Source organism: Companilactobacillus kimchii DSM 13961 = JCM 10707 (assembly GCF_001435445.1).
GTDB lineage: Bacteria > Bacillota > Bacilli > Lactobacillales > Lactobacillaceae > Companilactobacillus > Companilactobacillus kimchii.
The window spans coordinates 57,672-170,745 of record NZ_AZDH01000018.1; the positions used below are offsets into that span (position 1 = coordinate 57,672).

The following is a 113,074-nucleotide window of genomic DNA, read 5'->3' on the forward strand; positions in this document are numbered from 1 at the left end:
TGTGAAAAATCAAGCAGAACTTCCTTCAATGGTTCCATTTTCTAATGCTTATAGTATTTTCTATTCACGTTTATCAATGATGAAGAATCCTGTAGGTATTGAGATTACAACTACTGACGATAAGAAAATTTATTTGAACGCTGCTAGAGATTATGCTTATGATAAAGAAAAAGCAGTTAAAGAAATTAATAGTTTTATGGGTGATTTTTCAAGCTTGAAGAGTGCATAAGATTTTTCAAATCATCATGAATACTTTGAATCTGACCGTCTATTATCGGTAAAACGTGGTATATTGTCATATAGAAAAGCGGTTACACAATTTATTCAAAGGGATGATGAATAATGGATGATGTACCAAAAACGGTTGGACAAATAAGTTGGTTTGAGGGAGAAATTGTTACGATTGATTTTGGTCGATCAGTTAATTTCGATCCAAAACAGTATTCGGAATTAACTAACTTGGGGCGTTGGATAGATGCTGATGATCTATCAAAGTTTTATTTAGTTAAAAAGGCTGAAGCAGTCTTTCCAGATGATATTATCAATCAAGTTTTAGGTAGATTGAATTTGAATGGTTATGAATTGATTCACAGTAACGCTACATACGCATAAGGCTAAAATAAATAGGAGTAGGCAATCATAATTGATTACCTGCTCCTATTTATTATTGGAAAGTTACGTACTTTTGGTCCCAGATATTTTCAAAAAATGAAATTGTATTTTCAGCAATCATATAGTTGTTGTCAAAAGTAGTTGTCATATCGTGTTCCATGATGATTTTGTATCCTAATCCATGAGCCATGATAATTGTGGCATTACAACAATACTCTGTTTGAGCACCACAGATTTCAATAGTTTTGATGCCGTTATCCTTGAGTACCTTTTCCAAATCAGTTTTGTAAAAAGCATTGGGATGTGTTTTCTCAACAATTCTATCGTCATCTTTTCGGTCTAATTTATCGGATAGTTGCCAAAGGTCGCTATCACGTTCTAAGTCTTGGTCGTGATGCTGAATAAAAATAATGGGTAGGTTGGCTTGTCGATATTCATCGATACGATGATTAATATTATTAATCAAATCATTGAAATTATAACTGTATTGGAGAGCTTTCTGCATATCTATAACTAAAAGTGCTTCCGCCATTTTTGGCATAAGACCACTTCCCTTAAAGTTTTTTTATAACTTGAGATTAACATTAACGTAATCGATATGGAAGCGATATCCGTTGCTTTTCGTCGTATTAAAAAATTGGCGACTGTGATTAATTCGTTTTATAATGGGGAATAATAAATTTTAAGGTAAAAAAATGAAAAAATTAAAAATAGTTTCTATTATTATAGGTGTAATTCTTGTCGTCGTTTTGGCGGTAGGGGGAGTTTTCGCTTATCGAACCCAGCAGGCATTGAATTCCTTGGATACGAATAAGACTAGTGTTTCACAAAAGATCAGTCAGGGTAAACCTTTTTCTATCTTACTTTTAGGCGCTGATACGGGTGCTGATGGTCGTGTCGATCGTGGTAATTCGGATACAATGATGTTATTGACCTTGAATCCAAAGAAAAAGAATACTGTTGCCTATTCGATTCCGCGTGATGCTTTGGCTGAAATGGTCGGTGATAAGCAAAAGAACGTTCAAAAAATAAATGCAGCATATAATATTGGTTTATCTGATATGGCCAAAAATACAGTTGGTAGTCTATTAGGTGTGCCAGTTGATTATCACGTTGCTATCAACATGGACGCATTGAAGAAGACTGTTGATTTTGTCGGCGGTGTAACGGTTAAGAGTGATTTGAAAGTTTCTTTTGATGGTGTAACGATTCCTAAGGGTACGCATCATTTAAATGGTAAACAAGCATTAACTTATGCTCGAATGCGTTATCAAGATCCACGTGGCGACTATGGTCGTCAAGTACGACAACAACAAGTTTTAAAGGCCGTTGTTGCTAAATTGGAATCACCAAAATATTTAGTGAAAATTCCAGATTTAATTAAGGATTTAGGCAAAGATATAAGTACAGATTTAACTTCAAAAGAAATTGATGAGATCATTTTGAAATATCATAATAGTGCTGACAATATGGACTTCAATCAGATTCAAGGGAAAACAGCTTGGATCAATCAGAGTTCTTATCAAATTTTGCCAACTTCAACTATGCAAAATGCTTCTAATAATTTAAGAGACAATTTAGGTTTGGATCCTCAAACATTGAGTAATACTGAAACTAAGTTGAATGCTAAAAATAAAAAATTCTTCGCGAGCGAAGATGATATTGACTATGATACGTTTGGGTTGGATACAACGCATTATACCGATAGTACATACTAGGAAATAAGAGAAGTTTAAATATAAAAATAACGACATCTATTCAGAATGTAATCTTCTACGTACATTAATACGGGAAGAATAAATTCTTATAATGGATGTCGTTTTTTAATTTATAAAATATTTATAACGTTATATCGGCAGTAATTGAACTGGTTTTGTAAGGGAAACGTGATTCAGAAATTTCGAATGGTTGACCATCGTCGAGATAACTCAACTGACGGATCACCAAAACAGGTTGTTCGACTTTAGTAGCAATACCAGTTTCAACATCCTCTGGGGTGGCGGCTCCGGCACTGATAATTCTGTGTGTGCCTTCGATACTTAGACCATCCTTTTGAAGGTGTGCATAAATTGAACCTTCTAGAACTGCTTTAGTCAAAGTTGTAATAGAAGTAGGCATAATAGTATGTTCATATGCAAAAACTTCACCATTAACGAACCGTACACGACGGATGACATAAACTGGTTCAGTTGGTGCAATGATCAATTGGTCCGCCTCTTTAGCAGTAGGGATGCGAGCCGATAGTTCTAAGACTTTACTAGTAACCTTTTTACCCTGATTAGTTAAAGTGGCACCAAAGGGTTTATCAATAGGGGAAACCTTACCGAATTTACTAGAATTAATTTCAGGATTGTAATCCTTCCGGACAAAAGTTCCAGAACCTCTTTTTGAATAAACCATACCCTCAACGATTAAAAGTTGTAGAGCCTTGTGGACCGTGATTCTTGTTGTATTGTAATCTGCTGCAATTTGATTTTGGTCGGGCATCAATTCTCCAGGTGCGTATTTTCCGGAATTGATCTCTTTTCTTAAACCGTCAGCAACTTCCTTATATTTGTACGCCATGATATTTTTCTCCTAAAACTCACTCTTCGACCTAAGTTTAGCATTAAAGTAAAAGTTTTTCGCTTTATTTTAAAAGTATATACTTTTCTAAAAGAAAGTGTTTACATGTCTAAAAAATATTGTATACTGTAAACGTATTCAAAAAACGTGGGGTGAAAAAAATGACAAATAAATTACCGGATAATTTCTTCTGGGGTAATTCAACTTCAAGTATGCAAACTGAGGGTGCTTGGAATGTCGGTGGTAAAGGTAAATCTGTTTATGATGTAAGGCCAGCTACAGAGAATTCTTCTGATTGGCACGATGCTATTGATGAGTACCATCGTTACAATGAAGACTTTGATTTGATGGCTAAGCAGGGAATGAACTGCTACCGTTTCCAAATTTCTTGGAGTCGTGTAAATCCTACTGGCGATGGTGATTTCAATGAAGAGGGCATTGAATTTTACAACAAGTTGATTGATGCCTTGTTAGCCAAGAATATTACACCGATGATTTGTTTGTATCATTTTGATATGCCATTGAATTTGGCTGAGAAATATAATGGATTTTTGTCACGTCATGTTGTGGATGCATTTGTTCGTTATAGTACTGAAATGGTTAAACGTTTTGGTGATCGTGTGAAATATTGGATTACATTTAATGAACAAAATCTTTATTCCATGGGTGAGGCATTCAGAATTGCTGGCTATTTAAAGGGTGATGAAACTGATGATGAGTTGTATCAAATCAGTCATCACGTTATGTTGGCTCATGCTGGTGTTGCTAATTACATTCATGAGAATACAGATTGTCAAATTGGTGGGATGCTGGCATATAGTGAGGTTTATCCAGCATCACCAAATCCTAAAGATATTTTATACGCTCGCCAAATCAATGAATTTCTTAACCGTAATTTGTTGGACGTATTCGTTTATGGACGTTATTCAAATGAAGTTTTGACCTTTGTTAAAAATCACCATATTGATATGGATTATCAACCAGATGATGACAAGGTTTTGATCAAGGTAACATCTGATTTTATCGCTTTCAGTTATTACCGTAGCGATACGATCAGTTCTGAAATGGTTCCTGAAGGAACTATTCCCAATTATTACCTTGATAAAGGTGTTAAGAAGAATCCATTCTTGGAGACCTCAGAATTTGGTTGGCAAATTGATCCATTAGGGTTCAGAGATATTTTGACAAAAGTCTACAACGAATATGGTGTACCAATGTTCCCAATTGAAAATGGAATCGGTGTTCGTGAAGAATTCGATGGCAGTGAAATTGAGGATGATTATCGTATCAAATATCACCGTGACCATATTCAAGCTATGGAAGACGCAATCTTTGAAGACGGCGTTGAAGTTTTAGGATATTTGGGTTGGGGGCTAATTGATATCCCTAGTTCAAGTGGAAATATGGACAAGCGTTACGGAACTGTTTACGTCAACCGTACAAATCACGATCTCAAAGATATGAAACGTGTGCCAAAGAAGAGTTATTGGTGGTTGAAACACGTGATTGAGACTAATGGGGGTGATTTATCAGATTTGAAGTAAGTAACTGATTTAAAAAAACTTTTTCGGGGGCGAAAGTATGTCATTACAGAATTCCAAAGCTGCAGATAAGTTTGCGACCTTTGCAGCCAAAATGGGTGCCCAAATTCATTTACGTTCATTACGTGATGCGTTTGCCACTATCATGCCGCTTTATATCCTTGCTGGATTAGCGGTTCTATTAAATAACACAGTCTTTACTTGGATCTTTAAAGGTAAGACATTATTGCATGTTCAATATTGGGGAACCTTATTGAGTAATGCGACATTAAATATTTCAGGTATTTTAATTGCAGCTATGATTGGTTACTGTTTAGCTAAAAACAGACGTTTCGATAATCCAATTTCTGCTGCATTGGTATCAATGTCTGCTTTAGTAACTATGATGCCAAATACAGTTAAATTAATTCCAGATGGTGCTAAAAAAGCAGTCGATGTTTCAGCTGTTTTGCCATTTACTAACCTAGGTACAGGAGCAATGTTTGCCGGTGTTATCGTTGGTTTGATTGCTACTGAAGCCTTTGTCAGAATTTCTAGAATTAAAAAATTACAAGTTCACTTAGGTGAAAATGTACCACCAGCTGTTGGTAAATCATTTGATGTTTTGATTCCTATGATCATCGTCTTATCATGTTCAGCTATTATTTCAGCACTACTTTACAATTTGTCAGGAATGAATTTGATCAACTTGATCACAACATTCATTCAAGAACCACTCCGTCATATCGGAACAGGTATCTGGGGAGTTATTATTCTTTACTCACTAGGTAACTTACTCTGGTTATTCGGTATTCACCAATCAGTTATTTACAGTTCAATTCTAGAACCACTTTTGATCATCAATATTACACAAAACATTGCCGCATATAATGCCGGTAAAGCAATTCCTAATATTATCAACGTTTCCCAAGTTCAAACTTACGGTTTGATGGGTGGTTCTGGTTCAACACTTTGTTTACTAGTTGCTACATTCCTAGTTGGACACAGTGCCGTAACTAAGAACGTTGCTAAATTATCAATTGCACCTGGATTCTTTAACATCAACGAACCTGTTATCTTCGGTTACCCAATCGTTTATAACATTTCACTAGCTATCCCATTTGTACTTGTACCTGTTATGGGTCTTGTAATTAGTTATGTAACAACTGTTTTAGGTTGGATGAGCCCATGTGTTATCCAAGTTCCATGGACTACACCAATTGGATTCAGTGCTTTCCTAGCTACAGCTGGTGACTGGCGTGCTGTTGTTATTCAATTGATTACCTTTGTATTAGGTGTTCTAGTATACATCCCATTCGTTATGATCAACGATAAGGTTCTTTCAAAAGAAAACCAAGGTATGGATGTCAAAGAAGCTTAATTAGATGTTTTAATCACTTAACTTATACTCTATGAATTTTTAATTCATAGAGTATTTTTTTGTTTAAAAAAGTTAATTAGTTTGGTGGACAATGTGTGAAATTAATATGCCATCTGTAGTAGATATCAAATAATAGATACGTAAAAAGTTATTTTCATGATACTAATTATTAAAGAAAGTACGCTTTAAAATTTGAACAAAGTTTTGTATATATAATGAAATCCTCAAACTAATTAATGGTTAATTAAAGCATAGAGGTACTTTACTCATATTCTTTGAGGAAATAAACATGAAAACGATAGGCCTGAAATTTATGAAAAAAGTTTGTGATAAATATGTATATATTAGTAAAAGACTAATATATGTATATTAAAAATTAAAATTCTTAGACTCTAATTAATAAATAATAAGCAACAAACCTTGTTCTAGATAGGAAAGACAGGTGTTTACTAATTGTGAACACTACCAAAAAGGGTTGATTGTGTTTAAAATATCAATGTGAGTTATGTCACAAAATTCTATTGATTTTTGTAAATGTAACCGTTATCATGAAAATGAATCGATGGAAAAAGAAGGAGGTTAATGATTATAGACGTTGTTAATAAATAAGGGCTATGAAGAACCTTCTATAAATATTTGAATTATCGCAAAAGAGTCAAGGTGTTTTTCCCCAGTAGTTTTGGGATAGCATAAGTTGACTTAAGGGGAGGTATCGAGATGAAAAAGAGTTTATCTCAGTCTGCTTACGGTGGCATATCAGGTGAAAAGTATGTACCGTATGTGACTGATAAAAATAATCACGGTGGCAGCTCAGTTGTTATGATCATGGGTGCCATACTAGCAGTTATTTTTGCCGCTTCAACAGCATATTCAGGTATGAAAGCTGGACTAACCGTTGCAGCGGGTATTCCTGGATCAATTATTGGATCAGGACTTATTGCAGCTTTTGCTAAAAAGAAAGGCATGCTGGGTAAGAATTTACTCCAAGGAATGTCTAGTGGTGGCGAATCAATCGCTAGTGGGATGATTTATGTTCTACCTGCCATCATTATTATTGGTGGTCGTGTCAACTTCATCGCAGGAGTTTTGGTTGGAGCTTTAGCTGTATTGTTTGCAATTGGTACAGCTTCATTAGTTGAAAACTATTTGGTAGTTGAAGAACACGGAAAATTAGTTTATCCAGAATCTATGGCTATTTCTGAAGCTTTGGTTGCTTCCGAAGCCGGTGGGGATTCCTTGAAATTTATGGGAATTGGCTTTGGAATTGGTGGTCTATTGACACTTTTGACAACTCAAGTCTTCGGTTGGGTTAACAGTGTGATCACTTATGTTGGTAATTCTTTCTATCGTTGGAAGATGTCAACTGAAGTAAATCCGATGCTAGCCGGTATTGGTTTTGTTGTAGGACTAGATGTTGCTTTAACGATGTTTGCTGGTTCAATTTTATCTAATTTTGCTATAACGCCGTTAATTGCGAACTTTACTCAAATGGCAACTAACAATGCCAAAGATTGGAACGATGTGACACTTGCCGTAAATCAAATGGGTGTCGATCAAGTTGCTGGTTCTTATTCGAAATATATCGGTGCAGGTATGATGCTCTGTGGTGGTATTGTCGGAGCTGTTAAATTAATTCCAGTTATCGTTACATCTATCAAGAAAACCTTAAATGCTAGAAACAGTGGTAATGATGATCGTAACATGTTAGGTATTTGGTCATTAGTAATTGCTGTTGTTGCAATTCTTGTCGTTGGTTTCTTTATTTCAGGTAACATCGCTATGGCTATTGTTGGTGGAATTCTTTCTATTATTTTGGCATTACTATTCGTTATTGTATCTGCCAGATTAGCCGGAACGATTGGTTGTTCAAATGCACCAGTTTCAGGAATGACAATTGCTTCGTTAGTTATCATGACATTAGTCTTCGTTATCTTCGGGTGGAAGAGTAATGCAGATAACCAGATTCTTTTACTATTTGGTGTCTTCATTGTTACGGCCATTTCTGTTGGTGGTGCTTATATGCAGACTCAAAAAGTTAGTTTCGTCATTGGTGGCAATAAGAATGAAATGATGAAATACTTCATGATTGCCGCTATGATTGGTGTCATCGTGGTTGTTGGTACTACTGTAATTCTTGAACCTCAATTAAAGATTACAGGTTCAAATCCACCATTTGGTATGCCACAAGCTAACTTGATTGCCACTTTGACAACAGGAATCATGTCAGGAAATCTTCCTTGGATCATGATCATTATCGGAGTTGTCATGGCTATTGTTTGTTGGATGTTAGGTTTATCAATCATGACAGTTGCTTTAGGATTCTATCTACCAATTTCAACAACTTCAATTATCCTAGTTGGTGCCTTGATTAAACTATTAATCGATAAGGTAACAAAGGACAAAGAGTTGAAGGACAGACGTATCCAAAGTGGTGTCAGTTTATCATCAGGATTAATTGCCGGTGGTTCAATTATTGGATTGATTGGAATTATCCTACACGTTACAGGAGTACTTGGAGACAAGGCTCCAGCTGGATTTGCTGGTAGTAATGAAATGGGATTGATTTTGTTGGCAGTCCTAGTTGTTGCTATTATCATTCCATTGTTAAATATCAAAAAGGAAACAAAATAAGTAAGGGGCGATGAAAATGTCTAAACGTCCAGAGTTAACTGAAGAAGATTTGAAACACATGGTATTTCAGAAAAATCCTGAAGTAACCTATAAGAGAAAAGCAGGGATTATAACAATTGTTCGGGAACAGAATCATCCGATTCAAAAATTTTTCCGCAAATTACACATGCATATTCCTGAAGAGTCTTATCTAGAAATGGATGAGTATGGCAGCTATGTTTTCACTAAGGTTAATGGACGTCGTAACGCCTATGAAATTGGTAAAGAACTCGCTGAAAGGTTTCCAGATACCGATAAGTATCGTTACACAAGATTGGTTTTATTCTTACAGCAAATTGAGAGTGTCGATCACCTAATAGAACGAGTATCATAATAATTAAATAATCATAATTTTTATTAATGGGGGATATTAAAATGACAGATCGTATTGAATTATCAGCATGTACGTCAATCATGGTTGGTAAGAAAGCTTCAATGGATGGAGCAACTTATATTTCAAGAAATGAAGACCGATTGAATGCTATTTATAGAAAACGTATCATTGTTCAACCAGCTGTTTCTGGACGTGACGAAACTTATGTTTCACCATACAACAAGATGACTGCACCATATCCTACAAGTGGCTATCGTTATACATCAACACTTGATGCTGACCAAAGTACAGGCCCTAACGAAGAGGATGGTTTCAACGAAAAGAACGTTGGTATGAGTGCTACTGAGAGTGTTTATGCTAATGAAAAAGTTTTAGCTTTCGATCCATATGTAAAAAATGGACTAGCTGAAGATTCACTAGCAACCTTAGTTTTGCCATACATTAACTCAGCACGTGATGGAGTTAAATATCTTGGTAGATTAGTTGCTAAATATGGTTCTGCTGAAGGTAATGGACTTCAATTCAACGATAAAGATGAAGTTTGGTACATGGAAGTAGTAACAGGACATCAATGGGTTGCCGTACGTATTCCTGATGACTGCTATGCCGTAGCCGCTAACCAAGTAGCCATTCAAGATATCGACTTCAACGATCCTGACAATTACATGTGGGCCGACGGAATCCAAGAATTTGTTTCAGAACATAATTTGAACCCAGACTTCGATCGTTGGGACTTCAGACATATCTTTGGAACAGATACCGAGAAGGATCATCATTACAACACACCAAGAGTATGGTTTGCACAACGTTATTTGAATCCATCAATTGAACAAGATCCAGAGTCAGCTGAGTTACCATTTATCAGAAAAGCCGAAAAGAAGATTGCTGTTGAAGATATTCAATATCTATTGAAGTCACATTACAACGAAACAAAATACGATCCACTAGGCAGTGGTAGTGAACATGACAAGAAGACATATCGTGCTATTTCACTATCAAGAACAGCAAACTCCCACATTCTTCAAATGAGAGATTCAGACAAGAACGGAGCAGCCGGAGTAGAATGGACAGGCTTTGGAATTCCAAGCTTCTGCCCACAGGTACCATTCTTCACAAATGCCAATGACATTGATGAATCATACAGCTACACACCAGAAAAGATGGATCTAAAGAGTGCATACTGGATGTACGAAGCCTTAGCAATGGTAGTAGAAAGTCACTATAAAGAATTTGTGGAACCAAACTTAGATTATCAAAAAGCTTTGTCAGAATGGGCAAGAAGAAAGATTGCTGCAGTAGATGAAAAAGCAGTCAAGATGACAGGACAGGCATTGACAGATTATCTAACAGAGCAAAACCATGAAATTGTAAAACATTACAATGAAGAGACAATGAAACACCTAGCAGATTTGGTAACACAAGGAACAGAGTTAAGTAAGTTAACATTCAAGATGGATCCAAATCTTTAGAGAGCGGAACAAGGGCGTTTAGCCCACGAGGATTTGCCTAAGTCCTGGAATCGCCCGCGAGTTGTGCGGGCAATTTCAGGACTGTAGCAAACCGGAATGGGTTGCCCTTGTGGAGCTCGTTTCCACTATCAAACATAGAACAATGGTTATAAAAGAAAGAACCAAATCTATAAAAACATAGAACAATGGTTATTCCCAACAAAGCCAACAATCCCGGACAGAACCAAAAAATTCATAACATATCAAAATCCTTCAATCCAAAATAAAAAACAAATCGTAAATATAAAAAAGGCTCTGTAAAAGAATAGTCATTCTATACTAAATAACAAAAAAACGGCAAATGTTGAACCAAACATTTGTCGCTTTTTTTCAGAAAATACAAATCGTAAAAAAATAGTGATGTATTTAACAAATAAAAAATGTAAACTTATAAATAATATAGTTAATCGGGAGTAATTTATATGAAAGAATTACGTTTTAAAAGTGTTTTCGACATAATTGGACCAGTTATGGTAGGACCAAGTAGCTCACATACTGCAGGTGCTGCTAGAATTGGGAAAGTTGTCCATGATATTTTTGGTGAAAAGCCTGATAAAGTAACTATCTACTTATATGAATCCTTTGCCAAAACTTATCGAGGTCATGGAACTGATGTTGCTTTAGTTGGTGGACTTCTAGGTATGGAACCAGATGACAAAAGATTAGCTGATTCCTTGAAAATAGCTTATGAACAAGGAATCAAAGTTGCTTTCGTACCAAAGAGTGAAAAAGTCGATCATCCTAACACTGCCAAAATTAAATTGGTTAAAGGTGATCACGATTTGACCGTGACAGGTGTTTCTATTGGTGGAGGGAATATTCAAATTTCAGAAATCAACGGCTTTAAGATGTCACTTAGTTTGGGAACACCGACTTATATTACAGTGCATCAAGATGTTGCAGGGATGATTGCTAAAGTTACGGATATTTTTTCGAACTTTGATATTAATATCGGAACCATGACGGTTACTCGTGCTTCCAAAGGTGAAAAAGCAATCATGATTATTGAAGTTGATGAACGTCGTCAACGTGATGAAATTTTACAGAAATTATGTGCATTGCCAAATGTTGATAATGCTACATATTTTGAATAGGGGTAACACTGATGTTTTATACAATTAAAGAATTAGTCAAACAAAGTGCTGATTACGATTCTGTCGCTGACCTAATGGTACAAACAGAAATGGAAAATACTGATCGTAGTAAAGAGTTCATCCGTTCAACGATGGAACGTAATTTGGAAGTTATGGAAAATTCCATTAAAGAAGGCATTACTGGTGTTAAATCAGTAACTGGACTAACTGGTGGCGATGCTAAAAAGATGAACGCCTATATTGAAAAAGGAGACTTTTTGAGTGGTGAACCGATTCTGGAAGCTGTTCGAAATGCAGTAGCTGTCAATGAGGTTAATGCCAAAATGGGCTTGATCTGTGCGACACCCACTGCTGGTAGTGCTGGCGTTTTAGCCGGTGTTCTAGTAGCGACTAGAGATCGACTTCATTTAACTCGTGACCAACAAGTTGACTTCCTATTTACTGCTGGAGCTTTTGGCTTAGTGATTGCAAATAATTCATCAATTGCTGGTGCCGAAGGTGGTTGTCAAGCTGAAGTAGGGTCCGCTGCCGCAATGGCTTCAGCAGCTCTAGTCTGTGCTAAAGGTGGGACAGCCCAAATGGCAGCCGAAGCTATTTCCATTACTTTACAAAATATGATGGGCTTGGTTTGTGACCCTGTGGCCGGATTAGTAGAAGTACCCTGCGTTAAACGTAATGCCTTAGGAGCATCTCAAGCAATGATTTCAGCTGATATGGCTTTAGCAGGAATCACAAGTGTTATTCCAACTGATGAAGTAGTTGAAGCTATGCATCAAGTTGGACAAAGGATGCCTTCAATTTTTAAAGAAACCGCTGAAGGTGGTCTAGCAACAACACCAACAGCTTTGAAGTTGAAAAAAGAAATTTTTGGTGAATAAAAAAACGTAATTTATTAAGAGTGTACAAAAATCTACTATATTTTAGGAGTTTACTTGTGGATAGAAATACATATAATAAATTATTTAATCTAGATAAAGTGTTAAATAAGCCTAAAGTGAGATTAGCAAGCGTTAATGAGCAAAAACGCTATCTTGCTCATGGCTTATTTGATATAAGAAAAAAATTTACTATTGTTATGAACTGTAAAGGACATAAGAAAAGAAAATTATCCTTAATGATAAATTCTAGCGATGGGAATATGATGAGATTTGATATTATAGGTAAACCTCACCATGGATACCCAACGCCTCACCTACATATATTTAATGCTGAAAATATTTTTGAGTGCGAGTTTGTTAAAGGAACCGAACTTTCATTTCCGCTCAATGAGATTATAAATAATTCCTTGGACTTTCAGAAGGACTTAGAAGTGTTTTTCATTTATAATAAAATCAAATTAGACAATGTTGTTTTTGTAAAGGAGGGGAAATAATAATGGATTCTTCACTAGTAGACGACTATTTGAATTGGTTAAAGGGACAATATTCTATTGAACAGTTAAATGGTAGTCAGGAAATAGTTACGCCGTTTACCAATTCGATAGGAGATAATATAACCATTTATGTTTCTTCAAACTCCGATGGAAAAATAACTTTGACGGATGATTTTGATACGATTGGCGATTTGGAAATGATGGGAATAAATTTTGATACGATTGTTAGAAAGAAGTATTTAAATAGCATATTAAATACTTATAGTGTGCAATGTGTTAATAAAGAACTTTTTGTTATAGGGGATAAAATAGAATTTCCTGAAATGAAACAACGTTTAATTCAAGCAATAATTCGGATTGATGATTTGTTGATGACCCGTAAAGAGAGTTATACAAATTTTTTTAAATCAGATGTCTATCAATTCTTTGAAAAAAATGATTTTGGTGGATTGAAAACCTATAGGCCTTATGGTGAAAGTGGAAATAACTACGTAGTGGATTATACTATTCCACTAAAAGGTAATCGTCCGTTTAGATTTATCAATTTTACTAATACTTCCTCATTTTCTACAATAGCCATGGCCGGTGCCATGTATGGAGATATTGCCACTGGCTCGGAGTATAATTTAAACAATTCAGAATTTGTTATTATATACAATTCTCAAGTATCACGTCCTAGTCATAAAAGCATTAATATAGCTCAACGATATGATTTAAAATTAATTTCGTGGGAAGATAAGTCCCAAATAATGGCGCTTAAATAGATTTTTAAAGTTGAAAGAGCAAATCTTTCAGCTTTTTTAGTTATTCAGAAGTAAACTATTATATAAGAAAATTTTTTAATGGAAGGAAATTTATTAATGAAAAGACATACACATGCGGCTTGTACTTCAATTATGGTCGGCAAAAAAGCCTCGATTGATGGTTCTAATTATATAGCTCGTAATGAAGATAATTTTGTAGCTAATTGGCCTAAGAAATTTTATGTACAAAAGGCGGTTCAGAATCGCCATGAGACTTACGTTTCACCCTACAATAAGTTGACAGTTGAATTGCCAGAAACTGGATATCGTTATACGACTTCTCCAGATGCAAATCAGGATGAGGGCTATTACGAAGAAGATGGTATCAACGAAAAGAATGTGGGAATGAGCGCAACTGAAAGTGTCACTGCCAACGAAAAAGTTTTGGCCTATGATCCTTTGATTGAAAATGGAGTAGCTGAGGATTCCATGACTACTTTAGTTTTGCCTTACATTGATTCTGCACGTGAAGGTGTTCAATATTTGGGCAATTTGATTGCAAAGTATGGCTCTACCGAGAGTAATGGTGTTGAATTCTTTGATAAAGATGATATTTGGTATATGGAAATTGCTACAGGTCATCATTGGGTTGCTATTCGTATTCCTGATGATTCTTATGCCGTAGCCGCTAATCAAATTGGAATTGAAAAAATTGATTTTTCCGATCCAGAGAATTATATGTGGTCTGAAGGTATTCAAGAGTTTGTCGAAAAGAATAATTTGAATCCTGATTTTGACAGTTGGAATTTCAGACATATTTTTGGAACTGATACTAAAAAGGATCGTCATTACAACACACCGCGTGTTTGGTATGGTCAAAAGATGTTGAATCCATCTATCGAACAAAATCCAGAATCATCTGATTTACCATTCTTGAGAAAACCAGAGAAAAAAATTGCTGTTGAAGATATTCAAGCTATCTTGGCATCACATTATAATGAAACAAAATTTGATCCTTTGGGCAGTGGTAGTGAAGAGGACAAGAAACGTTATCGTGCCATTTGTTTATCAAGAACTATGAATTCACATGTTTTACAAATGCGTGATACCGATAATGGTAATCAGGCAATTGAATGGAAGGGTTTAGGGATGCCTTGCTTCAGTGCTTATGTACCATTCTTTACTAATGCCAATGCAATCGATGAATCATACAGTTTTGTACCAGAAAAAATGAACTTGGATAGTGCTTATTGGTTGTACACAGCCTTGGAGTTTGTTGTGGAAAGTCACTATCAAGAATTTGTTGAACCAAATTTGGATTATCAAAAAGAATTAGCTCAATGGGCGCGTCAAAAGATAGCAGAAGTAGATAAGGAATCTCAGAAACTTTCAGGAACAGCTTTAAACGACTATCTGACCGACCAGAATAAAGTCATTGCTAAACACTTTAATGAGGTTACTAGAGCCCATTTGGCCGATTTAGTTACACGAGGGACAGAGTTAAGTAAGTTAACATTTAAGATGGATCCAAATCTTTAGAGAGCGGAACCGGAATGGGTTACCCTTGTGTAGCTCGTTTCTACAATAGAAATTGGCAATAACAACAAAACAGTCCAGTGCGATAAACCATATTAATGGTCAGCGTACTGGGCTGTTTTTGAATGAAAATCTTATTTGACTTGATAACGTAAAATAGTTTTTCGTTTGTCAGGTGCTACACGTCGAGCATCTGACAAATAGATTTCACGGTGAATTTTAGATGCACGTTGCTTATTTTGTTCAGAAACGAACTGATCAATTTTTTCAAAACTAGCAGGTTCATCATCATAGCTACCTACATGTAAAATTTGAGCTATTTCTAATGCAGGATAGGTTTTGATTTCCAATTTATCTATCTCTGAAGGATTCTTCTTTTCTTTAACGTTTTGTAAAGCAACAGAAATCACGTCGTCCGGTACAAAATTGGGAATACGAATCATAATGTCATAACTGAATTCATTTTTGTCTAAGTGGTCTAATTGCTGTCCTTTAGCGGTTAAGGACCAAACACCTTCCAGTGGGAAAACTACGTAATCATCAAACTCTAAATTTTTATCGACAGCATATTTTCTATAGGCGGATTTGATTCCATAAGCTACGGGATATAATGTCTGAATTTTCTTACTGAATTCAGAGCCGTTGGGATCACCTATACCGTGAAGAGAAGTGAACTTCTGACTTTGAATTGATAAAATTTGAGGATTTCTTTTGGTTGAATATAATTCTTTTTCTTGTTTGCGCCACTCGTATTTCATGACAGGATAGCCTCCGGAGTACTGTTTAAACTGTATTTTATACTTTTATCCTTGAGTAGCCAATGGTGCTTTTGAGGTTTCTGTTTGTTGCTGTAGGGCAATCAAAGCAGAACCGCTACTGATAGTTTCGTCTGGTTCGGATTCGATACGGAAGTAGTCTTTACTATTGGTAATAATGACCATGACAGTATCATCAAGACCGTTATCTTGAATAACCTTAGGATCGAAGGTACCTAGTAGATCACCTTTAGCGACTTCTTGATTCATTTTAACGGCAGTAGTGAAACCTTTACCGTTTAAGGAGACTGTATCAATACCAATGTGAACTAATATTTCAATACCATTGTCGGTTGTTAATCCATAAGCGTGACCAGTATCGGCTACAACATTTAATTTACCTGATTGAGGAGCGTAAATATTAACTTTTCCAGTTGTACTTGGTTTGATGGCAATTCCTTCACCCATCATTTTGGATGAGAAAACAGGATCATTAACAGTCTTTAAATCAGCAGTTTGACCATCAATAGGTGCATAAACGGTATTGTCTTGAATAGGATCTTTGTCTTTAGTATCGGCTACTAAGATTTCTTTTGGAATGGCAAACATGTTGGTAGCAACGAAGGCCACTACAACAGTCAATAGAGAAACGATTGTATAAATAATTAAGTCACGAGCATTGTAAATGTACATTAGATAAGAAGGTACAACAGCTAATCCATAAGAGTTGGCAGCTACTTTGAATATACTAAGAATGGCCGCACCAAAACCACTAGTAAGGACCGTGACAATCAATGGTCTGAAGTTGTATCTAATAAGAATACCAAAAAGCGTTGGTTCAGAAACACCGAATAGTTGTGATGAGAAAGCTCCAACAAAGGTTGCCTTAGCTTTTTTAGATTTGGTTCTCATAATCATAGCCAAAGCGACACCCACGTTGGCAAAACCGTACATAGCTTCCAAAACGATTAGTGGATTCAAATGAGTGGCGGCTAGAAGTGATGTTTCGATAGCAATCATCATTTGATGAATACCAACTAAAACCATTAGTGGATAAGCGGCACCAATTAAGAAACCACCAATACCGAATGGTAAATTGATGACACCTTCGACACCGGCAACCATAAGATTTTCAATCCAATGAACAATAGGTCCAACGCCAAGAATCATGATACCGAAAGTTAAAAGCATGGTTAAGAAGGGCGTGATAATCTGATCTAATACATTAGGAACATGTTTGTGGAAATAATTTTCCATTTTAGCACCAATGAAACCAGCAACTAAAGCCGTTAGAACAGATCCTTGACTACCGATAACGGGAATATGACCAAAAAGCATGATAGCTTTAGCAGAACCACCAGCAACATCATAGGCATTAGGTAGACTAGGTGAAACAAGCATTAATCCAATAACGATACCAATGATGGGGGTTCCCTTGAAATATCTAAAAGTGGACCAAACAATTAAAGCTGGTAAAAATGAGAAAACAGTTCCGGTTAAAACTGATATTACAGTGTTGACATTAGTGGGAATATCAGACGGAACAGCACCGAATAATTTTAGAACTTGTGCATTAGTGAAGGCACTTTGAAGACCTAAGAAAAGACCAGTTGCGGCAATAACTGGAATGATAGGGATGAAGATACCAGATAACATTGCCATGAATCTTTGCAATTTAGTTTTATTGGAATTATCGTCATTTTCCGTAGTATTGACGTCATCTTTTCCATAAATAGCATTAACAGTACCTAATTTATCAATTGCAGCATAAACATCGTTAACTAGACCAGTACCGATAATAACTTGATATTGACCTGAGCCAAAGAAGACACCTTTGACGAGATCGAGATTTTCAATTTTTTTATCATCAATTTGTTTACGATTTTTAACCACAAAGCGTAATCTTGTTTGGCAATGTGTCACGGACTCAATGTTGTCAACGCCGACGAGATTAACAATTTGTTGTGCTAGTTTACTATAATCTTTAGCCATGGTTTTTCACCTCAATGAGAATTGCTTGATAAGGAAGCAATTCCTCTGATTTTGAATCTGAATAATTGTTTAAGAGAACTTTACCTTGGGGAAGCTGAATTTGCGTAACTTGAGAACTAAGATTGACGAATACTTGTGCATGTTGACCACGTTGATAGGCAATAACAGTTGAAGTGGAGTTCTTGATTGGAAGGAAGTCACCATTCAATAGGTCATCTTTAAGTGATGAGGTCTGTCTGATTTTGATCATTTCACGATAAAAATTTAAAATTGAATCTTCATCTTTATCTTCAGTTTGCCAATTTATTTGTGGATCATGTTTGCTTAAACCAATCCAAGTTTTGTGACTGGTATTGAAGCCATCATTGATTTCATTACTCCAAGGATATGGCAGACGGGCATTGTCACGAGAACGATCATTGACAAATTTGAGTGCTTCCTTGGTACTGAAGCCTTCCTCAATGGCCCGATAATAGTTATCAGGACTAGAGATGTCGTTGAATTGTTCAATGGAAGTTCTTCGTGCATTTTGAACGCCTAATTCTTGTCCTTGGTAGATGAAAGGACAACCTCTGAGAAAGAAGAAAAGCATTGCTAGAGCTTTGGCACCAATCTTATTACGATAGTTGGGATCCTTAATATATTTACTGATACTACGCGGTTGGTCATGGTTCTCTAAGAAATTAGCACCCCAGCCGTACTTTTGAATGGCTAACTGACTCTTAATAATTGCGTTATTTAATTCCTGAGTAGTCCAGTTAGTTTGGTGATACCACTCTGAGCCGGAACGGACATCAATGTCAGCATAATGAAAATCAAAGATCATTGAAAAATAACCTTTTTTACCAATAAACTTATCTAATTGATTATATTGAACACCACTAGCTTCACCAATTGTTACGGCATTAGCTGGCTTAAAGGTATGTTGATTCAACTCATTTAGAAAAACATCAATACCGGGACGGTTTTCGGCCTTACGCTTAACTTTACCTAGTCCATCATTACCATCGGGTGTAATTGAAGCAAAATCTTGATCCTTTTTGATGAAGGTGATGGCATCAATTCTAAAACCGGCGATGCCTTTTTTTAGCCACCAATTGATCATGTCGTAAAGCGCAAAACGTAATTCTTTATTTTCCCAGTTTAAGTCAGGCTGTTGTTTTGAAAAAACGTGATGGTAGTAAAGATTAGTTTCACCAGGAACCAATGTCCAAGAGGAACCTTTTCCAAAATTGGAACGCCAGTTATTAGGTGGTAAATTATTTTTACTTTCTTTGAAAATATAAAACTTACGGTAGGGACTATCAGGATTCTTAATGGCATTCTGAAACCAATAATGTTGGTCAGAAGTATGGTTGAGCACTAAATCCATAATGATTTTGATGTTCAAATCTTTAGCTTTTTGAATTAGTTCATCTAAATCCTTCATAGTTCCAAACATTGGATTGACGGCTCTGTAATCTGAAATATCATAACCATTATCGACCATCGGTGACTGATAAACAGGCGATAACCAAATGGTTGTTATTCCCAGAGAGTGAATTTTGGGTAATTCTTGAATGATACCACGAATATCCCCGATGCCATCGTTATTTGAATCTTTGAATGAGGCAGGATAAATTTGGTAAAAAATTTCTTTCTTCCACCAATTATCATTTGTTGATAACATAAATAATTTCTCCATTTTTTAGTGGAATCGATTCCACATTAGTTATAAAAAAATGCCTAGGCACTTTTCCGAATTATCAATTTCAATTTTAAATCTTCATTAGTAATATTTTCAGGAACATCTTGACCAGTTAAACTTCTCAAGAGAATATTAACGGCTTTATTAGCCATGGCGCTGATTGGCTGTCTAATAGTTGTTAGGGGAACGGCCGCGAAACGAGCAAACGGTTGATCATCATAACCCATAACTGCAATATCTTTTGGGACCGAGATATTATTTTTTTGTAGTTCATCAATTAAACCGATTGCAACTTCATCTGAATTAGTAAAGATGGCATCTGGTAAAGTATTTTTAGAATTCTTAATGAGATTACGTGCGATTTCTTGTCCATCGGCAGCAGTATGCTTTTGAGAAAAAATCCAATCGGGATTGATAGAGAGTTGATGTTGCTTAGCAAAGTCTTGAAAAGCTTTAGTTCGAGAATATCCATGGCTCTTAACGTCATAGTTACCACCAGTGATGTAAACAAAATGGTGATTTCCTTGATTGAAGAGGTAGTTCAGAGCATCAAATGTTGCCTGATAATGGTTAAGGGTAACAGATTGAATATCCTGGTATTTATTTTCTTCATTTAATAAAATCACTTTCTGTGGATAGGCCTGTGCAAAAGAACGAACCAGCTCATGATTTTCCACAGAGGCAAGGATGACACCATCAACTTGATGGTTTTTTAATTGATCCAAAAAACGTTGTTCGGCAGCTGAATCGTCATGTGTTTGTGAGACCAAAACTTGATAACCGTACAGATTGAGTTTTCTTTCAATCGCATCAAATAGTTCAGCAAAGAAAGGATTAGCCAATCTTGAAACAAGTACACCAATATTTTTGGTTGATTGAGAACGTAATTGAGTAGCGATAGCACTGGGCGTGTAATCTAGTTCGTCAATTGCGGCCTGAATTTTTTTACGTTTATCTTCAGAAACATAAGGGTGATCGTTGAGGTAACGAGAAACTGTTCCTACACCGACACCAGCTTTTTTTGCGATTTCTTTAATAGTTGCCATTTATATCTATCCTTCGTTTAATGGAATCGATTCCATGTATTAATTTAACAGAAAAAATTAAAATGTCAAGCGCTTTCAATTATGAGAATAATCATGAAATTTTTGTATAACTTATTAATATAACACAATTAAAACGCTTTCTCACTATTTTTTTGCTACATCATGAGCTTTTTTTACCCAAAGTGACAATTTCAGGCCTATAATAGAAGTTGGGATGTTTTCGTTTGAGAATCAAGATCAATGAAAGGTAGCGAAGGTATGCAGGTATATAAAAATTCCGCAGAACTAATAGACCAAATTAAAGAGAGTTATCATAAGTTCATTGATGAATATGAGGGTATAACAGATGATGTTGCCGATGAAAGAATTGAGCAAGTGGACAAGACTCCACGTGAAATGCTCTCATATCAAGTCGGATGGATTAATATGATTTTGTCATGGGAAAAAACTGAAGCTGGTGGGGAAAAGATCACTACTCCAACTCCTGGATACAAGTGGGATCAAATGCGTGAGCTTTACCATGATTTTAATATCAAGTATGGTTCAGATGGCATAGCTAATGAGAAAGAAGAATTAAGCAGCACTGTAGATGAACTTATTTCATGGGTCGATAAGATGTCACATGATGAATTGTTCAAACCAGGCGAACGCAAGTGGGCTACGACTAAAGCAATGTGGCCTGTTGCTAAGTGGATCAGAATCAATGCTGTTTCGCCATTCAATAATTACAGTCGCCAAGTTAGAAAATGGAAGAACTTTAATTTAAGAGATAAGAGTACTGTTAATTCATAATTAGAAAAAGTCCATATTGACTAGTTTTTGTATAGTTGATATGGACTTTTTTTGCTAAGTATTTCGTTCTCAATAGCAAGTAAAGATAATAAAAAAGCCATCCACTTGAATGACTTTTACAATCCGAAATCTATTAGGAAATAACCAATTGTTCCAATAATTATTAACATAGCAAAGTTGATAATTGTGAAATACATTAAGTACTTTCCTGGATTTTTCTTAAAGAAAAATCGATATTGTTTGAAAGCCAACAAGTTAGCCAATGAACCGACGACAGTACCAAGGCCACCAATATTCGTACCCAAGAAGATAGCATGGACGAATTTGGAGAACTTGGAAACTAAGATTGTGGTTGGCACGTTACTAATGAATTGACTAGTAATGATTGAAGTTAAATATGTGCTTGTTCTTGTTTGCAAAAATTGATGCAAATTATTAACAATTGCTGGCTCACGGTTGATATTACCAACGGCAATAAAGAAACACATGAAGATCAAGACAATCGAGTAATCAACCGATTCAAGAATATGAGGGTTGATAAAGATGACTAACAATATTGCGGCAATCAAAGAACCCCACATAGGAATTACTGAAAAAATTCCCAAAAAAATAATCACTGTGACAGCGACCGTCAAAGTTAAACTTGGAATGTTTAATTCAACAGCAGGCAACTCGGTTAATTCGATTGGATCTTTGGCAAAGAAACGAGTTGAAAGAAAAATTGCTAGGAAAGTGACAATCGTTATCGGTGTGGACATGATAAAGAATTGTTTAATTCCTAGGTTAAAATGTGTCAGCAGGAATAAATTATGAGTGTTACCAAATGGTGTAAACATACTACCAAGATTAGCGGCCATAGTAATAATTATAACCGGGAAAATTGGATTTACTTTGATATGCTTAGATAGTTGGTAAAATAAAGGAACTAAGGTTAAAATTGTAACATCATTAGTTAAGAACATAGCTCCAAAGAATGCTAAAGAGGCTAACATGAATATCATCTGACGTGTAGTTTTCGCTTTATGCGTCATATACGCGGCATAATATTTTAGAAAGTCCAAATAGTCATAAATTTGGATTATAATCATCATAGATAATAGTGAAGCAAGTGTCTTCCAATTAATATCCATCAATTGTGGTGGACTAATAAAGATCGATGTTAGAATTGCTGCTGCCCCAGCTATCCATAGCACCTTATCTGAAAATACACGTTTTAATACAGCCATTTATGTTTTCCCCTACAAAAAAGAAGTACCCTATCTAGTATAAAGATAAAAGTAGAGTTAAAAAAGATAATTATGTAAAATTCGGCGAAATATTTTTGAAAAGTTAAATAATATAAAAATTATTCACATGAAAAGCATAATATATCATAACCTAAGTATACTAAATATCAATTATAAGGAGTGTTAATATATGCAAATAATTTTATCAATCTTACTATTCATTGTGGGGATTGCTGTTATGGCAGTTTCTTTCAAGGCAAAAAAAGAAGTAGTTTATTATGCACTCCTTGCTGTTGGCCTGATTTTGTTCTTCGCCGGCATTCATGTTATCTTTCCAAAATAAATAATGCCAAGTGGACATGAGACTGATATAATCTAGTCGTATCAAATAGGGGAGGCAATTTCCATGATACTAAAAAAGACAGCACTTCTGGTTTTAGTTTCAATTATGCTTAGTGTGATTGAAATGACCGTTGATCCAGCATTTATTTTGGGTAGAGTATCCTTAGTATTTTCGGGATCGTTGATGTTTTTACTATCATTGCTATTTGTTAGACGTTTGTGGAAGTATACAAACTAAATGAGGTCAAAAAAGGAATCATTTCCAAATGGATGGAAATGATTCCTTTTTTGTTTCATAAATGTTTCACAGGGAACACTAATAATCCCCGTCAGCAATTTTTTCTAAAGTAGTCTTAGATGGGATGAAGAATAAATTACCAGTGATCGGAGTACTGAAATCTAATAAACGGTCACTCTTAGTAAACATATTAGTTAACATACGATTAGTAATTGCAAAATCTTTGGAATAGCCAATGAAGTAGGTACCAGTTACATCTTTAGCTGGATCTGAGAATGGTACATTCATTCTGACAATCTTATGTTCGACGCCACCTTCTTCATCTTTAGAAACGACGTTGTGAGCATTAGGTAACTTTTCTTCATCAGTTAGTTCACGATCAGAGAATTTGTGACGACCAATAGCCTTTTCTTGATCTTCAGTCTTTAACTTTTTCCAAGCATCCATATTGTGGATATATTTTTGAGCAAAAGCGTATGAACCGTTAACAAATTCAGAATCTTGTTCTTCATCAATTAAAGTGTAATCCATTGATTCGATACCAGCAGGGTTTTCGGTTCCATCAATAAAACCAACAATCGAACGACCTTCCATATATCTAAAACCATGAGTTTCATCTTCGACAGTTGTAATAGGACGTAAGATTTCCATGAATTGGTCCATTAATTCATAACATACGGCCATTTTTTTAGAGCGGATATGAATGAATAAATCACCAGGTGTTGAAACAGCTGTATATTTAGGTCCTTTGATTTCTTTAAAGTTTTCTAATTCTTTTGGCTTTGGAGCATTTGGGAAAAGATAATCCCATGCATCTGATCCAAATCCCCAAGCAATATGTGCTTGAGCTTCGGGGTCACGAATTCGCATACTGTTGATAATTGAATTAGACATATCGGAGAATTCAGCAATAGCATCACGGCTAGCCTCTAAATCGTCACGCTTCAACATCAATGTTGTAAAAATAACACTTTCCCCGGCGTCTTTGTACACGTCTTGGGCTTTTTTAATATCTACAGTCATGAATCTACCTCCAGAAAATCTGTTTATACAGTCAGCTTATCATATTATTCAAAAAGTGGTTATTATTAAAATTCATAAAATAAAATTCTTGATAATGTTAAAAATTAAGATAATAATAATTTTAATAAGGTCTTTGAAAGGAAGAACAATATATGTGTACTAGTCTCAGTCTTGAAGCTTTAGATGGCTCAAAATTTTTAGCCAGAACAATGGATTTTGCCTTTGAATTAAATGGTCGTCCAACATTTTTACCGGAAAATTATCAATGGGTTTCTTCATATGATAAGAAGGAATATAACAGTAAATACGCTGTCATGGGAACAGGTGCTAAGTATGGCGCTAATTACATGGTGGCTGATGGTTTCAATGAATACGGTTTGTCAGCCGCTGAATTGTATTTTGCCAATGCTGCTAAATATGACAAAGAACCTGTTGAAGGTGAAATGAATCTGGTTGCTGAAGAATTTATCCTCTGGGCTTTGGGTAATAATAAATCAATTGAAGATTTGAAAGAGAATCTCAAACAAGTTCATTTAATCGAATCAGATCGTGGTGTTATGAAACAGAATCAACCATTGCACTGGATTTTTAGTGACGCCACAGGTGCTACTTACATCCTTGAACCAGAAGGGAATGGTCTAATTCTTCAAGAAGATAAAGTTGGAGTTATGACTAATACACCAGACTACAATTGGCATAAGACTAACTTGGCTAATTATTTAGGCGCTCAAACAACTAACTTTTCTGCTAAGACATTTGGTGACCAAGAAGTTATTCCATTAGGTCAAAATGGTACTTTCAGATTGCCTGGTGGCTATACTGCTGTTGATAGATTTGTTAGAACAGCTTTCATGCGTCAAAATACGGAAACACCTAAGGACAGTCATCAAGCTGTTAATACCATCTTGCATATGCTTGATAGTGTAACAATTCCTCGTGGCGTTAATATCAAGGCCAATGGTGAATCAAGTTATACTCAATATCAAACAGCATTAGACTTAACTAACAAGATCATGTACTTTGTTCCCTATGGTAATCGAAAGGTTTATGCTACTAAGATGACTGATGACTTGATTAAAAATCAAAAAGAACCAAAAGAATTTCCAGTTAACTTAGATCAAGAATTTGAAGTATTGAATTAGTAGATAGATTATAAAGTTGAGAATATACTCCTAACTAAAAGAGTGTTCATATCAATCGATATTATATTGATTGATATGAACACTCTTTTTATTAATATTAACAATCATATTCTAGCAATATCGGAAAGTAAGAAAGAAAATAAGAGACCAATATTTTTCTGGTATGTAAATGAAACTGATTATAAGGTATACTGAACCCGAAAGATAGTTACCATGTATAAAATTGGGCCGCTCCAATTTATGAAACGAGGAAAATTATGGCAGATTTAGTTTATCAAAAAATTATTACATCTTTAAAGAAGTCAATTGATGACGGTGAATACTCCGATATGCGCCTACCAGATGAACGTTCTCTTGCAGAAAGCTATAGCGTCAGTCGAAGTTCTATCAAACGTGCTTTAGGATTAATGGCTGATCAAGGAATTATTTTTAAAAAGCGTGGCTCTGGTACTTTTGTTAATCCCTTATATTTGAAACAAGGTTCGTCGTTCAGCTATAGTGGTAAGAATTTGGGTATCACTGATAGTTTCAATGCAAACGGACAAAAGCCAGGGGTAAAGGTACTAAAATTCGATGTTGTTCATCCTGATAAGGACTTACAAGACAATTTGTTTTTAAAGCCAAGTGAATTTGTTTATTCATTCGAACGTTTACGTTTCCTAGACGATGTTCCATTCATGATCGAAACGGGTTATATCCCTATTAAATTAGCTCCTGAATTATCTGAGCAAATTGCTTCCGAATCTATCTTTAATTATGTAGAGTCTGAGTTGGGAAAAGAAGTTAATAAAACTTACTTAACAATTTCGGCGCAACCATCTGATGAAGAAGGGAAGGAATTGTTGAATTTATCCGCTAATGAACCCGTGGGGCTCATGGAAGGTATTTTCTTCCTAGATGATGGAACTCCATTCGAATTCTCAACAATGAAGCTTCATTATAAATATTTTAAGTATGATTCATTTGTTGATCTAGGTAATAAGTAAGCATTTTCAATAATTGGGTCGAACCAATTATAAAAGTGGTTGACTTTTGTTCAAAAACTAGTTATGATTACATTGTAAAAACTTAAGGAGTGTGCTGGTAATGACTGATTACTCATCAAAAGAATATTTAAGTTTAGTTGATAAATATTGGCGTGCAGCCAACTATGTTTCTGTTGGACAATTATATTTAAAAGATAATCCTTTATTAAGACGTGAATTAAAAGCTAGTGATGTTAAGGTTCATCCAATTGGACATTGGGGAACTATTGCTGGTCAAAACTTTATTTATGCTCATTTGAACCGTGCTATTAACAAGTACGGACTAAAAATGTTTTATATTGAAGGCCCAGGCCATGGTGGGCAAGTTATGGTTTCCAACTCATATTTGGATGGAAGCTATACTGAAACTTATCCTGAAATCACAGAAGATACTAAGGGTATGCAAAAGCTCTTCAAGCAATTCTCATTCCCAGGTGGTGTTGCATCTCATGCTGCTCCTGAGACACCAGGATCAATGCATGAAGGTGGAGAATTAGGTTATTCTCTATCACACGGTGTTGGTGCAATTCTTGATAACCCTGACGAAATCGCTGCAGTAGTTATTGGTGATGGTGAATCTGAAACTGGCCCATTGGCTGCTTCATGGTTCTCAAATGTCTTCATTAACCCTGTTGATGATGGTGCTGTTTTACCAATCTTGAATCTAAATGGTTTCAAGATTTCTAACCCAACAATCTTGTCACGTAAGAGTGATGAAGATCTAACTAAGTACTTTGAAGGTATGGGTTGGGATCCAATGTTCGTTGAAGGAACAGATCCTCAAAAGATGCATCCAGAGATGGCTAAGACTGTTGATGCTGCTATCGAAAAGATCAAGAGCATCCAAGAAGAAGCTAGAAAACATCCAGCTTCAGAAGCTAAGATGCCTAAGTGGCCTGTTATCATCTTCCGTGCACCTAAGGGCTGGACTGGTCCAAAGACATGGGATGGCGAACCTATTGAAGGTTCATTCAGAGCTCACCAAATTCCAATTCCTGTTGACCAAAATGATATGCAACATGCAGACAAATTGGTTGAATGGTTGGAATCATACAAACCAGATGAACTATTTGATGAAAATGGTACTTTGAAGTCAGACATCGCCGCTATTACTCCTAAGGGTCAAAGCAGAATGGCTATGAACCCAATCGTTAATGGTGGGGTTGATCCAAAACCTCTTAAACTACCAGACTACAAGAATTACGCTTTGAACTTTGACAAGCGTGGTGCAACAAATGCTCAAGATATGATTGAATTAGGTAAATACTTGAATGGCGTTATCAAGAATAACCCTGATAACTTCAGACTATTTGGACCTGATGAAACAATGTCTAACCGTTTGTATGGTGCATTCGAAGCAAGTCCTCGTCAATGGATGGAACCTGTTCATGAACCTAACGATCAATACGAAGCACCAGCTGGTCGTATTATTGATTCACAACTTTCAGAACATCAAGCTGAAGGATTTAATGAAGGTTATACTTTGACAGGTCGTCATGGTATGTTCGCAAGTTACGAAGCCTTCTTAAGAGTTGTCGACTCAATGTTGACACAACACTTCAAGTGGTTAAGAAAAGCTAACGAATTGAGTTGGAGAAATAAATATCCTTCACTAAACGTTATTGCTACATCAACTGCTTTCCAACAAGACCATAATGGTTACACTCACCAAGACCCAGGTATCATTACTCACTTGGCTGAAAAGAAACCAGAATACATCCGTGAATACTTCCCAGCTGACACAAACTCATTGCTTGCTGTTATGCCTAAGATTTTGGATGATCAAGAAAAGATCAACTTATTGGTAACTTCAAAACAACCAAGACCTCAATTCTACTCAATTGAGGAAGGTGAAGAGTTGGCTGATAAGGGACTGAAGGTTATTGACTGGGCATCAAATGACAACGGTGATCCTGATATCGTTATCGCTTCTGCTGGTACAGAACCTAACCTTGAATCATTAGCTGCTATCAGTATTCTAAGAAAAGAAAAACCAGAAATTAAGATCAGATATGTCAACGTTGTTGATCTATTGAAGTTGAGATCACCAAGAGTAGACCCTCGTGGTTTAACTGATGAACAATTCAATTCAATCTTCACAGTTGACAAGCCAGTCTTGTTTGCCTTCCATGGTTTCGAAGACATCATTAAAGATATCTTCTTTGACCGTGCAAATCATAATCTATACGTTCATGGCTACCGTGAAAATGGTGATATCACGACACCATTCGACATGCGTGTTGTTAATGAGATGGATAGATTCCACTTAGCTGAAGAAGCTGCTGTTGCTGTACAAGGCGACGGTGCTAGCGACTTTGCTGATGAAATGGAAGCTATTGTTGATAAACACAACAAGTACATCCGTGAATACGGTGATGATTTACCAGAAGTACAAAACTGGACTTGGGAATAAAATATTTAATTCTTGAGTATTAAGAAAAATAGAACTAGGTAATCGTATTTTGATTGCCTAGTTCTATTTTTTTTTGAAGAATTATGAATGAAATTAAAAAAGCTATAAGTTAATCATAATAAGTAAGTGTTCACTAATAATTAACAACTGTTTGTAAAGACCGTCACACCAACACTTATAGGATAAATAAATTTAAAAATAATTGAATAAGTTTAATTTTAATATTCGAAAGAAAATATCTTAGAAAACTTTGATTGTTTTCTGAAATCCTAGCTGGAGTAGAGGTCTAGCCTTAATTTTTTCTAAGATAATAATATGGTTTATTAGAAAGAAAAGCAGAACTTTGAAAACGGCTGTAAGTACTGATTTAATGGGTTGTAAATCACTTTTTACCATGATACTATCATCTATGGAAAAAAGAGAAAGAACACTTAAGGGGTGGATATTATGACAACAAGAAACGTAAAATTCATGAAAGTTGCACTAATGGCGGTAGTGGCCATGTTATTAATGATTTTATTCGTTTTACAAAGCCGATACTCCATTCCAGTTGCTGGTTTAGCACTAATTGCTTTAGCAGTATACTCAGAAGATAGAATTTCAAAACATCACACATTCAAATATACTATTTAATCAAATAGTACTAGTAAGTTAAGGAAGTCCAATGGGCTTCCTTTTTTGTTGTCTTGAAAAAACTCACTATTGTATAAATTATATGGTGCTATAATTACTTTAATTAAAAGAGGGGGCTGGAATGATTTGAATAGGGGACATAAATTAAGTATTTTGATTAGTTCACTGGGGTTGTTTATGGCTCTGGGATTATTTGCCAATGGTACTGAAGTTCAAGCACAGTCTGATCCGACTAATTTGGATGATACGAATGTGACACTCAGCAGTATCAAGTATGCTGGTACCGATGGAACAAGTCAGTGGTATATTTCCAATGATGATGTTTTACATATCAAATCAGGAACCCTCGCTAGTGGTTCTTTGGGGAAAAGTTTGACAGTTGATGAAACTAAATATTCTAAAGTTAAATTTGCTGATGAAAAGCAGGATATAAAGAGAATCGTTTTTGATGGAAATGTTTATTTGCCACAAGATTCGTCTTGGCTTTTTACGGGTTTAGGAAATAATCTAGATGGAACTTCTGGTTTAATTGAAATTAAGAATGCTGATAGATTAAATACTAGCAATGTAAAAGATATGAGTCATATGTTTGATGGTTTGAGCAGTCTGAAATCAGTTGATGTTTCAACTTGGGATGTTTCTGGAGTTATGGATATGAGTTATATGTTCAATAACACAGGTTTATCAATAATTAACGTTACAAATTGGGATACCGGTAATGTCTTGGATATGAAAAATATGTTCAGTTCTAATCCTGAATTAGAATCTTTGAATGTTTCTAACTGGAATGTTATTAATGTAAAAAATATGTCAGCTATGTTTATGCGAACTGATCAATTAAAAATTTTGAATATTTCTAATTGGAATATCGTTAATGTCGAAAAAATGAATCATATGTTCAGTGGTGCCAAGGATTTAAAAGAATTAGATTTTAGTCATTGGGATAATAAGCGAGTTAAGACAACAGGCCTTTTATCAGGAACTAATTTGAAACGAATGGTTCTGTCACCTAATTTTTCACTTAAACATTCATATTTGGGGCAAGATCAAAATGGTAACGATACCTTACAGACATGGTTGATTACCGATAAAAACGGCAATAAGCACGTTGTTAAGAGTAGGCAATTAATTAAAGCGAGGTACGTAGGAATTGCTAGCAGTGCTAAAAATTTAGCTGTATTCGATGTTAATATTCCTAATAATCTCAATCAGCATTTGGTTAATAAGAATGTTAAAGGAACACTCAAAAACGGAACTGCGACCCTAACAATTAAAATTCCGCAAAAAAATGGTTATAAGGTTGATAAAAATTTAATTACATTCACGGTCAATGTGGCTAAATTACAGGCTACTAGGGGACGTTACATCGTTTCTTCACCGGAGAGAGTAACTTATAAGAAAAATGATTCAAAGGGCCAGGTAAGCTCTGTAAGCCATCTAGTGACGACATTGCCTGATAAAAAAATTGGAATTTATAATGATGATGTTGAGAAGACGACTGATAAATTAGCTCCACAAACGAATTGGTTGAGTGATAAAAGCATGAAAGATGGTTCCACATATTATCGCGTGGCAACTAATAAATGGGTTAAAGACGATGAAGTTTATGTTTATCAACCGCAGACATTTATTGTGCAAACAGGTAACCAAAATAATGAACTAGTCGATGCACAAGGACAGACCGTACCTCAAAGAAATCTTTCCGCTCAAACAAATTGGCAAGTGGATCGTTTAGCGTATTTAGATGGAAAAACTTATTATCGAGTAGCAACAAATGAATTTGTCCCTACAACAGATGTTACGATTGTAAAATAAATTAGTGTTAAACTGACGTCGTCCGCAAAATCTTCTGTAGACCACTGGAACGTGTTTTATTCTTTATCTCAATCAGCTCAAAAAACAAAAATAGCATCTATTCTAGAACAGCAATCTTTACTTTTTAGTAGGGATTGAAATTCAGAATAGATGCTATTATTTTGAAATAAAAATTTAGATAGAATTGGTATTTAGGCCGGAGCAACAAGAAAATTGGCTCAGCCATGAAATTTATCTTAGCAATTTATTGCTTAGATAAAGGCCGAACTTGAAGATCCATGAATTTGCACAAAGTGCAAATTTATTAGCTTCCAGTTGGCCCATGGCGTTCCAGCCAAATTTTCTTGTTGTGGAGACCGGCATACTTAATCTGCATAGGGAAGTGGATCCGCGGATACATCCTCTTTGTTTAGTAAGATGATATTTTCACCTTTTTGTTTGCGACGTTCAATATCCTTTTCACCCCAAACACAAAGATCTTCGAGAATTTTGTTAAGAGACTCACCGTAATCAGTTAAAGAATACTCGACTTTCGGTGGAATTTGACTGTAAACTTTACGATTGATAATACCGTCATCTTCTAATTCTCTTAATTGTTGAGTTAACATTTTTTGAGTGATATTGGGGATGGCTCGACGCAATTCTCCAGTTCGCATGATGCCATGCTTAAGATGGCAAAGAATAATTGGTTTCCATTTGCCACCGATAATTCTCATTGTATCTTCAACGCCAATGTTATAAATTGCTTGTTTCATAAAAGCCATCCTCCTTAGTATTTGTATATTAACATCACTATTTGGTCTTAGCAATTTTCTACTTCTGGTTCGACTTCAGGACTATTCTCCATTTTGATAAGAACGGCGATTAAAATAATTCCAATTACTAGCATCACAATGCCTAACCAAGGTGTATTGATAAGTTGATTGTGAGCTACGGCTTGTCCACCAATTGTTGAACCTAAAGTGATTCCTACGTTGAAGGCGGAAATATTTAGTGCAGAAGCCAATGGGACTTCATTAGGCGTATATTTCTCGGCTAGTTGAACAATGTATAACTGCAGGCCAGGAACGTTCATAAAGGCAAATAAGCCCAATAAGAGAATAGCTAGTAAACCTAAGAAGTGAAAGTTAATGACTAGGCGGGTAATCAATAGAGCAATTCCTAAACCAAGAAACATTTTTAAAAGAGCGGTTAGAGGTCGTTTGTTAGCCCATTTTCCACCGAGAGTGTTACCAATAGCAACAGCCACTCCGTAAAAAATTAGAATAATGACAATGGCACTTTCTGACCAGCCCATATTTTTATTCAAAATGGTTGTTAGGTAAGTGTAAACGGGGAATGTTGCTCCGTAGCCTAAAGCTGTAATAAGTAAAATCAAGAGTAATTGCGGTTGTTTAAGAATCTTCCAGATACCTTTAACACTAGTTGGTTTTGGTAGTGGTAGTTCTCTTGGTACTAGGATGATATTTGTAATCAAACCGATCAGTCCCAAAGCAACTAGGAAGAAAAAGGACATTCTCCAGTTAAAAGTTTGACCGATAAAAGTTCCTAATGGAACGCCGGTAATTGTAGCAACAGTTAGACCGGTGAACATGACGGCAATCGCTGAAGCACGTTTATTAGGTGCCACGACGTCGGCTGCAATCAGAGATGCAATCGTCATGAAGATTCCATGAGAAAGTGCTGCAATAACACGACCGGCTAAAAGAATAGCAAAACTAGGTGCGAGAGCGGCCAGAGTATTTCCGATGATGAAACTGATCATGATACCAATCAATAATTTTTTACGGTCCCAGCGATTAGTGATTAAAGCTAAGATGGGAGCGCCAAACATGATTCCGGTAGCATAGATAGAAACGGTTAGGCCTCCTTGTGCAAGTGAGATGCCAAATGTTTTAGTTAATAGTGGCATGATTCCTACACTGATAAATTCAGTAGATCCGATAGCAAAGGCACTGATAGCCAATGATAAAAGGATCCAAGTTGATGAAACTTTTTTATTCATAATTATTTCCCTCCTACAGCGAATAATGAGTATGTGAATCATTATATGTGGTTGGGAGAAATAAACAATTACGTACTTTAAAGTACAGTAGGTACTAAAAAGTACCTGTAAAAGTTAAATTAGATTATTTTAATAAAATTATTGACATATTAATTTTTGAATGTTTAACTAGAGACTGTAAATTGCAAACGAGGAGAACTTTATTATGAAAATTAGTAAACAGTTGTCACATTTGAATAATCAATTTGCCTTTAGCTTTTTCTTTAGATAGCGTTTGTATTCAGTCTCTGGATGCGAACGCGTACGTGTTCGTATCTATTGATTGGCTAAAGCTATTAAACATGTCTTTGAAGCCAGATAGATACGGGTTGAATCTATCTGGAGATAAATTGCGCCCGGGCAAACCAGTTAGATTCAATACGAATCTAGCTGGTTTTTTTATATTCTCAGGAGGGTTTTTCATGAAAAAATATTTAATCGGATTAATGACAATTATGGCGGCAGTTATTCTAGCAGGGTGTGCTAATAATTCAGCTGCAGACAAGAAAACAATCAATGTGGGAATTTTGCAAGTGGTACCTCACGGTTCATTGGATGAGGCACGTAAAGGTTTTAAAGAAGAATTAAATAAAAAAATTAAACAGCACGATAAATCAATAAAAATTAATTACAATTACCAAAATGCACAAGGGGATCAAGCCAATTTAAATTCAATGGCTCAACAATTAACACAAAAGAAGAACGATTTGATCTTAGGAATCGCAACTCCTTCAGCACAAGCACTGGCTAAGAAAACTAAATCAACACCAATCGTTGTTACAGCGGTAACTAATTTGAAGAGTGCTGGACTAGTGAAGGATGATCGTAAACCAGCAACCAATGTTACTGGTACCAAAGATTTGGGTCCCGTGGATAAACAAGTCAAACTGTTAACAACTTTGACTAAGAGTTCTAAACCTATTGGTGTCATGTACAATTCATCCGAAGAGAACTCAGTTTTGCAGGTCAAAATGGTCAGGGAATACGCTAAGAATCATCATCTTAAATTGAACGTGGTTAGTGTTACAAGTACTAATGATGTTGCCAGTGCATTATCGGGAATGGCTGATAAAGTTTCTGGAATTTACTTGCCAACTGACAACTTAATGGCTAGTTCTATGAAAACAATTGGTAAAAAAGCTCGCGAAGCCAAGTTACCAGTTGTTACAGGTTCAATTGAAATGGCTGAAGATGGTGGTGTTGCTACATATGGCATTAACTATCGTGATTTAGGTAAACAGACTGCTAAGATGGCTTATAGAATTTTGATTGAAAAGAAGAAACCTCAAGATATGCCAGTTGAAACTTCACATACTTTGAGACTTTACATTAATAAGGCTAACGCTAAGGCTATCGGCATCGATCCAAGTAAAATTACGAAACCATAGGTGATAAAAATGATTATATCTAGTTTAGGACAAGGTCTACTGTGGGCTCCTTTAGCAATTGGTGTCTTTATTACATTTAGAATTTTAGATATACCAGATCTGACAACTGAAGGTAGTTTTCCTTTTGGAGCAGCTATCACAGTCAGTTTGATGATCAAAGGACAATCAGCTATTACTGCAACAATTGCTGGTTTCTTAGCAGGTTGTGTGGCTGGATTGATTACAGGAATTCTCGATACTAAATTGAAGATTCCCTCACTATTAGCCGGAATTTTAACGATGACAGGCTTGTATTCTATCAACATGCATATCATGGGAAAATCCAATGTGCCACTTTTGACTCAAAAAGTTTTAACAGGCTATTTACCAGCTGATTTAACGGTTGATATGCAAACTATCATGTTAGGAATCATCGTAGTTATTATTGTGATGGCAGTACTTTACTGGCTCTTTAAAACCCGTTTGGGCTTATCGCTGATGGCAACTGGTGATAATAAAAATATGTCCGCTGCCAATGGTATTAATACTGATGGGATGATTATTTTTGGTTACATGATTTCCAATGGATTGATTGCCTTGTCGGGTGCCTTGATTGCACAAAATAATGGTTACGCTGATATTGGCATGGGAATTGGAACTATTGTTATTGGACTAGCATCTGTTTTAGTCGGAGAAATTTTCTTACGTGGTAATAATATTTTAATCAGATTGTCAGCCATGGTTCTAGGTGCTATTGTTTATCGTTTCCTTTTGACAGTTGCCATGAGTTTAGGATTCCCAGCTGACGACTTGAAAATTTTATCAGCGATAATTTTGATTATCGTCATTTGCGTACCAATTATTCAAAATCGAATCAGAACTAAACGCCAATTGAAAAAGTATTTAGCACAAATGGAGGCCGAAGATGATGGAAGTATTACAAGTAAAACATCTGCAAAAAGTATTCTTTCCCGGGACTAGAAACGAGCGTCACGTTTTGAAAAATATTAATTTAAATGTTTACGAAGGTGACTTTATTTCCGTCATTGGAAATAATGGTGCCGGAAAGTCCACTCTGATGAATGCTATTGCTGGAACTTTAAGTGCTGATGCCGGGGAAATTGATTTGGTAAAACATAATGTTTCTAAGAAGTCAGTGGCTTATCGATCACAATGGATGTCACGAGTTTTCCAGGATCCTAAAATGGGAACCGCGGGAGATTTGACCGTGATGCAAAACTTAGTTTTGGCCCAAAGTCACACGAAAACAATCAGTCTAAAGTGGTATCAGAAAAAAGCAGAAGAAGAAAAGTACTTAGCTTTATTGAAAACACTCAATATGGGTCTAGAAAATTTTTTGAATACACAAGTAAAGTACCTATCTGGAGGACAACGCCAAGCATTGTCACTCTTAATGGCAACCTTAAGTAAACCCAAATTGTTATTACTAGATGAACATACAGCGGCATTAGATCCCAAGACAAGCCAAGAAGTAATGTCAATCACAGATAATATCGTCAAAGAGCAGCAGTTAACTACAATGATGATCACACATAAAATGTCAGACGCTTTGAAGTATGGCAATCGTTTGATTATGGTTCAGGATGGCCAAATCAAGCTAGATGTCAGCGGTGCTCAAAAGGATAATTTGGATAAGTCAGAATTATTACAGGCTTTTGAATAAAAAGATGAGAACATAAATATGTCGTCTTCCGCAAAAATTGAAAATGCGGTGGAACGCTGTGGGCACGGCTTGAAGCTAATTATTTCACAGCTGACCGCATTTTCAATTTTTACTCTAGACTGGTAAACGATTCTATTTATTATCTTCTTTCTAAATTTTTGAAATAAATAATGGCAACCAGTTAGGGTTCTTACTCAAGTTTGACTGTGACGTAAAACTTTTTTGTTACTGGGGATTAAATCCTAATTATTGGAAAATTTAAATAGTAAATAAGAACGACCTTCATGAGGTATTCAAACATATATAACTTGAATAATTAATAGAGGCCGTTCTTTTGATTTAAAAGTTTTATTTGGATTTGTGTAGAGTTGAAGTTATCAAAATACTGCAATTTTGCTTGATAATATTAGAACCAAGGATACAGTCGGTAGTAAAAAATCTGTGGGCCCTCAGTGGTGAAGTTATACTTAGCTTGCGTAGCAAGGTTAGTATAAGACCGAGCTTGGAGATCCATGATTTCGCACAAAGTGCGGAATTATTAGCTCCAAGTCGTGTCCACCACGTTCCAGTGGCCCACAGATTTTTTGCGGACGACGACATATTTCAATTATATTAGTTGGTATTTAGTTATAACCAAACAAAAAAACAACCACTGCAGGGGAACAGTAGTTGTTTTTAGTTTTAAGGGAAATTCACAAATCAGGGAGGAAAAGTGAATTATATTTTTTATTATGAGATTTTTATCTATTATAGTTTTCTATATGTTTAAAAAGGGGGGTGTAAGTTAAGATCAATTGCTTTCCTTTAACTTACAAACTATATGATAAACATTAAATGTGAAGAAAATGTGATAACAATATTCTGAAAATTAGAAGATTATATCTTAATTTAAGTAAATTTTCTTCAAATCTCTTATTTCAGAAGGAGTTACCTGTAATTCATCTTTGATATAATTGTTTATATTACCAGACATTTTGGCGATTTCATCTTCGGCGGTAGCTAAATAATCAGAGTGAACCGTCATTAAATCACGTACAGAGCTTAAAACACTTTTGTCAGTGTAACCCTTGTTTTCAAGATCCAAGATTAAGTTGTCAACAAAGCCCTTGTTGGCTTTATTGGTTAATAGGTAATCTTTCTTGATTTCTTCCATAGGAACACCAAGGACGGTTAATAGGTAGACGGCTCCCATACCAGTTCTATCTTTACCGGCACTACAGTGGAAAAGTAAAACATCATCATCTTGGTCATTAGTTAATAATTTATCAAAAAATGTTCGATATGCGCCTTTAGCTTGGTCACCTGTGATAATATCACGATAAACGTCTTTCATATGGTGGAAGCCATTAGTAGGATCACCACCGATTTCGGGAATGAAATTATCATTTTGAACTTTGGAAGCTTCAGTTTCGTCGGCTTCAAAAACTGGATCGAAGACATACTCTGCACCATCGGGAATACGATCAGGTTTATCGTTTACTTCCTCGTGTGAGCGAAAATCGACATCGTACTTTAAGCCATAGTTACTTAAAAAACTAAGATCATTGTCTGATAGGTCACTTAAACCAGCTGATCTGAGGACTTTATGGAACTTAAGTGTCTTGCCCTCAACGGTTTCGTAACCACCTAATTCACGAAAATTGACACCTTTTTCAAGGTTTAGAACACGCTTATTATTTTCAACCATACCTTTAACTACCTCTGCATATTTTTCTAATAATCATTATATCAAAAAGGAAGAGTCATCCTATCATGAAGTTTATTATTGCACCTGGAAAATATAGTAATAACATTAGCTCGACTAAGATTGGTCAAGCTATTTATAGTGGCATCTCGCGTGCTATGCCGGATGCAAAAATAATTACCATGCCCGTCACTGATAGTAAAGATGGGATGCCAGCATTAATAGAACATACTATTGGAGGGCATTGGGATGAGGTTTCTTATTTTGATGCTTTTTGGGAAAATCGAACGGGACGTTATCTTGTTACCCAGATCGGTAGTCAACTTACCGCTATTATGGATTCAGAGCAAGTAGTTGGAGTTGATTTAGCAAAAAATAAAAACCGAAATGACTTGTTTCATGCAACAAGTTATGGTTTGGGTGAATTTATCATAGATGCAGTTACTAATGGAATTAAAAATATTGTGCTCTGCTTAGGTAAGACGGCTGTGGCTGACGGTGGGCTAGGGGCCTTGCAAGCTTTAGGGGCTAAAATCTATGATGAAAATGGTCAGCTGATTCCTGAGGGTGAGAACCCTTTGATTAATGCCTTTCGTGTCGATATGGAAGATGTTTATCAATTATTAGGTGGAAGAACTCGTTTGACCGTTCTATTGAATTATTCGGGTCGAAAATTATCGGATAACGTTGAATATTTGAATGAAGCACAAGAAAGTTTTTTGGAAGATAATTTAGTTTTTATCACTGAAAAAATGAATCAGAAGTATAATTTAGATATACACCCAATGCCTCATTCTGATTCGATTAAGACTTTGGCTGGGGCTTTTGCAATGATTAATGCACGAATTTCTAGATCGTCATTTGAATGGGTGGCAAAAGTTACAGGGATGGAAGAAACGATTCGTTCCACTAATATTTTAATTACCGCTACCGATAAAATTTCCCGTGAAGCAATGCATGATGACATGTTGTATCACTTGAGTCGACTCGCTGGAGCTCAAAAAGTTCCGACCTTTGCTTTGTGTAATAATTTTGTTGATGACTTTCAAAGTTATGAACAACTTTTCACCGGAATATTTTCAACTCAAATGACGGAGTATGATGATGAAATGACGATGTTCGAGAATTACGAATCCGTTTCAAATCAGTTAGTACGGACATTAATGGCTTTCAAATAATTTTGTAAAATATTGAATAAAATATATGAATGCATTAATCTTACATTAGAAGGTATTCAATAAGTGCATTGGAGGATTGAATTATGGAACAAGACTATAAGAAGATTTTGGTTCCTGTAGATGGATCAAAAGAAGCAGAAATGGCTTTTAAAAAAGCTGTAACAGTTGCACAAATGAACGGTGGACACATCGATGTTTTGACAGTCTTAGATACAAAGCAATTCATTGGTTTACATGGCGGTATGTTGAACGGTGATGTTATCTATCAACTTTCCGAAGATGCGCAAAAGTATCTTACAGAATTAAAAGATGGTGCCATTAAAGATGGTTTCAAAGAAGAAGATATTGATATCCACGTTCGTTTCGGTGAACCTAAAACCGTTATTTCTCAAGAATTTGTTGAAGAATATAAGAATGATCTGATTATGATTGGTTCAACGGGTATGAATGCCGTAACACGTTTGTTGGTCGGTTCAGTTTCTGAATATGTCACAAGAAATGCTAGAACTGATGTTATTATCGTCAGAACAGATATTGATAATAAAAGATTTACTGATAAAAAGAAAAAATAATTCATATTAGGCTGGCGTATGCCAGCTTTTTTAGTTTGGAGAAAAAGATGAGATGTGAGTGGGCTAACAGTTCCGAAGCAATGCAGGCGTACCATGATAATGAGTGGGGGAAACCAAGCCACGATGAGCAATATTTTTTTGAAATGTTGACGTTAGAAGGAGCCCAAGCGGGATTATCTTGGGCAACAATTATTAAGCGACGTGCGACATATCGTCAGGCATATGATGATTTTGAAATAGACAAAGTGGCGGCTTACGATCAAGAAAAGCGAGACGCAATGTTGCAGGATAAAGGTATTATCCGTAACCGCTTGAAAGTCGATTCTTCGATCAACAATGCTCGTGTGATTCAAGAAATGCATCAAAAAGGTGAAAAATTTTCCAATTATATTTGGAATTTTGTTGATAATAAACCAATAATTAATCATTATAGTGATATGAGTGAAATGCCTGCTCAAACAAAATTGTCACAACAAATCAGTAAAGATCTGAAAAAACGTGGCTTTCGATTTGTAGGACCAACGATTATCTATTCGTTTTTACAAGCAGTGGGAGTTATTAATGATCACATGGACTCCTGTAATTACAAGTAGAAATTAGTATAATGATGTTAAAGTATTCTTTTTTTATTTGGTTTATGCCGTTCTCCGCAAGAATCTGATTTGGCTGGAACGTAGTGGGCACGACTTGGAGCCAATTGGTTTTTGGTTTCGGACTGGTAAATGTTTCTATTTGTTGTCCTTTTTCTGAATCATTTGAGGTAAGCAATAAAAAACGTTATCTAGTTGGGAGCAAGCGGGAGACGGAATCCTAAACAAACCATACAATAAAGAAAGAACCATTAAAGACGGAGGATGATTATGAATTCTGAGACTATTAGTAAATTAGCCGAAAAGCTTTATGAAGATAGAAAAAATATTGAAGATAAATCACAAAAATTTGACGCACAAGCAGTGTATGACATTTTAGATTCACTTGAGGTTTTGAGAAAACCGATTAAAGAATACTTTGATATGACTGAAGACGATTATTACCAAAATGAATCTGACCACCGTTTAACTTTGCAAAATCCAGATCATAAACTTAGTGAATTACATGATCGAGTACAAGTTAACCATGTTGATGGTTCTTTGGCTGGTCACAAGATCAACTTTACATATAACCATGAAGATCCATATGCAAGTGGTGATTATAAAGTTAAGACCGATATCAACTTGGTCAGTTTTGCATTTACCGTTATCGGAGCAGTTTATGACAATACCATTGTCGCTGATGTTAGAAATTCAGTTTCTAAAGATGCAATCCTTTCAATCGGACTAGCAGCACATGCTATTGAGGAATGGCAATAATGAAATTAATATCAGTCAATGATTTATCATTGCAGCGAGAGGGCTACTTTGCATTTAAGCATGTAGCTTTTTCTTTATCTCAAAATGAGATAGTTGGTATTAGTGGCGAAAATGGTAGCGGCAAAACACAGCTTTTAGAAACGATAGCAAATTATGAACAAGCCGATAGTGGCAAAATTGAATACACTCCTGGCGTCAGAATTGGTTATATGCCTCAAAATGATCCTCAAATTATCGAACAGACTGTTAGAAAATATCTTGAAGATATCAGATGTTTGTCTAAAGATTTAGCTGTCCGGAAGGATCAACTAGATGCGATGGTTACTTATATGAAGTTGGCACCTTATTTAGATAGAACGGTTGATCAACTTTCATTAGGTCTAAAGCGTCGAATTAGTTTCTTGGCGGCCGTAGTTGGACATCCCAATGTCTTGTTGCTAGACGAGCCTTTTGCTTTTCAAAGTGATGAGACAATTCAGAATATGTTAAGCATGTTGCAGGATTTAAAGGATAATGGTTCAGGAATATTATTGGTAGGCACTGAGCAAAATGATGAAATATCTGAAATATTAGACAGTAGTTATCATTTTGAAAATGGTAGATTACAACAGTTACAGAGTTTAAAAACTAAAGATAGTCAGTTGTTTTTCAGTGTTCACCATAATTCCATCGCTTTAACACATGATTTAGTCAACTATATGACAAGAAATGCTAATGGAGTAGTGGAAATGAAGGTTCCTTTAGAACGAAAAGATGCCATTATCGGTAAAATGATTGCCCTCAATTATCAATTTGAGGAGGCACACGATATTGAAAATTAAAGTATTGTTAAAAAATTATTTACAGTTCGTTTTTCAAGATTTTCTTTATCTAACATTATTATTCTCTATCATTGTTTTTGGTTTAACAGCGGATCACCTATTAAGTATTGATTATCATGAGAAATATAGCCTATTATTAATAGGGATGTTTTTTTTATCGTTATTTTCAACGATGAATCTGTATCATAATGATAAAGTTTATAATTATTATTTAAGACAAAAAGTGAATAGCTACTGGTCAGAGGTCATCAGTCAATTTTTGACGGTATTAATTTTAAATATAATTTCAGGAATATTGATTTTTATATTTAGCTTAATTCTCTGTAAAAATATATTTTTAGATGTTGTCGGAATAGTTTCATTAATTTCTGTGGGATTCTTGGGTAGTTCAATTGCGACTCTTTTCAAGACGCAATGGCAGAAACATTCTAGTTTGGGACAAATTGGAACTCTAGTTTTTGTTTATTTGGCCTTATCAGGTAGTGTCGTCAGCATCTTTAAGAATATTGAAATGATTTTTCCGCCTCTTTCAAGAATGATTGTTAGCTTGCATAGCAATTCTTCTATTATTAAATTATTGCCCTTAGCAGGACAAACTTTTTTATATGCCTTAATACTATTTGTTATTAGCTGGTTTATTTATAAAAAAAATAAGAAAAGTTGAATAAAACTATTGCAATGAGGTATTCTTTTTTGTTTTAATATCCTGATGAAGTGAGGAGGCAAAATTTTATGAGCAATATTTATTTACGTCAATCAACACTTGACGATTTGCCAAGAATTATTGATATCATCGGTGGCGCTAAAAGAACCTTACGGGACCGTGGCGTTGATCAATGGCAAGTAGGTTATCCCGATGAGAAAATCCTAGAACAAGATATTCAAGAAGATATAAGTTATGTTTTAATACTAGATGGTGAGGTAGTTGGAGTAGCTGCTTTGCAGCAAGGTTACGATAAGAATTATCAAGATATGACTTCAGGGTCATGGGCGAAAGATTCTGACGTGACTTACTCCATTATTCACCGCATAGCTGTTGAACCAGGTCATCAAGGGCAACACCTTTCAGCCGCTTTGATTCAACAACTATTAACAATCTCGCATTACCTGGGTTACAGTGATGTCAGAATCGACACTCATCCTGACAATTTGGTAATGCAACATGTTATTACAAGTAATGGATTCGTTGAAAAGGGAACTATTACGATGGATGAAGATCATGGTATTAGAAAAGCTTATCAAATTCTTCTAAAGTAAGCGTCAAAGGATTATTTTTCATATCTTTGATATATAATTGAGCCATAATGAGACCATCGTGAGATGGTTTTTTTACTATAATTGTTTCCAGAGTATGGGATATTGGAGATCATAAAATTGAAAATCAAAAATATTGCAAGCAGAATGTTGACGCCAAAGCCATCAGAATTCATATCAGCACACACTGATATGTTTTTGAAGCGGCTAAAGCCACGTCCTTTCGTTGTTGATTATATAAAGGGCGTTTATGACAATAATGTAAAACCAAATGTTACTGGTGATACAGTAACTCTGTCCGTATTAACCGACACACACGCTAAAGCAATTGCCAGTGCGTCTTATTACGGTATCAATGGCGCACGTCATATTATTGAGGCCAATAATGTTAGTGATGCTGTCAACTTAGACTTGAATGTCCATCTGGGAGATTTAATTGATGGAAGTGATAAACCTGAGATCAGTCGAGGGTTATTGCAGTTTGCTGTTGAAAATTATCAAAAGAGCAAGGCACCATTTTATCTTCTTGAGGGTAATCACGATGAGAATGATAAGTACGATGAACATAAGTTTTTTGGTTCAGCATCATTTCAACGGGATGATTATGACTCATTAGTAACAAAGTATAATTTTGCACAACCAGATATTTTTAGATTGAATCCAGTGTCTAAAGTTGGTTGGTACGATAAGGGCGATATACGAATTGTCTTTATCGATACTAGCGATATTCCTTATATACTTAGTAATGGTTCTAAGAAATATGATTTTAAGAAAGTTCGTGGCGTCAGAGAACAACAGCTAGAAGATTTGGTTAAAATCTTAGAAAATACCATTGATAAACATGTTATTGTAATGGGGCATGCTAATATTGTGAGTCCAAGTGGCCGGAGTGCTTTGAATTTTAATGGTGACTTGGTTCAACAACTATTAGTAAGCTTCAACAACAAAACTTCTGGTCAATTAAAAAATGAATTGACAGGAGATTTTGGTGTAAATTTACGCTATGATTTCTCGTCTACAGGCATTTCCAAGGTAACAACTTATATTTGTGGTCATATGCATTATGAAAAAAACTACAAAGTTTCTGAAATTAATCATATAATATTAAATTGTTCGGCCTTAATGGGTAAGAAACATGGTTTAACAACTGACTATAACAAGAAGTGGGACAGGCGTTATAATGAAATCTCAGAATTAGCGGGCTATTTCATTAATATCGACCCGAACAAATTGCGCTTACAAATTTTCGGTTACGGAGCCGCTACAAGATATGTAAGTTTTGAAATATAAGGGAGAATTTTTATGTGTGGAATTGTCGGATTCGTAGATAAAAATATTACAGACAAGAAGCCTGTAATTGAGGCTATGATGGATACGATCAAGCATCGTGGTCCAAATAGTTCTGGTGAATTATTGGATGGCGACGCTGCTTTAGGTTTCCGCCGCTTGAGTATTATTGATATTAGTAGTGGTATGCAACCTATTTACAACGAAGATAGATCAAAAGCTGTTATTTTTAACGGTGAAATTTACAATTACAAAGATGTTAGAAAAGATTTGAAAAAAGCAGGACACGTCTTTACAACTGACACAGATACTGAAGTTCTTCTACATGGTTTTGAAGAATGGGGTATTGAAGGTTTACTTAAGAAGATTCGTGGAATGTTTGCTTTCGTAATTTATGATTTAAAAACTGGTGATATTACTGGTGCTAGAGATTTCTTTGGTATCAAGCCACTTTATTACTACAACCGTGAAGGCACATTTATTTTCGGTTCAGAAATCAAGTCCTTCTTGAAAGAACCAAACTTCAAAAAAGAATTGAATAAAGCTGCTTTGAAGCCATATTTGACTTTCCAATATTCAGCTTTGAACGAAACATTCTTCAAGAATGTCTTCAGAATTCCTGAAGGTCATTACTTTACATACAAGAATGGCAAGTTAAGTATCAAGAAGTATTGGGATATGTCCTTCAAAGAGAACAATTTGTCATTTGAAGAAACTGTTAAGAGAATTGATAAGTCTATTCGTGAATCAGTTAATGAACACTCTATCAGTGATGTGCCAGTAGGTTCATTACTATCTAGTGGTGTTGATTCAAGTTACGTTACAGCTGTTTTGAAACCACAACATACATACTCAATTGATTTTGATACAAGTACATATGAAGAGGGTACTGCAGCTAAGATGTTAGCTGACAAATTAGGCCTTGAAAATACACGTGGTATCGTTACAAAAGAGGAAGCGGTCAAATCAATTCCTCTAATTCAGTACTACATGGATGAACCAGACTCAAATCCTTCATGTATACCACTTTACTTCTTAACTAAATTAGCAAGTAAGGATGTAACGGTTATTCTTTCTGGTGAAGGAGCCGATGAACTATTTGCTGGTTATGCAAATTATGGATTCCATTCACATTCCAAAGTTATCCGTGTCGTAGCGGAAGATTTGAAACACTTACCAAAAGGTGTTAAGTACAAGTTAGCTCATGGTTTGAAGAAATTACCTAATTTCCCAGGTCGTTTGCATTTGTATGAATCAACTGCTAAAGCAGAAGAATTCTTCATTGGACAAGCTAAGATCTTTAATGAAAAAGAAGCTGCCGACTTGGTTAAACCTGAATTTGAGAAGTCACGTTCTGTTAAAGATATCGTTATGAGAAGTTATAGCAAGGTTAGTGGTTATAGCGATGAAGTTAAGAAGATGCAATATCTTGATCTTCACCAATTCATGTCAAATGATATTTTACTAAAGGCCGATCGTATGAGTATGGCCAATTCCATGGAATTACGTGTACCATTCTTAGACAAAGAAGTTGCTAAAGTTGCTGCCGGTATTCCTACTAAGTATCTTCTGAATAGTAAAGATAGTAAGTATGCTTTACGTGTAGCCGCTGAACGTGCTTTACCTAAGGAATGGGCTAAACGTGAGAAACTTGGATTCCCAGTGCCAATCCGTGACTGGATCAAGACTAAGGAAGTTTATGAACAATTCCGTGATTTATTCAGTGCTGACTTTGCCGCAGAGTTCTTCGATCAAGATGCTATTTTGAAGATGCTTGATGGTTGTTACCGTGGTGAAAACGATGATCGTCGTAAAGTTTGGACAATTTATACATTCTTGATTTGGTATAAAGTATTCTTTATTGATGATGGTAAGAAGCCCGATGTTGATCCTAAAGTTTTAGTAAATTAATATTTGAAAATAAAAATAATGTGATCTAATTATCACAGCAACATGAACAAAAAGACCGCAAATTCAGATTGATGAGTTTGCGGTCTTTCATTTCGATAATCAAAAAATTAGTATAATAATTTAAGAAAATAATAAGCCTCTCGGATTTAGTATAAATGACATCCTCGTTGTGCTAAATTGAGTATGGTATAATTCTGTGTGAAGTGTGTGTAATTTTAAAAATAGAATTAATAATAAAGTGTGTAGTTTTAAATTTGAATTAATAATAAAGTGTGTAGTTTTAAAATTGAATTAATAATATAGTAAGAGGTTGATCCCTATCGAAACTGAATCAGGAAAAAAATTCACGCCCATTCTCTTGGGTAGTGATATGAATGTTTACGGAATGGCACGTGCTTTCCATGAACTCTATGGGGGCACTGTTAAAGCCTATGCCGAAATCCAATTGGCACCAACAAGATATACAAAAATCTTAGATTTGACTCTTTACTCAGGCTTTTCTGAAGACCCTGTTTTCATTGAAAAAATGCGTGAAATTGCTAAAGTTTACCAAAACCATGAAGAACCAGTTATTTTAATTGGCTGTGGGGATGGTTATGCCGAACTTATCAGTAAGCACAAGGAAGAATTGTCTAAGACATTTGTATGCCCTTATGTCGATTATGATTTATTAAAATCATTGAATAATAAAGAAAGTTTCTACCATGTAGCCGATGAACATAATTTGCCTCATCCACTAACAAAAATCATTACAAAAGATATGTATGAGAACAAGGATGATCTCGATGTTCCGTTTGATTTCCCAGTAGCTTTGAAACCAGCAAATAGTGTGGAATGGTTGGATATTCATTTTGAAGGTCGTAAAAAGGCTTTCATAATTCACTCTCAAGAAGAATATATGACTATCGTTGGCAAGATTTATGATAATGGTTATACATCAGATTTGATTCTCCAAGACTTTATTCCTGGGGATGATTCTAATATGCGTGTGCTTAACGCCTACGTTGATCAAAATCACCATGTTAAGATGATGTGTTTAGGACATCCAATTTTGGAAGATCCAACACCACAATCAATCGGTAATTACGTAGCCATCATTCCCGAATTTAATCAGGATGTCTATGATCAAGTTCAAAAATTCCTTGAGGATATTGAATTTACAGGCTATGCCAACTTTGATATGAAATTTGATTCTCGTGATAATACTTTCAAATTCTTTGAAATCAACTTACGTCAAGGAAGAAGTAGTTTCTTTGTTACGCTCAATGGCTATAATCTTGCTAAATATGTAGTGGAAGATTATATTGAGGGTAGTTTAGAAAACGAGCCAACAGTTTATGCCAACAAGAACAAAGCGCAACATAAATTGTGGTTAGGTGTACCAGTCAAGGTCTTCAATAAGTATGCAGCTGATAATGATGCTACTAAATATGCTGATGAATTAATCAAGCAAGACCGCGTTGGAACAACTGTTTTCTATAACAAAGACAACTCCTTTAGACGTTGGTTACTTTTGACATATATGTTCCACAATTATGTTAAGAGATTTGATAAATACTTCCAAGAGAATAAAGGACGCGACTTTAAATAACCGAGGGGGCTTAATATATGGATGAATTAAAAGAATACAAAGTTAGAAAAATTGAGTATTCCAAAATTTTAATCTGTGTCGATTCAGATGATTTCGAGTCATCAAAAAATGCCTTTAATTATGCTTGTTCGTTAGCTAAACACTATAACTCCGAGCTAGGTATTGTTTCCGTATTGGAAACAGGTGACTTGAATATTTTTCAATCGCTAGACCCAGAAGTACTAGCAGAACGTCGAGAAGAGATTAAAGAGCTTCTTGAAGTTTATGGTCAAAAGGCCAAAGAATATGGCGTAAAGAACGTTCACATGATGGTAACTGAGGGTGGACCCGGAACAGTTATTGTAGATAAGGTTATTCCTAAATTCCAACCTGACCTAGTAATTGTCGGTGTTGAAAAGAAGAACCGTAACCGTAATACAATCGGTTCACAAGCTTCCAAGATTGTGAATAGCGCTGGAGTTTCTGTTAGTGTTATTAGATAAAAAGTAGAGAGCGAAGCAAGGGCGGCTAGCCTCCGAGGATTTGCCTAAGTACTGAAATTGCACGCGTATTATGCGGGCGATTCCAGTACTGTAGCAAACCGGAAGAGGTTGCCCTTGCGTAGCTCGTTTCCACTATTCGTAATAGAACAATGGTTTATAAGAATAGAATATAAAAAATAGTAAACATCAAAAAGCTCAGTGCAACAGTTATCAAACAGGTAACCGTAACATTGAGCTTTTTTAGATGAAAAGAATTATACTTTGCATCATATTTATGTTCTATTCAAAATGATAAAAATGAAAATTATTCTAATAAAAAGTAATTAGTGATATAGTAGTCTTTAAAAATAATAGGCGGTGAACAAATTTGTTAATGAATAAAGTTATCGGTGGTGCAGGGGATTTAATTAATGCTAAACCCGCCGATTATAAAGATAATTTATACTTAGCTGTCAATGGTGCTTGGCAGGAAACAGCAACTATTCCACCTGATAAATCTCGTACTGGTGGTTTTACAGATCTTGATGAGGGTGTTGAAAAGACTCTTATGAAAGATTTTCATGAGTTTGCAAATAATGAAAGTGAAGTCGACGACCCTCGATTGCTTCAAGCTGTGAAATTATATCGCCTTGCTAATAATGTGGATCATTTAAGCAAGTTCCATCAACAACCAATTTTGAAAGACATGCAACGTATTACTGATTTGAGCAACGTTAAAGCTTTAGGGGATAACTTAGCTCAATTATCAAAAGATGGTTTCGCTTTGCCAATCGATATTAGTATCGACGCTGATATGAAAGATACAGCTAAGAATGTTGTTTATATCGATGGTGCTGGTTTGATCTTGCCTGATAAGACTTACTATGATGAAAAGAATGAATCAGGTAAGCAGTTGTTGGCTAAATACGCTGACGTTGCAGGACGTTTGCTCTCAATGATCGGCTACAAGTTGGATGAAGCTAAAGAAATCGTTGAAAAAGCTTTGGAATTCGATAAGTCATTAGTTCCTATCGTTAAGAGTTCTGAGGAATGGGCTGACTATACAAAAGTTTATAACCCAATGAATTTTGACGAATTCGTTACTAAATCTGATGTTTTAGATCTAAAGAGTTTAGTAGTTGATTCAGTTAACGACACACCTAAAAAGGTTATTGTGACTGAACCAAGATACTTGGAAAACTTGAACAAACTTGTTAACGCTGATACTTTTGAGAATATTAAAGCTTGGATGATGGTTAAATTCCTTACTGGTAATGCCTCAATCCTTGATGAAGAATTCCGTCAAGTAATCGGTGAATACAATTTGGCCCTCAGTGGTGCTAAAGAATTAAAGAACAGAACTAAGTATGCTTATAACTTTGCTGCAAGTATTTTCAGTGAAGTAGTTGGTGCATATTACGGTAAGAAATACTTTGGCGAAAAGGCTAAAGAAGATGTTCGCAGTATGGTTAAGAAAATGATTGCTGTATACGAACAAAGACTTTCTGAAAATACTTGGTTGAGTGAAGATACTAAGAAGAAAGCCGTTGTCAAACTAGATAAGATCGTTATCAAAGTTGGTTATCCAGATAAGATTGATGATTTGTACAATAAATTTGAAATCGACGAAAATGATTCCTTGTATGACAATGTTTCTAAAATTAGAAAAGCAATTGCTCAACACAATTTGGATCAATATCATGAACCAGTTGATCGTACAAAATGGTTGATGCCAGGACATATGGTTAATGCATGTTATGATCCATCAAGAAATGACATTACTTTCCCAGCCGCTATTTTGCAAGCTCCATTCTATAGTTTGGATCAAACAAGTAGCCAAAACTTTGGTGGTATCGGTGCTGTTATTGCTCATGAAATTTCACATGCTTTCGATAACAATGGTGCTCAATTCGATGAATACGGTAATATGAATAACTGGTGGACTGATGAAGACTTTGCTAAGTTCAAGAAGCTTACACAAAGTATGATCGATGAGTTCGAAGGTATTCCATATGCTGGTCACAAGGTTAATGGTAAGTTGGTCGTTAGTGAAAACGTTGCTGACGTCGGTGGACTTCGTTGTGCCTTGGAAGCTGCTAAAGGTGAAAGTGACTTTGATGTTAAAGCCTTCTTTATCAACTGGGCTCGTGTTTGGAGAAACAAGTCAACACAGCAATTGACAGAAATGTTCCTTTCAATCGATGTTCATGCTCCAGCTCCATTACGTGCCAATGTACAAGCACAAAATATGGATGAATTCTATGATGCTTTCGATGTTACTGAAAAAGATGGTATGTGGTTAGATGCCAACAAACGTGTTAACATCTGGTAAAATTAGAAAAACATCAAGACAATTTGTCTAAATAAAATATAATTATTGATAAATAGGTATAGGCTGCGGCTTATGCCTATTTTTTATAATTAAAAATATTTTAATGATATCTAATAAGTGCTATAGTGATTACCAAAATCAATTGGTGAGGTGAATGAATTGCTAAATAAAACAATCGTTGGTGGAGCTGGAGATATTTTGGCCCCTAAAGAAACAGATATTAAGGATAATTTGTATTTGGCTATTAATGGCGCTTGGCAGGCTAAGGCTGTTATTCCTAATGATCGTCCTAGTACAGGTGGATTTTACGATTTGATTAAGGGTGTTGAAGAAACACTGATCAAAGATTTTCATGAATTAGTTAAAGATGAAACCAAGATTGATGACAGTGAGTTACTACAAGCTGTTAAACTTTATCAAGTCGCAAACGACACAGAGAAATTACACAAGTATCATCAAAGTCCCATCATGAATGATCTACGTAAGATCGCTAAATTAAATAATCTAGAAGATTTAAGTGATAATTTTGTTGATTTATTGAAGAATAACTTTGTCTTGCCATTACAACTAAGCGTTGATATGGATATGAAGAATACTGTAAAGAACGCAGTTTATCTAACAGGTGCTAATCTTATTTTGCCTGATCAATCTTACTATGCCGACGGTAATAAATCAGGGCAAAAATTATTAGAAAAGTATGCTCAAGTTGCTAACCATCTATTAGCAATGGTTGGCTACAGTCTTGAAGATTCGCAAAAGATTGTTAAGCAAGCTTTAGTTTTTGATAAGACATTAGTTCCAATCGTTAAAACACCCGAAGAATGGGCTGATGATATTAAAACTTATAACCCAATGGATTTTGCTGAATTCGTTACTAAGTCATCTAGTTTGGATTTGAAGAAATTGGTTGTCGATTCAGTAGGAGTGGCACCTCAAAAAGTAATTAATCGTGAACCTAGATATTTGGAAAATTTTGATAAGTTAGTTAATGCTGATACGTTTGAAAATGTTAAATCATGGATGTTAGTGAGATTCCTATTTGCCAAAGCTAACGACTTGGATGAAGAATTCCGTCAAACAGCTGGCAAATATCAATTGGCTTTGCGTGGTACTAAGGAGTTGTTGAGCCGTGATAAATTTGCTTATCATGTGGCTGAAAGAAATCTTGACCAAGTAGTCGGCAGTTACTACGGTAAGAAATACTTTGGTGAAAAAGCTAAAGCTGATGTTCATCAAATGGTCGAAAAGATGATTGGAGTTTATGAACAACGTCTTTCTAACAATGATTGGTTGAGTGAAGATACTAAGAAAAAGGCCGTTTTGAAACTTAAGAAGATGGTTCTAAAAATTGGTTATCCAGACAAAGTTGAAGCTATCTTCAGTAAATTCAAAGTCGATGAAAATGCTTCTTTGTATGACAACTTGGCTCAAATCAATAAGATTAAGAATGAGGATGAATTGAGTAAAATTAATCAGCCAGTTGACCGTGACAAGTGGGTAATGCCTGGACATATGGTTAACGCTTGTTATGATCCATTGAGAAATGACATTACCTTCCCAGCCGCAATCCTGCAAGCACCATTCTATAGTTTGCAACAAACAAGTAGTGAAAATTTTGGTGGTATCGGTGCTGTTATTGCTCATGAAATTTCTCATGCTTTTGACAATAATGGAGCTCAATTCGATGAGTTAGGAAATATCAATAACTGGTGGAAAAAAGAAGATTATGCAACCTTTAAGAAATTAACTCAAAAAATGATCGATGAATTTAACGATATTCCTTATATTGGGAAAAAAGTTGATGGAACATTGATTGTTAGTGAGAATATTGCCGATGTTGGTGGCTTACGTTGTGCTTTGGAAGCTGCTAAAGGTGAAACTGATTATAACGCCAAGGAATTCTTTACAAACTGGGCTCGTGTATGGAGAAGTAAGTCAACAAAGCAATTAGATGAGATGTTGTTAGCTTTGGATGTCCATGCGCCAGATTCATTACGCGCCAATGTTCAAGCACAAAATATGGATGAATTCTATGATGCCTTCGATGTCACTGAAAAAGATGGTATGTGGTTAGATAAAGATAAACGAGTTAATATTTGGTAAAAATTATGTTATAAAAGTCGAGGAGTGAAATTAAAAATTTCATTTGTCGGCTTTTTTGATTATTAAATTAATTTTAATAACATTAAAATAAGTGCTATAGTATTTACTAAATCAAAATGCGGGGTGAAAGTATGTTAACAAGTAAGATTATGGGTGGAGCCGGAGATTTAACTGATGGTAAAGAGACTAGTTATAAGGATAATTTATACTTAGCCGTTAATGGTGCTTGGCAAGAAAAGGCCGAAGTTCCAGCAGATAAATCTAGTGCCGGTGCCTCAATGGATCTAGATATAAAAATTGAAAAGGAATTAATGGATGACTTTCAACAATTAGCTGAAAATGAATCTGAGGTTGAGGGAAACGAATTTTTACAAGCTATCAAATTGTATCGCCTCGCTAAAAACACTGAATTTTTGAAGAAATTTCATGAAAAACCTATTTTAAAGGATCTTCAAAAAATTGAAGACTTAAAGAGCTTGCAAGATTTGAATCAACAATTAGCCGATTTCGGAAAGAATAATTTCTTTTTGCCAACTAATATTTGGATCGACGCTGATATGAAAGATACAAAGCATAATGCTGCTTACGTTGATGGGATAGATTTGATTTTGCCTGATAATACTTATTATGCAGAGGACAATCAATCAGGTAAGAAGCTATTGGCTAAGTATGCTAAGGTGGCTAATAAACTTTTGACCATGGTAGGCTATTCAGAGGAGTCAGCTAAAGAAACAGTTGATAAAGCTTTGACCTTCGACAAGTCCTTGGTTCCAGTCGTTAAAACTTCTGAAGAATGGGCTGAATATTCCAAAATTTATAATCCAATGCCATTTACAGAGTTTGTTACTAAATCTGAAAATGTAGATTTGAAACAATTGGTAGTTGGCCAAATCAATGCCACACCAGAAAAAGTAATTATTGTACAACCTAGATTTTTAAAGAACCTTGATAAATTAGTGAACGACGATACCTTTGAAAATGTGAAAGCCTGGATGTTGGTTAGATATTTAGTTGCCAATAGTGAATATTTGGATGAGGATTTTCGTCAAGTAACTGGTGAATACGAATTAGCTATGAGTGGAGCTAAGGAGTTACAAAATAGAACTAAATTTGCTTACCATTTATCCGAAAATAATTTTGACGAAGTTATTGGTATTTATTACGGTAAAAAGTACTTTGGTGAAAAAGCTAAAGCTGACGTTCGTGGCATGGTTGAACGAATGATTGGTATCTATAAGCAAAGATTGACCGATAATACTTGGCTCAGTCAAGCAACGAAAGAGAAAGCCATTTTAAAATTAAACAAAATTGTGATCAAAGTTGGTTATCCCGACAAGATTCAAGAAGTGTTCAAGCAATTAAAGATTGATGAATCACAATCCTTATATAACAACATTACGCAAATTGATCGGACTGTTCGTCAAAAGGGGTTAGATAAATTTAGTAAACCTGTGGATCGTACAGTTTGGTTGATGCCCGGAGAGATGGTCAACGCTTGTTATGATCCTTCAAGAAACGACATCACCTTCCCAGCTGGAATTTTGCAAGCACCATTCTACAGTTTGCAACAAACAAGCAGTGAGAATTTTGGTGGAATCGGAGCAACTTTTGCTCATGAAATTTCACATGCTTTCGATAACGATGGTGCCAAATTTGACGAGTATGGCAATATGAAGAATTGGTGGACTAAAGAAGATTACGCCAAATTTGAAAAGTTAACACAACAGATGATTGATCAATTCAACGGCATACCATTCTCCGGAGGTAAGGTTAACGGTAAATTAGTCGTCAGTGAAAATATTGCTGATGTTGGAGGTTTACGTTGTGCAATTGAAGCAGCTAAAATGGATAACGATTATAGTCCTAAGGAATTCTTCATCACATGGGCTAAATCATGGAGATTCAAAGCTACACCAGAATACAATGAAAGATTGTTAGCAACAGACGTCCACGCACCACAACCATTACGTGCCAATGTCATGTCACAGGATTTAGATGAATTCTATGATGCATTCGATGTTAAACCAGGAGATGGCATGTGGTTAGATGAAGATAAGAGAATAAATATTTGGTAGAAAGCGAAGTAGGGGCGGTCAGCTCCCAAGGATTAAGACTACTTTCTCAGTCGACAACGAAGTGCCGGCAGAGAAAGTTGACTTAACCGGAAGGAGTTACCCCTGCGAAGCTCGTTTTCACTATAAAACATAGAACTATGGTTATTTAAAATAGAACATCCAACCAACTAAAAAGAACGATAAAACAAATAAAAGTTTTATCGCTTTTTTCATATTCAAGACCAAAAATCCGCACACTCAAGATATAATTTTCCACCAATCCAGCAGGAGCTTATCTTAAAGGTAACAAAGTCGGAGGTAGGAAAAATGAGTCATAAAGCAGATTGGTTATCAGTTATTTTAATTATTTTGTTAGTGCCAGTTACAATTTTAATTGTTGATGCAATATATCCGATTGTAAAGTTTGATCAGAAGTATGCCCAAATAGTTTTGGATACATTGCTCATTTTGATTGCAATAACTTGCAACCTTAAGTTTTGGAAATTGAAGGTTACATTCTTTAACGCCAACCATATCTTCAAACAAATTTTGAATATGATTCCATTATTAGCTTTTATGTTGTTTTTTGGAAAATTCAATAATTTAGGTTTTCCCAAAGCAGGTTGGAGTGTGTTTTTGACGGTATTGTTAATCGGAATTGGTGAAGAATATGTCTATCGTGGTTTATTGATGGCACAACTAGAAAAAATTTTACATTCAAAACCATTTCTGGTTATCTTGATAAGTTCAGTCAGCTTTGGATTAATTCATATAGGAAATATGTTCAATGTAACCAATAAATGGGTCGTAGTAGCTCAAATGATAGTGGCGGCAGCTTCAGGAATGTTGTACGGAGTGCTCTACAATCAGACACATAATTTATCATTAGCAATCATGTTTCATATTTTTGATGATTTACCAATGCTCTTTTCTAAAAATACAGCAACAGCCGAATCATTGTTTCCAATACAACATATTGTCCAGTTTCTCTTGATAACATTAGTAATCTTTGGCATTTGTTCTTTAATTGCATTCCTACAATTAAAATTAAATAATCTTCATTTTAAAAAACAGAATAAGATTCAGATTTAATAAGCTTTTTTTATAAAATAAATTGTAGATTTTTACCTTAAAGATGTATTCGCTTTCCACTATAATAGATATATTAAGAAAGGTGAGAGCGTAATGGCATATATCGAAGTGAGGAATGAATCGAAAAAGTACCAAATGGGAGAAACAACGATTGTCGCCAATGACAAATTGACGTTTGATGTCGATAAAGGTAAATTGACAGTTATTCTGGGACCTAGTGGTGCCGGTAAATCGACGGTTTTAAACATTTTAGGTGGAATGGATACGCCGACTGATGGTCAGGTTGTAATTGACGGTACTGATATCGCTAAGTTTTCTGAACGTGAATTGACCACTTATCGTCGCAATGATGTTGGTTTTATTTTTCAGTTTTATAACTTGATACCTAATCTGACAACAAAGGAAAATGTTGAACTGGCTTCAGCAATTGTTAAAGATGCACTGGATGCGACCGATACTTTGAAGGCTGTTGGTTTGGGTAATCGAATTGACAATTTTCCCTCTCAATTATCTGGTGGAGAGCAGCAGCGTGTTGCGATAGCCCGTGCTTTAGCCAAGAATCCAAAATTACTGCTATGTGACGAACCAACCGGAGCTTTGGATTATGAGACAGGTAAGCAAGTTTTGACACTCTTACAGGATGCGAGTCATAAGGACAATAAGACAGTGATCGTCATTACCCACAATTCAGCATTGGCCAAGATGGCTGATCGCGTGATTCGGATTCATGATGCTAAAGTTCAATCAGTTGAAGATAATAAGACACCGACACCAGTGAAAGATATTGAGTGGTAAATCATGAAACCTTTAACGAAAAATATGATGCGCAGTATCAACAAGGCCAAAGGGCGATTTATTGCGATTATCCTAATCATCATGCTAGGTGTATTGATCTTTGTCGGTGTCAAAGCAACAGGACCTAGTTTGAATGATTCACTGAATAAGACAGTTGCCGATAAGAATTTATCAGATGTACAAGTCTTGTCGACGACTGGTTTTGGAAAAAAAGATATCCAGTTGGCTGAAAAGGTTGCGGGAGCCAAAGCTGAAACAACTAAATTCAAATATGTCATGGGTGGTAAATCTAAAGTTGCGATTGCCTTGTATGGCTATGATAAAAATGCTAAGCAGAATCAACTGATTATTCGAAATGGACGCTTGCCTAAAAATGACCATGAGATTGTTTTAGATAAGAATGCTCGTAATAAATATGATTATAAAATAGGCGATACTTTCAAATTTTCTAAGAGTGCTGATTTGAAGCGAAGTTCTTATAAAATCGTTGGTTTCGTCGATTCACCACAGTATATTGATAATCAATCTCGTGGTGTAACTAATATTGCTGACGGACAAGTTAGTTTATTCGCCTACATTCCCAAGAGTCAAATGAACCTTTCGACAGCTACTTTGTTGAACATTCATTTTAATTCTTTGAAGGATAAGAATACTTTTAGTAGTAGCTATAAAGATGCTGTGGACGAAAAGGTTAAGTCTTTAAAACATGAATTCAAGTCACGCCCTCAGCAAAGAACAAAAGAAGTAGCTGGGAGTTATCTAGCCACTTTGAATCAACAACAAACAGCTCTAGATCAATTAAAGATGGTTAATCCCACCGCAGCAGCTGTACAACAACAGAAGTTAGATGCTGCTAAAAAGAAGATTATGAAGCAATCTAAGACGACTTATACTTGGCAGACTCGTCAGGATTTGACTGGCTTTTCGGCGTACGGCGAGAGTTCTGATCGAATCGCTGCGATTGCCAATGTCTTCCCGGTATTCTTCTTCTTAATTGCGGCATTGATCACTTTTACAACAATCACAAGAATGGTCGAAGAAGCACGTGGAGAAATCGGAACCTTCAAAGCTTTGGGTTATAGTAAGTGGTCGATTGCACGAAACTATATTTACTATGCTTTGTCAGCTGGTCTAATTGGGGCGGTATTAGGGGCTGTAATTGGAACGCAGACTTTACCACGAATTGTATTGTCAATGTATAAACAATATATTGCTTTAGATTGGGTTATTGGTTCAACCTGGCAAACGTTATTGATAGCTTTGATCTTCTCACTATTGGCAACCGTTGGTGCTGCTGTAATCGTGGTTAGAAGAGAATTAGGTGAAGGTCCAGCTTCATTGATGTTACCGAAATCTCCTAAATCAGCTAAAAAGATACTACTAGAAAGAATCAAACCACTTTGGAATCATCTAAGTTTCAACCGGAAAGTTAGCTATCGAAATCTTTTCCGTTTCAAATCTAGAATGTTTATGACAATTATCGGAATTGCTGGTGGAACGGCTTTAATTTTAACTGGCTTTGGAATTCAAAATTCAATTACAGCTAGTGGTAACTTGCAGTATAAGAATATTTTCAGTTATCAAGCAGTTGTCAAAATGAATGACGATGCTAATTATAATAAAGTTAATGAAATTTTGAATAAGGATAAAACTTATCAGAATAACACTAAGATCAATTCGACAACGGCTAAGTTGAAGGCTGGAACGAAACAGGTTAATGATGTTAATGTCTATACACCACAGTCGGTGAAAAACTTTAAGAAGTATGTTCATTTGACTGCCAATTTGAATAAAAATAAAGTCGTTTTGACTAAGAAGACAGCAAAACTGCTTAATGTGCAAAAGGGTGATCGAATTCATGTAACGATGACCAATGGTAAGAAGCTCAATTTAAAAGTTGGTGCTATTACCGAAAATTATGTGGGTCACTTTTTATATTTGAGTCCAGAACTTTATCAAGATAAAATTGGTACTTTGAAACCTAATACATTATTACTTGGTTTAAAGAGACAAACTAGTGCACAGAGAAAACATTTGGCTAACCAATTATTGGATTCTAAAGAAGTAATGGGAACTAGTTATACTCATGATGTCTTTGATACGGTTTCTAAGATGTCGAGCCTGTTACGCCCAATTATTTTAATTTTGATTCTCTTATCAGGAATATTGTCATTTGTTGTACTTTATAATTTAACGAATATCAATGTTTCAGAACGAATCAGAGAGCTTTCTACTATTAAAGTTTTAGGGTTCTATAATAATGAAGTTACAATGTATGTTGTTCGGGAAAATATAATTTTAACGATAGTTGGTATTATTATTGGATATGGAGTGGGTAATTTATTGACCGCTTATATCTTGAATCAAGCCGCGACAGAACAGGTTATTTTCCCATTAACAATTCATTGGTTCGGTTATATCGTCGCCACATTGTTGATGATAATTTTCACAGCAATTGTTATGCTAGTTACACATCGGAAATTAAAACACATCGATATGATCGGTGCATTGAAATCTAATGAATGATTGAAGGTAAATTTATGTCTTTAGAAAATGATAAAGTTCTTGTTATTGGAGGAACTTCGGGGTTTGGTAAAGAAGTAGCTATCATGGCTCAACATAAGGACGCTGACGTATATGTCATTGGCCGTGATCAAGAACGTGTAAATCAGTTACGTTACGAAGAAAATATTCAAGGTAGTTCATTAGACGCACAGGATGAGAAACAGTTGAAGCGATTCTTTGAAAAGTATGGTTCCTTTGACCATGTAGTACCTATGTTAGGTGGTGCTATGAGCGGTGGTTTTCTAGATAGTTCAGTCGCTACTATTAAAAAGGCAATCGATGATAAATTTTTCGCTAACTTGCAACTGGTACAAATTGCTAGTAAACATCTAAATAAGAATGGATCAATCATTTTGACTTCGGGTTCAGGTGGTCATCCTTATGATGCTTCAGGTGCTATTGTAGGAAATCAGGCCATTAATACGATGGTTGATGGTCTAGCCGTTGAAATGGCGCCAGACTATCGAGTAAATGCCGTGTCGCCGACTTGGACACCTACAGGATTGTGGCGTGATCTGAGTTCAAAACAATTGGCTAAGCAAAAACATAGTTTTGTGGAAACAGTGCCATTAAATCGTGTCGCTACAGTTGAAGAAGTAGCTTCAGCTTATATTTACTTGATGGAAAATGATTTTATTACAGGTCAGATTCTAAGAGTTGATGGTGGAGTTGATTTGTAGATGATGCTATACTTGAAGTCAACTTTAAGTAGAAGGTGAAATAATGCCAGCAAACGAAGTAGAAGAGACAGCTAAATATCGGATTAGTGATTTTGCCGAAATGGTGGGATTGAACAGCCCTACGTTGCGTTACTATGAGAAAGAAGGTCTGATCAATCCTCATCGAACTGATAGTGGCATTCGTTACTATACCGATCAGGATATTCGCTGGGTCAATTTTCTCCTACATCTCAAGAGTACTGGGATGTCAATTGAACAATTGAAGCGCTATGTTAGATTACGTGCGCAAGGCGATTCAACCATCAATCAACGAATCGAGTTATTAGAAGAAGTTCGTCGTAATTTTGAAGTCGAATATCAAAGACTCCAAGATGGTTGGACGATTCTCAACGATAAGTTAGATTGGTACAAGGGTAAGGAAGGCGGCCACATCGAAGATAGTGAAAGCTTTTCTGAGTACTTACAGAATTTGAATCATGGTTATTTAGAAGATAGATAATATCTTTTATTGTTTTTACTTCAAATTAAAAGCAGCATCTATTTAGAATAAACGTATGATTACGTTTCTAAATGGATGCTGCTATTTTTTTCTTTATAGTATCAATATATTTAAATTTCATTTATTATTTATAGCAACAAAGAATATTTATTACCTATAGTAATGAATTAGGATCGAATTTCCGTTAGTATATATACTATAAATATATTTTTAGGGTGGATTTTATGGGTGAAATTAATGAATCAGCAGTAAGTATTACTGACGATAATGAACCAAAACTGACTGATGAGGAATTGGAACAGGCAAAAACATTATCAAAACAATTAACAGTTGATAATCAAACTTCAGTTCTCGATTATGGAAAAGATGTTGAAGATAAGTTGAGTTCTTTTTCAGATGGAGTATTGGTAAAAGTTCAAAATAAGGATTTGGGTGAAATTGGTGATAGTTTGCGGGAACTAGTTACTAATTTGAATGAAACTGATCCTGATAAATTGGGATTAACTAATCAATCCAAAATTATGCGTTTCTTTAATCGTGTTAAATCATCTATCTTTGAAATGACGGCTAAGTATCAACAGGTTAGTGTTCAAATCGATCGCTCGGCAGCACAGTTGAAGGCTCAAGAAGAATCTTTGATCAATGACAATAAAACGTTGGATGAAATGTATAAAGCCAATTTTGATTATTATCAATCTTTAAATGTTTTAATTGCTGGTGGAAAAATCAGATTAAAGGAATTGGACCAAGAGATTGCTGATGCGCAAACTAATACTAGTGCTAGCGATCAAATGGGTGTTCAACGTATTCAGGATTTGATGGCAATGCAAAGTAGATTAGATAAGCGAGTTAACGACCTAGCTTTGACACGTCAAATCTCTATTCAACAGGCTCCACAAATTCGTCTAATTCAAAATACTAATGAAGTTTTGGCTGAAAAGATTCAATCATCTATTAATACTGCTATTCCACTTTGGAAAAACCAAGTTACGATTGCGTTAACTCTATTGCGTCAAAAAGATGCCGTGTCTACACAGATGGCAATTACAGATGCAACGAATGACTTATTGAAGAAAAATAGTGCAATGTTAAAACAATCAACGATTGATACTGCCAAGGCCAGTGAACGTGGTGTAGTCGATATTGATACTTTGAAGGAAACTCAAAACAATTTGATTGGTGCCGTGGAAGAAACAATTAAGATTCAACAAGATGGAAGTGCCAAGCGTCGAGATGTTGAAGATCAATTGAAACAGATGGAGACAGACTTACAGGTAAAACTAAGTGGTAAGGCTCAAGATACTCCAAAAGATGTAACACCTGGGGATGAAAAATAAAATAAGATAGTAGAAGTCACTGTCTAACTATGCTAGATTGTGGCTTTTTTCTATTGTGTAAGTTAGTGGGATTAAATAATGACGTTAAAAATGAAAAATGCAACATTTGATAAGTCGGTTCGAATTTGGTTTGAACTGTACTTTGTCTTAGCCGTTGTGGGAACAATATTAATTAATAGATTACCTTTATTGCTGGATGATCGGAATCCACTTTACTTATTTTTCTGGTTTGTAATGTTAATAATAGGCTGCTTGAAAGCCATTAAAGTTAAATTAGTCGTTGATTCGGAGTATAAAGCAGTTGAAATAGTAGAAACACGTAGGGGAGTAAATTTATACTTAAAAAACTATTGGCAGCCAATTTACGTACCGTTTAAATGGTTGAACATTAGACAAGATGATGAAAAGAATAATTTTATTTTGAATTATGATAGAGCAATTCAATTTGAACGTGGAAAAGCCTTGTTGTTGTCAGGTAGTTCGGTGGTTTTCAGTGAGAAGTATTTTGTTTTTGAAGAAATGTCAGAATTATTCGATGTTATAGAAAAATTAAAAAAAGACCCTAATACGATTATTAATTACAGTCAGTTGAATCTAGCCGAAAAAGACATTGCAGCTCATAAATGGCAGACAGCTAAAATTTTTCCATGGTTGGTATTAGGAGCTAGTTTACCAATAGTTATTTTGACATCAATTATTAGTGATAACTTCTTTGCGCCAAGTGTATACACGCCTGAGATGGCAGCTAGTATAAATGCGCCAGACTATCACAAAATTTATAAATATTCGAAAGGTATGACAATCTCGACTAATTTTTACAAATTTACGCTCTTACATGCATATGAAGTTCAGCAGGCAGATTCAGGAGATGATTATATTGTCTTGAATATTCGTGCTAAGGCCTCTTCAAATTATCCTTCAATTGGAGCCAGCAACTTTATGTCATTCGATAATTGGAGTATTGAGGCTGAAAAAGAGGGTAATTCGATTGATGATGCCACCAATAATGTAGATTTTCTTATTAAAGAACATGGTAAAAAGAAAAGCATTATCGATAATATCAGAAGCGGTTGGGATAGTGATGAAGGTGGAGATGTTCATATCTTCAATGTCGTTTTAGCCAAAGCACCAAAGCAAACTGATGTTGTTTACGCGGGCTTTGATGCTAGTTTGAGTAAGAGCAAAAATCAAGATACATCCTTTGTTTTGAAGGTTCAACCTGAAGATCTGGAGAAATTATAATGAAATATAAATTGTTGATAACTTTATTCTTAGGCTGCCTATTCTTAGGTTTTGACACTACCAATGTTGTGGCAGTTAAAGAGGAGATAAGCAATCGTAACTATAATGGGAAAACACTAGATTTTGAACAAGGGAATCTACACTATGAAATTTTGAATTATAAAATTTTGGATGATCCTTTGCCATCCCCAGATAATGAAGATTATAGCCGATTACAAAGATATTTAGTTTGTACGGTAAAGCTAACTAATAAAAAAGCAACTTCCACAGAAGTTCTGGCTTATGATTTTATGGGATGGTCGGGTCCCAACGATATATATGCTACTAAGAAACCTGAAAAATATAAGAATCCAGAAGGAGTAATAACTTTGGATGCTGATTCTAGTGATGAAAAGGATTCAACCAAGATAGTACCAGGAGAATCTAAAACTTTTGCATTTTTCTATATTGTTTATCCAGATGACGATTTAAATATTACTGTCAATGGATTGAACGGAACACTTGAGAATATTTCTCTCAAAAAAACAGTTTCCAGTAACGGCATCGTTGCAGATTAGGGGGAAGAATGATAGAAAAAAGATCTAATCCGATTTTTAAAACGTTTATTTGGGTTGTACTTGCCATAGTACTGACAGCAATATTTTTTGTAGAGAATAATACTATTCAGATGATTTTAATGATGCTGTTGCCACCTTTAGGATATTCGGCATTCCTTCCATTCCGTATTAGTTGGTTATTTTTAGGGCCAGTAACAGATTTGTTTTTTTACTCAGCTTTGAAAAATATGTTTTTAAATAAGGATCTTCAGCAATTGGGAACTGTTTTGATGGTTGTAATTATTGCGGCCTTAGCAGTTTATGTAGTTACTGAATTTGTGTTTTATAAAAAGCGGCTTAAGGGTACGAAACCATTTTTTAAAGAAGTATCAGAAGCAAAACTTCAAACAGGTCCATTGGTTTTCAATGAAGCAGCTTTACAAGATTCCCAGATGACTGAATCGGAACAAGAATTCTTTCGTTCTGAAATGAAGAAATACCATAAGAAATATGAGTATCTTTGTAACGTTGATTCAGAAATTAAACTTATGTTACCGACTTATTCTGAAGATATGAAAGTTATGGATGGAATTTTTCGAGAATTATTAAATGCCCCAGTTCAATTATTATCGGCATCCGATTTTCTTTATCAAGATTTACCAGATTACGTGAATTTAGTTCGAGCAACGGAAAATGTTTTAGATAATGTGATAAAAGAAGCTGATGATAAAAAAATTTTATCCGAAGTGCCTGATAAGATTGCATTAATATCGACTCATCTACAAAAGGATTTTAAAAAGATAACCGATAGTGAACGTGAAGAATTGAAAAAACAATTACGACAAGTTCAGACTATCAGAAATGGGATAGATTAATGTCGATATTAAGTTGTAGTTTTGTCGTATATTCAATTAAAAAATAGTATCTGTTCAGAATTCTGAATGGGTACTATTTTTTTGTTTGGGACAAAATTTTTCAATTTATTCCTTGACTTAAAGTTAACTTCAAGTTGTTTAATGTACTTATCAACTTGATACGAGGAGGAATTGATTATGGCAAAGAAACAAACTGCTGGACGTGACATGTTGGGAGATTTTGCCCCACAATTTGCAGCATTGAATGACGATGTATTATTCGGAGAAGTTTGGAGTAAAGAAAATGAACTTTCTGCCCATGATCGTTCATTAATTACTATTGCAAGTATTATTTCTGCTGGAAATATTGAACAATTAGATGCACATTTAAAAATTGGTAAGAAAAATGGTATTACAAAAGATGAAATTGTTGCTGAAATCACTCATTTAGCATTTTATGCTGGATGGCCCAAGGCTTGGAGTGCTTTCAATCGTGCAAAAGAAATTTGGAAGGAAGATTAATTATGGCAAGAAATGAAGAATTAAAGACAGATGGAGTGTTTCCTGTTGGAGCCAAAAATGAAGCTTATGCTAAATATTTTATTGGTCAAAGTTATTTGAACAGTTTAGTAAAACCAGAAGACAATATTGATTTTGGAGTTGGAAATGTAACTTTTGAACCAGGTTGTCGTAATGATTGGCATATTCATCATGATGGTTTCCAAATTTTACTTGTTACTGGTGGCGAAGGTTGGTACCAAGAATGGGGCAAGCCTGCTCAACTACTAAAACAAGGTGACGTCGTTGTTATTAAGGAAGGCGTTAAGCATTGGCATGGTGCAACTAAGGATAGTTGGTTTAGTCATGTTGCTATTACTAAAGGAAAATCAGAATGGCTTGAGAAAGTTACTGACGAAGAATATAACAAATTATAAAAGTTAAAATGATTGATTGAAAAAGAGGACTGAAACAGTCCTCTTTTTTTACACATAATTTACATTAAATAGATTATATATATACATAACTCCAACATACTATAGCTAATGACTTATATGGAGGGTTAAATATGTCTACATTATTAACAAATGTTTGTAAACAATACGATCAAGGAAAGACGGTTTTAAAGAATGTTACCGCCGAAATCGAAACGGGTGAATTTTTCGTAATCGTTGGACCATCTGGTTGTGGTAAGAGTACTTTACTACGTATGATTGCTGGACTAACTCAAATTAGTGACGGTGAAATCAGTATTGATGGTCAAGTAGTTAATAACTTACCACCTAAGGATCGTAACTTAACAATGGTTTTCCAAAGTTACGCTTTGTTCCCATTTTTAAGTGTTTGGGATAATGTTGCTTTTGGTTTAAAAGCTAGAAAGCATGACCAATCTGAGGTTGAAGAACGTGTTAACAATGCTTTGAAGATGGTTAACTTGGAAGATTTAAAAGATAGAAAACCTCGTGAATTATCTGGTGGTCAAAGACAACGTGTGGCTCTAGCTCGTGCTGTAGCCAGCGATGCTAAGATCTGTTTGATGGATGAACCATTATCAAACTTGGATGCTCAATTAAGAATTAAGATGCGTCAAGAAATTTATGCTCTACAAAGAAAATTAGGTATTACTTTAATCTATGTTACTCATGATCAAGTTGAAGCAATGACAATGGCTGATCACATTATGGTTTTACATGACTCAAAAGTTCAACAAATCGGTACACCGGCTGAAATCTACAAGACACCAGCTAATGAGTTTGTCGCTGGATTCTTCGGAGTTCCACCAATCAATATTCTTTATGCAACAAAGATTTCAGACAAGGCTATCCGAGTTAACAATGATTTCCAAGTTGATCTTGATCAAACCGTTACTGAAAAGGAATTAAAGGTTGGTATCAGACCAAATGAATTAATTGTGGAAAAAGCTGATGAATTATCTGCTAATGCAACGGTACAAAACGTGGAATTCCTAGGGGACGAAAAAATCGTTTATGCAACATTCAGTAATGGTAATGAAGTATCAGCTATTGTTCCAAGTGATGCTCATTTCGATATGTTTGAGAATATCAAAATTACCTCAACAAATAATGTCTTATTATTCAATCAAGATGGAATCAATGTAACTGCAAATAGGGAGGATCTAATCAATGCTTAAGACTTCAGCAACTGATGTCATACCTGAAAAGAAAGTTGAAGCAAAACAAAAGAGCAAGTTCAAATTAACTGCCAATGATAAGTACTATGCTTCTATTTTCGCTGGTCCATCACTATTTCTTTTAGGTCTTTTCGTCTTTTATCCAATGTTTCGAACTCTTTATATCAGTTTGTTCTTAACTAATACTTTTGGTAACACAACACTCTTTGTAGGTTTAGAAAATTATGTAAAATTAATTTCTTCGCCTGATTTTGTTTCTAGCATGTGGGTAACACTCGTCTATGTTGTTGGAGTAACGTTCTTCACAATTGCCATGGGTCTATTGTTAGCTAATTTGGCTAGTCAAAAGTTACCAGGAATCGCTATTTTTAGAACACTTTACTCAGTGACAATGGGAGTTTCTGTTTCAGTTGCCGCTATTTTCTGGCTATTTATTTTTAATCCATCTGCGGGATTCTTCACACTGTTAACTAAAATGTTGAATCTACCAACAATCAATTGGTTGGCTAATCCAACTAATGCGATGTGGGCAATTATCATTACAACCGTTTGGATGCATTTAGGTTTTGTTTTCTTAGTTTTTCTTGGTGCTATTGAATCAGTACCAACAACGCTTTATGAAGCGGCCGATGTTGAAGGTGTTTCTAAACATTACCAGTTTTTCCATATTACTTTGCCAATGATTTCTCCAACATTGTTCTTTATCTCAACAATTACAATTATTGGCTCATTTAAGAGTTTTGGTTTGATTGATCTTATCACTAAAGGTGGTCCAACTAATGCAACGAACATGCTAGTTTACCGTATTTATAATGATGCTTTCTTTGGCGGAAACTATGCTAAATCAAGTGCGGAAGCAATTATCTTAACTGTAATTATTGCCTTCTTTACTTACTTGCAATTCAAATTCCTAGAAAAGAAGGTAAATTACTAATGGCCAATATTGATGAACGTAACGTTTTGAAAAATATTTTTAGTTATTTTCTTTTAATCTTATTGGCTGTAGTTATTTTAGTGCCATTCTTCATTGGTATTTGGACAAGTTTCTTACCAACAGCTGATATTTTAAAAGGTAATTATTTCAGTACTAATATTTCACTTACTAACTATATCGATGCCTTTACGAATACACCAATTTTGCGTTATCTAGGCAACACAATTGTTGTAGCAACAATTACGATGTTTGCACATTTACTTTTCTGTTCAATGAGTGCATATGCCTTTGTTTTCTTAGATTTCAAATATAAAAAATTCTTCTTTGCTCTATTTATGATTACAATGATGCTACCGTCTGAAGCTGCTATTATTCCTAACTTTCAAACAGTAAAAGCTTTAGGATTATTGGATCATTATTCAGCAATGATCGTTCCATCTTTGACATCTGCTTTCGGTACATTCATGTTGCGTCAATCTTTCATGCAAACTCCTAAAGAATTGAAAGAAGCTGCTGATATTGAAGGCTTGAATCATTTCCAAATTTTCTGGAAAGTCGTACTACCATATAATCGTATCAGTTTGATTACTTTAGGTGCTTACAGTTTTCTAGGTGCTTGGAATTCATATCTATGGCCAATTTTAGTTACATTCAGTAATAATTCACGTGTTATTCAAAATGGTTTGAAACAATTGCAATCGGAAGAAACATTTAATAACTGGGGTATGATTCAAGCTAGTGCTGCAATTATTGTTATTCCAACAATTCTTGTTCTTTTCATTGGACAACATTACTTCAAGTCAGGATTGAATGAAGGAGCTGTCAAATAATGTCGAAATATAAAAAATTAGTTCTGCCTTTGATTCTGGTTTTAGCAGTTGCCGTAGTAGCAGTTTTTGGTAAAACATTATCAACTAAGTCAGCAGCAGTGAAGGATAATCGTACAGAAGTCGTCTTTTGGCATGAAATGGGTGGACCTGCTGAAAAATCATTAATGAAAATCGTTGATGGTTTCAATAAGTCACAAACTAAATATCGTGTTGTCCCTAAGTATCAAGGTTCATACGATGCTGCAATTCAGAAGATTTTACAAACTCATGGTACTGGAACATCTCCAGCAGTTTTTCAAGCTTTCGATATTTCAGCTGCTCAAATGATGCATAGCAAATTCACGGTGCCAGTTCAAGATTTCATTGATAAAGATGGATTTGATGCAAGTAAGATTTCACCAGTTGCTCGTTCATTCTATTCTAATGACGGTAAACAACAAGCAATGCCTTTCAACACATCACAACCGGTACTTTACTATAATGCTTCATTATTAGAAAAGTATGGAATAACACCACCGCCAGTATCACCTTCATACAGTGATATTACACGTGTGGCAAAACAACTTTATGAAAGATCACATCATCAAGTTAAAGGTATGACAGTACAAATCTATGGTTGGTTGTTAGAACAGGCTATGGCCAATGCTGGTGTAGGACTTACTAATAATAATGATGGTCATACAGGTATTCCAACTAAGGCAACAATTAACAATGGTGCTTCAAAGGAATTCTTTGAATGGATTCGTGAAAATCAAAAAGCCGGTGATTTCATGAACTATGGTTCGGGTGCAATGGCCGGAACTAACCAAACAACAGGTTTCCTAAATGGTAAGATTGGTATTTACATTCAATCATCAGCAAGTATTAGTCAATTGAACAAGAAGAATAAGAACAAATTGGGAATCACATACTTCCCCCACCCAGATGGCAAGAAAGCTAATGGTGTTGCTATCGGTGGTGCTGCTCTTTGGATCTCAAATGACAAATCTAAAGCGGTTCAAAATGGTGCCTTTGAGTTTATCAAGTATTCTCTAAAACCAGAAGTACAAGCTCAATGGCAAAAGGATACAGGATACCTAGCTTTAAATAAGGATTCACAACAAACATCAATTCTTAAGGGACTTTACAAGCAACACCCAGAATCCAAAGTACCTAGTCAACAATTACAAGAAGCTGTTCCTAATCACTTCAACTCAGGTATTTTGATGGAAGGAATGCAAAAGACTCGTCAAATTGAACAATTTGCAATGGAAAGTATCTATAACGGTGGCGACATTACCAATGCCTTGAAAGATGCTGATAAGAAAATCGACGATAATTTAACAACTACTAATCGAGCTAATGGTTATCACTAGATACTTAGTTTAATAGGGATGGGATAGTCTAATGTCTAAGTATAAAAAACTAATTGTGTCTGTGGGAGTCATTCTGGGTGTTGTCTTGATAACTTTCTTTGGAAAGAATGTCTTTGCACAATCAAAACCGCAAGACAATCGTACACAAATTGTTTTCTGGCACGAAATGGGTGGTCCTGCCGAGAAGACTTTATTGAAATTAGTTAATGATTTTAATAAATCACAGAGTAAGTATCAAGTAATACCTAAGTATCAAGGCTCATATGACACTGCAATTCAAAAAATATTTCAAACTCATGGAACGAATACATCTCCAGCAGTTTTCCAATCTTCAAATATTTCTACGGCACAAGTCCTTCATAGTGGTTACACTACGCCGATTCAAAAATTTGTTGATCAAGATCATTATGATCTAAGTAAAATTTCACCGGTTGCTCGAGCTTTTCATGCTCAGGGTGGTAAACAACAGGCAATGCCCTTCAACACATCTCAACCGGTACTTTACTATAATGCTTCATTATTAGAGAAGTATGGAATTACACCACCATCAGTTTCGCCTTCATATAGTGAAATTACTAAGATTGCTAAAGAACTTTATGAAAAATCCAATCATAAAGTTAAAGGGATGACGGTTCAAATTTATGGTTGGTTGTTAGAAGAGGCAATTGCTAATTCTGGTGGAATGTTTGCTAACGAAAATGATGGACATACTGGGATACCAACTAAAGTCAGTATCGATACTCCTGAATCTGTTGAATTCTTTAAATGGATTCGCGAGAATATTAAGAATGGTAACTTTATGGATTATGGTTCTGGTTCAATGGCAAGTACAAACCAAACCTCTGGTTTCTTAACCAATAAGGTAGGGATGTATATTCAATCATCCGCCAGTATGAGTCAGTTGAATAAGAAAAATAAAAATAAATTAGGTATCACTTATTTCCCACATCCAGATGGGAAAAAAGCTAATGGTGTTTCCATCGGTGGAGCTGCGCTTTGGGTTTCTAATGATAAGTCTGAAGCAATCCAAAAAGGCGCTTACGAGTTTATCAAATATACAGTTAGACCAGAAGTTCAAGCCGAATGGCAAAAATCAACTGGATATATGGCTTTGAATAGAGATTCGCAAAAAACATCAATTTTGCAAAAATTCTATGCTAAGCATCCAGAAGGTAAAATTCCGGGGCAACAATTAAATAGCACAGTTCCTAATTACGATAACTCTGGAATTTTGTTAGAAGGAATGCAGACGATTCGTAAGTTGGAAGAGGATGCGATGGAAAAGATTTATCGTGGTGGCGACATTAAACAGATTCTAAAAAATAATGAAAGAGCTATTAATGATCTGGTTTATAGTCAAAATCGTGCGAATGGATTAACTAAAGAATAAAAGAAAACACGTCGTCAATTCAAAATAGAATTGATGACGTGTTTTTGTCTTAATCATGATTTTTATAACGAAATTTTAAATTGAAAAGATTGGGAGGTAAAGCTTGTAAGAAAGTGATTCCTAGAATTAATAAAGCACCAATCAGTTCAGCTCCACTTACTTTGGTATTCAATAATGTTACAGCTAAAACAGTTGCTGTCAAAGGTTCAAACGCACTTAACATTCCTGTAGTTGAAGGCGTTAAATAATTGAGACTCTGTAAGTAGAATAAATATGAGAACATAGTTCCCCCGGTAACAATAAAAATTATAGAAATCCAAGCGGTACCAGTCAAAGTAGGAACGTTAGTTAAGTCGGCGAAAGGTGCAAAGACGATACCACCTAACAACATAGACCAACCAGTCACAATTCGAGCGTCAAAGCGTTTTAGCAATTCTCTTGGTAAAAGAGTATAGGAAGCTTGACTTAATCCAGCGCAAACTCCCCAAAAGATTGCTGCTGGTGATAACATCAATTGACCAATGTGACCATGTGTTACTAGAAGGAAAGTTCCTAATAAAGCTAAAGCAATAGAAATAATGTCGATTCTTCGCGGCCATTGTAATTTTCGTAAAGATAAATAGAGAATAATGAAAAGTGGCCCTAAGAATTGCAGGACTGTAGCAGTCGGCGCATTACCATATTTGATGGCCATGAAATAAGTATATTGAGCTGGAAGCATACCTAATAAGCCAAAAGCCAATAATTGAATAACGTAGCGTGGCTTTTTCAAGATAGCAAATAATTCCTTAGAATCAGCAAAATAACACCATATGACAAGCATTAAGCCAGCAAAAATTAAACGAATTCCAACGATCCACTGCGTGGGGATACTTTCTTCAGTGAAGAGATATTGAGCAATACTGCCAGAAAATCCCCATAGAACTGGCCCCATAATTGCGTAGAAAAATCCTTTTTGTTTGTCAGTCATATAAAATCCCCCAAGACTCATGTTAATCCCTACTGTAACATAACTATTTTTATAAAAAAGGGCTTGCTCAAACACGATGTGAATAAAAGTCTGTATAATTTAGATTAGTAACAGCATAAGGGGGAAAGCCAATGCTAAAGATAGATCATATTAGTAAACAATTCGGTGAACTACAAGCTTTAAAGCAAGTAACGTTTGATGTGGCCGATGGTGAAATTTTAGGACTGATCGGTCAAAATGGAGCTGGAAAATCAACTACTTTTCACAGTATTTTGAACTTTCTGAATTATCAAGGTACTATTTCTTGGAATGAGAAACCAATCACCGAGAGTGTTTTCGATGAAATTGGTTATCTTCCAGAAGAACGCAGTCTAATGCCAAAGTTGACGATTGAACAGCAAATAATTTACTTGGCTCGATTGAAAAATAAGCCAGCTAAGGAGATTAGACCAGTAATCGATGACTGGTTGAAAAAATTTGCGGTTAAAGGGACCAAGAAAGATAAAATTAAGGATTTATCTAAAGGTAATCAACAAAAAGTACAATTAATCTGTACTTTGATTCATGATCCTAAGCTAATTATTCTAGATGAGCCATTCAGCGGACTTGATCCCGTTAATTCTGATTTATTAAAACAAGCTATTCTGGATGCTAAAAAACGTGGAGCTGCGATTATCTTTTCCAGTCATGATATGGAAAATGTTGAAGAGCTGTGTGATAAGTTAGTAATGTTACGTAATGGAAAAGTCGTTTTGCATGGAACCGTTCAAGAAGTGCGTGATTCCTTTGGAAAAACTAGAATTTACGTTACAACCGATAAGACTATCGATGAATTAGCTATGTTGCCGCATGTGGTCGCCGCTAAACCATTGGAAAAAAGACGCTTTGTTCTTTATTTGGATGAAGAATCATCAGGTAAAGCTATTTTTGACGAATTAACTCAAGGTCAATATATCGAAGAATTCAGTCAACAGGCGCCAACTCTGAATGAAATCTTTAGAAGAAAGGCCGGTGAGAAAGATGAATAAGTTGTGGATTGTAACTTTTGAAACCTTTTTGCGACAAGTTAAGTCGTGGAGCTTTGTTATGTTGATTCTGGGACCATTTTTAATGTTAGGTATTACGATTGGTGCAGGATATGTAGGAGCTGCCAGTGGGGCTAATAGTTCTAATGTAGCGGTCATCAGTTCGCAGTCAACGTTGCGAAAGAATTTCTTAAAAGAGAATTCAGCTGACATTGACAAAAAAGTTACTGATGAAAAGGTAGCTACTAAGAAGATGAAGAAGGATAATTTAGCAGGTTATATTGTTTTAAAGGCTGACAATAAACGTGTGACGGCTAAATATGTAGGAACGACTTCGTTGAGTTCATCAATGAAAACAAAAGTGAATTCTTTCTTAGCTCAGACGCAACAACAATTAAATATGTCACAGGCTAAATTATCGACTCAACAGTTGCAAGCTTTACAACAGCAGCCTAAATTAACAGAGCATATTCAAGAGAAGGCTGGAACTGCTAATCTGGGAAAAATTATTTCCTTCTGGATCACAGTTATTATGGTTTACATGGTTTTGATCACATATACTAGCATTACGGCCCAAGAAATTGCCTCGGAAAAAGGTACCAAAGTCATAGAAATTATTTTCTCCAGCACGACTGCTTTGAAGTATTTCTTAGGTAAAATTTTCGGCGTTTTGTTAGTCATTCTGACACAAATCTTAGTTTACTTAGTAGGTGGTTGGGGTGCGTACATTTTTGCCGAGAATTCATCATTGACTAAGTCATTTGTTAACCAGTATCAATCCTTGATCAATTCGGTCATGCATAATTTGTTAAGTGTTAACTTGGTTTATCTGTTATTGGGAGTAGTCATTTACACTATCTTGGCGGCCTTTTGTGGAGCTTTAGTTGCGAAAGTAGAAGACGCGTCAAAAGCAGCTCAACCGGTCATTATGTTGAATCTGGTGGCATTTTTCGTCACATTTCCATTCCAAAATAACGTGGACTCAATCGTTGTAAAAATTTTGTCTTACGTTCCATTCTTTTCATCATATTTCATGCCGTTACGTTTGATTAATAACAACGCTAGTACCATGGAAATAATGATTTCACTATTGATTCTCTTGGCAAGTATCATTTTGTTAGCAATGTATATTGGTAAAATTTATCAAGGCTTGATGTTGCAGACGGATGATTCTAGTTTTTGGAAGAGATTCAAACGGGGATTGTCATATAAATAGAAAAAGAGCTATAACTTCTGTTGTGAAGTTATAGCTCTTATTTTTGCTTTTATATTAATAACCATGGTTCTATGCTTTATAGCGGAAATGCGTTCCACGCTCTTTAGAAGAATGCACCGTATAATTTAACGGCACAAACTGCACCTAAGATTGGAGCAACAACTGGAACCCAACTGTATTTCCATTGTGAAGAACCTTTTGGATTTAAAGGTAATAAGGCATGCAATAGACGTGGTCCTAAATCACGGGCTGGATTCAAGGCTGGGCCTGTTGGTCCACCAAATGAAACAACTAAACACATAACTAAGAATCCTAGACCAATAAAGTCGGCACGTGGATCGATGTGATCTGATGTCAAAGCAACGGCACCAAAGACTAAAATAAATGTTCCAATAAATTCGTTAATAAATCCGTTGATACGACTGTTTTCAGCATCGATAGTTGAGAATGTTCCCAAAATACTTTCGACGTTTTCGGTCTTATTGTAATAAGGTTTGTAGGCGGCGACGATCATCAGTTGACCGAAGATGGCACCTAAGAATTGAGAGATGATATATGGACCAACTTCAGCCCATGGAAATTCACCATTGAAGGCAAGTGCCAATGTCATGGCTGGATTAATTTGTCCACCAGAAATGGGTCCAAACATCATGGCTGGAATCATAACACCGATACCATAACCAAATCCAATCAAGATCCACCCACCGTGGAAACCTTTTGTTCCTTTTAATTCAACGTTGGCAACAGAACCATTACCGAGGGCAACCATGATGGCTGTTCCGATAAATTCGGCGACACAACGTACTAACAACGTATAGTGCATAATAGATACTACCCCTAAATATATTTAAATTTTCTCATTAGATTTATATTATAGTTAGTAAAACACGAATATTAAAATTCACTCAAAAATGGGTCAATCGTTTGTAATTCGCTCTAATTTGTCTTTCAAGAGTGCAAATTAACATAAAAAAATTGTCCCACCAATACGGGGCAACCATCACTAACATAAATAGTAAAATAAATCAAATAATGAGCAACGTGTAATATTGTATCATACATTCCGAATATTTTTTGGCAAACAATTAAATATTGAGCAGTTTTTGCTATATAGTAGGAGCATAACCTAAAATTAAAAATGAGGTAGAAAGATGAAAGTTCTTAGTTTAGTTAATTTAACCAAAAAACAACGAGAGAAGATCGAATCAATTTCTAATATTGATTTACAAGTTGTATCTCCTAAACAGGTGACACCAGAAGATCTTGATGGTGTGGAAGTACTTTATGACTGGTCCAATACTTTGAAAGACGCTGTAGTTAAAAGTGAAACTCTAAATTGGATTCAAGTTGTCCGTGCAGGCGTTGATGCACTACCATTGCCTGAATTGAATAGTAAAGGTGTTATTTTAACTAATGGCTCAGGCGCTAATGCGATTAACATTGCAGAACAAACTTTGGCTTATATGTTAATGTTTGTTCGTCGTATGAATTTGACAGCCAGACATCAAGATGCAAGAGAGTGGAAGCATGATGAGGGTTATGATGAAGTTTATAACAAGACTGTCATGATCGTCGGTGTTGGACATATCGGTACTTTGATCGCTAAATATGCCAAAGCTCTAGGTATGAAAACAATCGGTGTTCGCCATAGTGATAAACCGGCTGAATACATCGATGAAATGATTCCTATGTCAGAACTTTCTAACAGAATCAATGAAGTTCATTTCGTAATCAATGCCTTGCCAGATACAGACGAAACTTTAGGTATCTTCAATAAAGATTTATTCGATGCTATGTCTAAGAAAGCTTATTACATTAATATTGGTCGTGGAAAAACAACTAATATGGATGATTTAGTTGAAGCTTTGAACGGTGAAGCTATCGCTGGTGCTGCTTTGGATGTAACTACACCAGAGCCATTACCAAGTGACAGTCCACTTTGGGATATGAAGAACGTTATTATCACACCGCATGATGCAGGGATGAGCGTTCATTATGAAGAACGTGCCTTTGATATTTTCAAACGTAATCTTAAGTCGTATGTTGAAAATGGTGAAGTTGTTGAAAATGTGGTTAATTACTCACTAGGTTATTAAAATGTTTCCGTTTACAGAATGAAAGTAACTTGAGAAATCCGACAGAAGTATTTAGAATTGAATTAGATATATGAAAGGAAAAATAATGTTATCTAGTGACTATTTTATAGGATTCATGTCGATTTTCTTGTTTTGGCTCTTACTTTTACTTTTGGAAATAATTTTAAACATGAGGAACACGATAATAGAATTATCTTTCTTTTCTGATGAAAAATTAAGTACGTTAGATAGAAAACTAGATCAGCGCTTTGGAGCCCGATTTCAAGGACTCTTTGAATTTATTGAATTTTTGATTATCGGTTATATCGTTTATGCGGTGTTGACCGATTTGAGATTCCAAGGTTTTCAATTAGATGCATCATCATTTGGACAGATCATCTTTTTATCTGTCATTGTTGTAGCTGTAATGGTGGGTGATATACTTTTGATTGCTAAGGATTTACATATCTATAAATTTATTAAGCATTCCGAAGCCTTGTCTAGAAAAAATTCCAATTAAAAAAAGGTACTTCCGTTCACGGAAGTACCTTTTTGAGTCTAATCATATCTTTTAAAACTAGTTTGTTTTCAATAATTGGTTCGGAGTAGTTATCAACAAAAAAGTTGGTATCAATGTTAATAACTCGAAAGCCGCATTTTTGGTACAGGTAGAGTTGTGAAAAACTAGTGCTGCCAGTTCCAATTTCAATTGTCTTGTAACGGTGTTTCTTAGCCCAATCACAGGTAAAGTTAATTAAATCTTCGCCTAGGCCGTGATTACGATATTTTTCATCCACAGAAATATTCACAATTTCCACTGTTCGTGGGTGAGTATCTAGCAATAAAATAACACCCAACAAATCTTTTCCACAGACTAATTCGAATTTATAGGCTCGTGGTAAATAACTTTCAATTATTTCCCGAGATGGATCGGCTTCTAAAAATAGTTGCATGTGTTTATCGGTAATTTGATTGATAGGTTGAATTTTATTTTCTGATTTGTCCATCGCCTTGTACCAGGTACTTTGTTGTTGTTAATTCATTGGCACCCATAGGACCTCTAGCGTGAAGTTTTTGGGTACTGATACCAATTTCAGCACCGAAGCCAAATTGTTGTCCATCAGTGAAACGAGTTGAGGCATTAGTGTAAACAACTGCGGCATCAATTTGTTTCATGAATTGGCGACTGCTGCTATAGTTTTCGGTAATAATGGATTCACTATGTTTAGTGTTGTATTTATTGATGTGCTTGATGGCATCGTCAATTGAGTCGACGATTTTAACAGCAATAATATAGTCGTCGTATTCAGTACCCCAATCTTCTTCAGTAGCGGGTACAATATCAGGTACGATAGCCTTAGATAAAGTATCACCTCGGACTTCGACACTATTAGCTTGTAAGGCATCATAGAGCTCAGGCAAGAATTGATTAGCGATATCACGATGCAAAATTACTTTTTCAGCAGCGTTGCAAACAGAAGGACGCTGTACTTTTGCATTAATGATGATCTTAAGGGCCTTGTCTAAATCAGCATCCCTATCAACATAGATGTGACAATTACCAGCTCCAGTTTCAATAATAGGAACTTTAGCTTTGTCGACGACCATCTTAATAAATTTGCCACTACCACGAGGGATTAAAACATCAATGTATTGATTCAACTCCATCATCTTTTGAGCTGTTTCATGACTAACATCATCGATCAATTGGACGGCATCTTGATTAATACCAACTTTTTGAAGAGCATGGCGTAAAGTTTCTGAGAGGGCAATGTTAGAATTAATGGCTTCCTTACCACCACGTAGAATAACGGCGTTACCAGCCTTGAAGCACAAGCCAGCAGCATCAACGGTAACATTAGGACGAGCTTCGTAGATCATCCCAATAACGCCTAAAGGCACACGTTCCTGAGTAATATCGAGTCCACTAGTTGTTTGCCAACCACGATCAACTTTACCAATGGGGTCAGGTAGTTCGACGACTTGACGCAAACCGTTAGCCATATCATTGATACGATCGGGTGTAAGCAATAAACGATCGAGCATGGCTTTTTTAGTACCGTTCTCCTTAGCTTTGTCATAGTCCTCTTTATTAGCAGCAACAATTTCCTTAGTATTCAATACTAAGCTGTCAGCCATAGTCAAAAGGGCTGTATTTTTTTCTTTGGAACCTAGTTGTCCTAATTCAAAGGCAGCATCTTGGGCTTTTTGGCCCATTTCTTCGAGATTAGTCATTGTATCCTCCTAAAACGCTTTCTAATGTTTTAAGTATATCAGTTATTGAAAAAAGTGGTTATAGCAAAAAAATAGTGGACCGATGTCCACTATTTTCTTGTCTAAGTAATTTTAATTTATTTGCGTTGTGTTGCTGTCAACGTAATTAGTATTCTACTCCATTTTATGTGGCTGTCAACATATTTAGCTATTACTGATATTTTGACTGATTTTACCAATCATTTCTAAAAAGAGACGTTGTTCTTCAGTACTCAAACCCTTAGTAGTAGTCTTTTCAGCTTCTAATAGAATGGCATGAAGCTTTTGAGCCATTTGAACGCCACTATCAGTCAAACTGACAAGTGTTATACGTTTGTCTTTTTTAGATTTGGAAGTCGTTACTAAACCAGTTTTAGTCATGCGACTGATTGATTTGGCAATAGTTGAGTGATCAACACATAAAGTGGTGACTAATTTATTTTGCGAAATATTATTGTTTTTGAATAATTCCAGTAAGATCATATCTTGACCAGGGTAGAGTCCTAGGGGACGAATCTTTTTAGTAACGAGATTCTTATAGCTAGTAATCAAAGTAACGATAGCTTTGGCAATTGGATATTCGTTATTCATATTTTCCTCCTATGGGATCATTGAATGTTTTTGGAGAAGAGGGTCCCAACTGCATCGCCGGAAAGAATATTGAAAATAACATCAGGATTTTTACCATTTGTAAGGACCATCTGTTGGTTATGTTTCAAAATCAGTTCTGCAGCTTTTAGTTTAGTCGTCATACCACCAGTTCCGTATTTAGTTCCGTGACCACCAGCAGCGGCAATGATATCAGGATTGATCTTATTGATACTGTCGATTAGATGGGCATCAGGGACCTTGAGTGGATTAGCTGAATAAAAACCATCAATATCTGATAACATGATCAACAAATCGGCATCGACTAAATTAGTTACAATAGCCGACAATTGATCGTTATCACCAAATTTAGTGTGATGATCCAATTCGGAGACAGTCACAGTATCATTTTCGTTAACGATAGGAATAGCGTTGTCCATTGACATCAATTCTTGGAAACTATTCATCACGTTAGTATGACTTTCGGGATAATCGATTATATCACGAGTGATCAACATTTGGGCGACTGACATTCCATATTCATGAAAAGCTTCATTGTAAATCTGCATCAATTCTGCTTGTCCGACAGCAGCAACAGCTTGTTGCTTGGAAATTTTGATCGGACGCTTGTCAATTCCCAGTACCCCCATACCGACACCAATAGCCCCAGATGAAACAAGAACGACATCTTTACCATCCTTTTTTAAAGTGCTAAGTACATGAGCTAGTTCTTTAATAACTTCTAAGTTAATTTTGCTATTTTGACGAATCAGAGTGCTAGTACCAACTTTGACTACGATTCGGTCACCATAAATCTGGCGCTTATTTTGCATTTTTCCATCCTCTAAAAATAATTGATTAAGATTGTTGACTATTTAACACTAATATTATTATGCTAAGGCAAGAAGTGAAATAAGAAAAGGGTGTATTTAAATTGTATAAAGTATTAATCGTGCTTCACGAAGGCGACGACTATATTAGAATGAATAAAGTTTACATTGAAAGTATGCCCGTGGCTGGACAATACATTATTCATACAGATGGTTTAGCTTATTATGTAGAAGAAGTAACCACTTTTGTCGGTTATGTAAGTAGCAAAGGGGCCATTGCAATAGTAGTTGTTCATCCAGCTCCTAAAGATTCAGCTGTTAATAAGTTATATGGTGTAGATATTGAACGGGATTTAGATGATCCTGAATATAATAAAAACTAAATAGTATTTTGAGGTGGGATGTGCTTAAATTGCCGCCCTCCACAAAAATCGGGAATGCATTGGAACGCTATGGGCGCGGCTTTTGCTCAAATCAAGTCGTAACTGAATGCCAACTAATGTAGTTAAAATATGCCGTCGTCCGCAAAAAATCTGTGAGCCGCTGGAACGTGGTGGACACGACTTGGAGCTAATAATTCCGCACTTTGTGCGAAATCATGGATCTCCAAGTTCGGTCTTATACTAACCTTGCTACGCAAGCTAAGTATAACTTCACCACTGAGGGCTCGCAGATTTTTTACTACCGACTGGTTCCCTGAGTCTAATATTGGCCAGTGAAACTGCAGTAGTTTGGAATTCTAAATCAAAAGAACAGCTTTTATTAAGTATTCAAGACGTTATATACTTGAATGATTCTCAATAGAAGTTGTTCTTATTTTTTATTGTTTACATTGAGGTAAATTAAAGTTATCTGTTAGTTTTTTTTAGATTAAAAGCAGTATCTACTTTATTAAAAGTTAGAAAGTAAAATAGTAATAAAATAGAAATTATCTTTATTTCAAAAGTTTAGAAGAGCGATAGTAAATAGAATAGTTTACTAGTCTGGAGCAAAAATTGAAAATGCGGTCAGCTGTGAAGTCCTTGTTAACGGCTGTGCCGTTTACAAGTAGGTCGATCTTGAAGATCCAAAATTCCACATAAAGTGTGAAATTTTTAGCTCCAAGTCGGCCCACAGCGTTCCACCAGCATTTTCAGTTTCTGCGGAGGACGGCATATTTAACCCTAAAAATAATAAGAAAAACGTAATTTACAAATGTAGGCTTGCAATTTTGCCACTTTAGTTTTAAATATAAAATAGTAAGTCTATATTTGTAAACTTTATTTTCGAGAATTGGTATTATCCAATGTTCATGCGTTTTAGAGCAAAAAAAATAAAGGCCTACCACTAGCCTTTATTTTGCGAGAAATTTAAACCAGAGCCTACCACTAACCCTGATTCCTAAGCAGTTGAGAAGGAGTACTACTCTAAAAGGATAACAATGAAACATTGTTAGGTTAATACATCTCGCCTATATAACCAAATTAATTATAAGTCTGATATAATTTTATTTCTACAATTCAGGAAAATAATTTGAGCAAAAAAACAAGATTTTAAAAAGAATCATAAATTAAATACACTATTTTGTTGTATTTGATGACATCAATGACAGGGGATACATTGAATGTCATAATCTAAGTACGTGTAGAATACTGATATTATATAAGTTGTTCAGAAAAGTATAAGTATTTTATATAAAAATGGAAGCATATTGCTGCCATTCTGATACATAATGGACAGTGATAAAGAGAGATTATTGCATATTGAGGATATTTTATAGAGAAGGGTGGTATGACTTTGAAAGAAGTACGCATTTCTAGTGTTGAACGTGATAACTTTATTCGATCAGTAGAGGAGTCCGTTGGATCTTTTAACTTGGGTTGTGAAGGATCACTAATAAATCTAGTATTCAAGCACTTGGAGCTACTAGAATATAATGACAGTTTAGAAGACGAGTTAAATAACTTTCGACGTGATTTGATTGAATATGATATCAACACGGGTCATCGTCACAATCGTGATGTAGAAGAATTATTGTTTAAAATTAAAAATCGCAATTTACCATATATATAACATACTGTAGGAATATTTTATATTCCTACTTTTTTTGTGTCTGATGAGATAATATTATGATCATGAGGTGCAAAAATGTTAAAGATAATCCCTAGATCAATCCAAGATGTGCCAACGTTAGAAGTTATACAAGAAGAACTAATTAATGAACCTTTACCATTAGTGGTTTTTTATCATGGTTGGCGTTCAGCTAAAGAACAAGTTTTAACACAGGCCAGAAAATTAGCACAGAAGAATATTCGAGTTGTTTTACCTGATGCGCCTAATCATGGGGAACGTCATGCGGATGTTTCTTCAGTGCCTTCAGTGACTTTCTGGAACAGTATCCAAGGCAATATTGGTGAATTCTCTCTTATTTGTCAGTTTTATCAAAAAAATAAATTAATCAAGGATCAAAAAATCGGTGTTGGTGGTTACTCAATGGGGGGTATCACGACTGCTGCTCTATTGACTCAGCATCCAGAGATCACCGCCGCAACAATAATTATGGGGACACCTGATCTAATAGGTTACGCTCAATTGGTTATTGATGATGCAAAAAAACGTAATTTATATATGCCGGCTGATTTTGATAAATTGGTAGCTTGGATCGATAATTACGATCTCAACAGTCAACCTGAAAAAATTAATCGTCGTCCTGTTTTATTTTGGCATGGGACTAAGGATCCACGGATTCCTTATCGCATGTCAAAAGACTTCTTTGATAATTTGCAAGGAAAAACTTATGGCGAACAAGTAGCTTTTATCACTGGTTACAGAGCAGGACATTTGGTGGAACCAAGATTAATGGATAAGATTGCTAACTTCTTTGAGTATTATTTAGAATGATTAATTTTAGGAACAAATATAAACAAAATGAAAAAGTTGATCAGTCCTAAGATTACTAAAACAATAAAAGCATGTTGGGTACCAATGGCAGTTGATGTAGCAGTACTCAAGTGGGAGTTGTTTTGGCTTTGAGCAATAATGGCAGATACGACTGAGGTACCAGTGGCTCCAGCAAATTGTTGAAGAGTATTGAATAAAGCATTACCATCGGCTTGGTCGTTATTTGAAAGGTATTTAAGACCATCAGTCATAATGTTACCAAAGGACATGCCCATACCTAACATATAGATAATGTAGAACCAAATAATCATTGTGTTACTCAATTTTAGACTGAAAATCGTGAAGATGATCAGTGAAATGTTGGCTAAGGTTACACCGGATAGAATAGGAATTCTGGCACCAACTTCATCCAAAATTTTTCCGCCTAAAGGAGCTAGAATAGCACCAACGACACCAGCAGGAAGAACAGCCAGACCAGCAATCGTGGCGTTATTTCCATTAACTAATTGAATATAATTAGGCAAAATAAAGGCAAAGCCCAAGGATAAAATTTGAAATAGGAAGAAACTGAATAGATGACCACTGAAAATATGATTCTTGAGGACACCTAAGTTTAGTAGTGGTTCAGCTAAGCTGTTGGAACGGAGAATGAGACATATCAAACCAATAATTCCGACTGCAAAAGATAGAACAACAGTTATATTCATTTGACTCATGTTACTGAAACCAAAGATAAGACCAGAGAAAGTTAAAATTAGAGCAATTAAGCTTAATAGATCAAATTTTGATTTTTGTAAGGGACTCTTTTGATTGATATTCTTGATTCCTAGGAAGAAAGAAATGATCAAGATAGGTAGTAGGATGACAAAAATATAACGCCAACCAAGGGAACTGACGACTAAACCGCCAAAAGTGGGTCCAACTGCAGGAGCCACGGCCGTAATCAATGTTCCTAGTCCCATCATCAAACCAATCTTGCTTTCAGGAACATTTTCCAAAATAATATTGAACATCAAAGGTAGAGCAATTCCGGTTCCTAAGCCTTGGATAATTCGTCCTAAAAGAAGTGCGGGAAAAATAGGAGCTATAGCATCAATTAGAACTCCAAGGATGAAAAAGAGATTTGCGTAAATAAATAAGGTTTTAGTTTTAAAATTACGTTTAAAAAAAGATGATAAAGGAACAACGATAGCAACGGCTAATAAATAGATTGTAGTCATCCATTGAACAGTTGAAGTAGTGATATTGAATTCTTTCATTAAAGTGGGAAAGGCAATATTCATTGAGGTTTCAACAATGACCCCACAAAATGACATTAGTCCTGCTGCAATAACTGCCAGTAGAACTTTTAATGGTATTTTTTCCTGTTTGTCCATTATTTCTCCTCCTGAAAAGCTTGGAATTTGAGAAACTTTTCAACAATAGTTAGTTCCTCAGTAGTAAAGTTTTCTTCTATTGCTTGTTGTTGATGCAACATATATATACTGATTTTTTCTTCAAGTGCACGTGCATTGTCAGTTAAGTAGACTGATTTTTGACGAGCATCTAAAGTTGACGGTGTGCGAAGAATTAGACCTTTTTTTTCCATTCTTTGCAAAGTGATAGTAGCAGTTGAACGTTGAATATAGAATTCTTGTTCAATATCACGTTGGAATAATTCATGATCTTCATGATGACTTAAAAAATCAATGATCGACATCTGAACCCAAGTGGTATCGTACTTTTTAGCGAAGGCATCAAAGCGGCGAGTTAGTTGGGTGGATGCAATCTTTAATAATGTATTGGTATTTTTCGATATCATAAGCAACCTCTTTAAAATAATTGTTAGATGTCTAACGATTATATATCTTACTCTCTTGTTTTTTTGAATGCAATACGAAATGTTTTCTGATTGTTAGAGACGAAGTCTGCACTAATCATAATTAAAAAAATCCTGTTGGACTTATATGTAACTAGCCTTAACAGGATTCTTAATTTCTATAGAATTTTATATTTCATTTCAAATAATTTAGTATGTAAAATTTTGCCGCTAGTAGTTTTAGGGATTTTCTCAACTAAACGGAATTCAGTGGGAACCTGATAATCTATCAAATTGTGCCGGCCAAATTCTTCAAGAGTGGCACCACTAAGGTAAGCATTTTGCTTTAATTCAATGTAGGCCACTGGGACTTGTTTTTCTAAATTGTTGTCAATACCAGCGATACAGATATCGACAATACCGTTAATACTGCGGTAAATATTTTCAATTTCACGAGGATAAATAATTTTGTTACCACGGTAGATCAATTCAGACTTACGACCTTTGAGGTATAGAAAGTTGTCTTCGTCTAAATAGCCCATGTCACCAGTTTTGAAGAAACCGTCTTTAGTAAATCGTGATTGGTACAATTGACGTTTGTTCAAATAACCAATAGCGATGGTAGGTGACTTAACCTCAATACAGCCAATATTATCTTGATTGATATCGGTAATTCTTATTTGTTCCGTGAAGAATGGTTGACCACAGGATCCAGCTTTGGCTTCAGCATCATTGAAGTTTAAAGCAGCAATGTTAGAAGTAGTATCGGTCATACCGTATGATTGTAAGACGGGGATATCGAGCATATTACAACGTAAGATAGTCCAATTATCGACTGAACCGTAACCTAAGAAAACACAACGGAATTTAGGATTGTAACTTTTGCCCTTAGGTAGAGTATTTAATAAGTCGCGCAACATTGGTGGTGTGAGTGAAATTATTGTGGCTCGTTCATTGATAAGAACCTTGTTTATTTGATTAATATCGAAGCCATCAATTAAGTAAACACCAATACCATAAATTAGTGAACGCATGATGACCGAGAAACCGAGAGCGTTGAAAAGTGGCATTGTTAAAACCCAAATATCTTGTTTACTAATGCCTAAATTCAAAGAAGTTCCCATAGCAGAGAAGAAAAAGTTGCCATAAGTCAGCATAACACCGATATCATTGTTATCATTAGGGGTATAGAGAATAGCAGCAACCTGATTATTGTCGAATTCGGAAACCGGCGTATAGTCAGCACTCTTGTTAAGACTCAAAACATCAGATATTAAGGTCTGTGACCAGTCAATTTTGATGATCTCTTTTGTAGAAGCGGAGTCGCTGATCAAGATAGTTTTGGGCTTGCAATCGTGGATTTGATAGTTCAATGAATCAAAGGAAAGCTCGGTATCAAGTATGATTGTCCGTGCACCTAATTGCTGAAGTGCTAGAATGGCAACGTAACCGTTGAAACAATTATCGGAAAATAATGCTACGGGATCATTTTTACGAATTCCGCTGGTAAATAATTTGCTAGCAAATAGCTGAACACACACATTTAGTTCTTTAAAGGTGAAATCCGCATGTTCTAGGATTAAAGCCACCTTATCTGGATCTAATTTTGCACGTTTGACTAACCAATTTTCCAAAATGTGACCTCTTTTCCTTTAGTAATTTGATATTATTAAAATTGCTATAACTTGATTGTAAAACATTTGAAGAATAAAATTTTAACTAATTATGAAAAAAATTGAGGTAAAAAATGAGTTTGCTAAATGATTTAGGAATTGAAGTAGTCGAAGAAGGAAAACATAAAGTAGTTTTGCAGATGGATATTAACGACGAGCATCTACAAATGGAAGAAAAAAAAGCTGGTAGTATCAATGCTATGCTGTCGGAAACAGCTGCAAGTATTGGGGCCAATTTAAATATGGAAAACAATGATACAGCCGCCATTTTGAGTGTGTCGCTTCATAACCTCAATTCATTGAAAATTGGTAAAATTCAAGTAGAAGCAATCTCAATTAGAAATGGTAGTAATATCCAAACATGGCAAGCTACGATTCATTACGACAATAGTGCTATTACCAATAGTTTGAGTACCATTACGTTAAAAAAAATCCAGATCTAACTTAATGACGATAGATTCTGGAATTTATAATTTCGAAGAAGGCCAGAATGACTAAGCTTAATCCGAATAATTGATAGATGAAAATAATAGTTTTAGAAGGGTTCAGAATAAACACAATACCTGCAAGCATTAGAAGGGCTGAATAAAAATAGTCCAAGTAGGGTGTTATCCGAACCCTTTTTGTCATCTCATGAGAGTCTCGAAATTGATTGATTCCGTTAACTAATAAAATGATGCCTAAAACTGGTGGCACTAGATTAACAAAGAAGCGTGCAAATAGCAAAACCCCTAAGGCCAAGAATAAAGCGCCGACTCCTAATCCGATAGCAATATTGTTTTCCCCAGTGCTCTTGCGAATACTTAAACCATCGATAATTGACAGAACGCCATAGATGGCAATGTAAGTAGAAACGATGTAGATGATGATATCAAAACTTTTGATTGGTGCAATGACAATTAGAATGCCGGCTACCAATAAAAAAATGAAACGCAACCAGCGATAAAGCTGGAACTGCTTAACCATATTGTGATTCCCCCTAAAAATGTCTAAATATATGATAACAGAAAATGAAAAAAATAGAATTACTCATAGAAAGTATATTCACAAACTGAGTTATCAAAATATAAATAAATTGATACATCAGGACGTGAGCATATTACTTTTATTGTGAAACCTTTATGGTACGGTATAAGTAACTGATACTAGGAGGGACAATTATGAGTGTTCGTGCATCTGATAAAATGGTTGAAGTTTTAGAAAAATGGGGTGTCGATAATATTTACGGAATACCTGGTGATTCTGTTGATACGACAATTGATGCTTTGTATCGTTCACAAGATAAGATTAAATTTACACATGTTTTACATGAGGAAGTAGCCGCTTTGTCAGCCGCAGCTCATGCTAAATTGACTGGTAAGTTAGGGGTGTGTTTGTCAATCGGTGGACCAGGAGCAATTCATCTATTAAATGGTCTGTATGACGCTAAAATGGATCATGCGCCTGTTCTAGCAATTTTAGGACAAGTCCAATCGAAACTATTGAATACTGATTTTTTCCAAGAAGTCGATACGCACGTCTTGTTTGAAGATGTTGCTGTTTATAACAAAATTATCATGGATCCACAATCACTACCAAGAATCATGGATGAAGCCATTAGAACAGCTATTGCTAAAAAGGGTGTTGCTGTTTTGACAATTCCAGATGATATTCCGTCCCACATGATCAAAGATAATTTCACTCCTAACGTTGATAACTTCAAGTTAGATGACTACAAGGTTAACGACGACCAGATCAAGCAGGCTGTGGAATTGATGAAAATTCACTCTAATCCGATTGTTTTAGCCGGTGTCGGAATTAAGGATGCTAAAGCTGAAACAAAAGAATTTATTGAAAAATATAAATTGCCAATTATTTTGACAATGCCCGCCAAAGGGATGGTAGATGATGATCATCCTTATAATTTAGGACAGTTAGGTAAATTGGGGACTAAACCAGCTTTTGAAATGATGCAAAAGGCCGATTTGGTAATTATGTTAGGTACGGACTATCCTTATGCCCCATATTTGAATAAGAAAGTCGATGCCATTCAAGTCGATATTAATGCTGATCGTTTAGGAAAACGTCGTCACGTCAATTTGGCTATTCAAGGTGATACCAAAGAGGTCTTAAGTCGTTGGAATGAATTGGGTGAACCAGTCAAAGAACGTCACTTCTTAGATTTAGCTGTATCAAAGATTGGTCAGTGGCATAGTTGGATGCATGACGTATATTCTAAGAAACATGATGGGGTCTTACCATCATTGATGTTCCACAATCTCAGTAAGAGTGCCCCTCGAGATACTGTGTGGTCAATTGATGTCGGTACTTCGACGGCTTTTGGTGCTAGATTCTTAACCGCTAAATCTAGTCAAATGTATACTATTTCCGCTTGGTTAGGAACTATGGGCTGTGCTTTGCCAGGTGCAATTGCTGCCAAAATGGATATGCCTGATCGACCAGTTTATGCGATCGCCGGTGATGGTGCTTTCTCAATGGTAATGCAGGACTTCGCAACAGCAGTGAGATATAATTTGCCAATGTTATTTGTGGTCTTGAATAACAAACTACTAGCCTTTATCGAATATGAACAACAGTCAGCTGGACAACAGAATTACGGTATCAGTTTGCCAAATATTGATTTTGCTAAATTTGCCGAAGCCTGTGGTGGTATTGGTGAAAGAATTACAACTGATGAACAGTTCTCTGAAGCAATTGCTAAGTATCGTAATCCTGAAAAACCAGTTCTTTTGGATGTAGCAGTTAATGATGAGGCTCCACTTCCTGGTAAAATTATGATGGATGAAGCCCAAGGCTACGCTAAATTTGGCTTTGGTCACGTTGTTGATAAGAAGAGCTTGCCAGAATTACCACCAATGAAAGAAATTTTACGTTCATTCTTATAATATAAAATAAAAAAGTTCCACAAATTCTCTTAGAATTTGTGGAACTTTTTGTGTCCGTTCATTTAATTGATTGAAATATCTTTAGCATTAATAAATTCGTTAGTTGCGAGACGATAGAAGGTTTGACCGTTTAATTGAATAGTACGATCAGCTTTCCAACTTGTATTAGTAGCTAATTTACGGTTGGAAAGATTGCCTTCAGCAGTATAAAGTGGTTTAGCAGCATCTCCAGTTACAGTAGCCACGGTTTTAGCGTATTCAAATACATAAACTTGACTAGCTTTAACCCATTTGTCAGTAGCAACACGATAGTAGATTTCACCATCGACGGTAGTCTTTTGATCAACGAGCCAATCAGTTTTAGGTGCAAGCCTTTGATTAGAAATCACGTTTGGCTGATTCCCGTTGAATGAATATAGTTGAACCGCTGGTTGATCACTATAAGTAGCAACAACTAACTTAACAGCGGAACTATCAGGATTACCATTGATGACATCAGCATCACTAACTTTAATAAATTCATTAGCACTGACACGATAATATTCTTGACCATTGATATAAGCAATACGATCACTAGTAAACTGTGTACCTTTATCCAAGTTATGGTTAAGTGAATTACCTTCGGCTCTGATTAGTTCTTTGTCAGAATCTGTATGAGCTTTGAGGTTCAAAAGATCGGCCTTGTATAGATAAACTTGACTGGCTTTGACCCATTCGTCAGTAGCGACACGGTAATAAGTTTCACCATGGAAGCTAAGTTTTTGATCAGTTAACCAACCAGTATCAGTACCTAGTTTACGGTTAGCAGCAATTGACATTTGAATGTTATCGAAATTGTAAATATCAACAGCAGGTTTGTCAGCAAAGGTTGCTAGTGTTGCTTTGATGTCTTCGACATCCGTTTCTTGGTTAACATTACCAGAATTGATTGGGGTATAAATGATAGGAGTTGAAAGGTCAACTGATTTATTGTCATTATTAATGTCAATAATAGTTGATTTGCCGTCGGCATTATATTTGACAGCTAAGTTAGGAGCTTTATAACCAGATTTTTCAGGAACATTAATAGTTCTTTGCGCATCCCCAAAACGACCGGCAGGAACAGTTACTGTAGAAACAGAACCATCGGGATTCTTAACATTTAATTGTTGAGCAGGATTTTCAACACCGAGATATTGAACCGGATTATCTTTGGAAATTTCCTTATCATTCTGTTTAACAACAATACCTTTTGAAGTATAAGTTACTTCAACTTCTGGCGTTTCGTATCCATTAATAGGATTTAATGAAATTTTATTGGAAGTAGTACCAACAGTGCCAGCAGGTACTGTTATTTCTTGACTTCCTTTCGAAGTATTGATGTTAACTTTACTCTCAGGAACTGGATCACCATTATAAGAAATTCCTGTAGAAGGTATATCTTTACCCTTAGAGTCTTTCAAAGTAGGAGTACCATTTGGTCCGTAAGTAACAATAACACTAGGAGCTTGGTAACCATCTTTGTTAGGAGCAGTTACAGTAACATCTTTATCACCAAAGTTTCCTGCAGGAATATCCAAAGTAGTAGTGCTGCCATCAGGGTTAGTAACGTTAACTTTTTGGGCGGGGTTTGGAGTACCGACGTATTTGATAGGATTTTCACTAGTAATAGGATTGCCATTTAAATCAGTAACGACGTTTCCCTGAGGAGTGTAGTTAACCTTAACTTGTGGATCTGTGTAACCATTAACAGTTGGTAAAGTGATTGGATCAGAAGTAGTACCAACAGTACCGGCAGGTATAGTTACGGATTTTTCACCCTCTGGTGTTGTAACTGGGAATGTGGATGAATCAACGTGATTACCAGTATATTCAAGAGGTTGGTTAGTATCAGTGATAACTTTACCATTACCATCTTTCAAAACAGGGGTACCGTTTTTACCATAAGTAATAGTGACACTAGGGGAGGTGTAACCATCTTCTTTAGGAGCAGCTACGGTAATGTCTTTATCGCCAAAGTTTCCGGCAGGAATATTCAAGGTAGTAGTGCTGCCATCAGGATTAGTAATGTTAACTTTTTGAGCGGGATTAGGAGTACCGACGTATTTGATAGGATTTTCGTTAGTTATAGAATTGCCATTCACATCAGTAATAGAAGCTGTTCCATCCGTTTTATAAGTAACTTTGACTTGAGGTGTCTTGTAACCATCGATAGGATTCAAATCAACAAGTTGTGTGGTACCAACAGTACCAGCAGGGATAGTAATATCTTGACTACCTTTTGAAGTAATTACTGAAGTTTGGGAAGACGCAACAGGGTTACCAGTATAAGTCAATGGTTTGCTTGAATCTGTAATAACATTACCGTTTTGATCCTTCAGAATTGGAGTACCATCTTTACCGTAATCAACAGTAACGCTAGGAGTTTGATATCCTGCTTGTTCAGTGGCACTTACTTTAGTTTCTGGATCTCCGTAGTGTCCTGCAGGAATATTCAAAGTAGTGGTACTACCATCAAGATTAGTAACAGTAACCTTTTGGGCAGGATTTGGAGTACCAACATATTTGATAGGATTATTGCTGTTAATAGGGTTGCCATCTAAATCGGTAACAACATTTCCTTGAGGAGTGTAGTTAACTTTGACTTGAGGAGCAGTGTACCCATCAACGGTTGGTAAATCAATAGGATTAGAAGTAGTACCAATGGTACCAGCAGGGATGTCTACAGATTTACTTCCATCAGGTGTTGTAACTGAGAATGTAGATGAATCAACGTGATTACCAAAATATTTAATAGGATTTTTGGCGGTAATAGGGTTGCCATCTAAATCAGTAACAACATTTCCCTGAGGAGTGTAGTTAACTTTGACTTGAGGAGCAGTGTACCCATCAACGGTTGGTAAATCAATAGGATTAGAAGTAGTACCAATAGTACCAGCAGGAATATCTATAGTTTGGGTACCTTGAGAAGTAGCCACTGATACTTTAGATTCATTAACTGGTTTTCCAATGTATTGAATAGGATTGTTAGAATTGATTTCTTTACCATCAATATCAGTAATGACAACACCGCTAGGAGTGTAAGAAACCTTGATTTTAGGAGTGTTGTAGCCATTGACGTCGGTTAATTTGACCTTATCAGAAGTAGTACCAATAGTACCAGCAGGAACGTCTACAGTTTGGATACCTTGAGAAGTAGCCACAGATACCTTAGATTCATTAACTGGTTTTCCAATATATTGAATAGGATTATCAGGAGTGATTTTTTTGCCATCAGTATCAGTAATGACAACACCGCTAGGAGTGTAAGAAGCTTTGATTTTAGGAGTGTTGTACCCATCAACGTCGGTTAATTTGACATTGTCTGACGTAGTGCCAATAATGCCAGCAGGAACATCTACAGTTTGGGTACCTTGAGAAGTAGCTACTGACACTTGAGATCTGTTGACAGATTTTCCGGTGTATTGAATAGGGTTGTTAGAATTGATTTCTTTACCATCAGCATCAGTAATGACAATACCACTAGGAGTGTAAGAAACTTTGATTTTAGGAGTATTGTACCCATCAACGTCGGTTAATTTAACGTTGTCTGATATAGTGCCAATAATACCAGCAGGAATATCTATAGTTTGGGTACCTTGAGAAGTAGCTACTGATACTTGAGATTTGTCGACAGGTTTCCCAGTATATTGAATGGGATTATCAGGAGTAATTTTTTTGCCATCAATATCAGTAATGACAATACCACTAGGAGTGTAAGAAATTTTGATTTTAGGAGTGTTGTAGCCATTAACGTCGGTTAATTTAACATTGTCTGATGTAGTGCCAATAATACCAGCAGGAACATCTACAGTTTGGGTACCTTGAGAAGTAGCCACTGATATTTGAGATTTATCGACAGGTTTCCCAGTATACTGAATTGGATTATTAGAGGTTATGTTATTACCATCTTCATCGGTAATAACAGCACCAGTAGATGTATAGGAAACTTTGATTTTAGGAGTGTTATAACCTTCGACATTTGGAAGAGCGACATCATTAGAAGTATTGCCGACGTTACCGGCAGGTACGTTAACATCTTTATCCCCCAAAGAAGTAGCTACAGATATTGTGCTTCCGGCAATCGGTGCCCCATAATAGTTAATTATCTCATCGGCATTAGTCGTTGCTGTGGTTTGCCCAAATGTAGCGTTAACTGTTTTAGTGGTTGTTGTATATGTTTGACCGTCGACTTCAAAGGTACTTGGAATGTCAACGGAACTAGTTTCGCCAACAATACCTTCAGCAATAAATTGTTTATCACCGAGGTTAGTGTGAATAGTAACTAAGTTTTTTACAGTAGTTCCCTTTGATGCTACACCGCTTGCTGTAAAAGTAGTCTTATATATTAATGAACTAGGATAGTGAACTTTTTGAGTCCCGTCGAAGAGGCTACCAATTCCACCGGTTGCATTATTATTGGCATCAAAAGTAGGAATACCGTTAAACGAAAATGAATTATCAGAATTCTCCCAAATATTACCACTTGAGGAAGTGAGGGCAGTTTCTTTACTGAAGTAATCGTTATTATAGAGAATAATACTAGAAAGATTAGTTCCATCAAACATACCTTCTCCCTTGGATGAGTCTCCAGTATTTATATATTGAGTGAATATTACTTTTGATAGATCTAGGGTTTGAAGTTTACTATCATTTTTAAACATTCCGTCTGTATGTCTCATACTACTTCCTTGCCAGGCACCAATATTTGGTGTGGTTAGGTTAGTACAATTAGCATAGGTATAGCTAGCATCGGATACGTTTTTAACATTTTTGTCTGATACGGAAGAATATTCAGTAGATTGTAAATTGGTGTCATTTTCGTACATATGACTAATATTTGTCATGGAACTTAAGTCGTTACCAGACCAATCAACGTCAGTTAGCTTAGAATCATTTTTAAACAATCCTTCAGCGTTTGTAGTCTCTGAAGTATTCAAATTAGAAAGGTTTTTAATAGTAGTTAAATTGTTCATATTAGAGAATATGTAAGAAGCATCTTTTGGAGCGGTGGTAGGTGCTGTGAAGTCGATTGTTGTGACGTCACTAGCATGTCCACCCCAAAGAGTAGTATCTGGTTTGCCAGTACTTTCGGCAATGGTACCACCGTTAATACTTAGATTACCTTCGGTATCAATAGTCCAATTGTCTCCGGAATCAGGTAATTTAGAAACTGTAGTGGATTCAGCAACTGGAGTTGCTGAATCTTTTTGATCAGTTACGGCTAATTTAGAATTAGCAGTTTCAGTAGTACCAGTTTGTGTAGTGTCGGCTTTTGTAGTATCTGCCTGTGTACCATCAGTTGAAGTTGTACTTGCTTCAGGAGTAACTGTTTGTGTTTCAACAGCTCCCGATTTTTTTGTATCAGTGGTTGAACTTACCGGAGTACTAGTTGATTTGGCTGTGTCAGTAGTCTGGTCTAATGTTGTTTCCTTGGCTGTGTTGTCAGTAGTAGTGCTGGCAACTGCGGCAAGTTTATCTGTGGCTGATTGAGTTTCCGTCGAAGGGACCTTAGCAGTCAAAGTTGTTTGTACTTGGTCATCGGTAGTATCGGCCTTGACCAAAACACTTGGTGCACTTAGTAGGAACAATCCCCCTGCGATTGAAAGGCTACTAAGGACAACCCAATTTTTCTTTGATTTAACGAGGCGTTTTTTCTCGATAGTATTTGGATCATGCTTTAATTGTTGAAATCTCATAATTATTACCCCTTTATTCTATAAAGAATATAAAATATCACGGTATTGATTATAGTTCTCTACTATTTTTATAGAATCCCAGATATGACAAACAATTCTTAATAAAAATGGAATATTTAATGCTAACAAAAGTATTAAAGAAAAAATTATATTTATGATAAAAATAAATCATTTGTATGTAATGGTATATACGAAATTAAGATGAATCTAATTTATCTAAAAAACATATGGCTAGGTTATATACTGAAAATTCAATCTTCCTAGTTTTGATACTGCTTTCAGCTTTTATAAAAATCTTGCAAGTAAATTAAAAAAACATTAAAATAAGACGAATTATATAAAATAGTAATTTGAATTATTTAATACAAGATTTCTTGTAAGAAGGGATGTTTATATGAGAAACCTTTTTAGGCGTTTAACCCTAAAAGAAGATCCAAGTATCTATGAAGATAAAGATTCACATCTAGTGAGAGTTTTAACTGTTAAGGACTTTTTGGCTTTGGGAGTGGGGACAATCGTTTCAACTTCTATCTTTACTTTGCCAGGGGTTGTAGCGGCTCAACATACGGGTCCGTCAGTTGTCTTTTCTTTTATTATTGCGGCCATTGTAGCTGGGTTAGTAGCCTTTGCTTATGCGGAAATGGCGGCAGCAATGCCATTTGCTGGTTCAGCTTATTCATGGATCAATGTTATGTTTGGAGAATTTTTCGGCTGGATTGCCGGTTGGGCACTGTTAGCGGAGTATTTTATTGCTTTAGCATTCGTTGGTTCGGGACTCTCGGCTAATTTCCGGGGACTGCTGGAACCGATTGGAATACATTTTCCCAATGCGATTGCCAATACTCTTGGCAGTAATGGTGGTGTTTTGGATTTAGTCGCTGTTATTGTAATTGCGGCCGTGGCATGGTTACTTTCTCATGGAGTTAGTGGTGCTGCTCGAGTTGAAAATATTTTAGTAGTTTTAAAAGTTTTAGCAATTTTGGCTTTTATTGTTGTTGGATTAACGGCAATTCATATTGAAAATTATGTACCATTCATTCCTAAGTACCATTTGAACAGTGACGGAACCGCTTTTGGTGGTTGGCAAGGAATTTATGCTGGTGTTTCGATGATCTTCTTGTCCTATATTGGCTTTGATTCGATTGCGGCTAATTCAGCTGAAGCTAAAGATCCAGGGAAGACGATGCCACGTGGAATCTTAGGTTCGTTGTTGATTGCAGTGACCTTGTTTATCGCTGTAGCGTTAGTTTTAGTAGGAATGTTTAAATACTCTTCATACGTTAATAATGCAGAACCTGTTGGTTGGGCTTTACGTCAAGCTGGACATCCATTGGTAGCTAGTGTAATTCAAGCCATTGCAGTTGTCGGGATGTTTACGGCGTTGATTGGTATGATGTTAGCAGGCTCACGTCTGATTTATTCCTTTGGTCGTGATGGGATGTTGCCTAAGTGGTTAGGAAAACTTAATCAAAAGAAACTTCCGAATAATGCGTTATTAGTTTTATCGATTGTCGCTATTGTTTTAGGTGCTGTCTGTCCCTTTGCTTTCTTAGCACAATTGATTTCAGCTGGTACATTGATAGCCTTCATGTTTGTTTCTTTGGGAATCTATCCCTTGAGAAAAAGAGAGGGTAAGGATATTCAAAATCCTGATTTCAAAATGCCATTTTATCCAATTTTGCCGGCTTTAGGTTTTCTAGGTTCATTGATTGTTTTCTGGGGACTAGATATTCAAGCAAAACTTTATGCAGGTGGTTGGTTTGCTATTGGTTTAGTTATTTATTTTGCTTATGGAATGAGACATTCAACATTAGGCAAAAAATCTCAAGAAAAACAAAAAGAAGCTGCCAAGTAAATGGCAACTTCTTTTTGTTTCTCGTCCCGAACGACTGTTGATCATCCAACCTATCGGATGGGCCCGAGTAATAATTTTGTATACTTAGTATAACAAGTGATCGGACAAAAATAAAGTCAAATTTCAATCGAATTTATTATACAAAATGTATAATTATAAGAATATCTTTTGAAACGTGTGGTTATCAATGCCTATAATTTAAAAAATCATGCCAATTGCAATAATTATCAAAAATAATAAACATTTAGTGTGTCACTTTTTCAGATTAGAACTATAATGAACTCGTAACTAAGGAGGTTGTTGAATTATGGCAGAAGTAGATCCATCAAAGATGGCTGATGCAGCCATTGCAAAAGAACCAGAAGTATTAAACCTAAAGATGAGCGAGGCTTTCGACTGGAGTGACGATAAGACAGTTGTTCGTGACGCTATTTGGGATTATTTCATGGAAAACAACGATCACGACACAGTTAAAGCTGAAGAAGCTGAAAAACCATTCTTGGATATGAAAGATGCAGATGTCCGTGACTGGATTGAGAAGAATCTCAAGAAATAAGCTAGTCTTTAAATTTAAATAGTACCAACCTTCCTTTAGAGTACGAGAAGCGTTCTCTAAAGGATTTTTTTATGCAAAAATTATCACGATATATATAAAATCCCACCTCTGATTTCAGAAGTGGGATTTGTGTTATTTCAAAAAGTGTTTGTAAGTATCAATATGATTTTTCCAGTAAGGAGCATTCTGCTGATTCATTAGATCGTTGAACCAAACAAATTTTACGTAAGGCACATGTTTGGTTAACTCTTTCTTACCATTGTAGTAATCAGGATCACTGACACGGATTAGGTTAGCATGGTAATTAGCGTACATTATTGACTGATAAGTATAACCACAGACAATTAATGTCACTATCAATACAAGATTGACCAAATAATTTTTTATTGGTAATTGATCTAGAGCAGATAGGACGAATTTCATTCCAATTAAATACATCAAAATATAAGATAAGAAATAACCACGGCTGTTCACGGGTGAAGAAACGAATAACAATTGTCCAGCAATAACACCGGTCAATAAGTAATAGAGCCACATTTTAGGATCATCTCTGAAGAAGACCCAAATGCAATAACCGATGAAAATCATTAATGCGATACTGACTAAACTCTCCGGTACAGCGATGCTTGCACGAACCGTTTTGTAGCCATACATCGGATTTAAATGAAAATTATTTCTGAAGAAATTATTGATAACAATGTAATAAATTAAAAAGACAACTGCAAAGATAGAAACGGCCAATTTATTTTCTGATGAAATCTTAGTTTTGATTGCTAAGACAAAGATGGCTAAGAGAATAGCTATCAAAAGAATAAGATTGAAAGTAATCAGCCAGAAGTGAGTGACTTTAGAATAAGTATCCCAAATGGTACTTAGAGTATAAGAAGTTTTACGGTAAGTACTAACCTCGTGATATCCCTTATGGGTAAACATGATAAGTGCTGAACCAATTGTTCCTAAAAAATAGGTGATATGGTAACTTTTGAGGTCTTTTTTCCAATAAGAATACCCCAAAACTAATAATCCCAGGGCTAATTGGGTGATGTTCCAAACTTCATTAAATAGACCGCCTGCCAAACCTAATAGTAGCAACAAAATAGAAACGATTGGAACAAATTTATTTGCAACACCTTTGTCGACTACGATGATATAGATTAATCCCATAACTACAGGAGGGACGTAATTTACAAAGCCGGCATTCCAACCCAGAATGTTATTAATAAAGGCATCTTGCATAGTGAAAATAAAGAGAAACGATAATAGAAGTGATGTGATGGTCTTTTTAGATAAGTACCAGATACACCACAAGAGCAGGGTCCAAAAAATTCCGTAAGCTAAAATGGCTACTGGCAATTTGTGCATGGTGACGATTTCCAAAAGATTACCTAGGTAGCGACCATTACTACTACCGCCATACGTGGCTTGGGGACCGTAGAACATGTGATTCATTAAGTATTTCCCCATTTTACCTAACCAAAAGTAATCATCGCCAGATGGAATCACTAAGAATCGAAAGGCACAGAAGTATATAAAGGAGACTCCAAACATTATTATCGTAAATATTTTTTTGAGTGTACTATTACCACTTATTTTTTTGGACATGAGGTTGATTAGATCCTATCTATAATTATTTGAAATTTATTTACTAGATGTGAAAACATTGGAAAAATCGGATGAATATTTGTTTATTGTAAATTGTTTATACTTGTCTAGACTACGATGTTTTAAGGTAAGAACTATTGTGTTATTGATAATATGATTATCAGTACGAATACAGGGTTTAATTCGGTATATCAAAGCATATTCATGTAGATTCTTCATTTTATAAACATCAATGGAAACCGTTTGGTAATTATCCCAATCAAAAGGGCCATCTTTTTGGTCAATGGCTTTTCGCGCTAACTTAGTGAACTGTTTCTTTTGGTAATCATTCAAATGATGCGTTTTGTTATTTTCCAAAACAATCTGTTTGCCAGAGAAATAGAAGTAGGGAGCTGAATAATAACTGCGATGAACCTGGGGAATAATGAAGGCTGCCAAAAGTAAAATTAGACAAAAGAATAGAACAACCTTATCCAGAAAATTATGTTTTTTAGCTTTAACTATGTTATCTTCCCCCTATACTGAATTCCTAGTACATTAAATGTACAAAATCAAAAGTCTATTTTAAATAACGTTTCTCAATTTGATTTTCTTCGGATAATAAACTTTTTATACTAAGTCGAGTTTCAACTAGTTTATCATTTAACTTATCGCGATAGTATTGTTGTACCAATTGTTTCATAGAATCAATTTGGTAGTCAGTACCGTCCCAATTTAATGTACCATCTTTTACGAATTTTTTTGCAACTTCATCAAAAGATTTTTGAGTCCATTTAGTATTTTTGGTATGAGTCGACCTTTTTTCTAATTCATGTAGTACATCCATTGCCTGTCCTTCAAAGGATAATACTTGATCAACATAGATTTTTTGAAAATATGGATTAGAGATGCGGTCGATTTCTTCTAAATTGGTTTCGTAATTGACACCTTTAGAAGTGAATATCTGAAATAAGCCTGGGTAAATCTCTTTAAATATGCGGTCTTCAACGCTAGATTCATCATCTCTTAAAACATGATCCTTTAATTTAGTGATATGTCTGACGATGACGTCATCAGGATGAAAATCGCCATTGGTTACATCGATTAATTTTTTGAAGGTGACATTTGATTTGTAACCATAGTTATTGATGATCTTTAAAACCTTATTTTCTAAAACATCCTTAAGATCACCATAGTATAGGTAGTCACTGCTGGTATTAAGTACTGTCGATAAACGGTCCATTGTCGCTTTCTTAGGAAGTCCACGACCTTTTTCCCATTCATTAATAGTGCTCTTACCACTGACACCGATAATGTCGGCTAAACCTTGCATGCTTAGATTTTTACTTTTTCGTAATTTCATCAGGCGAACACCAAAATCGGATTTTGAAATATTCATATAATTAACATCACCAATCATTTTTAATTTGGACTATTATTAGTACAACTAATGTACAAAAGGATAATAAAGTGGTATATAATATAATGTACAATTAGTTAATATCTAATATTATTAATAGTATTATTTTATTAAAGTACAGAAAAAAAGCATTTCCATAGCCCACATGACTAAGAAATGCTTCTTCCATTATTATTAGTAATAACTAATTAGAAATGTTAGTTGCAAAGTTTGGCTCGCAGGCACATGCGTTAGCAATTCTTTGATGTAGATTAATGCTAATAATTTTGAGTCTTGATTTTATATAAAAAGGCTACGGATTAACGTAGCCCGGTACGCAATTATCATAGGATTGATTTGTCAGGTGTACCAACGTTTAGTTATTTGAGGGAATAACTTACTTAATAAACTACCGCATTTATTAAGTGTATAAAAGAGTCCATCTGTGACAAATACATGAATTCATGAAGACTGTTTAAATTACTTTTTAATATTCAACTGATTCCACCCTAGAAATATATTAATAATGTAATTTTTTAGCAAGTGAGGATTATTATGTGCATTCAATTCGAAATATAATAATCACGTACTTTTTTATGATAATACTAGTACAGAATATTCGCAATATTTTTATAGTATGTATCAATTTTTAGCCGTATAGCCATATAAACAGTGAGTAGTTAGAATAATTTGAATTAAGAGGTGATGCCTATGGTTAAGCGCTTTAAGTTTATTCGTGATAAACGTAATGAAATGGGGTTAACCATAGAACAATTGGCTGACCGGGCTCATGTATCTCCAGATTTAATATCACGCTTGGAACGGGGGAATAGAGATGACGTGTCTCTTTCTCGTTTAGAGAGTATTTTAGATGCTTTGAATCTGAAATTAGGTGATGTCTTTGATCAAACTGAACTAGATGAGCAGAGTAACCAATTTGTACAGGCTTTTTATTTAATGGATAGTGAAAAGAAAAAGCAGTACGCAAAAGTTTTTATGGAGATTATAGACTTGAATAGTTGATTCAAGTCTTTTTTTTATATTTTAATCCATTGGCTATGGAGTCCATTGGGAATTATCGCCACCATCAGGAGCAGCCATATTTGAATATTTACCAGTAAGATTTCCATTCACATCGTAAAAGTCACCGTTGGGTTTAACTACTGTTACGATTGGGTTATTTAGATTATTCAAATAGACGTGATAACCATCTGGCTTAGCTTCAACACTAAATGATGCAGGAGAAGCTCCACCATTAGCGTGTGCAACTAAACTTCTAGCTTGGTCTGCAGTAGTGATAACTGTGGCTGCCTGCTGATTTGTAGTTGCTTGTTGATTGTTGTTAGAAGCAGCTGTGCTTTGGCTTTGACCCTGATTAGTATTTTGAGTTTGTTTGGAACTCTGCTGGTTATTTGAATTTGATATTGTATTTTGGTTGTTAGTGGATGAATTTGCTTGTTGATTTTGTTGTGTCTCATCATTGTTGGAAGTGGATGCTTCCGCTTTTGATGAGGCCTTTTTTTTCGAAACTTTTTTCTTAGAAGAACTCTTCTTAGCTTTTTTGTGTGATTCTGTTTTAACAGTTGAATCCCTTGAGCTAGAAGAACTTTGACTGTTGTTAGAACAGCCTCCAAGTACTAATACGGATGTTACCAATAAAAGACTACTCAATATTTTGAAGGTAGTATGCTTCATGCTGCTATTTCTCCCTATATCTAAATTTTGAAATAAATCTTAATACCGGTTCCATTGATCACCACCTTAACTCGTACAAGTTATTATTTTATGGCTGATACAGAATATTAGCAACAAATTATATTTATAAATAGTTTTATTGCTACAATATGAATTTAATAAAAAGTCTCTTAGACGAAAGTTCTTTGTCAGGAGACCGTCCATATATAGTTTTAAATGATGTTTGTATTATATTTGTAATAATTCTGTAACATTATTGTAGCATTTACGTAATAATTAGCAATATCAAATATAAAAAATATTGGTTTAGTTAATTTTGGACGTAAAAAAAGGGCCTCCATTCTTTTGGAGGCCCACTATATCAGGGAGGTGATTATATTAGTTTGTTTATTTATATATATTATAAGTTAGTATTCAATATTCTTGTTTACCAACTACTATATTAGATTATAAATGTGAAGAAAGTGTGAAATATACAAATATTAATATAATTGTCCTGATTATTGTGTAACAGATGTTGCAAACTCAGGTTCACTACTTACATTATTTCCAGCGTCATTTTGATTTAAATGCATGTTTGAACTTTGTGCCCATTCATTAGTTGATACTTGATAGAAGGTATGGCCATATTTATTTTGAACCATTTGACCAATTTTCCAATTAGTTCCCTCAGGCAATTGACGGTCTGAGAAAGAGTCCATTGAAGTATCGTATAAATCAGCGGGACCATTAACAACAGTACCAACTACTGGTTGCTGTTGCTGTGTGGTAGTTGAAGCAGCATTGGTTGTAGCGTTATTTGTAGTGTAACTTTGATTAGGTTCAGTTACTTGAATGTTCAAGTCATTAGCAGCGACCCATTCATTAGTAGCAACTTGCAAATAAACATTTCCATTAACATTTATGGATGCACCAAGTTTCCAATTAGTTCCAGCTGGTAAAGTTACCCCAGTAATAGCTTGGCCTTGACTGTTAACTACAGCAGAAGCCCACTTTGTCGTTCCAACTTTAGTGGCGTTAACATCAATTTGATTGCTAGTGTCTGAACTAAGATTAGTTACTTGATTGGATGAATTACTGATATCAATACTATCAGCAGCGATCCACTCGTTAGTAGCAACTTGATAATAAGTAATGCCATTGATTTGAGTTGAAGGACCAAGTTTCCAAGAGCTGAAGTTAGGAAGGTAAGTACTTGTAATAGTTTGACCCTGATTGTTAACCAGAATACCGCTACCACGACGAACAGTACCAATCAATCCGCTTTCTGTTGATGTTTCTGCCGCACTCACGTCTTGAGGCGACAAATTAGACAGAACAGTTGGGGCAATTAATAATGCCAGTGCTGAGCCGAGTAGAACTTTATTCTTTTTCATCTTTTAAACCTCCTCGTCTTATTTTGCGGTTCATAGTAAACCTATAATGCAATCAGATTTTAATCAATACGTTTAAAAAACTGTTAAGGGAAACGTTACGTTTTCTTTAGAATTAGCTCAATATTTTTGTAATATATTTGTAATAAATGAATTAATATACGATAACTCATTAAATGAATATAAACTTTAATCAGAAAATTTTTATGATGGAGGCTTTTGTATACATTGTTGTACTACCTTCATATTTATAATAAAATGGTAGCACTGTTAATTCTTAGAAGGGATTTTTATAATGTGTCTTTAGAAAATGATTTAGAATCAGCAATTCTTAAGATAAATGTGTTTTACAACAAATTATCAACAGAATATACTGGCGAAATATTTAATTTTAGAAAAGAAAAAGTGAAAAATGTTATTGACGATGATTCAATCATTAAAGATACATATCAGAATATTTTTGACAATTATAGGCAATTTTTAATAGATAACCAATTATCACTGTATACTTTGAATTTTGACTTAGAGAATATGTTCGATGCCAATGATTTATACAAAATCAATGAAAGAATTAAAGCAGCAAATTCTATATATGAGAAGCTTCGTAGGTATTGTGATAAAAAAGAAAAGGGAGATATTTCTCTTAATAAATGTCTTAATGATTTTTTTGGAATTAGAATGATTTTTACAGATTTGATAGAAAATGAACAAAATATTTTAAAAACATTGGAAGAGCTTAAAAAAAGTGGCATCATAAGAAAATATTATATTCGTAATGATGGTGCGTATAGTGGTATTCATATTACTTTAAATGGTAATGATAATTTGAGATTCCCATGGGAATTGCAGTTATGGGATAAATCAAAATTTGAATCAAACATGAATGCCCATGAACTACACAAAGAAATGACAAAATATACTAATATCCCCAGACGTTACTTTACTAAAATGTAGTTCCAGATGTTAAAATATGAAATGAGGAGGTGAGGGTTTATGTACAAACACTTTATAATTATTTCTGATAGTTACCAAAAAGGATCCAGAATTGGATATAAAGAAACAGAAATAAGTACAGACAGAAGTTTATTGCATAAGATTTTGGAAATTAAGGATAATTTAAAGGAGAATGACATTGCTTCTTATTCAACTCACTTAATTGAGACCGATAAGCCTTCTTGGAAATCGATAATTGATTCCGATCCCTTCTTTAAGGATATTCTGACGTTGGACGATATAGATGAGTTTATTGAATATTCTAAAGACAGGATAACCTCAAAGGATATTGCGGAATATGTTTCCGAACGTTTCTCACTTACAACATTACCAACGATGAAAATTGTTTATTATATATATTCTGATTTTCTTACGACGTATAAAAAACCGCTATTCAAAAATAACTTTGTTGCATTTAAATATGGGCCTGTTGATAAAGAACTTTGGAAAGAGTACAGATATATGGACGAGAAGAAAATAGTTCCCGTTTTTAAAAATAAAGATTCCATTTCACCTGTAATAAGTAAGCTTATCAAGTCAGGGGAATATGGACACATTAAACATATATTTGATTCTTTAATAAAAAATGAGAAGGTCTTAGGAGATCCATTCTTTTTAAAAGAGTTAACACATCGGGATGGCACCCCTTGGAGTAATGTCTATGAACCAGGTAAAAACAATGCGATAACAGATGACATAATTATAAAATATCATCCTCTTGAAAAAGAATCATTAAGCTGATCTTGGATGAATAAAAATACAGAAAAGGGAGCTCAGAAATCGATTGATTTCTAAGCCCCCTTTTTTAGTAACCATATTTCTGGACAATATAGAACTCCTATTGAATCTTACCATCAGATTCTCTAACGGTTGAACGTCCGTCTTTAGCAGCGTTCTTAATAGCACGAACAATATCATTGTCACTCCAAGCATCAATGTTCTTAACACCAGAATCAGTTAATTGTTGTCTAGCTTTGGCGATGTCGGAATCAGTAATGGTTTTACCATCGACCTCTTTCTTTTCAACATCGAAGTCGCCACCTTTAGCAGCTGGATTGTTGCTTTGGTCGGCTGATGAGTCAGCACTACTATTATCAGTAGAATTGTTGTTGTCAGTTGTAGTTGTTGTAGAACTATCATTATTAGTATTACTGTCAGTATCGGTACTGTCTTTAGTGTCAGTAGGTAATGACTTGAGTAGGGTATTGGCTTGTGTGTAAAGATCTGAATAATACTTACCCTTAATACCCTTGAATGTTGTGATTTGTTCTAGTAATGCTTTAGCTTGATCATTAGCGCCTTGTTTGATTAATTCTTTAGCATTTTTGATATCAGCCTTGAAGTTACTACGATTGAATTGAATCTTCTTTACTTGTTTAGTTAATTTCTTGGCTCTGGAAATCATCTTCTTGTTTCCGTTATCTTGATCTGTAACTTTATTCAAAGCTGATCTGGCAGAGTCAAATTTACGTTGGCTCATAAATCTCTTCGCCTTGACCAAGTTTTGAGCTTGGATCTTTGAGTCATGTGCTTTGTCAGTTTTTTTCGCCTTAATTGCTGAATCAAAGTGATCAGCGGCCTTTGAATATTCTTTATCGTCTACGGCATCGTTACCTTTAGTCATTTCTGTCTTGTAAGTATCACTACTATTATTAGACTTAGATGCTGAAGAGTTGCCGTTACTGCAGCCGGCTAGCAATAGTGCTACCCCTGTTGTTGCTAGTAATAAAGCTTTTTTCATTTTTGAAATTCCTCCATATAAGTGCTGGTTGAATTATAACATGTTGGGAAAAATTTCAAAAAAGATTTCCGTTTTGGATACTTTCAAACGTTATTATCTGTGTAAGTTACTTAAACCGGCCGGTTAGTTCTTACAAAATATAAAAAAGAGGTAATTAATAATGTGGAAGAAAACAGCAATCGTCGTAACAATGGCAAACGGAAAGTATCCCAAAGGTAAGAGAGCAATTAACTTCAATAATATAGTAGAAAACCCAACTCAAGGGCAAATTGATCTCTTCACGCAAGGACTAGTTCTACTATCAGATGGCGATGCACTTTACGGAACAGAAGTAATTAAACACAATACAATGGATGCAGAATAGGGGCGTAAATTATGAAAAGATTACAATTGAAGTTTAAAACAGCAGATGGCCACAGCAAGAATTTAGTTTTGAGTTATGTTAAAGCTGATTTAGATCCGGAGACAGTCAAGACAGCGATGGACAAAATTAGTGCCAGTAAGCTATTTGAAAAAGGTGCTATTCAACTTTATCGAGAAATCACTGGTGCCAAGTATGTTGAACGTGTTGAGAACAAGGTATTCTAAGCCTTTTCAGATTCTAGTAAAAATTATTAAAATATTTAAGGTATAAACCTTGAGCCTACGTCTTATTTAGAATAGAATAAGAGTAGGCTCTTTTGGGTTAACAAAATTAATCTAGTCATTGTTTAAGCGTTGATTACATGACAATTAGAGTTTTTTTCTTTGAAAAAATTCAATTTTGATTGTAAATGTGTATGAAATGTTACAAAATCGTGATATTTAATACAGAAATGTTACAAAAACAGTGACTTTTTAAATTTCAGTTGATTCACAAGCCAGAGTTTCATATAATGGTTGTCAGTGGGATAGCCCACGACAATTAAAATAATAAATTCTTGTAGTCCAGGGGAGGATTAACATTGAAAAAATCTATTAAATACGCAGGAATCGCTGCTGCCACACTTCTAGCTGTTGCACCAGTTGCTGCTCCTGTAGTTTCACAAGCTGCTGATAGTACTGTTGCTACAACACCAGATTATAACAAGCAACAAAACTCAGCTGACGCTTTTAAAGCATCATTAAATACAGAAACTGCTGCTTCAAACTTAGTTAGTGGTACATCTGTTAAGGGTGTTTCAGTTGAACAAGGTTCAATGAAAATTGATGCCTTTAATACTGCAGAAGCTGGCCTAGTTAAGGCTGCTATTGGTACTACTGATATCAACAATATTGGTGATTCAGCTAAGGTTACTGTTTCAGCTAAGACTGTTAAGGGTGCTGCTATTAACACTGATTATGATCTTGGTAAGATCCTTGCTGATTCAACTCAACCAGAAGTTGAATTCACAGTTACATTGAGCTTCACAAATACTAATGGTAAAGCTGATTCAAGAACTGCTACTGTTAAAGCTACAAAGAAGTCAACTGTTGCTAAAGACGATATGACTTCAGCAAAGGCAACATTTACAACACCATTATCAGTTGCTTTGAACACAACAGTTACAAGTTCAACTCTTGATGCAAGTAACGATGCTAAGATTGTTGACCAAAATGGTAACTCTGTATTGACAGATGGTAGTAAAGTTAAAGCTGGTACAAGCTTCTTCACAACATACAGCAATGCTATCGAAGCTGCTAAAGCTGGTAACGAAGACAGTGATGCTGCTGGCGTTGCTTCTAGTGTAAAGGCTGATACTAACGTTGAACCAAACGGTACAAAGGTATTTACAAAGGCCGGTACATATTATCAAGTAATTACATTTACTGGTGCTACTGGTACAGCTTTGAACCAATTCGTTAAGAATTACAACCTTGACCCATCAACATACTCAGTTTATGTAAATGGTTCACAAGCTTCAGCTGGTTACGACTTTGTTGCTGATACAACAGATGCTGCTAACACAACACTTAAGTTTGTTCGTGCTATTAATGTTTCAAACACAACTGATCAATGGACAACAACAGATACTACAGGTGTTGTTACAACAAAGACTGCAAGCAACTACTACACACTAAAGAATGATAGCAACCAAACAATTGCTAACCGTGCTTTAGGTGCAAACACACCTTGGAGAACTGACAAAGTTCGTACAAACCAAGACGGTGTAAAACAATACCGTGTTGCTACTGGCGAATGGATCGATGCTGACAATGTTGTTTACTCAAATGGTAACAACAACAGTAACAATGGTTCAGGCTTGACAGATATCAAGACTGTTTCAGGTGTTGCTACTTTGACAAAGGCCAAGGGTTACTACATGGCATTGTTCAACGATGAAGGAAAGGCTTATGATAACAAATATCTTGGCTCACCTTCAGCATGGAGAGTAGACAGAACTGCTAAGGGTGCCGATGGTAATACTTACTACCGTGTTGCTACTAGCGAATGGCTACAAGCCGGTGAAGGCGTTTCATTCAAATAATTTTTAATTATTGAATATTAAGAGAACTCGCGTGTGCGAGTTCTTTTTTTATGCCATTTTTGGAAAGCGGTTGCATGTACTCCTCAGTATTATAAAATTAATATATTAACAATTTCACCGACAATGGGGGCATAATTGTGGAATCGAAATATGAGGTATTAACGAAGTTAAATGATTTGAATTACAGTCACTCGTTGCCAATTAATACTAGTGATTTATCCCAACAGGTTAATCTTAGTCGTTCAGTCACTAGTCACTACTTGAATCAACTACTAGAGGATGGATTGGTTGTTAAACTAGAAGGTCGGCCGGTTCTATGGAATCTGACTGAATCGAAAACTAATAAAGAGGTTTTACCATTCAATGATTTTATCGGATCGAATGGTAGTCTGAAAAATGTTGTTTCCCAATGTGAGGCGGCGGTAAATTATCCACCTAATGGGTTGAGTATTATCATTACGGGAAATAGTGGCGTTGGAAAGAGTTTTTTAGCTAAACAGATCTACAATTATGCAGTTACTTCAAAATCAATCTCTAGCAATGCACCATTTCTAACTTTGAATTGTGCTGACTATGCTAATAATCCGGAATTACTTTCGAGTATTCTATTTGGATATGTCCGAGGAGCCTTCACAGGTGCTAATGATGATAAGAGTGGTTTGCTGGAACAAGCTGATGGTGGTTATCTCTTCCTTGATGAAGTCCATCGATTATCAAGTGAGAACCAGGAGAAACTTTTCAGTTTCATCGATAGCGGTTCTTTCATGCGGATGGGTGAAAATAAGCAAACTAAGACTTCGAAAGTTCGTTTCTTGTTTGCCACTACGGAAAAAACGGACGACGTTTTGTTGGAAACTTTCCGTCGACGAATTTCAATTGCGGTTCACTTACCGGATTACCATAATCGACCAAGGAATGAACGTTTAAGCTTAATCTATTCGATTTTTTATCATGAAGCGCAAAAGATGCAAAAACCACTAAGAATTGACGATGGTGTAATTGAATCATTGATCAATTTGAAGTCGGATGGAAATATCGGTCGTTTGAAAAATATCATCAAAGTCAGTTGTGCTAATGCTTATAAAGATCAAGGGCTTAATGATGAAATCAAAATTCAATCTGATGCAGTTATTCTCAAACAGAAATCCTCCGATACAGGTAATTTCGTAGATATAGACCCGACACACGAATATAATTTTTCTGAAGTCTCAATTGGAGATTCATACCAGAAGAAAATAGAGAAGATTATCAATGATTTAAGTTCTTCGGAGGTTAATTCATTCCAATTTCAAAATAAGAAGGCTATTCACGATATTGAAAAGCTAGAGAAATCAGTGAAAATTAATGAACTAGATCAACCAACTTTTCTGAAATTTCAAAAACAAATGGAAAAAGTAGTTGAACGTCGTTTTGGTATTAAAGATATTGCTGATATTAGTTCAATTATTTTTAAACTTTATCGTTCTAATTTCACTCTGCCTGTGGAAAGCTTGGATAAACTTGATAAAAAATTACAGAGCCTTTGTCCACGATCGGTTCATGTGGCTGATTGTTTCTTTAGAAGCTTCCATTATCAGTTAACGGCAAAGTATCATTCATTAGGAATTGTATTAGCAATTTTATTGAGTGATCACGTTGATGAGTCAATAAAACTAAGAGGCCTGTTATTGGCACATGGGGAATATACTGCTACTAGTATTCAAGCAGTAGTCAATCAACTTTGTGGAAATTATATTTTTGATGCGATCGATATGCCGATTGATACGGGATTGGCTGATATTGTTCAGAAAACTAAGACACTGTTTGACTCTTACGATACTTCGAACGGTACAGTGATGATCGTTGATATGGGATCGCTCAATCAGCTTTATTCGGAAATCAAGAATCATCTTAATGGTGATTTATTGGTTGTTGATAATCTAACCACGGCGACGGCTTTGGATGTGGCCTTAAAAATTCAAAGTAAGGAAAAATTTAAAGCAATCGCAGCCGCGGCCGAAAGTGAATATGAAATTCATAGTCAGTATTATTCGGGCTATTCAAATAAGAAGAACATTATCATTTCTTGTATCTCTGGTTTGGGAATATCGGAGAAAATCAAAGAGACAATGTTGCCATATTTTCCTAAGGATATTCAAATCAATACGCTTGATTACTATGATTTAAAGAAGAATATCCATCAGAATGACAATCATTATTTTGATACAACTTTGTTTGTTTTGACGACGACTAGTTTACCGGATGATTTTAATATTCCTAATATCAATATTTATGACTTGCTGGATGCTAAGGGTGAACAGAAGTTGACCAAATTATTAACGCCTTATTTGAAAGCTGATGCGATTGATGATTTGAATCAGGAATTATTACGTTTCTTCTCGATTGAAGGGGTCAGTGAACGTTTGAGTTTCTTGAATCCAAAGATCATCATCAAAGAGGTTGAAACGGTCATTTATAAGTATGAGAGTTACTATAATCTCAAGTTGGACGGAAAAGTTAAGCTTAATCTTTATATGCATATTGCCTTAATGATCGAACGTTTGATGGTTCGTAAATCGCAGAAGATGCCGGAAATTAAGCCAACTGAAGATGAACAAGAATTCATTTCAATTTCCAAGAGTATCTTCCAACCTTTGGAATTAAAGTACAATGTGGAAGTTAACGACTATGAATTATCACTGATGTATGAAGTGTTCAAGCAACTGTTTTAGTGTTCAAAATCAAAGAGAGCTAGTGTTTAAGATTAAACACTAGCTCTCTTTTTGTCGTTAGAACAGGCTTTTAAAAAGTTGGCATGAAACTTGCTTATATAAAGGTGAAGACAAAACAAGGAGTAAGGGGATATGAATAAAATTTTAATCGCAAGTCATGGTCATTTAGCCAGTGGCGTTCAGAGCTCATTGGAAATATTAACAGGTATGGGGAATAAGGTCACAGTAATCGATGCTTATGTTGATGATCACGACTATGTGCCAGATATTAAAAAGTTTATTGACGAGCTAGATGGTCAAACGGGAATTATTTTCACTGATTTATTTGGAGGAAGTGTAAATCAAAAGGTCATGCTTGAAGTTGCTGACCACGAAAATGTTTTTGTGATTACTGGCACGAATTTACCAATTGTTTTGTCAGTTGTTTTGGAAGGAGAAGAAATAACCAAAGCAAAACTGGAAGAATTGATTGCGGCTAGCCAAGTACAGTTAGTTGAAGAACCCAAAGATGATACAGATTTGTCGGATGACAGTTTTTTAGAATAATTGGAGGAAAAAATTATGATTGCACAATTAAGAGTAGATGATCGTTTAATTCACGGACAGGTAGCCCTAGTTTGGACTAAGGAATTGGATACACCAGGAATCGTCGTTGCTAACGACAATGCAGCCAGTAACGAAATGGTTCAGATGACTTTGAAGATGGCTACACCAACAGGTAAAAAACTTTTGATCAGATCAGTTGATGATGCCATTAAAGTTTTCAACAATCCTAAGGGTAAAGGAATGCGTATGTTTGCTTTAACTAACAACGTAACTGATGCTTTGAAGATTGCTCAAAATGTTTCTGATATTGATGGTATTAATGTAGCAAACGTTGGTCGTTTTGCTGATAAATCAGAAGGTGAAACTCATCAAGTTGGTAGTACGTTGATGTTGAGTGACAAGGAATTGGCAGCTTTGAAAGAATTAACTAAACTAGATATTCCAGTCTTTCAACAAGTTGTTCCAAGTAATCCTAAGTCTTCCATTGCTTCAATGCTTAAAAATAAATAAGGCCTGAGGGGGAAATAATTATGTATAAAGAAGCGTTTCTAGCCGCTTTGACCGTTTTCGTTTGTTACGGTGGAAATTGGTTATTCGGTCAAACAATGATTGAACGTCCACTAGTTGTTGGATGTATTGCTGGTATTATTTTTGGAGATATGCGCGCCGGAATTATCATGGGGGCTTCACTGGAAGCTATCTTCATGGGAGCTGTTGATATCGGTGGTGCTTTATCAGCCGAACCAGTTACCGCTACTGTTTTAGCCACAACATTTTCAATTGTATTGAATGTTAATGGCAGATTGTAAAATTTAAGTTGAACATTTAAGTGGACAGAAAAACCCATCAAGGT

102 protein-coding genes and 1 pseudogene (1 of these 103 running past the window's edge) are annotated in these 113,074 nt (G+C 35.4%); 75 read left to right on the plus strand and 28 right to left on the minus strand.

Annotated features, from left to right (window positions below; genetic code table 11):
- Together FC97_RS09090 and FC97_RS09095 are read left to right on the plus strand one after the other, a co-directional pair.
- Positions 1-229, plus strand: partial view of a magnesium transporter gene (locus FC97_RS09090; RefSeq protein WP_054643484.1) — the end only. The gene continues 329 nt to the left of window position 1, outside the view; only the last 229 of its 558 coding nucleotides appear in the window; the start codon falls outside the window, past its left edge; it ends in the stop codon at positions 227-229.
- Between the two features lie 113 nt (positions 230-342).
- Positions 343-612: a hypothetical protein gene (locus FC97_RS09095; RefSeq protein ID WP_054643483.1), complete on the plus strand. Its 270-nt coding sequence runs from the start codon at positions 343-345 to the stop codon at positions 610-612.
- 52 nt (positions 613-664) lie between these two features.
- Here the strand turns inward: FC97_RS09095 and FC97_RS09100 are convergent, their stop codons facing one another.
- Positions 665-1,153 (minus strand): cysteine hydrolase family protein, encoded by a 489-nt coding sequence (locus FC97_RS09100; RefSeq protein WP_054643482.1) that lies wholly within the window; start codon positions 1,151-1,153, stop codon positions 665-667.
- A gap of 154 nt (positions 1,154-1,307) precedes the next feature.
- On the opposite strand from FC97_RS09100, the gene FC97_RS09105 reads away from it, so the two are divergent.
- A complete protein-coding gene (locus FC97_RS09105) occupies positions 1,308-2,330 on the plus strand; it encodes an LCP family protein (protein WP_054643481.1) in 1,023 nt (340 codons plus the stop codon).
- Between the two features lie 121 nt (positions 2,331-2,451).
- Here FC97_RS09105 and FC97_RS09110 read toward each other — a convergent pair whose 3' ends face one another.
- A complete protein-coding gene (locus FC97_RS09110) occupies positions 2,452-3,177 on the minus strand; it encodes a GntR family transcriptional regulator (protein ID WP_054643480.1) in 726 nt (241 codons plus the stop codon).
- Positions 3,178-3,338: 161 nt separating this feature from the next.
- On the opposite strand from FC97_RS09110, the gene FC97_RS09115 reads away from it, so the two are divergent.
- The 10 genes from FC97_RS09115 to FC97_RS09160 all read left to right on the plus strand — a co-directional run bounded on the left by FC97_RS09115 (position 3,339) and on the right by FC97_RS09160 (position 15,338).
- Positions 3,339-4,721, plus strand: coding sequence for a glycoside hydrolase family 1 protein (locus FC97_RS09115; protein ID WP_054643479.1), 1,383 nt, complete (start codon positions 3,339-3,341; stop codon positions 4,719-4,721).
- Positions 4,722-4,758: 37 nt separating this feature from the next.
- A complete protein-coding gene (locus FC97_RS09120; protein WP_025084532.1) occupies positions 4,759-6,078 on the plus strand; it encodes a PTS sugar transporter subunit IIC in 1,320 nt (439 codons plus the stop codon).
- Positions 6,079-6,795: 717 nt separating this feature from the next.
- Complete coding sequence (locus tag FC97_RS09125; RefSeq protein WP_054643478.1) at positions 6,796-8,709, plus strand: OPT/YSL family transporter; 1,914 nt, start codon at positions 6,796-6,798, stop codon at positions 8,707-8,709.
- A gap of 16 nt (positions 8,710-8,725) precedes the next feature.
- The gene (locus FC97_RS09130) at positions 8,726-9,082 is read left to right on the plus strand and encodes a PqqD family peptide modification chaperone (RefSeq protein WP_054643477.1); all 357 of its coding nucleotides are present in this window, start codon (positions 8,726-8,728) and stop codon (positions 9,080-9,082) included.
- Between the two features lie 41 nt (positions 9,083-9,123).
- Positions 9,124-10,551 carry a C69 family dipeptidase gene (locus FC97_RS09135; RefSeq protein WP_054643476.1) on the plus strand — a complete coding sequence of 476 codons (1,428 nt, stop codon included), beginning with the start codon at positions 9,124-9,126 and terminating at the stop codon, positions 10,549-10,551.
- Between the two features lie 461 nt (positions 10,552-11,012).
- Positions 11,013-11,684, plus strand: coding sequence for an L-serine ammonia-lyase, iron-sulfur-dependent subunit beta (sdaAB, locus tag FC97_RS09140; protein WP_054643475.1), 672 nt, complete (start codon positions 11,013-11,015; stop codon positions 11,682-11,684).
- Positions 11,685-11,695: 11 nt separating this feature from the next.
- On the plus strand, positions 11,696-12,562 hold the full coding sequence (gene sdaAA, locus FC97_RS09145) for an L-serine ammonia-lyase, iron-sulfur-dependent, subunit alpha (protein ID WP_054643474.1): 867 nt from the start codon (positions 11,696-11,698) through the stop codon (positions 12,560-12,562).
- A 56-nt stretch (positions 12,563-12,618) separates the two neighbouring features.
- Entirely contained in the window at positions 12,619-13,056 is a 438-nt protein-coding gene (locus tag FC97_RS09150; protein ID WP_054643473.1) for a DUF6978 family protein, read from the plus strand.
- Positions 13,057-13,058: 2 nt separating this feature from the next.
- Complete coding sequence (locus FC97_RS09155) at positions 13,059-13,820, plus strand: DUF1828 domain-containing protein (protein ID WP_054643472.1); 762 nt, start codon at positions 13,059-13,061, stop codon at positions 13,818-13,820.
- Positions 13,821-13,916: 96 nt separating this feature from the next.
- Positions 13,917-15,338: a C69 family dipeptidase gene (locus FC97_RS09160; RefSeq protein ID WP_054643471.1), complete on the plus strand. Its 1,422-nt coding sequence runs from the start codon at positions 13,917-13,919 to the stop codon at positions 15,336-15,338.
- A gap of 131 nt (positions 15,339-15,469) precedes the next feature.
- On the opposite strand, the gene FC97_RS09165 is transcribed toward FC97_RS09160, so the two are convergent.
- The 4 genes from FC97_RS09165 to FC97_RS09180 are packed head-to-tail and all read right to left on the minus strand — an operon-like array spanning position 15,470 to position 20,815.
- The gene (locus tag FC97_RS09165; protein ID WP_054643470.1) at positions 15,470-16,093 is read right to left on the minus strand and encodes a GyrI-like domain-containing protein; all 624 of its coding nucleotides are present in this window, start codon (positions 16,091-16,093) and stop codon (positions 15,470-15,472) included.
- 45 nt (positions 16,094-16,138) lie between these two features.
- On the minus strand, positions 16,139-18,082 hold the full coding sequence (locus FC97_RS09170) for a sucrose-specific PTS transporter subunit IIBC (protein ID WP_054643469.1): 1,944 nt from the start codon (positions 18,080-18,082) through the stop codon (positions 16,139-16,141).
- Positions 18,075-19,751, minus strand: coding sequence for an alpha-glucosidase (locus tag FC97_RS09175; protein ID WP_054643468.1), 1,677 nt, complete (start codon positions 19,749-19,751; stop codon positions 18,075-18,077). Before FC97_RS09175 ends, FC97_RS09170 begins: the two co-directional genes overlap by 8 nt.
- Before the next feature lie 56 nt (positions 19,752-19,807).
- Positions 19,808-20,815 (minus strand): LacI family DNA-binding transcriptional regulator, encoded by a 1,008-nt coding sequence (locus tag FC97_RS09180; protein WP_056968120.1) that lies wholly within the window; start codon positions 20,813-20,815, stop codon positions 19,808-19,810.
- A gap of 240 nt (positions 20,816-21,055) precedes the next feature.
- On the opposite strand from FC97_RS09180, the gene FC97_RS09185 reads away from it, so the two are divergent.
- Positions 21,056-21,607, plus strand: coding sequence for a ClbS/DfsB family four-helix bundle protein (locus FC97_RS09185; RefSeq protein WP_054643467.1), 552 nt, complete (start codon positions 21,056-21,058; stop codon positions 21,605-21,607).
- Positions 21,608-21,723: 116 nt separating this feature from the next.
- Here FC97_RS09185 and FC97_RS09190 read toward each other — a convergent pair whose 3' ends face one another.
- The gene (locus FC97_RS09190) at positions 21,724-22,833 is read right to left on the minus strand and encodes an SLC13 family permease (protein ID WP_056968122.1); all 1,110 of its coding nucleotides are present in this window, start codon (positions 22,831-22,833) and stop codon (positions 21,724-21,726) included.
- Between the two features lie 190 nt (positions 22,834-23,023).
- Here FC97_RS09190 and FC97_RS13410 point away from each other — a divergent pair, with 190 nt between their 5' ends.
- Positions 23,024-23,176 (plus strand): DUF6095 family protein, encoded by a 153-nt coding sequence (locus tag FC97_RS13410; RefSeq protein WP_156314105.1) that lies wholly within the window; start codon positions 23,024-23,026, stop codon positions 23,174-23,176.
- 63 nt (positions 23,177-23,239) lie between these two features.
- Positions 23,240-23,413 (plus strand): hypothetical protein, encoded by a 174-nt coding sequence (locus FC97_RS13415; RefSeq protein WP_156314104.1) that lies wholly within the window; start codon positions 23,240-23,242, stop codon positions 23,411-23,413.
- Positions 23,414-23,491: 78 nt separating this feature from the next.
- Here FC97_RS13415 and FC97_RS09195 read toward each other — a convergent pair whose 3' ends face one another.
- A complete protein-coding gene (locus tag FC97_RS09195) occupies positions 23,492-24,436 on the minus strand; it encodes a Dyp-type peroxidase (RefSeq protein WP_054643466.1) in 945 nt (314 codons plus the stop codon).
- A 152-nt stretch (positions 24,437-24,588) separates the two neighbouring features.
- On the opposite strand from FC97_RS09195, the gene FC97_RS09200 reads away from it, so the two are divergent.
- The 5 genes from FC97_RS09200 to FC97_RS09220 all read left to right on the plus strand — a co-directional run bounded on the left by FC97_RS09200 (position 24,589) and on the right by FC97_RS09220 (position 31,464).
- Positions 24,589-25,578 carry a choloylglycine hydrolase family protein gene (locus FC97_RS09200; RefSeq protein ID WP_054643465.1) on the plus strand — a complete coding sequence of 330 codons (990 nt, stop codon included), beginning with the start codon at positions 24,589-24,591 and terminating at the stop codon, positions 25,576-25,578.
- A 257-nt stretch (positions 25,579-25,835) separates the two neighbouring features.
- Positions 25,836-26,564 (plus strand): GntR family transcriptional regulator, encoded by a 729-nt coding sequence (locus FC97_RS09205; protein WP_056968124.1) that lies wholly within the window; start codon positions 25,836-25,838, stop codon positions 26,562-26,564.
- 100 nt (positions 26,565-26,664) lie between these two features.
- Positions 26,665-29,016 (plus strand): phosphoketolase family protein, encoded by a 2,352-nt coding sequence (locus tag FC97_RS09210; protein ID WP_056968126.1) that lies wholly within the window; start codon positions 26,665-26,667, stop codon positions 29,014-29,016.
- Between the two features lie 447 nt (positions 29,017-29,463).
- Positions 29,464-29,649, plus strand: a complete 186-nt coding sequence (locus FC97_RS09215) for a hypothetical protein (protein WP_025085405.1) — start codon at positions 29,464-29,466, stop codon at positions 29,647-29,649.
- A 126-nt stretch (positions 29,650-29,775) separates the two neighbouring features.
- Positions 29,776-31,464, plus strand: a complete 1,689-nt coding sequence (locus FC97_RS09220; RefSeq protein ID WP_054643463.1) for a BspA family leucine-rich repeat surface protein — start codon at positions 29,776-29,778, stop codon at positions 31,462-31,464.
- Between the two features lie 365 nt (positions 31,465-31,829).
- Here FC97_RS09220 and FC97_RS09225 read toward each other — a convergent pair whose 3' ends face one another.
- Positions 31,830-32,219: a winged helix-turn-helix transcriptional regulator gene (locus tag FC97_RS09225; protein ID WP_054643462.1), complete on the minus strand. Its 390-nt coding sequence runs from the start codon at positions 32,217-32,219 to the stop codon at positions 31,830-31,832.
- A gap of 47 nt (positions 32,220-32,266) precedes the next feature.
- Positions 32,267-33,469 (minus strand): MFS transporter, encoded by a 1,203-nt coding sequence (locus FC97_RS09230; RefSeq protein WP_056968128.1) that lies wholly within the window; start codon positions 33,467-33,469, stop codon positions 32,267-32,269.
- A gap of 461 nt (positions 33,470-33,930) precedes the next feature.
- On the opposite strand from FC97_RS09230, the gene FC97_RS09235 reads away from it, so the two are divergent.
- From FC97_RS09235 to FC97_RS09245, 3 genes are read left to right on the plus strand one after another with little or no spacing between them, the layout of a single operon-like run.
- The gene (locus FC97_RS09235) at positions 33,931-34,896 is read left to right on the plus strand and encodes an ABC transporter substrate-binding protein (protein ID WP_056968130.1); all 966 of its coding nucleotides are present in this window, start codon (positions 33,931-33,933) and stop codon (positions 34,894-34,896) included.
- A 9-nt stretch (positions 34,897-34,905) separates the two neighbouring features.
- Complete coding sequence (locus FC97_RS09240; RefSeq protein WP_056968132.1) at positions 34,906-35,856, plus strand: ABC transporter permease; 951 nt, start codon at positions 34,906-34,908, stop codon at positions 35,854-35,856.
- Complete coding sequence (locus tag FC97_RS09245) at positions 35,801-36,559, plus strand: ABC transporter ATP-binding protein (RefSeq protein WP_082397579.1); 759 nt, start codon at positions 35,801-35,803, stop codon at positions 36,557-36,559. Before FC97_RS09240 ends, FC97_RS09245 begins: the two co-directional genes overlap by 56 nt.
- Before the next feature lie 883 nt (positions 36,560-37,442).
- Here FC97_RS09245 and FC97_RS09250 read toward each other — a convergent pair.
- Complete coding sequence (locus FC97_RS09250) at positions 37,443-38,246, minus strand: tyrosine-protein phosphatase (protein ID WP_054643460.1); 804 nt, start codon at positions 38,244-38,246, stop codon at positions 37,443-37,445.
- 65 nt (positions 38,247-38,311) lie between these two features.
- Between FC97_RS09250 and FC97_RS09255 the strand changes: the two genes are divergently transcribed.
- The 30 genes from FC97_RS09255 to FC97_RS09400 all read left to right on the plus strand — a co-directional run bounded on the left by FC97_RS09255 (position 38,312) and on the right by FC97_RS09400 (position 71,414).
- Positions 38,312-39,421: a glycerate kinase gene (locus FC97_RS09255; RefSeq protein ID WP_054643459.1), complete on the plus strand. Its 1,110-nt coding sequence runs from the start codon at positions 38,312-38,314 to the stop codon at positions 39,419-39,421.
- Between the two features lie 83 nt (positions 39,422-39,504).
- Positions 39,505-39,993, plus strand: a complete 489-nt coding sequence (locus tag FC97_RS09260) for a universal stress protein (RefSeq protein WP_025085399.1) — start codon at positions 39,505-39,507, stop codon at positions 39,991-39,993.
- 47 nt (positions 39,994-40,040) lie between these two features.
- A complete protein-coding gene (locus tag FC97_RS09265) occupies positions 40,041-40,586 on the plus strand; it encodes a DNA-3-methyladenine glycosylase I (protein WP_056968134.1) in 546 nt (181 codons plus the stop codon).
- Between the two features lie 267 nt (positions 40,587-40,853).
- Positions 40,854-41,342, plus strand: a complete 489-nt coding sequence (locus FC97_RS09270) for a hypothetical protein (RefSeq protein WP_054643458.1) — start codon at positions 40,854-40,856, stop codon at positions 41,340-41,342.
- Positions 41,342-42,163, plus strand: coding sequence for an ATP-binding cassette domain-containing protein (locus tag FC97_RS09275; protein ID WP_054643457.1), 822 nt, complete (start codon positions 41,342-41,344; stop codon positions 42,161-42,163). Before FC97_RS09270 ends, FC97_RS09275 begins: the two co-directional genes overlap by 1 nt.
- Entirely contained in the window at positions 42,153-42,827 is a 675-nt protein-coding gene (locus tag FC97_RS09280; protein ID WP_054643456.1) for a hypothetical protein, read from the plus strand. Before FC97_RS09275 ends, FC97_RS09280 begins: the two co-directional genes overlap by 11 nt.
- Positions 42,828-42,895: 68 nt before the next feature.
- Positions 42,896-43,420: a GNAT family N-acetyltransferase gene (locus FC97_RS09285; RefSeq protein WP_054643455.1), complete on the plus strand. Its 525-nt coding sequence runs from the start codon at positions 42,896-42,898 to the stop codon at positions 43,418-43,420.
- Positions 43,421-43,537: 117 nt separating this feature from the next.
- Positions 43,538-44,707, plus strand: a complete 1,170-nt coding sequence (locus tag FC97_RS09290) for a metallophosphoesterase family protein (protein WP_054643454.1) — start codon at positions 43,538-43,540, stop codon at positions 44,705-44,707.
- Positions 44,708-44,719: 12 nt separating this feature from the next.
- Positions 44,720-46,615, plus strand: a complete 1,896-nt coding sequence (gene asnB / locus FC97_RS09295) for an asparagine synthase (glutamine-hydrolyzing) (protein ID WP_054643453.1) — start codon at positions 44,720-44,722, stop codon at positions 46,613-46,615.
- A 370-nt stretch (positions 46,616-46,985) separates the two neighbouring features.
- A complete protein-coding gene (locus FC97_RS09300) occupies positions 46,986-48,206 on the plus strand; it encodes a carboxylate--amine ligase (RefSeq protein WP_056968159.1) in 1,221 nt (406 codons plus the stop codon).
- Positions 48,207-48,223: 17 nt separating this feature from the next.
- Positions 48,224-48,688 (plus strand): universal stress protein, encoded by a 465-nt coding sequence (locus FC97_RS09305; protein ID WP_054643533.1) that lies wholly within the window; start codon positions 48,224-48,226, stop codon positions 48,686-48,688.
- A gap of 373 nt (positions 48,689-49,061) precedes the next feature.
- Positions 49,062-50,999, plus strand: coding sequence for a M13 family metallopeptidase (locus FC97_RS09310; protein WP_054643593.1), 1,938 nt, complete (start codon positions 49,062-49,064; stop codon positions 50,997-50,999).
- A gap of 150 nt (positions 51,000-51,149) precedes the next feature.
- Complete coding sequence (locus FC97_RS09315; protein ID WP_371125775.1) at positions 51,150-53,102, plus strand: M13-type metalloendopeptidase; 1,953 nt, start codon at positions 51,150-51,152, stop codon at positions 53,100-53,102.
- A 131-nt stretch (positions 53,103-53,233) separates the two neighbouring features.
- Positions 53,234-55,177 (plus strand): M13 family metallopeptidase, encoded by a 1,944-nt coding sequence (locus tag FC97_RS09320; protein WP_054643534.1) that lies wholly within the window; start codon positions 53,234-53,236, stop codon positions 55,175-55,177.
- Between the two features lie 306 nt (positions 55,178-55,483).
- Positions 55,484-56,248, plus strand: coding sequence for a CPBP family intramembrane glutamic endopeptidase (locus FC97_RS09325; RefSeq protein WP_054643535.1), 765 nt, complete (start codon positions 55,484-55,486; stop codon positions 56,246-56,248).
- Positions 56,249-56,341: 93 nt separating this feature from the next.
- Positions 56,342-57,043 (plus strand): ABC transporter ATP-binding protein, encoded by a 702-nt coding sequence (locus tag FC97_RS09330; protein ID WP_054643536.1) that lies wholly within the window; start codon positions 56,342-56,344, stop codon positions 57,041-57,043.
- 3 nt (positions 57,044-57,046) lie between these two features.
- Positions 57,047-59,569 (plus strand): ABC transporter permease, encoded by a 2,523-nt coding sequence (locus FC97_RS09335; RefSeq protein WP_056968136.1) that lies wholly within the window; start codon positions 57,047-57,049, stop codon positions 59,567-59,569.
- Positions 59,570-59,583: 14 nt separating this feature from the next.
- Positions 59,584-60,288 carry an SDR family oxidoreductase gene (locus FC97_RS09340; RefSeq protein ID WP_054643537.1) on the plus strand — a complete coding sequence of 235 codons (705 nt, stop codon included), beginning with the start codon at positions 59,584-59,586 and terminating at the stop codon, positions 60,286-60,288.
- A 43-nt stretch (positions 60,289-60,331) separates the two neighbouring features.
- Complete coding sequence (locus FC97_RS09345) at positions 60,332-60,787, plus strand: MerR family transcriptional regulator (RefSeq protein WP_054643538.1); 456 nt, start codon at positions 60,332-60,334, stop codon at positions 60,785-60,787.
- Between the two features lie 224 nt (positions 60,788-61,011).
- Entirely contained in the window at positions 61,012-62,124 is a 1,113-nt protein-coding gene (locus FC97_RS09350) for a toxic anion resistance protein (protein ID WP_056968138.1), read from the plus strand.
- Positions 62,125-62,214: 90 nt separating this feature from the next.
- Positions 62,215-63,366: a hypothetical protein gene (locus tag FC97_RS09355; protein WP_158163579.1), complete on the plus strand. Its 1,152-nt coding sequence runs from the start codon at positions 62,215-62,217 to the stop codon at positions 63,364-63,366.
- Positions 63,366-63,923, plus strand: coding sequence for a hypothetical protein (locus FC97_RS09360; RefSeq protein WP_054643541.1), 558 nt, complete (start codon positions 63,366-63,368; stop codon positions 63,921-63,923). Before FC97_RS09355 ends, FC97_RS09360 begins: the two co-directional genes overlap by 1 nt.
- An 8-nt stretch (positions 63,924-63,931) precedes the next feature.
- Positions 63,932-64,777 carry a 5-bromo-4-chloroindolyl phosphate hydrolysis family protein gene (locus FC97_RS09365; RefSeq protein WP_054643542.1) on the plus strand — a complete coding sequence of 282 codons (846 nt, stop codon included), beginning with the start codon at positions 63,932-63,934 and terminating at the stop codon, positions 64,775-64,777.
- Positions 64,778-64,954: 177 nt separating this feature from the next.
- Positions 64,955-65,278 (plus strand): carboxymuconolactone decarboxylase family protein, encoded by a 324-nt coding sequence (locus tag FC97_RS09370; protein ID WP_025084757.1) that lies wholly within the window; start codon positions 64,955-64,957, stop codon positions 65,276-65,278.
- A 2-nt stretch (positions 65,279-65,280) separates the two neighbouring features.
- Entirely contained in the window at positions 65,281-65,691 is a 411-nt protein-coding gene (locus FC97_RS09375) for a cupin domain-containing protein (protein ID WP_054643543.1), read from the plus strand.
- A 131-nt stretch (positions 65,692-65,822) separates the two neighbouring features.
- On the plus strand, positions 65,823-66,905 hold the full coding sequence (locus tag FC97_RS09380; RefSeq protein ID WP_054643544.1) for an ABC transporter ATP-binding protein: 1,083 nt from the start codon (positions 65,823-65,825) through the stop codon (positions 66,903-66,905).
- A complete protein-coding gene (locus tag FC97_RS09385) occupies positions 66,898-67,839 on the plus strand; it encodes a carbohydrate ABC transporter permease (protein WP_025084760.1) in 942 nt (313 codons plus the stop codon). Before FC97_RS09380 ends, FC97_RS09385 begins: the two co-directional genes overlap by 8 nt.
- A complete protein-coding gene (locus tag FC97_RS09390; RefSeq protein ID WP_056953316.1) occupies positions 67,839-68,669 on the plus strand; it encodes a carbohydrate ABC transporter permease in 831 nt (276 codons plus the stop codon). The genes FC97_RS09385 and FC97_RS09390 overlap by 1 nt, the downstream gene beginning before the upstream one ends.
- Entirely contained in the window at positions 68,669-70,024 is a 1,356-nt protein-coding gene (locus FC97_RS09395; protein ID WP_054643545.1) for an ABC transporter substrate-binding protein, read from the plus strand. The genes FC97_RS09390 and FC97_RS09395 overlap by 1 nt, the downstream gene beginning before the upstream one ends.
- A 31-nt stretch (positions 70,025-70,055) precedes the next feature.
- Entirely contained in the window at positions 70,056-71,414 is a 1,359-nt protein-coding gene (locus FC97_RS09400) for an ABC transporter substrate-binding protein (protein WP_054643546.1), read from the plus strand.
- A 49-nt stretch (positions 71,415-71,463) separates the two neighbouring features.
- Here FC97_RS09400 and FC97_RS09405 read toward each other — a convergent pair whose 3' ends face one another.
- On the minus strand, positions 71,464-72,384 hold the full coding sequence (locus FC97_RS09405) for a DMT family transporter (RefSeq protein ID WP_054643547.1): 921 nt from the start codon (positions 72,382-72,384) through the stop codon (positions 71,464-71,466).
- Between the two features lie 131 nt (positions 72,385-72,515).
- On the opposite strand from FC97_RS09405, the gene FC97_RS09410 reads away from it, so the two are divergent.
- Both FC97_RS09410 and FC97_RS09415 read left to right on the plus strand, forming a co-directional pair.
- Positions 72,516-73,412, plus strand: coding sequence for an ABC transporter ATP-binding protein (locus FC97_RS09410; protein ID WP_054643548.1), 897 nt, complete (start codon positions 72,516-72,518; stop codon positions 73,410-73,412).
- On the plus strand, positions 73,405-74,625 hold the full coding sequence (locus FC97_RS09415) for an ABC transporter permease (protein WP_054643549.1): 1,221 nt from the start codon (positions 73,405-73,407) through the stop codon (positions 74,623-74,625). Before FC97_RS09410 ends, FC97_RS09415 begins: the two co-directional genes overlap by 8 nt.
- Before the next feature lie 103 nt (positions 74,626-74,728).
- Here the strand turns inward: FC97_RS09415 and FC97_RS09420 are convergent, their stop codons facing one another.
- Positions 74,729-75,448, minus strand: a complete 720-nt coding sequence (locus FC97_RS09420; RefSeq protein WP_056968142.1) for an MIP/aquaporin family protein — start codon at positions 75,446-75,448, stop codon at positions 74,729-74,731.
- 328 nt (positions 75,449-75,776) lie between these two features.
- Here FC97_RS09420 and FC97_RS09425 point away from each other — a divergent pair, with 328 nt between their 5' ends.
- Positions 75,777-76,721, plus strand: coding sequence for a D-2-hydroxyacid dehydrogenase (locus FC97_RS09425; RefSeq protein WP_054643550.1), 945 nt, complete (start codon positions 75,777-75,779; stop codon positions 76,719-76,721).
- 169 nt (positions 76,722-76,890) lie between these two features.
- Positions 76,891-77,220 (plus strand): hypothetical protein, encoded by a 330-nt coding sequence (locus FC97_RS09430; RefSeq protein ID WP_143442712.1) that lies wholly within the window; start codon positions 76,891-76,893, stop codon positions 77,218-77,220.
- A gap of 16 nt (positions 77,221-77,236) precedes the next feature.
- Here FC97_RS09430 and FC97_RS09435 read toward each other — a convergent pair whose 3' ends face one another.
- From FC97_RS09435 to proB, 4 genes are all read right to left on the minus strand, one after another.
- Positions 77,237-77,707, minus strand: coding sequence for a GNAT family N-acetyltransferase (locus FC97_RS09435; RefSeq protein WP_054643552.1), 471 nt, complete (start codon positions 77,705-77,707; stop codon positions 77,237-77,239).
- Positions 77,688-78,935, minus strand: a complete 1,248-nt coding sequence (locus tag FC97_RS09440; RefSeq protein ID WP_054643553.1) for a glutamate-5-semialdehyde dehydrogenase — start codon at positions 78,933-78,935, stop codon at positions 77,688-77,690. Before FC97_RS09440 ends, FC97_RS09435 begins: the two co-directional genes overlap by 20 nt.
- Before the next feature lie 183 nt (positions 78,936-79,118).
- A complete protein-coding gene (locus tag FC97_RS09445; RefSeq protein WP_054643554.1) occupies positions 79,119-79,544 on the minus strand; it encodes a MarR family winged helix-turn-helix transcriptional regulator in 426 nt (141 codons plus the stop codon).
- Between the two features lie 17 nt (positions 79,545-79,561).
- Positions 79,562-80,374 carry a glutamate 5-kinase gene (gene proB, locus FC97_RS09450; protein WP_056953352.1) on the minus strand — a complete coding sequence of 271 codons (813 nt, stop codon included), beginning with the start codon at positions 80,372-80,374 and terminating at the stop codon, positions 79,562-79,564.
- A gap of 101 nt (positions 80,375-80,475) precedes the next feature.
- Between proB and FC97_RS09455 the strand changes: the two genes are divergently transcribed.
- The 3 genes from FC97_RS09455 to FC97_RS09465 all read left to right on the plus strand — a co-directional run bounded on the left by FC97_RS09455 (position 80,476) and on the right by FC97_RS09465 (position 83,251).
- Positions 80,476-80,754, plus strand: coding sequence for a hypothetical protein (locus FC97_RS09455; protein WP_054643555.1), 279 nt, complete (start codon positions 80,476-80,478; stop codon positions 80,752-80,754).
- A 1,393-nt stretch (positions 80,755-82,147) separates the two neighbouring features.
- Positions 82,148-82,423: a hypothetical protein gene (locus FC97_RS09460; RefSeq protein ID WP_143442713.1), complete on the plus strand. Its 276-nt coding sequence runs from the start codon at positions 82,148-82,150 to the stop codon at positions 82,421-82,423.
- 75 nt (positions 82,424-82,498) lie between these two features.
- On the plus strand, positions 82,499-83,251 hold the full coding sequence (locus FC97_RS09465; RefSeq protein WP_056968144.1) for an alpha/beta fold hydrolase: 753 nt from the start codon (positions 82,499-82,501) through the stop codon (positions 83,249-83,251).
- On the opposite strand, the gene FC97_RS09470 is transcribed toward FC97_RS09465, so the two are convergent.
- The 3 genes from FC97_RS09470 to FC97_RS09480 all read right to left on the minus strand — a co-directional run bounded on the left by FC97_RS09470 (position 83,239) and on the right by FC97_RS09480 (position 86,683).
- The gene (locus FC97_RS09470) at positions 83,239-84,630 is read right to left on the minus strand and encodes an MDR family MFS transporter (protein WP_056968147.1); all 1,392 of its coding nucleotides are present in this window, start codon (positions 84,628-84,630) and stop codon (positions 83,239-83,241) included. The two genes, FC97_RS09465 and FC97_RS09470, sit on opposite strands and share 13 nt — an antisense overlap.
- The gene (locus FC97_RS09475) at positions 84,627-85,052 is read right to left on the minus strand and encodes a MarR family winged helix-turn-helix transcriptional regulator (RefSeq protein ID WP_087882324.1); all 426 of its coding nucleotides are present in this window, start codon (positions 85,050-85,052) and stop codon (positions 84,627-84,629) included. Before FC97_RS09475 ends, FC97_RS09470 begins: the two co-directional genes overlap by 4 nt.
- Before the next feature lie 176 nt (positions 85,053-85,228).
- Positions 85,229-86,683 (minus strand): AMP-binding protein, encoded by a 1,455-nt coding sequence (locus FC97_RS09480; RefSeq protein ID WP_054643557.1) that lies wholly within the window; start codon positions 86,681-86,683, stop codon positions 85,229-85,231.
- Between the two features lie 113 nt (positions 86,684-86,796).
- Here FC97_RS09480 and FC97_RS09485 point away from each other — a divergent pair, with 113 nt between their 5' ends.
- Complete coding sequence (locus tag FC97_RS09485) at positions 86,797-87,165, plus strand: PaaI family thioesterase (protein ID WP_054643558.1); 369 nt, start codon at positions 86,797-86,799, stop codon at positions 87,163-87,165.
- Position 87,166: 1 nt separating this feature from the next.
- Here the strand turns inward: FC97_RS09485 and FC97_RS09490 are convergent, their stop codons facing one another.
- Positions 87,167-87,688 (minus strand): DUF308 domain-containing protein, encoded by a 522-nt coding sequence (locus FC97_RS09490; protein WP_054643559.1) that lies wholly within the window; start codon positions 87,686-87,688, stop codon positions 87,167-87,169.
- Positions 87,689-87,882: 194 nt separating this feature from the next.
- Here FC97_RS09490 and FC97_RS09495 point away from each other — a divergent pair, with 194 nt between their 5' ends.
- Positions 87,883-89,607 carry a pyruvate oxidase gene (locus FC97_RS09495; protein ID WP_056968149.1) on the plus strand — a complete coding sequence of 575 codons (1,725 nt, stop codon included), beginning with the start codon at positions 87,883-87,885 and terminating at the stop codon, positions 89,605-89,607.
- Positions 89,608-89,669: 62 nt separating this feature from the next.
- Here FC97_RS09495 and FC97_RS09500 read toward each other — a convergent pair whose 3' ends face one another.
- Positions 89,670-95,324 carry a beta strand repeat-containing protein gene (locus tag FC97_RS09500; protein WP_056968151.1) on the minus strand — a complete coding sequence of 1,885 codons (5,655 nt, stop codon included), beginning with the start codon at positions 95,322-95,324 and terminating at the stop codon, positions 89,670-89,672.
- A gap of 394 nt (positions 95,325-95,718) precedes the next feature.
- On the opposite strand from FC97_RS09500, the gene FC97_RS09505 reads away from it, so the two are divergent.
- Positions 95,719-97,179: an APC family permease gene (locus FC97_RS09505; RefSeq protein ID WP_054643562.1), complete on the plus strand. Its 1,461-nt coding sequence runs from the start codon at positions 95,719-95,721 to the stop codon at positions 97,177-97,179.
- 307 nt (positions 97,180-97,486) lie between these two features.
- On the plus strand, positions 97,487-97,735 hold the full coding sequence (locus FC97_RS09510) for a P8 family protein (RefSeq protein WP_025086369.1): 249 nt from the start codon (positions 97,487-97,489) through the stop codon (positions 97,733-97,735).
- A 132-nt stretch (positions 97,736-97,867) separates the two neighbouring features.
- Here the strand turns inward: FC97_RS09510 and FC97_RS09515 are convergent, their stop codons facing one another.
- The 3 genes from FC97_RS09515 to FC97_RS09525 all read right to left on the minus strand — a co-directional run bounded on the left by FC97_RS09515 (position 97,868) and on the right by FC97_RS09525 (position 100,679).
- Positions 97,868-99,184, minus strand: a complete 1,317-nt coding sequence (locus FC97_RS09515; RefSeq protein ID WP_054643563.1) for a hypothetical protein — start codon at positions 99,182-99,184, stop codon at positions 97,868-97,870.
- 189 nt (positions 99,185-99,373) lie between these two features.
- Positions 99,374-99,775, minus strand: a complete 402-nt coding sequence (locus FC97_RS13490; RefSeq protein WP_025086367.1) for a hypothetical protein — start codon at positions 99,773-99,775, stop codon at positions 99,374-99,376.
- A gap of 121 nt (positions 99,776-99,896) precedes the next feature.
- Complete coding sequence (locus FC97_RS09525; protein ID WP_158163582.1) at positions 99,897-100,679, minus strand: helix-turn-helix domain-containing protein; 783 nt, start codon at positions 100,677-100,679, stop codon at positions 99,897-99,899.
- 747 nt (positions 100,680-101,426) lie between these two features.
- Here FC97_RS09525 and FC97_RS09530 point away from each other — a divergent pair.
- The gene (locus FC97_RS09530; RefSeq protein ID WP_054643565.1) at positions 101,427-101,738 is read left to right on the plus strand and encodes a helix-turn-helix domain-containing protein; all 312 of its coding nucleotides are present in this window, start codon (positions 101,427-101,429) and stop codon (positions 101,736-101,738) included.
- A 33-nt stretch (positions 101,739-101,771) separates the two neighbouring features.
- On the opposite strand, the gene FC97_RS09535 is transcribed toward FC97_RS09530, so the two are convergent.
- Positions 101,772-102,410: a hypothetical protein gene (locus FC97_RS09535; RefSeq protein ID WP_056968153.1), complete on the minus strand. Its 639-nt coding sequence runs from the start codon at positions 102,408-102,410 to the stop codon at positions 101,772-101,774.
- Positions 102,411-102,910: 500 nt separating this feature from the next.
- A complete protein-coding gene (locus tag FC97_RS09540; protein WP_054643567.1) occupies positions 102,911-103,786 on the minus strand; it encodes an SLAP domain-containing protein in 876 nt (291 codons plus the stop codon).
- Between the two features lie 294 nt (positions 103,787-104,080).
- Here FC97_RS09540 and FC97_RS09545 point away from each other — a divergent pair, with 294 nt between their 5' ends.
- Both FC97_RS09545 and FC97_RS09550 read left to right on the plus strand, forming a co-directional pair.
- Positions 104,081-104,737, plus strand: coding sequence for a nucleotidyltransferase family protein (locus tag FC97_RS09545; RefSeq protein WP_158163583.1), 657 nt, complete (start codon positions 104,081-104,083; stop codon positions 104,735-104,737).
- 39 nt (positions 104,738-104,776) lie between these two features.
- The gene (locus tag FC97_RS09550; protein ID WP_054643569.1) at positions 104,777-105,517 is read left to right on the plus strand and encodes a Panacea domain-containing protein; all 741 of its coding nucleotides are present in this window, start codon (positions 104,777-104,779) and stop codon (positions 105,515-105,517) included.
- Between the two features lie 97 nt (positions 105,518-105,614).
- On the opposite strand, the gene FC97_RS09555 is transcribed toward FC97_RS09550, so the two are convergent.
- Entirely contained in the window at positions 105,615-106,517 is a 903-nt protein-coding gene (locus FC97_RS09555; RefSeq protein ID WP_054643570.1) for a hypothetical protein, read from the minus strand.
- A 160-nt stretch (positions 106,518-106,677) separates the two neighbouring features.
- On the opposite strand from FC97_RS09555, the gene FC97_RS09560 reads away from it, so the two are divergent.
- The 7 genes and pseudogenes from FC97_RS09560 to FC97_RS09590 all read left to right on the plus strand — a co-directional run.
- Positions 106,678-106,881 (plus strand): hypothetical protein, encoded by a 204-nt coding sequence (locus FC97_RS09560; RefSeq protein WP_054643571.1) that lies wholly within the window; start codon positions 106,678-106,680, stop codon positions 106,879-106,881.
- An 11-nt stretch (positions 106,882-106,892) separates the two neighbouring features.
- Entirely contained in the window at positions 106,893-107,105 is a 213-nt protein-coding gene (locus FC97_RS09565) for a DUF2922 domain-containing protein (RefSeq protein ID WP_054643572.1), read from the plus strand.
- Positions 107,106-107,461: 356 nt separating this feature from the next.
- Positions 107,462-108,964, plus strand: coding sequence for a hypothetical protein (locus FC97_RS09570; protein WP_054643573.1), 1,503 nt, complete (start codon positions 107,462-107,464; stop codon positions 108,962-108,964).
- 137 nt (positions 108,965-109,101) lie between these two features.
- Positions 109,102-111,675 carry a sigma 54-interacting transcriptional regulator gene (locus FC97_RS09575; protein ID WP_225868773.1) on the plus strand — a complete coding sequence of 858 codons (2,574 nt, stop codon included), beginning with the start codon at positions 109,102-109,104 and terminating at the stop codon, positions 111,673-111,675.
- Positions 111,676-111,807: 132 nt separating this feature from the next.
- On the plus strand, positions 111,808-112,221 hold the full coding sequence (locus tag FC97_RS09580) for a PTS sugar transporter subunit IIA (protein WP_025085388.1): 414 nt from the start codon (positions 111,808-111,810) through the stop codon (positions 112,219-112,221).
- A gap of 15 nt (positions 112,222-112,236) precedes the next feature.
- On the plus strand, positions 112,237-112,731 hold the full coding sequence (locus FC97_RS09585; protein WP_054643575.1) for a PTS sugar transporter subunit IIB: 495 nt from the start codon (positions 112,237-112,239) through the stop codon (positions 112,729-112,731).
- A gap of 20 nt (positions 112,732-112,751) precedes the next feature.
- Positions 112,752-113,018 (plus strand): annotated as a pseudogene (locus FC97_RS09590) (PTS sugar transporter subunit IIC); the annotation flags it as partial.
- Positions 113,019-113,074 lie beyond the last annotated feature (56 nt).

Coding starts and splice junctions, on each gene's coding strand:
- FC97_RS09095 (WP_054643483.1), top strand. CDS start 343: ATGGATGATGTACCAAAAACGGTTGGACAAATAAGTTGGTTTGAGGGA.
- FC97_RS09100 (WP_054643482.1), bottom strand. CDS start 1,153: ATGCCAAAAATGGCGGAAGCACTTTTAGTTATAGATATGCAGAAAGCT.
- FC97_RS09105 (WP_054643481.1), top strand. CDS start 1,308: ATGAAAAAATTAAAAATAGTTTCTATTATTATAGGTGTAATTCTTGTC.
- FC97_RS09110 (WP_054643480.1), bottom strand. CDS start 3,177: ATGGCGTACAAATATAAGGAAGTTGCTGACGGTTTAAGAAAAGAGATC.
- FC97_RS09115 (WP_054643479.1), top strand. CDS start 3,339: ATGACAAATAAATTACCGGATAATTTCTTCTGGGGTAATTCAACTTCA.
- FC97_RS09120 (WP_025084532.1), top strand. CDS start 4,759: ATGTCATTACAGAATTCCAAAGCTGCAGATAAGTTTGCGACCTTTGCA.
- FC97_RS09125 (WP_054643478.1), top strand. CDS start 6,796: ATGAAAAAGAGTTTATCTCAGTCTGCTTACGGTGGCATATCAGGTGAA.
- FC97_RS09130 (WP_054643477.1), top strand. CDS start 8,726: ATGTCTAAACGTCCAGAGTTAACTGAAGAAGATTTGAAACACATGGTA.
- FC97_RS09135 (WP_054643476.1), top strand. CDS start 9,124: ATGACAGATCGTATTGAATTATCAGCATGTACGTCAATCATGGTTGGT.
- sdaAB (WP_054643475.1), top strand. CDS start 11,013: ATGAAAGAATTACGTTTTAAAAGTGTTTTCGACATAATTGGACCAGTT.
- sdaAA (WP_054643474.1), top strand. CDS start 11,696: ATGTTTTATACAATTAAAGAATTAGTCAAACAAAGTGCTGATTACGAT.
- FC97_RS09155 (WP_054643472.1), top strand. CDS start 13,059: ATGGATTCTTCACTAGTAGACGACTATTTGAATTGGTTAAAGGGACAA.
- FC97_RS09160 (WP_054643471.1), top strand. CDS start 13,917: ATGAAAAGACATACACATGCGGCTTGTACTTCAATTATGGTCGGCAAA.
- FC97_RS09165 (WP_054643470.1), bottom strand. CDS start 16,093: ATGAAATACGAGTGGCGCAAACAAGAAAAAGAATTATATTCAACCAAA.
- FC97_RS09170 (WP_054643469.1), bottom strand. CDS start 18,082: ATGGCTAAAGATTATAGTAAACTAGCACAACAAATTGTTAATCTCGTC.
- FC97_RS09175 (WP_054643468.1), bottom strand. CDS start 19,751: ATGTTATCAACAAATGATAATTGGTGGAAGAAAGAAATTTTTTACCAA.
- FC97_RS09180 (WP_056968120.1), bottom strand. CDS start 20,815: ATGGCAACTATTAAAGAAATCGCAAAAAAAGCTGGTGTCGGTGTAGGA.
- FC97_RS09185 (WP_054643467.1), top strand. CDS start 21,056: ATGAAAGGTAGCGAAGGTATGCAGGTATATAAAAATTCCGCAGAACTA.
- FC97_RS09190 (WP_056968122.1), bottom strand. CDS start 22,833: ATGGCTGTATTAAAACGTGTATTTTCAGATAAGGTGCTATGGATAGCT.
- FC97_RS13410 (WP_156314105.1), top strand. CDS start 23,024: ATGCAAATAATTTTATCAATCTTACTATTCATTGTGGGGATTGCTGTT.
- FC97_RS13415 (WP_156314104.1), top strand. CDS start 23,240: ATGATACTAAAAAAGACAGCACTTCTGGTTTTAGTTTCAATTATGCTT.
- FC97_RS09195 (WP_054643466.1), bottom strand. CDS start 24,436: ATGACTGTAGATATTAAAAAAGCCCAAGACGTGTACAAAGACGCCGGG.
- FC97_RS09200 (WP_054643465.1), top strand. CDS start 24,589: ATGTGTACTAGTCTCAGTCTTGAAGCTTTAGATGGCTCAAAATTTTTA.
- FC97_RS09205 (WP_056968124.1), top strand. CDS start 25,836: ATGGCAGATTTAGTTTATCAAAAAATTATTACATCTTTAAAGAAGTCA.
- FC97_RS09210 (WP_056968126.1), top strand. CDS start 26,665: ATGACTGATTACTCATCAAAAGAATATTTAAGTTTAGTTGATAAATAT.
- FC97_RS09215 (WP_025085405.1), top strand. CDS start 29,464: ATGACAACAAGAAACGTAAAATTCATGAAAGTTGCACTAATGGCGGTA.
- FC97_RS09225 (WP_054643462.1), bottom strand. CDS start 32,219: ATGAAACAAGCAATTTATAACATTGGCGTTGAAGATACAATGAGAATT.
- FC97_RS09230 (WP_056968128.1), bottom strand. CDS start 33,469: ATGAATAAAAAAGTTTCATCAACTTGGATCCTTTTATCATTGGCTATC.
- FC97_RS09235 (WP_056968130.1), top strand. CDS start 33,931: ATGAAAAAATATTTAATCGGATTAATGACAATTATGGCGGCAGTTATT.
- FC97_RS09240 (WP_056968132.1), top strand. CDS start 34,906: ATGATTATATCTAGTTTAGGACAAGGTCTACTGTGGGCTCCTTTAGCA.
- FC97_RS09245 (WP_082397579.1), top strand. CDS start 35,801: ATGATGGAAGTATTACAAGTAAAACATCTGCAAAAAGTATTCTTTCCC.
- FC97_RS09250 (WP_054643460.1), bottom strand. CDS start 38,246: ATGGTTGAAAATAATAAGCGTGTTCTAAACCTTGAAAAAGGTGTCAAT.
- FC97_RS09255 (WP_054643459.1), top strand. CDS start 38,312: ATGAAGTTTATTATTGCACCTGGAAAATATAGTAATAACATTAGCTCG.
- FC97_RS09260 (WP_025085399.1), top strand. CDS start 39,505: ATGGAACAAGACTATAAGAAGATTTTGGTTCCTGTAGATGGATCAAAA.
- FC97_RS09265 (WP_056968134.1), top strand. CDS start 40,041: ATGAGATGTGAGTGGGCTAACAGTTCCGAAGCAATGCAGGCGTACCAT.
- FC97_RS09270 (WP_054643458.1), top strand. CDS start 40,854: ATGAATTCTGAGACTATTAGTAAATTAGCCGAAAAGCTTTATGAAGAT.
- FC97_RS09275 (WP_054643457.1), top strand. CDS start 41,342: ATGAAATTAATATCAGTCAATGATTTATCATTGCAGCGAGAGGGCTAC.
- FC97_RS09285 (WP_054643455.1), top strand. CDS start 42,896: ATGAGCAATATTTATTTACGTCAATCAACACTTGACGATTTGCCAAGA.
- asnB (WP_054643453.1), top strand. CDS start 44,720: ATGTGTGGAATTGTCGGATTCGTAGATAAAAATATTACAGACAAGAAG.
- FC97_RS09300 (WP_056968159.1), top strand. CDS start 46,986: ATGAATGTTTACGGAATGGCACGTGCTTTCCATGAACTCTATGGGGGC.
- FC97_RS09305 (WP_054643533.1), top strand. CDS start 48,224: ATGGATGAATTAAAAGAATACAAAGTTAGAAAAATTGAGTATTCCAAA.
- FC97_RS09310 (WP_054643593.1), top strand. CDS start 49,062: ATGAATAAAGTTATCGGTGGTGCAGGGGATTTAATTAATGCTAAACCC.
- FC97_RS09320 (WP_054643534.1), top strand. CDS start 53,234: ATGTTAACAAGTAAGATTATGGGTGGAGCCGGAGATTTAACTGATGGT.
- FC97_RS09325 (WP_054643535.1), top strand. CDS start 55,484: ATGAGTCATAAAGCAGATTGGTTATCAGTTATTTTAATTATTTTGTTA.
- FC97_RS09330 (WP_054643536.1), top strand. CDS start 56,342: ATGGCATATATCGAAGTGAGGAATGAATCGAAAAAGTACCAAATGGGA.
- FC97_RS09335 (WP_056968136.1), top strand. CDS start 57,047: ATGAAACCTTTAACGAAAAATATGATGCGCAGTATCAACAAGGCCAAA.
- FC97_RS09340 (WP_054643537.1), top strand. CDS start 59,584: ATGTCTTTAGAAAATGATAAAGTTCTTGTTATTGGAGGAACTTCGGGG.
- FC97_RS09345 (WP_054643538.1), top strand. CDS start 60,332: ATGCCAGCAAACGAAGTAGAAGAGACAGCTAAATATCGGATTAGTGAT.
- FC97_RS09350 (WP_056968138.1), top strand. CDS start 61,012: ATGGGTGAAATTAATGAATCAGCAGTAAGTATTACTGACGATAATGAA.
- FC97_RS09355 (WP_158163579.1), top strand. CDS start 62,215: ATGAAAAATGCAACATTTGATAAGTCGGTTCGAATTTGGTTTGAACTG.
- FC97_RS09360 (WP_054643541.1), top strand. CDS start 63,366: ATGAAATATAAATTGTTGATAACTTTATTCTTAGGCTGCCTATTCTTA.
- FC97_RS09365 (WP_054643542.1), top strand. CDS start 63,932: ATGATAGAAAAAAGATCTAATCCGATTTTTAAAACGTTTATTTGGGTT.
- FC97_RS09370 (WP_025084757.1), top strand. CDS start 64,955: ATGGCAAAGAAACAAACTGCTGGACGTGACATGTTGGGAGATTTTGCC.
- FC97_RS09375 (WP_054643543.1), top strand. CDS start 65,281: ATGGCAAGAAATGAAGAATTAAAGACAGATGGAGTGTTTCCTGTTGGA.
- FC97_RS09380 (WP_054643544.1), top strand. CDS start 65,823: ATGTCTACATTATTAACAAATGTTTGTAAACAATACGATCAAGGAAAG.
- FC97_RS09385 (WP_025084760.1), top strand. CDS start 66,898: ATGCTTAAGACTTCAGCAACTGATGTCATACCTGAAAAGAAAGTTGAA.
- FC97_RS09390 (WP_056953316.1), top strand. CDS start 67,839: ATGGCCAATATTGATGAACGTAACGTTTTGAAAAATATTTTTAGTTAT.
- FC97_RS09395 (WP_054643545.1), top strand. CDS start 68,669: ATGTCGAAATATAAAAAATTAGTTCTGCCTTTGATTCTGGTTTTAGCA.
- FC97_RS09400 (WP_054643546.1), top strand. CDS start 70,056: ATGTCTAAGTATAAAAAACTAATTGTGTCTGTGGGAGTCATTCTGGGT.
- FC97_RS09405 (WP_054643547.1), bottom strand. CDS start 72,384: ATGACTGACAAACAAAAAGGATTTTTCTACGCAATTATGGGGCCAGTT.
- FC97_RS09410 (WP_054643548.1), top strand. CDS start 72,516: ATGCTAAAGATAGATCATATTAGTAAACAATTCGGTGAACTACAAGCT.
- FC97_RS09415 (WP_054643549.1), top strand. CDS start 73,405: ATGAATAAGTTGTGGATTGTAACTTTTGAAACCTTTTTGCGACAAGTT.
- FC97_RS09420 (WP_056968142.1), bottom strand. CDS start 75,448: ATGCACTATACGTTGTTAGTACGTTGTGTCGCCGAATTTATCGGAACA.
- FC97_RS09425 (WP_054643550.1), top strand. CDS start 75,777: ATGAAAGTTCTTAGTTTAGTTAATTTAACCAAAAAACAACGAGAGAAG.
- FC97_RS09430 (WP_143442712.1), top strand. CDS start 76,891: ATGAGGAACACGATAATAGAATTATCTTTCTTTTCTGATGAAAAATTA.
- FC97_RS09435 (WP_054643552.1), bottom strand. CDS start 77,707: ATGGACAAATCAGAAAATAAAATTCAACCTATCAATCAAATTACCGAT.
- FC97_RS09440 (WP_054643553.1), bottom strand. CDS start 78,935: ATGACTAATCTCGAAGAAATGGGCCAAAAAGCCCAAGATGCTGCCTTT.
- FC97_RS09445 (WP_054643554.1), bottom strand. CDS start 79,544: ATGAATAACGAATATCCAATTGCCAAAGCTATCGTTACTTTGATTACT.
- proB (WP_056953352.1), bottom strand. CDS start 80,374: ATGCAAAATAAGCGCCAGATTTATGGTGACCGAATCGTAGTCAAAGTT.
- FC97_RS09465 (WP_056968144.1), top strand. CDS start 82,499: ATGTTAAAGATAATCCCTAGATCAATCCAAGATGTGCCAACGTTAGAA.
- FC97_RS09475 (WP_087882324.1), bottom strand. CDS start 85,052: ATGATATCGAAAAATACCAATACATTATTAAAGATTGCATCCACCCAA.
- FC97_RS09485 (WP_054643558.1), top strand. CDS start 86,797: ATGAGTTTGCTAAATGATTTAGGAATTGAAGTAGTCGAAGAAGGAAAA.
- FC97_RS09490 (WP_054643559.1), bottom strand. CDS start 87,688: ATGGTTAAGCAGTTCCAGCTTTATCGCTGGTTGCGTTTCATTTTTTTA.
- FC97_RS09495 (WP_056968149.1), top strand. CDS start 87,883: ATGAGTGTTCGTGCATCTGATAAAATGGTTGAAGTTTTAGAAAAATGG.
- FC97_RS09500 (WP_056968151.1), bottom strand. CDS start 95,324: ATGAGATTTCAACAATTAAAGCATGATCCAAATACTATCGAGAAAAAA.
- FC97_RS09505 (WP_054643562.1), top strand. CDS start 95,719: ATGAGAAACCTTTTTAGGCGTTTAACCCTAAAAGAAGATCCAAGTATC.
- FC97_RS09510 (WP_025086369.1), top strand. CDS start 97,487: ATGGCAGAAGTAGATCCATCAAAGATGGCTGATGCAGCCATTGCAAAA.
- FC97_RS09515 (WP_054643563.1), bottom strand. CDS start 99,184: ATGAATCACATGTTCTACGGTCCCCAAGCCACGTATGGCGGTAGTAGT.
- FC97_RS09525 (WP_158163582.1), bottom strand. CDS start 100,679: ATGAAATTACGAAAAAGTAAAAATCTAAGCATGCAAGGTTTAGCCGAC.
- FC97_RS09530 (WP_054643565.1), top strand. CDS start 101,427: ATGGTTAAGCGCTTTAAGTTTATTCGTGATAAACGTAATGAAATGGGG.
- FC97_RS09535 (WP_056968153.1), bottom strand. CDS start 102,410: ATGAAGCATACTACCTTCAAAATATTGAGTAGTCTTTTATTGGTAACA.
- FC97_RS09540 (WP_054643567.1), bottom strand. CDS start 103,786: ATGAAAAAGAATAAAGTTCTACTCGGCTCAGCACTGGCATTATTAATT.
- FC97_RS09550 (WP_054643569.1), top strand. CDS start 104,777: ATGTACAAACACTTTATAATTATTTCTGATAGTTACCAAAAAGGATCC.
- FC97_RS09555 (WP_054643570.1), bottom strand. CDS start 106,517: ATGAAAAAAGCTTTATTACTAGCAACAACAGGGGTAGCACTATTGCTA.
- FC97_RS09560 (WP_054643571.1), top strand. CDS start 106,678: ATGTGGAAGAAAACAGCAATCGTCGTAACAATGGCAAACGGAAAGTAT.
- FC97_RS09565 (WP_054643572.1), top strand. CDS start 106,893: ATGAAAAGATTACAATTGAAGTTTAAAACAGCAGATGGCCACAGCAAG.
- FC97_RS09580 (WP_025085388.1), top strand. CDS start 111,808: ATGAATAAAATTTTAATCGCAAGTCATGGTCATTTAGCCAGTGGCGTT.
- FC97_RS09585 (WP_054643575.1), top strand. CDS start 112,237: ATGATTGCACAATTAAGAGTAGATGATCGTTTAATTCACGGACAGGTA.